80 protein-coding genes (1 of these 80 running past the window's edge) are annotated in these 115,343 nt (G+C 70.6%); 45 read left to right on the forward strand and 35 right to left on the reverse strand.

Going from position 1 to position 115,343, the window contains the following annotated elements; genetic code table 11:
- Positions 1-284 precede the first annotated feature (284 nt).
- Positions 285-890 carry a chalcone isomerase family protein gene (locus BM393_RS14630; RefSeq protein ID WP_091727467.1) on the forward strand — a complete coding sequence of 202 codons (606 nt, stop codon included), beginning with the start codon at positions 285-287 and terminating at the stop codon, positions 888-890.
- A gap of 71 nt (positions 891-961) precedes the next feature.
- On the opposite strand, the gene BM393_RS14635 is transcribed toward BM393_RS14630, so the two are convergent.
- Positions 962-1,204 carry a glutaredoxin domain-containing protein gene (locus BM393_RS14635; protein ID WP_091727472.1) on the reverse strand — a complete coding sequence of 81 codons (243 nt, stop codon included), beginning with the start codon at positions 1,202-1,204 and terminating at the stop codon, positions 962-964.
- A 42-nt stretch (positions 1,205-1,246) separates the two neighbouring features.
- Here BM393_RS14635 and BM393_RS14640 point away from each other — a divergent pair, with 42 nt between their 5' ends.
- Positions 1,247-2,467: a helix-turn-helix domain-containing protein gene (locus tag BM393_RS14640; protein ID WP_091727476.1), complete on the forward strand. Its 1,221-nt coding sequence runs from the start codon at positions 1,247-1,249 to the stop codon at positions 2,465-2,467.
- 90 nt (positions 2,468-2,557) lie between these two features.
- On the forward strand, positions 2,558-3,220 hold the full coding sequence (locus tag BM393_RS14645) for a PQQ-binding-like beta-propeller repeat protein (protein WP_091731555.1): 663 nt from the start codon (positions 2,558-2,560) through the stop codon (positions 3,218-3,220).
- Positions 3,221-3,245: 25 nt separating this feature from the next.
- Here BM393_RS14645 and BM393_RS14650 read toward each other — a convergent pair whose 3' ends face one another.
- The gene (locus BM393_RS14650; protein ID WP_254783454.1) at positions 3,246-3,863 is read right to left on the reverse strand and encodes a CAP domain-containing protein; all 618 of its coding nucleotides are present in this window, start codon (positions 3,861-3,863) and stop codon (positions 3,246-3,248) included.
- A gap of 104 nt (positions 3,864-3,967) precedes the next feature.
- Entirely contained in the window at positions 3,968-6,163 is a 2,196-nt protein-coding gene (gene katG / locus BM393_RS14655) for a catalase/peroxidase HPI (RefSeq protein WP_091727479.1), read from the reverse strand.
- Between the two features lie 344 nt (positions 6,164-6,507).
- Between katG and BM393_RS14660 the strand changes: the two genes are divergently transcribed.
- The 4 genes from BM393_RS14660 (at position 6,508) to BM393_RS14675 (ending at position 9,638) form a co-directional block, all read left to right on the forward strand.
- Complete coding sequence (locus BM393_RS14660) at positions 6,508-7,167, forward strand: peroxiredoxin (protein ID WP_091727483.1); 660 nt, start codon at positions 6,508-6,510, stop codon at positions 7,165-7,167.
- Between the two features lie 158 nt (positions 7,168-7,325).
- Positions 7,326-8,174, forward strand: a complete 849-nt coding sequence (locus BM393_RS14665; RefSeq protein WP_141225341.1) for a hypothetical protein — start codon at positions 7,326-7,328, stop codon at positions 8,172-8,174.
- 13 nt (positions 8,175-8,187) lie between these two features.
- A complete protein-coding gene (locus BM393_RS14670) occupies positions 8,188-9,075 on the forward strand; it encodes a hypothetical protein (RefSeq protein ID WP_141225342.1) in 888 nt (295 codons plus the stop codon).
- A gap of 44 nt (positions 9,076-9,119) precedes the next feature.
- On the forward strand, positions 9,120-9,638 hold the full coding sequence (locus BM393_RS14675) for a hypothetical protein (RefSeq protein ID WP_091727495.1): 519 nt from the start codon (positions 9,120-9,122) through the stop codon (positions 9,636-9,638).
- Positions 9,639-9,669: 31 nt separating this feature from the next.
- Here the strand turns inward: BM393_RS14675 and BM393_RS14680 are convergent, their stop codons facing one another.
- Positions 9,670-10,572 (reverse strand): LysR family transcriptional regulator, encoded by a 903-nt coding sequence (locus BM393_RS14680; RefSeq protein WP_091727498.1) that lies wholly within the window; start codon positions 10,570-10,572, stop codon positions 9,670-9,672.
- 131 nt (positions 10,573-10,703) lie between these two features.
- On the opposite strand from BM393_RS14680, the gene BM393_RS14685 reads away from it, so the two are divergent.
- Entirely contained in the window at positions 10,704-11,444 is a 741-nt protein-coding gene (locus tag BM393_RS14685) for an SDR family NAD(P)-dependent oxidoreductase (protein WP_091727503.1), read from the forward strand.
- An 11-nt stretch (positions 11,445-11,455) separates the two neighbouring features.
- Positions 11,456-11,692, forward strand: a complete 237-nt coding sequence (locus BM393_RS14690) for a 4-oxalocrotonate tautomerase family protein (RefSeq protein WP_091727508.1) — start codon at positions 11,456-11,458, stop codon at positions 11,690-11,692.
- A gap of 44 nt (positions 11,693-11,736) precedes the next feature.
- On the opposite strand, the gene BM393_RS14695 is transcribed toward BM393_RS14690, so the two are convergent.
- On the reverse strand, positions 11,737-12,279 hold the full coding sequence (locus BM393_RS14695; RefSeq protein WP_091727512.1) for a hypothetical protein: 543 nt from the start codon (positions 12,277-12,279) through the stop codon (positions 11,737-11,739).
- 150 nt (positions 12,280-12,429) lie between these two features.
- Here BM393_RS14695 and BM393_RS14700 point away from each other — a divergent pair, with 150 nt between their 5' ends.
- The 3 genes from BM393_RS14700 to BM393_RS14710 all read left to right on the forward strand — a co-directional run bounded on the left by BM393_RS14700 (position 12,430) and on the right by BM393_RS14710 (position 19,647).
- On the forward strand, positions 12,430-15,672 hold the full coding sequence (locus tag BM393_RS14700) for a hypothetical protein (RefSeq protein ID WP_091727516.1): 3,243 nt from the start codon (positions 12,430-12,432) through the stop codon (positions 15,670-15,672).
- Positions 15,624-17,405 (forward strand): SWIM zinc finger family protein, encoded by a 1,782-nt coding sequence (locus tag BM393_RS14705; RefSeq protein ID WP_254783455.1) that lies wholly within the window; start codon positions 15,624-15,626, stop codon positions 17,403-17,405. The genes BM393_RS14700 and BM393_RS14705 overlap by 49 nt, the downstream gene beginning before the upstream one ends.
- Positions 17,406-17,730: 325 nt before the next feature.
- A complete protein-coding gene (locus tag BM393_RS14710) occupies positions 17,731-19,647 on the forward strand; it encodes a reverse transcriptase family protein (protein ID WP_091727520.1) in 1,917 nt (638 codons plus the stop codon).
- Between the two features lie 9 nt (positions 19,648-19,656).
- Here the strand turns inward: BM393_RS14710 and BM393_RS14715 are convergent, their stop codons facing one another.
- Positions 19,657-20,340, reverse strand: coding sequence for a YitT family protein (locus tag BM393_RS14715; protein ID WP_091727523.1), 684 nt, complete (start codon positions 20,338-20,340; stop codon positions 19,657-19,659).
- A gap of 76 nt (positions 20,341-20,416) precedes the next feature.
- A complete protein-coding gene (locus BM393_RS14720) occupies positions 20,417-21,445 on the reverse strand; it encodes an amidohydrolase family protein (RefSeq protein ID WP_091727526.1) in 1,029 nt (342 codons plus the stop codon).
- Between the two features lie 204 nt (positions 21,446-21,649).
- Here BM393_RS14720 and BM393_RS14725 point away from each other — a divergent pair, with 204 nt between their 5' ends.
- A complete protein-coding gene (locus BM393_RS14725) occupies positions 21,650-22,828 on the forward strand; it encodes an NAD(P)/FAD-dependent oxidoreductase (protein ID WP_091731565.1) in 1,179 nt (392 codons plus the stop codon).
- Between the two features lie 86 nt (positions 22,829-22,914).
- Positions 22,915-24,786, forward strand: a complete 1,872-nt coding sequence (locus BM393_RS14730) for a DUF885 family protein (RefSeq protein WP_254783456.1) — start codon at positions 22,915-22,917, stop codon at positions 24,784-24,786.
- Positions 24,787-24,801: 15 nt separating this feature from the next.
- Here BM393_RS14730 and BM393_RS14735 read toward each other — a convergent pair whose 3' ends face one another.
- Complete coding sequence (locus tag BM393_RS14735; protein WP_091727530.1) at positions 24,802-25,743, reverse strand: LysR family transcriptional regulator; 942 nt, start codon at positions 25,741-25,743, stop codon at positions 24,802-24,804.
- Positions 25,744-25,858: 115 nt separating this feature from the next.
- Between BM393_RS14735 and BM393_RS14740 the strand changes: the two genes are divergently transcribed.
- The 6 genes from BM393_RS14740 (at position 25,859) to BM393_RS14765 (ending at position 34,690) form a co-directional block, all read left to right on the forward strand.
- On the forward strand, positions 25,859-26,368 hold the full coding sequence (locus BM393_RS14740; protein WP_091727534.1) for a DUF6265 family protein: 510 nt from the start codon (positions 25,859-25,861) through the stop codon (positions 26,366-26,368).
- Between the two features lie 100 nt (positions 26,369-26,468).
- Positions 26,469-27,905, forward strand: a complete 1,437-nt coding sequence (gene dbpA / locus BM393_RS14745) for an ATP-dependent RNA helicase DbpA (RefSeq protein WP_091727538.1) — start codon at positions 26,469-26,471, stop codon at positions 27,903-27,905.
- Positions 27,902-29,152, forward strand: a complete 1,251-nt coding sequence (locus BM393_RS14750; RefSeq protein WP_091727541.1) for a DEAD/DEAH box helicase — start codon at positions 27,902-27,904, stop codon at positions 29,150-29,152. Before dbpA ends, BM393_RS14750 begins: the two co-directional genes overlap by 4 nt.
- A gap of 203 nt (positions 29,153-29,355) precedes the next feature.
- Positions 29,356-30,693 (forward strand): glycosyl hydrolase 53 family protein, encoded by a 1,338-nt coding sequence (locus BM393_RS14755; protein ID WP_175538348.1) that lies wholly within the window; start codon positions 29,356-29,358, stop codon positions 30,691-30,693.
- Between the two features lie 116 nt (positions 30,694-30,809).
- Positions 30,810-33,497 (forward strand): TonB-dependent receptor, encoded by a 2,688-nt coding sequence (locus BM393_RS14760; RefSeq protein ID WP_091727549.1) that lies wholly within the window; start codon positions 30,810-30,812, stop codon positions 33,495-33,497.
- Positions 33,498-33,637: 140 nt separating this feature from the next.
- The gene (locus tag BM393_RS14765) at positions 33,638-34,690 is read left to right on the forward strand and encodes a glycosyl hydrolase 53 family protein (protein ID WP_254783457.1); all 1,053 of its coding nucleotides are present in this window, start codon (positions 33,638-33,640) and stop codon (positions 34,688-34,690) included.
- A gap of 9 nt (positions 34,691-34,699) precedes the next feature.
- Here the strand turns inward: BM393_RS14765 and malG are convergent, their stop codons facing one another.
- From malG to BM393_RS14790, 5 genes are read right to left on the reverse strand one after another with little or no spacing between them, the layout of a single operon-like run.
- Positions 34,700-35,578, reverse strand: a complete 879-nt coding sequence (gene malG, locus BM393_RS14770; RefSeq protein WP_254783458.1) for a maltose ABC transporter permease MalG — start codon at positions 35,576-35,578, stop codon at positions 34,700-34,702.
- Between the two features lie 31 nt (positions 35,579-35,609).
- Positions 35,610-37,151: a maltose ABC transporter permease MalF gene (malF, locus tag BM393_RS14775; protein WP_091727556.1), complete on the reverse strand. Its 1,542-nt coding sequence runs from the start codon at positions 37,149-37,151 to the stop codon at positions 35,610-35,612.
- Positions 37,151-38,392, reverse strand: a complete 1,242-nt coding sequence (gene malE / locus BM393_RS14780; protein ID WP_091727561.1) for a maltose/maltodextrin ABC transporter substrate-binding protein MalE — start codon at positions 38,390-38,392, stop codon at positions 37,151-37,153. The genes malF and malE overlap by 1 nt, the downstream gene beginning before the upstream one ends.
- The gene (locus BM393_RS14785) at positions 38,377-39,564 is read right to left on the reverse strand and encodes an ABC transporter ATP-binding protein (RefSeq protein WP_091727565.1); all 1,188 of its coding nucleotides are present in this window, start codon (positions 39,562-39,564) and stop codon (positions 38,377-38,379) included. The genes malE and BM393_RS14785 overlap by 16 nt, the downstream gene beginning before the upstream one ends.
- Positions 39,565-39,567: 3 nt before the next feature.
- Positions 39,568-42,111 carry a beta-galactosidase gene (locus BM393_RS14790; RefSeq protein WP_091727568.1) on the reverse strand — a complete coding sequence of 848 codons (2,544 nt, stop codon included), beginning with the start codon at positions 42,109-42,111 and terminating at the stop codon, positions 39,568-39,570.
- A gap of 289 nt (positions 42,112-42,400) precedes the next feature.
- Here BM393_RS14790 and BM393_RS14795 point away from each other — a divergent pair, with 289 nt between their 5' ends.
- From BM393_RS14795 to BM393_RS14895, 21 genes are all read left to right on the forward strand, one after another.
- Positions 42,401-44,446, forward strand: coding sequence for a beta-galactosidase (locus BM393_RS14795; RefSeq protein WP_254783459.1), 2,046 nt, complete (start codon positions 42,401-42,403; stop codon positions 44,444-44,446).
- A gap of 93 nt (positions 44,447-44,539) precedes the next feature.
- A complete protein-coding gene (locus BM393_RS14800; RefSeq protein WP_091727573.1) occupies positions 44,540-45,619 on the forward strand; it encodes a UDP-glucose--hexose-1-phosphate uridylyltransferase in 1,080 nt (359 codons plus the stop codon).
- A 94-nt stretch (positions 45,620-45,713) separates the two neighbouring features.
- Entirely contained in the window at positions 45,714-46,901 is a 1,188-nt protein-coding gene (gene galK / locus BM393_RS14805) for a galactokinase (protein ID WP_091727577.1), read from the forward strand.
- The gene (locus tag BM393_RS14810; protein ID WP_091727580.1) at positions 46,898-47,950 is read left to right on the forward strand and encodes a LacI family DNA-binding transcriptional regulator; all 1,053 of its coding nucleotides are present in this window, start codon (positions 46,898-46,900) and stop codon (positions 47,948-47,950) included. Before galK ends, BM393_RS14810 begins: the two co-directional genes overlap by 4 nt.
- Positions 47,951-48,134: 184 nt before the next feature.
- Positions 48,135-50,168, forward strand: a complete 2,034-nt coding sequence (locus BM393_RS14815) for an autotransporter (protein WP_254783460.1) — start codon at positions 48,135-48,137, stop codon at positions 50,166-50,168.
- Positions 50,169-50,350: 182 nt separating this feature from the next.
- On the forward strand, positions 50,351-51,991 hold the full coding sequence (locus BM393_RS14820; RefSeq protein ID WP_091727583.1) for a family 43 glycosylhydrolase: 1,641 nt from the start codon (positions 50,351-50,353) through the stop codon (positions 51,989-51,991).
- A 20-nt stretch (positions 51,992-52,011) separates the two neighbouring features.
- Positions 52,012-53,598: a GH39 family glycosyl hydrolase gene (locus BM393_RS14825; RefSeq protein WP_254783461.1), complete on the forward strand. Its 1,587-nt coding sequence runs from the start codon at positions 52,012-52,014 to the stop codon at positions 53,596-53,598.
- 100 nt (positions 53,599-53,698) lie between these two features.
- On the forward strand, positions 53,699-55,969 hold the full coding sequence (gene yicI, locus BM393_RS14830) for an alpha-xylosidase (protein ID WP_091727587.1): 2,271 nt from the start codon (positions 53,699-53,701) through the stop codon (positions 55,967-55,969).
- Complete coding sequence (locus BM393_RS14835; protein ID WP_254783462.1) at positions 55,969-57,804, forward strand: glycoside hydrolase family 9 protein; 1,836 nt, start codon at positions 55,969-55,971, stop codon at positions 57,802-57,804. Before yicI ends, BM393_RS14835 begins: the two co-directional genes overlap by 1 nt.
- A 104-nt stretch (positions 57,805-57,908) precedes the next feature.
- Positions 57,909-59,231, forward strand: a complete 1,323-nt coding sequence (locus BM393_RS14840) for an ROK family transcriptional regulator (protein ID WP_175538349.1) — start codon at positions 57,909-57,911, stop codon at positions 59,229-59,231.
- Complete coding sequence (gene xylB, locus BM393_RS14845; RefSeq protein WP_091727594.1) at positions 59,228-60,712, forward strand: xylulokinase; 1,485 nt, start codon at positions 59,228-59,230, stop codon at positions 60,710-60,712. The genes BM393_RS14840 and xylB overlap by 4 nt, the downstream gene beginning before the upstream one ends.
- Before the next feature lie 101 nt (positions 60,713-60,813).
- The gene (xylA, locus tag BM393_RS14850) at positions 60,814-62,130 is read left to right on the forward strand and encodes a xylose isomerase (RefSeq protein WP_091727597.1); all 1,317 of its coding nucleotides are present in this window, start codon (positions 60,814-60,816) and stop codon (positions 62,128-62,130) included.
- Between the two features lie 149 nt (positions 62,131-62,279).
- Positions 62,280-65,318, forward strand: a complete 3,039-nt coding sequence (locus BM393_RS14855; RefSeq protein ID WP_091727601.1) for a TonB-dependent receptor — start codon at positions 62,280-62,282, stop codon at positions 65,316-65,318.
- An 81-nt stretch (positions 65,319-65,399) separates the two neighbouring features.
- Positions 65,400-67,100: a DUF5597 domain-containing protein gene (locus tag BM393_RS14860; RefSeq protein ID WP_091727605.1), complete on the forward strand. Its 1,701-nt coding sequence runs from the start codon at positions 65,400-65,402 to the stop codon at positions 67,098-67,100.
- 17 nt (positions 67,101-67,117) lie between these two features.
- Positions 67,118-69,397 carry a hypothetical protein gene (locus tag BM393_RS14865; RefSeq protein ID WP_091727610.1) on the forward strand — a complete coding sequence of 760 codons (2,280 nt, stop codon included), beginning with the start codon at positions 67,118-67,120 and terminating at the stop codon, positions 69,395-69,397.
- Entirely contained in the window at positions 69,394-71,982 is a 2,589-nt protein-coding gene (locus tag BM393_RS14870) for a glycoside hydrolase family 95 protein (RefSeq protein ID WP_254783463.1), read from the forward strand. The genes BM393_RS14865 and BM393_RS14870 overlap by 4 nt, the downstream gene beginning before the upstream one ends.
- A 44-nt stretch (positions 71,983-72,026) precedes the next feature.
- Positions 72,027-73,364 carry a GDSL-type esterase/lipase family protein gene (locus tag BM393_RS14875; RefSeq protein ID WP_091727613.1) on the forward strand — a complete coding sequence of 446 codons (1,338 nt, stop codon included), beginning with the start codon at positions 72,027-72,029 and terminating at the stop codon, positions 73,362-73,364.
- 39 nt (positions 73,365-73,403) lie between these two features.
- Complete coding sequence (locus BM393_RS14880) at positions 73,404-74,819, forward strand: GH1 family beta-glucosidase (protein WP_091727618.1); 1,416 nt, start codon at positions 73,404-73,406, stop codon at positions 74,817-74,819.
- A gap of 8 nt (positions 74,820-74,827) precedes the next feature.
- On the forward strand, positions 74,828-76,288 hold the full coding sequence (locus BM393_RS14885; RefSeq protein WP_091727621.1) for an MFS transporter: 1,461 nt from the start codon (positions 74,828-74,830) through the stop codon (positions 76,286-76,288).
- Between the two features lie 124 nt (positions 76,289-76,412).
- The gene (locus BM393_RS14890; protein WP_254783464.1) at positions 76,413-77,795 is read left to right on the forward strand and encodes a glycoside hydrolase family 5 protein; all 1,383 of its coding nucleotides are present in this window, start codon (positions 76,413-76,415) and stop codon (positions 77,793-77,795) included.
- A gap of 138 nt (positions 77,796-77,933) precedes the next feature.
- A complete protein-coding gene (locus BM393_RS14895; protein ID WP_091727630.1) occupies positions 77,934-78,440 on the forward strand; it encodes a hypothetical protein in 507 nt (168 codons plus the stop codon).
- 181 nt (positions 78,441-78,621) lie between these two features.
- Here the strand turns inward: BM393_RS14895 and BM393_RS14900 are convergent, their stop codons facing one another.
- Positions 78,622-79,329 carry a bifunctional 2-polyprenyl-6-hydroxyphenol methylase/3-demethylubiquinol 3-O-methyltransferase UbiG gene (locus tag BM393_RS14900; RefSeq protein ID WP_175538351.1) on the reverse strand — a complete coding sequence of 236 codons (708 nt, stop codon included), beginning with the start codon at positions 79,327-79,329 and terminating at the stop codon, positions 78,622-78,624.
- 306 nt (positions 79,330-79,635) lie between these two features.
- On the opposite strand from BM393_RS14900, the gene BM393_RS14905 reads away from it, so the two are divergent.
- The gene (locus BM393_RS14905; protein ID WP_091727636.1) at positions 79,636-80,625 is read left to right on the forward strand and encodes a LacI family DNA-binding transcriptional regulator; all 990 of its coding nucleotides are present in this window, start codon (positions 79,636-79,638) and stop codon (positions 80,623-80,625) included.
- Between the two features lie 137 nt (positions 80,626-80,762).
- Positions 80,763-82,022 carry a sugar MFS transporter gene (locus tag BM393_RS14910; protein WP_091727639.1) on the forward strand — a complete coding sequence of 420 codons (1,260 nt, stop codon included), beginning with the start codon at positions 80,763-80,765 and terminating at the stop codon, positions 82,020-82,022.
- A gap of 3 nt (positions 82,023-82,025) precedes the next feature.
- Here the strand turns inward: BM393_RS14910 and BM393_RS14915 are convergent, their stop codons facing one another.
- The 14 genes from BM393_RS14915 to BM393_RS14980 form a co-directional block, all read right to left on the reverse strand.
- Positions 82,026-84,350 (reverse strand): GH92 family glycosyl hydrolase, encoded by a 2,325-nt coding sequence (locus BM393_RS14915; RefSeq protein WP_091727642.1) that lies wholly within the window; start codon positions 84,348-84,350, stop codon positions 82,026-82,028.
- Between the two features lie 3 nt (positions 84,351-84,353).
- Entirely contained in the window at positions 84,354-85,838 is a 1,485-nt protein-coding gene (locus tag BM393_RS14920; RefSeq protein ID WP_217648448.1) for a glycoside hydrolase family 125 protein, read from the reverse strand.
- On the reverse strand, positions 85,835-88,462 hold the full coding sequence (locus BM393_RS14925; RefSeq protein WP_217648449.1) for a glycoside hydrolase family 3 C-terminal domain-containing protein: 2,628 nt from the start codon (positions 88,460-88,462) through the stop codon (positions 85,835-85,837). The genes BM393_RS14920 and BM393_RS14925 overlap by 4 nt, the downstream gene beginning before the upstream one ends.
- Before the next feature lie 61 nt (positions 88,463-88,523).
- Positions 88,524-89,588, reverse strand: coding sequence for an exo-alpha-sialidase (locus BM393_RS14930; protein WP_217648450.1), 1,065 nt, complete (start codon positions 89,586-89,588; stop codon positions 88,524-88,526).
- Between the two features lie 8 nt (positions 89,589-89,596).
- The gene (locus BM393_RS14935) at positions 89,597-90,298 is read right to left on the reverse strand and encodes a copper homeostasis protein CutC (protein ID WP_091727652.1); all 702 of its coding nucleotides are present in this window, start codon (positions 90,296-90,298) and stop codon (positions 89,597-89,599) included.
- Entirely contained in the window at positions 90,295-91,671 is a 1,377-nt protein-coding gene (locus tag BM393_RS14940; RefSeq protein ID WP_091727654.1) for an alpha-L-fucosidase, read from the reverse strand. Before BM393_RS14940 ends, BM393_RS14935 begins: the two co-directional genes overlap by 4 nt.
- A 73-nt stretch (positions 91,672-91,744) precedes the next feature.
- A complete protein-coding gene (locus tag BM393_RS14945) occupies positions 91,745-94,417 on the reverse strand; it encodes a TonB-dependent receptor (protein WP_091727657.1) in 2,673 nt (890 codons plus the stop codon).
- A gap of 183 nt (positions 94,418-94,600) precedes the next feature.
- The gene (locus tag BM393_RS14950) at positions 94,601-97,276 is read right to left on the reverse strand and encodes a glycosyl hydrolase 2 galactose-binding domain-containing protein (protein WP_091727660.1); all 2,676 of its coding nucleotides are present in this window, start codon (positions 97,274-97,276) and stop codon (positions 94,601-94,603) included.
- 16 nt (positions 97,277-97,292) lie between these two features.
- The gene (locus BM393_RS14955; RefSeq protein WP_091727663.1) at positions 97,293-99,734 is read right to left on the reverse strand and encodes a family 20 glycosylhydrolase; all 2,442 of its coding nucleotides are present in this window, start codon (positions 99,732-99,734) and stop codon (positions 97,293-97,295) included.
- An 11-nt stretch (positions 99,735-99,745) separates the two neighbouring features.
- Complete coding sequence (locus BM393_RS14960) at positions 99,746-100,825, reverse strand: glycosyl hydrolase family 18 protein (protein ID WP_091727665.1); 1,080 nt, start codon at positions 100,823-100,825, stop codon at positions 99,746-99,748.
- 48 nt (positions 100,826-100,873) lie between these two features.
- Entirely contained in the window at positions 100,874-102,562 is a 1,689-nt protein-coding gene (locus tag BM393_RS14965) for an alpha-L-fucosidase (RefSeq protein ID WP_091727667.1), read from the reverse strand.
- A 24-nt stretch (positions 102,563-102,586) separates the two neighbouring features.
- Entirely contained in the window at positions 102,587-104,917 is a 2,331-nt protein-coding gene (locus BM393_RS14970) for a glycoside hydrolase family 2 protein (protein WP_141225345.1), read from the reverse strand.
- Positions 104,918-104,924: 7 nt separating this feature from the next.
- On the reverse strand, positions 104,925-106,130 hold the full coding sequence (locus tag BM393_RS14975; RefSeq protein ID WP_175538352.1) for a LacI family DNA-binding transcriptional regulator: 1,206 nt from the start codon (positions 106,128-106,130) through the stop codon (positions 104,925-104,927).
- Entirely contained in the window at positions 106,127-107,422 is a 1,296-nt protein-coding gene (locus BM393_RS14980; RefSeq protein ID WP_091727673.1) for a sugar MFS transporter, read from the reverse strand. Before BM393_RS14980 ends, BM393_RS14975 begins: the two co-directional genes overlap by 4 nt.
- A gap of 239 nt (positions 107,423-107,661) precedes the next feature.
- Between BM393_RS14980 and BM393_RS14985 the strand changes: the two genes are divergently transcribed.
- Positions 107,662-108,720 carry a glucokinase gene (locus BM393_RS14985; RefSeq protein WP_091727676.1) on the forward strand — a complete coding sequence of 353 codons (1,059 nt, stop codon included), beginning with the start codon at positions 107,662-107,664 and terminating at the stop codon, positions 108,718-108,720.
- A 217-nt stretch (positions 108,721-108,937) separates the two neighbouring features.
- Here BM393_RS14985 and BM393_RS14990 read toward each other — a convergent pair whose 3' ends face one another.
- Together BM393_RS14990 and BM393_RS14995 are read right to left on the reverse strand one after the other, a co-directional pair.
- On the reverse strand, positions 108,938-109,129 hold the full coding sequence (locus BM393_RS14990) for a hypothetical protein (RefSeq protein WP_091727678.1): 192 nt from the start codon (positions 109,127-109,129) through the stop codon (positions 108,938-108,940).
- 468 nt (positions 109,130-109,597) lie between these two features.
- A complete protein-coding gene (locus tag BM393_RS14995) occupies positions 109,598-110,236 on the reverse strand; it encodes a hypothetical protein (RefSeq protein WP_141225346.1) in 639 nt (212 codons plus the stop codon).
- Between the two features lie 85 nt (positions 110,237-110,321).
- On the opposite strand from BM393_RS14995, the gene BM393_RS15000 reads away from it, so the two are divergent.
- Entirely contained in the window at positions 110,322-111,761 is a 1,440-nt protein-coding gene (locus tag BM393_RS15000; protein ID WP_091727687.1) for a chloride channel protein, read from the forward strand.
- Between the two features lie 58 nt (positions 111,762-111,819).
- Here the strand turns inward: BM393_RS15000 and arr are convergent, their stop codons facing one another.
- From arr to BM393_RS15020, 5 genes are all read right to left on the reverse strand, one after another.
- Positions 111,820-112,215, reverse strand: a complete 396-nt coding sequence (arr, locus tag BM393_RS15005; protein WP_091727691.1) for an NAD(+)--rifampin ADP-ribosyltransferase — start codon at positions 112,213-112,215, stop codon at positions 111,820-111,822.
- 38 nt (positions 112,216-112,253) lie between these two features.
- A complete protein-coding gene (locus tag BM393_RS15010; protein WP_141225347.1) occupies positions 112,254-113,180 on the reverse strand; it encodes an MHFG family PEP-CTERM protein in 927 nt (308 codons plus the stop codon).
- A gap of 146 nt (positions 113,181-113,326) precedes the next feature.
- Positions 113,327-114,199 (reverse strand): hypothetical protein, encoded by an 873-nt coding sequence (locus BM393_RS15015; protein WP_141225348.1) that lies wholly within the window; start codon positions 114,197-114,199, stop codon positions 113,327-113,329.
- Between the two features lie 13 nt (positions 114,200-114,212).
- Complete coding sequence (locus BM393_RS26425; protein WP_404932648.1) at positions 114,213-114,572, reverse strand: DUF6404 family protein; 360 nt, start codon at positions 114,570-114,572, stop codon at positions 114,213-114,215.
- 342 nt (positions 114,573-114,914) lie between these two features.
- On the reverse strand, positions 114,915-115,343 hold the end of the coding sequence (locus tag BM393_RS15020; protein ID WP_091727702.1) for a S8 family peptidase. 2,187 nt of this gene lie beyond the right edge of the window; 429 of the gene's 2,616 nt are visible here — the last part of the coding sequence; its start codon lies off the right edge, out of view; it ends in the stop codon at positions 114,915-114,917.

Genomic DNA, 115,343 nt, shown 5'->3' on the forward strand with positions numbered 1-115,343 from the left:
CGCGTGGCGGCGTCGATGAAGCGGCGCGCATCGTGCCAGCGGATGCCCGCGGCTCGCGTGCCAAACGTCACGTGGACCATCGGATTAGAGGCACGGCCCCAGTTTCCGGGGCTGACGCGCCACACCGTCGCGCGCTTTAATCCGGTCCGCACAGCGCCCGCGATCGCCGTCACCATCGGCTCAAACTCGCGACGCCCCGAGTGCGGGCCCGTTTCGCCACCGCGTCCGGCCGGCTCGCGGATTCCCCTGACAACACGACGCGCCACGCCTGGAGGAGACTTCCCATGCTTCGTACCGCTCTTGCCCGTTCCGCCCGGAACGCCCTGTTCATCGGCCTGATCGCGGCATCGACCTGGGTCGCCGCCGCGGAGGTCGAGGTGGAGGGCTACAAGTTCCAGGACACGGCCACGCTGCACAACCAGGTGCTGCAGCTCAACGGCGCGGCCACGTCGAGCATCCTGTCGACGCGCTCGACGGCGGTGGCCTTCTACCTGCCGCGCAAGCAGACCACGATGGAAGCGGCGGTGGCCGAGAAGGGGGCCAAGCGCATCACCTTCTACATGATGCGGGACGTGTCCTCGCGCGACCTGGCCAACGCGATGCTCGACCGCATCCGCCAGAACGCGGCGGACGAGTTCGCGAAGAACATCATCCAGACCTCGCAGCTGGGCGTGGTCTTCGGCAATCGCGCCAAGCTGCTCAAGGGCGACCTGGTCACGATCGACTACGACCCGGCGAAGCAGACCACCGAGTTCAACGTCAACGGCCAGAAGGTCGGCGACACCATCCAGGGCGAGAGCTTCTTCCCGATGATGATGAAGGTCTGGATCGGCCCGAAGGTGCGCGGCAGCACGCGCGACGGCCTGCTCGGGGTCGCGCCGGCGAAGTGAGCGCCGGGCGGGAACCCCGATGACGACGGGCCTGCGGCCCGTCGTCGTGTTTCAGCGCTGGCGCGACGCGCTCAGCGGCCGAGCTGCTTCAGCGCCGCCTGCAGGCCGGTGACACCGCCGACGCGCTGGTCGTTGATGAAGACCTGCGGCATCTGCCGCACCGAAGGGCCGCACTTCTCGTAGAAGGCCATGCGCTCGGCCTCGTCGTCGATCAGGATTTCCTGGAATGCCATCCCGCGCGACTTGAGCAGCATCTTCGCCGTGTCGCATTGCGGGCAGGCGGACTTGGAGTAGACGACGATCTTGAGTTCCATGGGGGCGGAGTGTATGCGCCGGCGCGCTTAAGCTCCGCGCCCATGGACGCCCTGATCAACGCCGCCGCGCGCTGTCTCGCCGCCGGGGATGCGCTCGGCGCGCTGCAGCGGGTGGCCTTGCGCGAGGACCCGCCCGCGCTCGCGCTGCGCGGCATCGCGATGGCGCAGCTCGGCGAGCATCCACGCGCCCGCGTCCTGCTGCGGCGCGCCGCCAAGGGCTTCGGTTCGAAGGAGGCCGTCGCCCGCGCGCGCTGCGTCGTGGCCGAAGCGGAAGTCGCCCTCGCGATGCGCGACCTGGGCGAGCCCGCGCGAGCGCTGCTGCAGGCGGCCGAGGTCCTCGAGGCCCACGATGACCGCGCCAACGCCTTGCTGGGCCGATGGATCGCGGCGCGGCGCCTGATCCTGCTGGGACGGCTCGACGAGGCCAGGCGCGCGCTGCCCATCGAGGAGCCCACGCGGTCGCCGCCACTGCTGGCGGCCATGGCGGGATTGACGACCGCCGAGCTCGCGCTGCGCTCGCTGCGCAGCGGGGAGGCCGTGGCGGCACTCGACGCGGCTGCGATCGCCGCGCGGCGCTCCGGCGTGCCGGCGCTGATGGCGGAGGCCGACGCGATGCGCGCCCTGCTCGACCAGCCGGTGGCCCGGCGCATCGACGCGGGCACGGAACGTCCCTTGCGGCTCGCCGAGGTCGAGGCGCTGCTGCAGTCGCCCGCATTCGTCGTCGACGCCTGCCGGCGAGCGATCCGCGGTGCCGGCCTGGCTGTGGACCTGGCGCGCCGGCCAGTGCTGTTCAGCCTGGCGCGCGCGCTGGCCGAGGCCGGCCCGGCAGGCGCCTCGCGCGCCGCGCTGATCCTGCGCGCCTTCCGGGCGCGCCATCCGGACGAGACCCATCGCGCGCGCCTGCGCGTGGAACTCGGCCGGCTGCGGGCGCTGCTCGCGCCGGCGGCCCACATCGAAGCGACCCCCGATGGCTTCGCGCTGCGCGCCGAGGCGGGCCGGTCGGTGACGGTGCTGGTGCCGCCGATCGAAGGCGAGTCCGCCGCCTTGCTGGCGCTGCTCGCGGACGGCAACGCCTGGTCGACCTCGGCCCTCGCGCTGGCCCTGGGCGCGAGCCAGCGGACGGTGCAGCGCGCGCTGGCGGACCTGGAGGCCGACGGGCAGGTGCGGGCGCTCGGCCTCACGCGCGCCCGGCGCTGGCTGGCGCCGCCGATGAGCGGATTCGCGACGATCTTGTTACTCCCCGCGCTGCCGCCGTCTGGATAGATTGCAGTCCATGCGGCGACGGTCGCCGCGAAGGAGAACCCGATGTCCTCGACCGCTTCCACAGCCTGCGATCCCCATGCCGAGGCCCGCATGGCCTCCAACGACGGCCTGCCCGAGGCCCGTCCCGCCGAGGTCGTGCGCGAGTACGGCCCCTACCCCGGCGCGCCCGCCGTCCACGGCGTCAGCCACGACGGCGACCGCGTCTGGGCCGCGACGGCGCTGGGGCTGCTGGCGATCGATCTGGCCAGCGGGGAGGTCCAGCGCACGCTGCCCTGTGCCGCCGACGCCGGCACGGCCTTCGATGGCCGCCACCTGTACCAGATCGCCGATGCGCGCATCCACAAGATCGACCCCGCCAGCGGCCGCGTGCTCGGGTCGATCCCCGCGCCATCGGGTCAAGGCAGCGATTCCGGACTCACCTGGGCCGAAGGCAGCCTGTGGGTGGGCCAGTACCGCGACCGCACGATCGTGCAGATCGATCCCGAGACCGGCGCGGTGCGGCGCAGGATCGAGTCCAACCGCTTCGTCACCGGCGTCACCTGGGTCGATGGCGAACTCTGGCATGCCACCTGGGAAGGCGACGAGAGCGAGCTTCGACGCGTCGATCCCGTCGACGGCACGGTGAAGGAGCGGCTCGCGATGCCCGCCCACCAGGGCGTCAGCGGCCTGGAGTCCGACGGCGCCGGCCTGTTCTATTGCGGTGGCGGCGGCAGCGGGAAGCTGCGCGCCGTGCGGCGCCCGCCGCGCGCCTGACAGGCGCGGCGCCCGGGCTGTCGCTTCAGCGCGCCTTGCCCAGGTCCATGACCCAGTACTTGCTGTAGGTGTTGGCCGAGGAGGCCGCCGGCCGGCAGGCGACGCCCACGTCGGCGAAGTTGGCCGACATCAGGTTGGCGCAGTGGCCCGGGCTGTTGCGCCAGGAGCTCATGACCGCCTCGACCGTCGCCTGTCCGGCGGCGATGTTCTCGCCGGCCGCGACCCAGGTGTAGCCGGCGGCGGTGATCCGGTCGGAGAACTTGCGGCCGTCCTGGCTGTCGTGGCTGAAGTAGTTCTTGTTGGTCATGTCCAGCGCGTGCGCATCGGCGGCCTGCGTCAGCTTGTCGTTCCAGACGACCGGCGCGACGGCAGGAAAGTTCCCCGACGTGCCGCAGCTGGCGCCCGAGGCGCGCAGCGCGTTGATGCGGTCGAGCAGGTCCTGCTTGAAGTTGGGCAGGTCGCAGGTGCCGGCCACGGGGGTGGGCGTCGGCGTCGACGGGGTGGGCGTGGGGGTCGAGCCCGGCGTGCCGGTATCGGCGTCACCGCCGCCACCGCCGCAGGCGCTCAGTCCCAGCGCCAGCAAGGCGGCGGCAATCATCGAAAGGGGCAATGGCCGGCGGACCGGCTTCTCATGGACGTCCATCGCGGCATCTTATGAAACAGCCGGAAAGAAAGCTGGAACGAAACGTACCGGACCTCCCCCTTCCCGAACGCGGGCGCCGCTCCCTGAGCGGCGCCCGGCAGCGCTCACAGCAGGTCGTAGCGGTCCAGGTTCATCACCTTGGTCCAGGCCTTGACGAAGTCGTTGACGAAGACCTTCTCGCCGTCACTGGACGCGTACACCTCGGCCAGCGCGCGCAGCTGGGAGTTCGAGCCGAACACCAGGTCCGCCGCCGTGCCGGTCCACTTCAGCGCGCCGGTCCCGCGGTCGCGGCCCTCCAGCACGCCTTCGTCGCTGGTCGACTTCTGCCATTTCGTCCGCATGTCCAGCAGGTTGACGAAGAAGTCGTTGCTCAGCGTTTCCGGACGCGTCGTGAAGACCCCATGCCGGGTGTGGCCGAAGTTGGTGCCCAGCACCCGCATGCCGCCGATCAGCGCGGTCATCTCCGGCGCGCTCAGCGTGAGCAGCTGGGCCTTGTCGACCAGCAGCTCGGCCGCATGCGGCACCAGGTCCTTGCGGATGTAGTTGCGGAAGGCGTCAGCCGCGGGCTCCAGCACGCCGAAGGACTCGACGTCCGTCTGGTCCTGCGAGGCATCGGTGCGCCCCGGCGAGAACGGCACGACGACCGCATGCCCCGCCTGCTTCGCCGCCGCCTCGACACCGGCCGATCCGCCCAGCACGATCAGGTCGGCCAGCGAGATCTGCTTGCCGCCGGCCGCCGAGCTGTTGAACTCCTTGCGCACCGCTTCCAGCTTGGACAGCACCTTCTCGAGCTCGCTGGGCTGGTTCACCGGCCATTCCTTCTGCGGCGCGAGCCGGATCCGCGCGCCATTGGCGCCGCCGCGCTTGTCGCCGCCACGGAAGGTCGAGGCCGAGGCCCAGGCCGTCGTCACCAGCTGCGAGATGCTCAGGCCGCTGGCCAGCAGCTTCGCCTTGAGCGCGATGACGTCCTGGTCGTCCACCAGCGGATGGCTGACCGGGGGCACCGGGTCCTGCCAGATCAGCTGCTCCTGCGGCACCAGCTTGCCGAGGTAGCGCGACGTCGGCCCCATGTCGCGGTGCGTCAGCTTGAACCAGGCGCGCGCGAAGGCGTCGGCCAGCTCGGCCGGGTTCTGCATGAAGCGGCGCGAGATCTTCTCGTAGGCCGGATCGACGCGCAGCGCCAGGTCGGCCGTCGTCATCATCGGCGCGTGGCGCTTGGTCTTGTCATGCGCGTCGGGCACGGTGCCGGCGCCGGCGCCGCCCTTGGGCGTCCACTGGTGCGCCCCGGCCGGGCTCTTCGTCAGCTCCCATTCGTAGCCGAACAAGGTCTCGAAGTAGCTGTTGTCCCAGGTCGTCGGCGTCGGCGTCCAGGCGCCCTCGATGCCGCTGGTGATCGTGTAGACACCCATGCCCTCGCCCAGCTGGTTCTTCCAGCCCAGGCCCTGCTCCTCGAGCCCGGCGCCCTCCGGCATCGCGCCGACGTGATGCGCCTCGCCCGCGCCGTGCGCCTTGCCGAAGGTATGACCACCGGCGACCAGCGCCACCGTTTCCTCGTCGTTCATCGCCATGCGGCGGAAGGTCTCGCGGATGTCGCGCGCGGAGGCCGCCGGATCGGGCTTGCCGTTCGGTCCTTCCGGATTCACGTAGATCAGGCCCATCTGCACCGCCGCCAGCGGATTGGCCAGGTCGCGGTCGCCGGCATAACGTTCGTCGCCGAGCCAGGTGGTCTCCGGGCCCCAGAAGGTGTCGGTCTCCGGCTCCCAGATGTCAGCGCGGCCGCCCGCGAAGCCAAAGGTCTTGAAGCCCATCGACTCCAGCGCGACGTTGCCCGCCAGGATCATCAGGTCGGCCCACGACAGCTTGCGGCCGTACTTCTGCTTGATCGGCCAGAGCAGCCGCCGGGCCTTGTCGAGGTTGCCGTTGTCGGGCCAGCTGTTCAGCGGCGCGAAGCGCTGCGCGCCGGTGCCCGCGCCGCCGCGGCCGTCCTGCACGCGGTAGGTGCCGGCCGAGTGCCAGGCCATGCGGATGAAGAAGGGGCCGTAGTGGCCGTAGTCGGCGGGCCACCAGTCCTGCGAGTCGGTCATCAGCGCATGCAGGTCCTGGACCACCGCGTCGAGATCCAGGGTCTGGAACTCCCGCGCGTACTTGAATTCCTCGCCCATCGGATTGGACTTGGGCGAATGCAGGGAAAGGATGGAGAGGTTGAGTTGCTCGGGCCACCAGTCGCGGTTGCCTTTGGTCCCGGCCACCGCATGGTGGTGGGTGCCGCTCGAGAATGGGCACTTGGAATCGCCTGACATGTCTGCCTCCTGAGTTGAGCCTTGGGGAACCGTCCGCTTGTCCGCAGAGTGCGAGCGCGGACGAGTCTAGGACTCGGCCGGCGACGGCGGCAACAGCCGGGGTTTATCGGGCCGATAGCTTTTTCGGCGTGGCCGGCTGGCGGCGCGGGCCCTCATCCGGTCCGCGCATGAGTAAAGTCGCTGGCCGAGCAAGGCCATTGGGCAGACTCTCCCCGTCGTCGAAAGGGAGGACAAGAATGTCGCCCTGCCGCCGGCCGATGCCGGTGGGACGACGAGAATCGCCCGGTCCCGCACGATCGACCGTCGCCGTCCGCGGCGATGGACCCTTCACCTTGGAGCCCATCATGTCTCTGCGCATCAACGACACCGCCCCGAACTTCACCGCCAAGACCACGCACGGGGAGATCAACTTCCACGACTGGATCGGCGACAGCTGGGCCATCCTGTTCTCGCACCCGAAGGACTTCACGCCGGTGTGCACGACCGAGCTGGGCTACATGGCGAAGATCGAGCCCGAATTCACCAAGCGCAACGCCAAGCTGATCGGGCTGTCGATCGATCCGGTCGAGAACCACTCGAAGTGGGCCGCCGATATCGAGGAGACGCAGGGCGCCGCGGTGAAGTACCCGATGATCGGCGACACCGATCTGGCGGTGGCCAAGCTCTACAACATGCTGCCGGCCGAGGAGCCGGGCACCTCGGAGGGCCGCACCGCGGCGACCAACGCGACGGTGCGCTCGGTCTTCATCGTCGGTCCGGACAAGAAGATCAAGCTGACGCTGACCTACCCGATGACCACGGGCCGCAACTTCGACGAGATCCTGCGCGTGCTCGATTCCATCCAGCTCACCGCCAAGCACCGCGTCGCCACGCCGGTGAACTGGAAGCACGGGGACGACGTGATCATCGCGGGCTCGGTGTCCGACGACGAAGCCAAGACGATCTACCCCGAAGGCTGGAAGGCGCCCAAGCCCTACCTGCGCATCGTCAAGCAGCCCAAGTGAGGCAGCGCGACCGGCGCGCGTGACGACACCGCGCCGCGCGTTGCGCTCGAGTGAAGGCCGGACCCTCCGATGGGGGAGAACCGGCCTTTTTCCATGGAGGCGTCGATAACATGCGCGGCTTCATGCGGCGCGCGACCGCATGGCCCATGGAGTCCTCGATGTTGTTCACCCGCCGCGCCTCGGCCATCGCCGGGCTGGTGCTCGCCGCCGCCGTGTTGGCCTGGTCCCTCGCGCCGGAGGGCGAGCGCGTGACCCTGTCCGTCCCCGCGCATGCGGAGCGGACGTCCGCCGCGCCGCCGCCGATCGCCATCCCATCCCGTGGAACTGCACCGGCCCCCGGCACGCCGGCCGTGGCCGGCGCGGCGAGGGAGGCCGCCATCGGTGCCTCCGCCGCCCTGCGCGACTACGGCCAGATCGTGATCACCGCGCTCAATGGCGGCACGCCGCAGCAGGCCGGCGAGGCCGCGAAGCTGCTCGTCCTGTGCAGTACCGTCCCGCAGACGCGCGATGCACTCGAGGAGCTGAAGCAGGAAGGACGCGTGGCCGCTGAAGGCGCCGACCGCACCATCGCCGCGCTCGACAGACAGGAGCGCTCATGCCAGTCGATCCCGCCCGACCTGATGGGCCGGGAGCTGGAACTCTCGGCGCGCGCCGTGCTGGGGGGCGTGAAGGGCGTCGCGACGATCTATGGCGCCGCCGTCCACTACGCCCCGCCGGAGGCCATGCGCCAACCGCTGGCTGCGGCCTTGCGCGCGGACTTCCTCGACGGAGATGGCGTCGCCGCGCTGATGCTGGCGCAGCACAGGGAGCTCTTCGGCCTGTCCAGGGTCGAGTCGCGGGCCTATGAGATCGCTTTCGACAAGATGGACGCGATCGGTTTCTTCGACCCGGATCGCGCCAGCGGGGCTGGCAAGCCGCTGACCGACGAGGAACAGCGTCAGGCCGAAACGCTGGCCGCGACGTGGACCAAGGACATGAAGCCGCAGCACGGACACCGTCACGGCTAGACGACATTCCCCGATGCCCTTCCTGCGCTGGATCCTCGCTGCTGCCGCGCTTACAGGCGCGGCGACCCTCGTGGCCTTCGGGCTTCATCCCGCCGACGATGATCGTGTCGCGCTTGCCGACCCCTCGTCGACGGCTGCCTCCACCGAGCTGACGGCCTCGTCCGCCTCCCCGCCCCAGGCGTCCCGACCGTTCTCACCCGGCGCCTCGGGACCACCAGCGGCCGGCACGACGCGGCCAGCCGCGATCGGGCCCGCTGTCGGCGCCTCCGCCGTCATCGAGGACTACGGCCAGATCGTGCTTGCCGCGCTGCAGGGCGGCTCCGCCGCGCAAGCCGGCGACGCGACGGAGGTGTTGTCCCGCTGCGAGGGCGCGACCCAGGTGCGAGAGACCCTGGAGACCGTTCGCGCCGATCCCAAGTCCAACCCGGCGGACGTCGCCCACGCGATCGCGCATTTCGACGACCGCGTGCGCCGCTGCCAGTCCATCACCGACGAGATGCGGGCCCAGCGCCTGCCGCTGGCCGAGCGCGCGCTGCGTGGCGGCGAGCGAGGTGTCTCGATGGCCTACTTCCGCCTGGTCGATTTCGACCCGCCGCAGGACATGCGCGCCCCGCTGCTCGAGGGCCTGCGCGGCGACGTCCGCGCCGGCGACCGCTTCCCCACGCTCGTGCTCGCCACGCGCGGCGAAGACCTGGGTTTGTCTCCGGTCGAGGCGCGGGCCTACGCGCTGCTGGCCGAGGACCTCAACCCCCAACTCATCGCGCCGGGCAAGTTCAGCCGGAACCGCGAGCAGGAGCGCCTGACTGACGCGCAGCTGCGCCAGGCCGCCGAGCTCAAGGAGCAGTACAAGCGCGAGATGAAGCGGCCACGCACCGGCCGGCGCGTGGGCCGATCCGGCTGAGCCAGAATCCCGCGCGTCGGGAGCGATTCGAACAAGGAGAAGACATGGCGGACAAGAAGGAGATCCAGGCGCGGGCCGAAGCGCTGCTCGCGCAGGGCGTGGGCAAGTCCGAGGTGTTCCGGCAGCTGTCCGGACAGGGCATGAAGGACCGCCAACTGGCGGCCTGGCTGGCCGCCCGGCATGACCCGCAGGCGCGCGCCGAGATGAGCCTGCACGTCAACATCCTGGTCGGGCTGATGGTGCTGCAGGCGCTGATCGTGCTGGCGGTCGGCTGGCAAGTCTCGATGTGGCTCGGCCTCGCCTTGACCAGCATCCCGCTGCTGTTCGCCTGGGGCTTCCGCAAGCCCTACGCCGGCGCCTACACCGGCTACCTGTTCCTGTCGATCATCACGGTGGGCCGCAACGTGGCTCAGCTGTTCCCGATCACCACCGGCGGCCTGGTCGGCATGGCGCTCTCGATCGCCATGATCTGCTACGTCTTCTGGATCCAGCGCCGGATCTTCCCGGACGTGAACTTCCTCGGCCCGATGCGCAAGGGCGGACAGTTCGTCTTCACGACCTGAGGTCGATCGCAGGCCGTCCAAGGCCGCGCCATCAGGGCACGAACAGCGCCCGCTCTTCCTCGAAGACCTGCTGCAGATGGTCCGCGACGGTCCGGATCGCACGGGCCTTGCGGTCCTGGCCGCGGATCAGCAGCCAGATCTCGCGCGCCTCGCGGGTCGGCGTGAGCGCGCATTCGCGCAAGCCCGGCACCTGGCGTCCGATGTAGTGCGGCAGCAGCGCCAGGCCGGCGCCGGTCCGCGCCGCGATCGCCTGCGACATGTGGTTGTTGGCGCGGAAGGCCACCCGCCTGCGCGGGAAGTGCTGCGCGAGCCAGGTGGCGTCGGGCATGTCCGCGTTCTCCTCGTCGAAGCCGACGAACACCGGCGCCGCGCCGCCCTCGACCGCCGCGCAGATCGCCGGCGTGCCGTAGAAGCCGAAACCCATGGTGCCCAGCGGCTTGGCGATGAAGTCGCCGTCGCGCGGTCGCATCAGGCGCACCGCGATGTCGGCGCGGTGACGGTCCAGGCTGACCGGGCGCAGGTCGGTGGCGAGGTCCAGGTCCAGCCCCGGATGCACCGCGGAGAGCCGCGCGAGCCGATCGATCAGGAAGCCCTGCGACAGCGCCGGTGGCGCATTGACCCGCACCAGCCCGCGCACCGCGTCGTCCTCGTCGCCTTCGCGGGCGAGCGTCAACGCGGCGGCTTCCATCTCGCTCGCCGCGGCCAGTGCCAGCCGGCCCGCCGGCGTCAGCGCATAGCCGTCGGGCCGGCGGTCGACAAGCTTGTCGCCGAGGCGATCCTCCAGCGACTGGATGCGGCGCGCGATCGTCGCGTGATTGACCGAGAGCGCCCGCGCCGCCGCCGACAGGCTGCCGTGCCGCCCGAGCGCGAGGAACACCCGCATGTCCTCCCAGTCCACGCCCCGGCGAGGGCCTGTGCGTTTTTGATCAGCCATTGAGACAGGATAGCGGCTACCGCTGGCGCAGGCCGGCTCCTACGCTTCGTCCAACGCCTCCCGATCCCCGATCGCCGCGGCGTCCCCGACGACCCCGGATCCTCCGGATCCCGCATGAACAGGAGCCTTCCATGTCCACCGCTTCCAGCACCGCCACCGCCACCGCCGCCACGCAGCGGGTCGCCCTCATCACGGGCGCCTCGCAAGGCATCGGCGCCGGCCTCGTCGCCGCCTACCGCGCCCAGGGTTATGCGGTCATCGCCAACTCCCGCAACATCCAGCCGGGCGACGACGCCGGCGTGATCGCCGTGCCCGGCCACATCGGCGACCGCGCCGTCGCCCAGCGCATCGTCCAGACGGCGCTCGACCGCTTCGGCCGCATCGACACGCTGATCAACAACGCTGGCATCTTCCTGGCCAAGCCCTTCACCGAATACACGCTCGCGGACTACCAGGCCGCGTTCGACGTCAACGTGGCCGGCTTCTTCCACCTCACGCAGCTGGCGCTGCCGCAGATGCTGCTGCAGCGGCACGGCCACATCGTGCAGATCACGACCACGCTGGTCGACCAGCCGATCGCCGGCGTGCCGGCCGGCCTGGCCAGCCTGACCAAGGGCGGCCTGGATGCGGTGACGCGCTCGCTCGCGATCGAATACGCGAAGAGCGGCGTGCGCGTGAACGCGGTGCGTCCCGGCGTCATCAAGACCCCCATGCATGCACCGCAGACCCATGAGTTCCTGGCCGCCCTGCACCCGATGGGCCGCATGGGCGAGATCAGCGAGGTCGTCGACGCGGTGATGTACCTGGAGCGCGCGGGCTTCGTCACCGGCGAGCTGCTCAACGTCGACGGCGGCCAGCACGCCGGCCGCTGAAAGGAGCCCCCATGCCCTACGTCAACATCAAGGTGACCCGCGAGGGCACCGCCCCCGGCGCCAGCGCCACCACGCCCGAGCAGAAGGCCGCCCTGATCCAGGGCGTCAGCGACCTGCTCTTCGAGGTGATGGGCAAGCCGCGCCACATGACCTTCGTCGTCATCGACGAGGTGGAGCTCGAGAACTGGGGCGTCGGCGGACTGCCGACGGCGGAGTTCCGCCGGCGGCAGTCCGGGACGCCGGGCTAGGGAGGCCCTGGAAAACGCGGCGCCCGCACGGGAGGATCGGGCGCTCAGCCGCCCTTGATCCTCACCGTGAAGGTCAGCTTGTAGCTGCCGCCGTCGCCGCCGTAGTTCAGCGGTGACAGCGCGGTTTCCGTCGTCACCGTCGGCACGACGAAGCTGTGCCAGCCGAGGTACTCGTCGTTGGACAGGGAACTGGACACGAGGCTGGACAGCTTGGGCCCCACGATCGAGCGCAGCTGCGCCGCCGTCAGGTTGGACCAGCCGCTCTGGCCATAGACGTTCCAGATCGACTGCAGCATCAGTTGCAGCACGCCGCCGCTGCCCAGGTCCGGGTCCCAGTCCTCCTCCAGCAGCCAGGCGAAGACGAAGGCGCCGCCGGCCTCGGCCTCGTCGACGATCTGCCGCGTGTTGACGATGCGGCCCTTCAGGAAGTGGTTGTCCCAATCGGGATCGCGCACGCGGATCAGCTTGCCGCCCGGCACGTTGCGGTGGGCCATGAACACCAGCACATAGGGCGAGTCGCCGCCGTCGCCCTCGCTCGTGTCGTCCAGGCACTTGATCTGCGTCACCATCAGCTGGCGTGTCGGCATGGTCGTCTCCCTGCGCATCCCGCATCGCGGCCACCGCCCGGGATCGGGCCGTGAAGAAGCCGTGAGCCAGACTAGGCAGCCCCCCCGAAAGGGCCCATCCCTAGGTCGGCATCGCCCCCCTAGAATCGCCCGTCGCAGGGGGAGAAGCACTTGAGGAAGATCGCATCCGCGACGCTGATCCGCGTCCATCCGCGCGAGCGCCGTTGCACGGTGGAACTGGTCGAGCTCGACCGGCCCGCCGGCCGCACTGGCAGCGATGACGCGGCCCGCTACGTCGTCAACGTCCGCCAGGACAGCGGCGAGTCGTCGCTGACCGCCACGCCCTGCTCCCTGGCCGAGGCGCAGCGCCGCGCGCTGGACTTCCTGCGCCGCCGGCTCGCCGCGGGCGAGACGCTGCTGCGGCGCGATGGCTTCGAGGCGCTCGGCGTCGAGCCGGAGATCGCCGCGGCCCCGCTTTCCACCCCCTCCGTTCCCACGGCCTCCACACCTTCGGGCACCCCCGCCGGCCCGGTCCCGCCGGCCATCGCCGCGCTCGTGGCCCGTTTCGCGCCGGCGCGCTGGACGCTCGAACCCGACGATCGCCGCGCTCGCGCCGCCTGGCGCGTCGCCGAATACAGCGACCGCGACGACACCGATTCCGCCTCGCAACGCGCGCTCCGGGCGCTGGTGCCGCGGCTGGTCGAGCTGCTGGAGAGCGGCTCCGACCTGCTCGACCTCTGCCTGGCCGCCGCGATCGGCCGGCTCGGCGATCCGGGCGCGGCCGAGGCCATGGCCGTGCTGTCCGAGCGCGGCCGCAGCCCGGCCACGAAACGGTATGCCCACCAGGCGCGGCTGATGCTGCTGGCGCCCGACGCGCTGCAGTCGCACCTCGAGGTCGCCGCGAGCCAGTGGTCCGCGGAACTGGCGCTGCCGGCCGAAGGCCCGGCGCTGGTGCTCGCGCTGCTCGACGCGCTCGATGCCCGCCGCCTCGACTGGCCCGACCTGCTGCAGGACTGGTACGACCTCGCCCTGGTCCGCCCCGACGTGCGCGCGAAGGTGTTGAGCCTGCTGCGCGCGCTGCCCCTGCAGGCCGAGGCCTTCCAGGCGCTGCGCTACGTCTACAAGACTGCGGAGCTGCGCCGCGACGCCGAGGTCCTCGGCCTGCTGCATGCGCGCTTCGAGAACACCCGTCCCGCCCAGGGCGGCCTGACGACGCGCCACTACCTGGACCCATCCACCGGCGAGTGGATCGTCCGCAGCGCCGGCAGCAAGCGCAAGCCGGCGCGCGCCTACGGCCGTCGCACGCGCGAATACCTGCGCCTGCGCGGCTGGCGCGGCCTGCGGCGGCTGGCGGCGATCGGGCATCCGCATGCGCCGGTGCTGGCGGTCGAACTGCTGCTGGGCCTGCGCGACGACGAGGTGCCCGCCGCGGTCACCGAGACCCACATCGAATGGCATCGCCTGCAGACGACGCGCACCGAGCGCCACTTCCCCGCCGGCGCGCATTGGCTGCTGGTGTCGCGCCTGCTGCTGCCGGCGCTGCCGACGCTGGGCACCGGCGCGCGCACGCGGCGTGTGTGGACACGGGAGCCCCTCGACGTGACGCGCGCGCTCCCGCAGCGGCCCGAGGGCCTGCGCGCGATGTGGGACGCGCATCCCGAGGCGCTGCTGCGCCTGGCGATGGCGAGCCGCAGCGCGCTGGTGCAGGCCGTCGTCGCGCGGGCGCTGCAGGACCATGCTGAATTCATGCGCCAGCAAGCGCCGGCGGTGCTGGAAACCCTGCTGCGCAGCCCTTATGCGACCGCCGCGGAGACCGGCTTCGCGGCGGCGCGCGCGCACATCGAGGCCGGAGACGCCGCCGCGCAGGTGCCCTGGTTGAAGCTGCTGGCCGCGAGCGCCCATGCCGGCGCGCGGGACTACGCGCTGCTGCACATCGCCGGCGACCCGGGCCGCTTCGCCGGCCATGCCGACCTGGTCGTCGCGCTGCTGCTCAGCGGGCAGGAGCGCGCCCGCAAGCAGGGCCACGGCCTGGCGCTGCTTGCGCCGCCGCAGCCGCTGATCGAGGAGCTGCTGGCCGCGCTGCTGGCCGTCGATGCCGCCGACCCCGGCCTGGACGAGGGCGCGACGCTCATCGAGCAACTGCTGGCCGGCCCGCTGGCGCCGGCCGCGTCGGAGGCGGTGATGCCGCGGCTCGGCGCGCTGCTGCCGCTGCTGGACCATCCGTCGGCGGCCGTCGTGCGCGTGGGCGTGAGCTGGCTGCTGCTGCATCCCGCCGGGGTCGCGCTGCTGCCGCCGGCGCTGATGACGCGGCTGATCACCGCGGAGGATCCCGAGCGTCGCGCCGGGGGCGTGCGTCTGCTGGCGGCGCTGCCCGACGAGGTGCTGCGCCGCCAGGTCGATCTGATCGGCGACCTCGCGACCCATGCCCATGCCGGCATCCGCGCCGCGATCGGATCGGCGCTGCTGCGCGTGGCGCGCGAGGACGCCGACTTCGCCCGCCAGGTCGCCGACCGCCTGCATCGCTCGCTGTTCCAGACGGAAAGCGGCGAAGGCGCCCATGCCGATGCGCTGCGCTGGCTGACGCAGGACCTTGCGCCGCACGCCCCGGCCCGCGACGCCGCCGGCAGCTGGCGCGCGCTGCAGGCGCGCAGCACCGGCGCACAGCGCTACGGTGCCTGGGCGCTCACCACGCTGACCCCGGACGACTTCTCGCTGCGCCAGCTCGCCACGCTGGTCCGCCATGCCGATGCCGGCGTGCGCGCCTGGGCGATGCGGGCGCTCGACACCCGCCTGCCGCCGGTGCCCTCGCACGAGCAGTCCGAGCAGCTGCTGCCGCTGGCCGAATCGAGCTTCGACGATGCGATCGCGTACACGCGGACGCTCTTCGGCGAGCGCTTGCCGGACGAGTCCCTCGCCGTCGAATTGCTGATCGCATGGGTGGACCATCCGCAGGCCTGGGTGCAGGCGCTGGGCCGCGTGCGACTGGTGCGCCGCATGAGCGCCGCCGACGCGTCGCTGTGCCTCACGCGCCTGAGCCAGCACCCCGGCACGCAGGTGCAGCTCTTCGTGACGCAATGGCTGCTGGAGCTGCCGACCGATGACGCGCCCCGGCTGGCGCGGCAGCTGCGCGCGCTGACGCCCTACTTCCTCACGGTGCTGAGCCAGGTCCATCGCGGCCGCGCCGCCAAGTCCCGCGTCACCGCCTTCCTGCGCGCGCAGATCGCGGCGCCGGAGACCGCCGAGGTGGTGGCGGAGATCTTCGCGCGCCAGGTGGTGACCGCCAGCCTCACCGACAAGCCGCAGTACATCGCCGGCCTGCGCGACATCGCCGCGCGGCATCCCGGCATCGCGCTGCCCTTCCTGAGGTGGCACTCGCCCGCCGGCGCCACCACGACCACCGCGGACCCGGCCTGACGACGATGCAGTTCCGCTACAAGTACTACGGCAGCACGACCGTCGACGACACCGCGGCGTCGCAGTCCTTCCACTTCGCGCCGGACACGCTGCGGCCGCCGACCGCCTTCGACGGCCTGCTGCGCAGCGCGTCGCACGCGCACCTGGCGTTCCGGGAAGCGATGTCGGCGCTGCATGCCGTCGTCGTCAGCGACCAGCGCTACCGCGGCCGCGACAAGTCCGTCTACCGGCAGTGGCTGGCGGAGAACGAGCAATCGCTGCTGGCGCGCTTCATGTCGCGCTCGGCCGAGCTCAAGCAGTCCAGCGAGGCGCTGAACACCGAGCTGCGCACGCTGCGCGCGAGCAAGCAACGCGTGCTCGCGCCCTTCTACAAGGCGCAGCAGGCCTATTTCAACTGGCTGTTCTGGAACCACCGCGACGCCTGGTACGTGCTGGACCCGGTCATCACCGTGCATCCGGAGCGCCTGCTGTTCGAGGCCTTCAGCCAGGACGAATCGACCTACTGCGCGGTCAGCGTGCGGCATGACGTGTTCGACCGCACCGGCGAGATGGCCTGCGGCACGACCAACATCGACTACTCGGCCAGCCTGCACGACGAGTTCCAGAAGATCCGCGACTACAAGGCGACGCGGCTGCAGCTCGATCCCGCCGGCTTCACCGTCGCCACCGGCGACGACCCGGCCTTCCGCGAGGAGAAGATCGACCTGCCCGACAGCTGGGTCCGCGGCTTCCTGCAGGTGTCCAGCGCGATGACGCTGCCGGCCACCGTCGTCGAGCTGCATCCGATGGACCTGCACAACCTGTGCGCCGCGCTGCGCCAGCGCAAGGAGCGGGCGGGGCCGCGCTCGCTGCGCTTCGAGCTGTCGCCGGGCGAGCCGACGCGGATGGTGCTCGAGCCCTGGAACCAGGTCTTCACCGCGCGCCGCAGCGCCATCGTCGGCGCGCCGCTGACCGCGCCGCAGACGATCCGCGTCTGGGGCCGTCGCCGGCTGCTGACGCTGGAGCGGTTGATCGCGCTGGCCACGCGGGTGCGCGTGCACCTGCTGGGATCGGGCATGCCCAGCTTCTGGGTCATCGAGCTGGGCGACATCACCGTCACGCTGGGCCTGTCCGGCTGGACCGCCAACGACTGGTCCGATGCCGGCCGCTTCCACCTGCTGCAGCCGCGGCACGAGGTCGCCGAGGCGACGACGCTGTCGGTGGCCGCGGCGCTGCAGTCGCAATGGATGGCCTCGTCGGCCGAGCTGGCCTCGCGGACGCAGCTGCCCCGCGGCGATGTCGACGCGGCGCTCGGCCTGTGGGTGCAGGCCGGCCGCGCCGTCTTCGACCTGTCCAGCGGCCGCTACGCCTGGCGCGAACTGACGCGCGAGCCGCTGCCGCTGGCGACGCTGCGTTTCTCCAGCCCCGAGGAATCGACCGCGCTGGCGCTGATCCACGAGAAGCGCGTCAAGCTGCGCGACATCACGCCGCAGGGACAGCGCCTGGTCATCGACGGCGAGGTCCGGCTCAAGGACCGCAGCCACGCGCCGCGCCTGGTCCTGAACGCCGACCAGCAGCTGGTCGACGGGCAATGCGATTGCAATTTCCATCGTCAGAACCGCCTGCGTCGCGGCCCCTGCGCGCACCTGCTGGCCCTGCGCCAGCTCGCGCAGCCGCGGCTGGCCGAATGGTCGCCGGCGGCGCCGGACGCCGCCGCGGCCGCAACGCCTGGCACCACACCGGAGGCGGCATGACGAGGCTTGTGGTTAAACTGATTTCGAGTGCAGCGCGCAGGCTCTTGCAACCCGGACGGTGTTTCGCCGTCCTTGCCACCTGCCGTTCCATGCGTCACGGGCGCCGTCTTCACTGTGCCGCGCAGCACCACCGTCGCAGATTCCCATGGGGCTTCCCTGAAGCGAATCGTGCGACGGTGGTGCGCGCGGCGTCGAGTGGACAGCGCCCGTCCCTCAAGCCTTCCAGGCTCTTCGACGAGAAGCGCGCTGCACTCCCCTTCCGCCCCCTTCCCCCTTTCCACGGTGGGTCCGCCGCGTCGCCGGCGCCGCTCCCAGGAGGCGCCGCATGAGCGACCGCGTCCCCACCCGCGCCGAGATCATCGAGCGCATCCGCGCCTCGTCCAAGGACGCCTTCGTCCTCGAGGAAATGCAGCGCCTGGGCTTCTGGCCCGCGGGCGAAGGCAAGCCCTCGATCGAGGCCGCGCTGATCCAGCGAGAGCTCGAGCTGATGAAGGCGCTGGAGGACATGCAGCAGGAGCTGCGCAGCCACAGCGATCCCGAAGCGGCGCTCAAGCGGATGCGCGAGGAGCGCCTGGCGCAGGCCCGCGCGAAGCGCGAGGCGACCGCGCAGGCCCGCGAGCAGCGCCGCCACGAGCGCGCGCTGCGCTGGCACGAGGCGCGCAAGACCGACGCCGGCTACCTGGGCGAGGGCGTGTCCGGCGGCCTGCGGCCCGCTGCCGCCGGTGCGCCGGCCCGGCCGCTGGCCGACGGCCTGCCCACCCTCGCCACGCCGCTCGAGCTGGCCCGCGCGATGGGCCTGACGCTGCCCGAGCTCAAGTTCCTGTGCTTCCATCGCGAGGTCGCGCGCACGTCCCACTACCGCCGTTTCCTGTTGCCGAAGAAGACCGGGGGGCAGCGGACCATCTCGGCGCCGATGCCGCGGCTCAAGCGCGCTCAGTACTGGGTGCTGGACCAGGTGCTCGCCAAGGTGCCCAGCCATGCCGCCGCGCACGGCTTCCTGCCGGGGCGCAGCATCGTCACCAACGCCACGCCGCATGCGGGGCGCGAGGTGGTGATCAACCTCGACATCCAGGACTTCTTCCCGACCATCACCTTCCCGCGCATCAAGGGCGTGTTCCGCGGCCTGGGCTACGACGAGCGGGTCGCCACGATGCTGGCGCTGCTGTGCAGCGAGAACCCCTGCGACGAACTGGAGGTCGACGGCGAGCGCTTCTTCGTCGGCGGCAAGGGCCGCGACCGCGTGCTGCCGCAGGGCGCGCCGACCAGCCCGATGCTCACCAACGTGCTGTGCCGCAGGATGGACCGCCGGCTGCAGGGCATCGCCGACAAGCTGGGCTTCGCCTACACCCGCTACGCCGACGACCTGACCTTCTCGGCCTCCGGCGAGGGCGCGGGCCAGGTCGGCACGTTGCTGCGGCAGGTGCGCCACGTGCTGAAGGACGAAGGCTTCACGCCGCATCCGGACAAGCAGCGCGTGATGCGCGCCGGCTCCCGGCAGGAGGTCACCGGCGTGGTCGTCAACGACAAGCCCTCCGTCTCGCGCGAGGAACGCCGCAAGCTGCGCGCGGCGCTGCACAAGGCGTCGCGGGAGGGCGTCGAGGCGGCGACCTGGCAGGGGCAGCCGGCCACGCGCGAGGTGCTCGTCGGCTACGGGCGCTTCGTCGCGATGGTGGACCGCGAGCAAGGCGCGCCGCTGCTGAAGCAGGCCCTGGCCTTGCCCGGCGGCGCGGCGAAGCGGCGCTCCGCCTTCGGCGCGCTGTTCCGCCAGAAGGCCGCGGCCGGCGAGGCGCCCGTGCTCGCGCGTGGCGCCTGGTGGCAACCGGCGGAGCCTCCGGAACCGGTGCTGCAGCAGACCGCCGGCCAGATCAAGGCGGCGCGGCAGGCGCGCCTCAACGACGAGCGCACCGCGCGCCGTGGTGGCAAGCCGCCCGCGCCGAGCCGCACCGATCAGCGCCGGGCCGAGCAGGCGCAGCGCCTGGCGGACCACGAGGCCCAACGCGCCGCCCGTCGCTCGGCAGGCGCCGCGCCGGGCGCGGCTGGGGCTGATCGGCCCTGGCTCCTCTACGTCAAGCAGTTCGCGCTGCTGATCGGCATCGCCGCCGGGCTCAAGTCGGAGCTGATCCTGTACGCCGGCGTCATCCACCTGCTGCTCCGCATCAAGTCGCGCGACCGCGGCTGGTGGGAGTTCTGGCTCGGCATCGGCCTGCTGGTGCTGGTCAACGCGCTGCTGTTCCGGCGCTGAGCGCGGGGATCACAGCACGGCATAGCGGCCGGGCTTGTGGTTGACCGCGATGAAGAGATTCATCACCACCGCCGCGAGCACCGAGTAGGCGACGCGCTCCGGATCGACCACTGTCAGCGCGAGCAGCACGATGGCGCAGTCCATGGCCATCTGCACCTTGCCGGCGCGCCAGCCCTTGGCCTTCTGCAGGTAGAGCGACACGATGGTCGCGCCGCCGAGGCTGGCGCGATGCCGCGCCAGGAACAGGCAGCCCGAGCCCAGCAGCGCGCCGCCCAGGATGGCGGCATAGGCCGGATGGATGCGGTCGATGGCGAAGAGCTTGGGCGAGAACTCGGTCATCACCGACAGCAGCGCGATCGAGACGAAGGTCTTGAGCGTGAACTCGCGGCCCATGCGGGTCCAGGCGAACCAGTAGAACGGCAGGTTGATCAGGAAGAACAGCTTGCCCAGGCTGACGCCGGTGGCGTAGTGCAGTACGAAGGCCGCGCCCGCGGTGCCGCCGGTCAGCAAGCCGACCTGCGCGAACAGGATCAGCGCCAGCGACACGAACAGCGTCCCGGTGAAGATCGCCTGCGCATCCTCGAACGGCGTGTGCGAGCGGATCGCCAGGTCGGCGAGCGGCTCGACGGCGGCAGGTGCAGCGGCAGGTGCGGCGGCGGGCGGCGGGGCGGGGTCGTTGGGCGTGGCGCTCATCCCAGGCACGAAGCAGAAAGCATGCCCGGGAGTGTCGCAGCAGGCGGGGCGGCTGGCGCTTGTCCCTGGGCGCGTCTCAGCGCCCCTGCGCCTTCAGCCGCGCGTCCAGCCGCGGGAACACGCGGCGCGCGTTGCCCTCGTAGACCAGGTGCCGCTCGGCGTCGCTCAGATGCGGCGTGGCCTCGATGTAGCGCTTGGTGTCGTCGTAGGAGTGCCCGGTCTCGGGATCGATGCCGCGCACCGCGCCAATCATCTCGGACGCAAAGAGCACGTTCTTCACCGGGATCACCTTCGTCAGCAGGTCGATGCCGGGCTGGTGATAGACGCAGGTGTCGAAAAAGATGTTGTCGAGCAGGTGCTCGTCGAGCAGTGGCTTCTTGAGCTCCTGCGCCAGCCCGCGGAAGCGCCCCCAGTGGTAGGGCACCGCACCGCCGCCGTGCGGGATCAGGAACTTCAGCGTCGGGAAGTCCTTGAACAGGTCGCCGGTCAGGCACTGCATGAAGGCGGTCGTGTCGGCGTTCAGGTAATGGGCGCCGGTCGTGTGGAAGCAGGCGTTGCAGCTGGTGCTGACGTGGATCATCGCGGGCACGTCCAGCTCGACCATCTTCTCGTAGAGCGGATACCAATGGCGATCGGTGAGCGGCGGGCTGGTCCAGTGGCCGCCGGAGGGATCGGGATTCAGGTTGAGGCCGACGAAGCCGTAGTCGCGGACGCATTTCTCCAGCTCCGGCAGGCAGCTCGCGGGATCGACGCCGGGACTCTGCGGCAGCATCGCGGCGCCGACGAAGTGATCCGGGAACATCGCCGCCACCCGCGCGCAGAGCTCGTTGCAGATCGCCGCCCAGGTGGACGAGGTCTGGAAGTCGCCGATGTGGTGCGCCATGAAGCTGGCGCGCGGGCTGAAGATGGTCAGGTCCGAGCCGCGCTCCTTCATCTTCTTGAGCTGGTTGGTCTCGATGGACTCGCGCAACTCGTCGTCGGAGATCTTCAGCGCGCTCGCGCTCGGCGCCTTCGCCGGGTCCTTGAGCGCGGCGACCTGCAGGTCGCGCCAGGCGCCCAGCGCCGCCGGGGCCGTCGTGTAGTGTCCGTGGACGTCGATGATCATGGGGGTCTTTCTATCGGCTGCGGCGGATTGTGGACAGCCCGGCCCCATCGTCCTAGGTATGGCCAGGACTAGCTGCTATTCAGATCCGGCATGGCGGCGCGAGGGCGGGGAGCCGGATGCGTTAAGCTCCCGCGCCCGCCGCGATGCGCCCTCCGCGCGCCGCCGGGCAGCGATTCACAGGTCGAAGGGAAGTGTGTGCAGGACGTGCGGGACACCGATGTCGTGATCATTGGCGCGGGTGCCGCGGGGTTGATGTGCGCTGCGCTGGCCGGGCAGCGCGGCCGCCGCGTGCTGCTGGTGGATCACGCCAACAAGGCCGGCAAGAAGATCCTGATGTCCGGCGGCGGCAACTGCAACTTCACCAACCTCTATACCGAGCCGGCCAATTTCCTCTCGCAGAACCCCCACTTCTGCAAGTCGGCGCTGGCGCGCTACACCCAGTGGGATTTCATCGCGCTGGTCAACAAGCATCAGATCCCGCACCACGAGAAGAAGCTGGGCCAGCTGTTCTGCGACAACAAGTCGATCGACATCCTGCGCATGCTGCTGGCCGAGTGCGCGGCCGTCGGCATCACGCCGATGCTGGAGACCTCGGTCGACCGGATAGAGAAGATGGAAACCGGCTACCGGCTCGAGACCTCGGCGGGGCCGATGCAATGCCAGTCGCTGGTGATCGCCACCGGCGGCCTGTCGATCCCGACCATGGGTGCCACCGGCTTCGGCTATCAGGTGGCCCGCCAGTTCGGTCACCAGCTGCTGCCGACGCGGGCCGGGCTGGTGCCGTTCACCATCACCGACCAGCTCAAGGACCTGTGCAACGAGCTCAGCGGCACTTCGGTCGACTGCCTGGTGAGCTGCAACGGCAAGAGCTTCCGCGAGAACATCCTCTTCACGCACCGCGGCCTGAGCGGCCCGGCGATCCTGCAGATCTCGTCCTACTGGCTGCCGGGCCAGGCGGTGGAGATCAACCTGCTGCCCGACCTGGACGTGCCGGTCTGGCTGGCGCAGCAGCGCAACGACCGGCCCAATGCCGAGCTCCGGACGCTGCTGGCCGAGCTGTTCACCAAGAAGATGGCGACGTTGATCGCGGAGCAGTGGTTCGTCTCCAAGCCGATCAAGCAGTACGCCCACGCGGAGCTGGAGCAGATCGCGCAGCGCCTGTCGGCCTGGCAGGTGGTGCCGGCGGGCACCGAGGGCTACCGCACCGCGGAGGTGACGCTGGGCGGCGTCGACACCAAGGAGGTGTCGTCCAAGACCATGGAATCGCTCAAGTCGCCGGGGCTGTACTTCATCGGCGAGGTCCTGGACGTCACCGGCCACCTGGGCGGCTTCAACTTCCAGTGGGCCTGGGCCTCGGCGCATGCGGCGGCGCAGTACGTTTAGAGACACGCCCTGACACCCGGGAGTGACGAATAGCCGGTTACCCTGCCGGCCGTTCCAATCGACGCTTCGTCGACCAGAGAGATCACATGACCAAGACGATCCGATCCGGCGCCGCGCCCGCCGTGCGCCGCCGCACCTTGCTGGCGGCCGGACTGGGCGGCGTGCTGGCCGCGCCGGCGATGCAGGCCCTGGCCGCACCGGCCGCCGCCTCGAGCGCCTCGAACGACTTCAGCGCCGCCGGCTTCGACGCCTGGGCCGAACGCGTCGCCGCCGAGCGCATGCGGCACGCACCGGAGCACGCCACCCGCATGCAGTACTTCCAGGGCGAGGTCCAGGCCCGCCTCGACGGGCAATGGGACTCGCTCTCGCGCGAGGACGAGCTCGCGGACATCGCCCGCGACCGCCGCGCCCTGGCCGAGCTGGCGCGCTTCCCGCGCGACGCGCTGTCGCCGACGCAGCGCACCTCCGCCGCGCTGATGGCCTGGACGATGCGGCAGAACGTCGCCGAGGGCGAGTTCCTCGACCACCCCTACGTCTTCGAGCACATGGCCGGCGTGCATGTCGGCCCGATCACCTTCCTCGTGCAGGAACACCCGATGCGCCACGCGGCCGACGTGCGCAGCTACCTGCAGCGCATGGACGGCCTGGCCGCGCTGATGGACCAGGGCATCGTCCGCGCCCGCGCCGCGCAGGCCAAGGGCATGCTGATGCCGCGCTTCATCACCGCGACCGCCGTCGGCCAGATCGAGCAGTTCGTCGCGCCAAAGCCAGCGGAGAACCCGCTGGTGGTGTCGCTGGCGGAGCGCATGGCGACCCTGCCCGACATGGACGCCGCCGCCCGCCAGCGCGCCCGCGGGCGGGCCGAGGCCATCGTTGCGAGCTCCATCGTGCCGGCGTGGCGCCGCGGCCTCGCGCTGCTGCGCGCGCAGCTGCCGCGGACCACCGATGACGCCGGCGTCTGGCGCCTGCCCGATGGCGACCGGTTCTACGCCGCGCGGCTGCGCGCCAACACCACCACCGAGCTCTCGCCGGCCGAGATCCACGCGATCGGCCTGAAGCAGGTCGCCCGCATCGAAGCCGAGATGGACGGCCTGCTGCGCCAGCTGGGCTACGCCGAGGGCAGCATCGAGCAGCGCTATCGCAAGATGGACGCCGACCGACAGCCCAAGGACGCCGCCCCGCAGGTCCAGCTGCTGGACCGCTACACCACCTACCTGCGCGACGCGCAGGCGCGCGCGCGGCTGCTGTTCGACGTCATACCGAAGGCGCCCGTCGAGGTGCGCCGCGAGCCCGCGCTGACCGAGCCCACCGCCGCCGCCCACTACACGACCCCGGCGCCGGACGGCTCCCAGCCGGGCGTGTTCTGGGCGCCGCTGGCCGGCCCTACCTACGACATCGCGGACATGCGGACCCTCGTGCACCACGAGGCCATCCCGGGCCACCACTTCCAGCTCGCAATCCAGATGGAGGCCAGGGACCTGCCCTACTTCCGCCGCCGCGCCGCGTTCTCGGCCGGCTCGGCCTACGTCGAGGGCTGGGCGCTGTACGCGGAGCAGCTGGCGGTCGAGAACGGCTGGTATGACGGCGATCCGGTCGGCCACCTCGGGCAGCTGTACGGGGCGCTGTTCCGCGCCCGCCGGCTGGTGGTCGACACCGGCCTGCATGCGATGAAGTGGACCCGCCAGCAGGCCATCGACTACGGCATCACCCCGCAGGAGGTCGACCGCTACGTCACCTGGCCGGGCCAGGCCTGCGCCTACATGCTGGGCCGGCTGCGCATCGAGGCGCTGCGCGAGCGTGCCCGCCAGCAGCTCGGCGACCGCTTCGACATCAAGCAGTTCCACAACACGGTGCTGCTGACCGGCGACGTGCCGCTGACCGTGCTCGAGCAGGTGGTCGACGACTGGGTCGGCACGCGCCGCGTGGCCGGGAGCTCCACGGCCACCGCGGCGCCCTGACTCCCGACGCGCGCATCAACCTTCGCCTGGCCCTGACGCCGCCGGCACGATCGCCGGCGCATGCCGTCGCATCAGCTCGTCGACCCAGTCGATGAACACGCGCAGCTTGGCGCTGACGTTGCGGTTGGGCGGATAGGCGAGATACATCGGCATCGGGTCCATCGTCCAGTCCTCGAGCAGCGGCACGAGCTCGCCGCGCGCCGCATGCGGCCCGGCCATGTAGCGCGGCAGCCAGAGCACGCCCATGCCCGCAAGCCCGGCCGCCAGGTAGGCATTGCCATCGTCGGCCGCGACGACGTAGCGGCCGCGCACCTCCACCGATTCCTCCCCGCGCCGCATCTGGATCGGCGCGATGCGTCCCGTGCTCGCGCGCAGGAAGCCGACGATGCGCTGCGGATCCGCCTCGATGTCGCGGGGATGCGCGGGCACGCCGGTCGCGTCCAGGTAGGACGGCGCGGCATACACGCCCAGCGGCAGCTCGCCGATGCGTCGCGCGATCAGCGACGGCACCGTGACCTCGCCGCCGCGCAGCACCGCGTCGACGTTGTCGCCGATGACATCGACGATGCGGTCGCTGACGCCCATGTCGAGCTGGATCTCCGGATGACGCGCATGGAACTCCGGCAGCGCCGGCATCAGGACCAGGCGCGCGAAGGGCGTCGGCACATCGACCCGCAGCCGGCCGCGCGGCGACGTGGTGGCGCTGGACAGCGCCGTGTCCGCGTCGTCCAGGTCGGCCAGCACGCGCACCACGCGCTCGTAGTACGCGGCGCCGTCCGGCGTCACGCGCACCTGCCGCGTCGTGCGGTGCAGCAGCTTCACCCGCAGGCGGGCCTCGAGCTGCTGCACCAGCTGCGTCACGGTGGTCTTGCTCAGGTGCAGCGTCTGCGCCGCCTTGGTGAAGCTGCCGGCCTCCACCACGCGGGCGAAGGCGAGCAGCGCATCGAATCGGTCCATCGTCGAGTCACCTTGATTGCTGTTGGCGAGATCGGGCGCATTCTCTTTCGCGGCCGCCTGGCGCCAGCGCGGCCCCGGCGGTAGATTCGCGCATCGTCCCACCGGAGCCCACGCCATGCGCCCTCGCCTCGCCGCCGTGATTGCCTTGCCGCTTGCCGCCCTTGCCTCCGCCCTCGCCCCCGCCAACGCCCATGCCGAGGACGTCCAGCTGGAGCGGCTCGGCTGGCTGGCCGGCTGTTGGGCCGCAGAGAAGGGCGAAGCGGGCTCGGTGGAGCACTGGCTGCCGCTGGCCGGCGGCACGATGCTGGGCATCGGCCGCACGGTCAGGAACGGCCGCACCGTCGAGCACGAGTTCATGCAGATCCGGCTCAACGCCGAGGGCCAGCCGGTCTTCATCGCGCAGCCGTCGCGGCAGAAGGAGGCGACCTTCGTGGCCACCTCGATCGGCGAACGCGCCGTGACCTTCGAGAACCCGGCCCACGATTTCCCCCAGCGCGTGATCTACCGCGCCGTCGGCGACACGGGGCTCGCCGCCCGCATCGAGGGCCAGCGCAACGGCACGACGCGCGGCATCGACTTCCCGATGCGGCGCGTGGCCTGCGAGGCGGCCAAGCCCGCGCCCTGACGGCGGACGGCCCCGCCGAGCGGGCCCGAAACGCGACTTCATCGTCGATTCGCCGGCAGGCGGGCCCGGGGCCGGCGGCGCGGATCGCCGACAATCGCGCATGACCCGCACCGATCCCACCGGCTCCGCCGCCCCGGCAGCGCCGACGCCCGCGTCCGACGCGACCGCCTTCGACCGCCTCCCCCTGCCCCCCGCCATGCTGGCCAACCTGCGCCAGCTGGGCTACCTCTCGATGACGCCGATCCAGGCGGAAAGCCTGCCGCTGACGCTGGGCGGCCACGACCTGATCGCGCAGGCCAAGACCGGCAGCGGCAAGACCGCGGCGTTCTCGCTGCCGCTGCTGGCCAACCTGAATCCGCGCCGCTTCGCCGTCCAGGCCCTGGTGCTGTGCCCGACGCGCGAGCTCGCCGACCAGGTCACGCAGGAGATCCGCCGCCTGGCCCGTGCCGAGGACAACATCAAGACGCTGACCCTGTGCGGCGGCGTGCCGATCCGCACGCAGCTCGCCAGCCTGGCGCATGGCGCCCATATCGTCGTGGGCACGCCGGGCCGCATCCTCGACCACCTGCAGCGCGAGACGCTGTCGCTGGAGGCGCTGAACACGCTGGTGCTGGACGAAGCCGATCGCATGCTGGACATGGGCTTCGCCGAGGACATCGCCCAGGTCGTCGCCCATTGCCCGAAGCAGCGCCAGACGCTGCTGTTCTCGGCCACCTATCCCGACGACGTGGCCGCACTGGCGGGCCGCTTCATGCGCGACCCCAAGACGGTGACGCTGACCGAGCGCCATGCGGCCAACAAGATCCGCCAGCGCTTCTACGAGGTGACCGAGGCCGAGCGGCTGCATGCCGTCGGCCTGCTGCTCAACCACTTCCGCCCGGCCAGCACGCTGGCCTTCTGCAACACCAAGCAGCAGTGCCGCGACCTCGTCGCCGTGCTGCAGGCGCAGGGCATCGTGGCGCTGGAGCTGCATGGGGACCTGGAACAGCGCGAGCGCGACCAGGTGCTGGTGCGCTTCGCCAACCGCAGCTGCAGCGTGCTGGTCGCCACCGACGTGGCCGCGCGCGGCCTGGACATCGCGCAGCTCGAGGCGGTGATCAACGTCGACATCACGCCCGATCCCGAGGTGCATGTGCATCGCATCGGTCGCACCGGCCGCGCCGACGAAGCGGGCTGGGCCTTCAGCCTCGCCAGCCTGGACGAGATGGGCCGCGTCGGCCGCATCGACCAGATGCAAGGCAGCGTCAGTTCCTGGTCCCCGCTGTCCGAGCTGACCGCCACGGCCGGCGGCCCGCCGCTGCGGCCGCCGATGGTGACGCTGCAGATCCTCGGCGGCCGCAAGGAGAAGATCCGCCCCGGCGACGTGCTGGGCGCGCTGACCAAGGACCTGGGCCTGGACGGCGCCAGCATCGGCAAGATCAACGTCAACGAGTTCTCCACCTACGTGGCCATCGCGCCCGAGCTGGCGGACCAGGCGCTGCGCGGGCTCAATGCCGGCAAGGTGAAGGGCAAGTCGGTGAAGGTGAGGCGCCTGTGAGCGACTTCGCCGACCTCGGGCTGTCGCCCGCGCTGCTGCGCGCCGCCGATGAACTGGGCTTCGACCGCCCCACCCCCATCCAGGCCGCTGCCATCGCACCGATCCTGGCCGGTCGCGACCTGCTGGGCAGCGCCGCCACCGGCTCGGGCAAGACGGCCGCGTATGTCTTCCCGGTGCTGCAGCGCCTCGATGCCGGCGTGCGGCCGGCGCTGCGCCGCGCGCAGGTGCTGGTGCTGGTGCCCACGCGCGAGCTCGCCGCGCAGGTCGGCGAGACCCTGATCCAGGTCGGGCGCTTCCTGCGCGAGCCGGTCAAGGTCTCGGTGCTGTATGGCGGCGTGTCGATCAATCCGCAGATGATGGCGCTGCGCGGCGGCGCGGACATCGTCGTGGCGACGCCCGGGCGGCTGCTCGACGTGGTCGCGAAGAACGCGCTGAAGCTCGGCGACGTCGACTGCCTGGTGCTCGACGAGGCCGACCGCCTGCTCGACGCGGGCTTCGCCGACGAGCTCGCGCAGGTGCTGGCGCTGCTGCCGCGCCGGCGGCAGAACCTGCTGTTCTCCGCCACCTTCCCGGACGCGGTGCAGGCGCTGACGACGCAGCTGCTGCACGACCCGGTGCGCGTCGAGGTCAGCGGCGAACCGGCCACCGAGGGGCAGATCGAGGAGCATGCCGTCGAAGTCGATGCCGCGCGGCGCACGCCGCTGCTGCGCCACATGATCGAACGCGGCGACTGGTCGCGCGTGCTGGTCTTCGTCGCCACGCGTTATGCCTGCGACCACGTGGCCGACAAGCTGCGCCGGGCCGGCCTGGAGGCCGCCGCCTTCCATGGCGACGCGAGCCAGGGCGCGCGCACGCGCACGCTGGCCGACTTCAAGGCGGGCCGGCTGCGGGTGCTGGTGGCGACCGACCTCGGCGCGCGAGGCATCGACATCGCGCGGCTGCCGGTCGTCGTGAACTACGACCTGCCGCGCGCCGCGGCGGACTACACGCACCGCATCGGCCGCACCGCGCGCGCCGGAGAGAACGGCCTGGCGGTGAGCTTCATCAGCGCCGCGACGGAAGCGCACTTCCGCCTGATCGAGAAGCGCCAGGGACGGCGCGTCGCCCGCGAGCGCATCGCCGGCTTCGAGCCGACCGAGACCGCGCCGCCGGACGCGGCGACCGGCGGCGTCAAGGGCCGGCGGCCCAGCAAGAAGGACAAGCTCCGGGCCGCCGCGGCGGCGGCCACGGTGAAGCGCGGCACCTGAGGCCGATGCGTTAGGGCTGCATGTGAGGCCGGTGTGTGACGCCGGCGCGTCAGGCCGGCTCGGGATCGGGAAACCCCTCACCCCCACCCTGCGGCAATCGACGACACTAGTCGCAAGGTTAAGCGATTAACCTGACCAGCAAGATAGCTGGCACCGACAACAAGGCCGAGGCGCCGCCAGGCGTCCCGGCGAGTGAGACAGCCGTGATCCTGCCGCGCCCGTTGCCCCGTCCTGGCGTCACCCGACGCAACCTGGTGCTCTCCGGTGCCGCGCTCTGCGCCGCCGGATCAGCCGTCGCCTCCGCGTCCGCTGGCGCGCCTGCCGCCGAACCAGCGTCCGCGCCGGCCGCTCCGTCCGTCCCCCGCTGCGACGCCGACGCGGACGGCGCGATCAAGACCTCTCACCGCAAGGACTTCATCCTCGGCGTCGACATCTCCACGCTGGAGACCGTCGAGCGTGGCGGCGGGAAGTTCTCGACGGCCGACGGCCGGCCGGGCTCCGCGCTGCAGATCCTGCGCGCGGCCGGCATGAACTGGGGCCGCTTGCGGCTGTGGCACACGCCGGTCAACGCCCACGACGTGATCGAGGACGGCCGCATCGTCTCGCGCCACGGCGAGCCCGTCGGCGGCGGCGACAACGGCCTGGCCGTCACGCTCCGGCTGGCCCGGCGGCTGAAGGCGCAAGGCATGAAATGGCTGCTGGACATCCACTACAGCGACCACTGGACCGACCCCGGCAAACAGGCGAAACCCGCGGCCTGGACCCGCCTGCATGGCGCGGCGCTGGCGCAGGAGGTTGAACGTTATACCTCCGAGGTGCTGAAGGCCCTCCACGACCAGGGGACCGACCCGGACATGATCCAGGTCGGCAACGAGATCAACGGCGGCATGCTCTGGCCCGACGGCAAGACCTGGCGGCAGACGCCCGACGAGCAGGTCGGCGGCGACGCGGCCTTCATCGCGCTGCTGCGGGCCGGCATCCGCGGCGTCCGGGCCACCGACGCGCTGCGCGGCGGTCGCCTGCCGGTGATGCTGCACTTGGCGCACCAGGGCGACGGCAAGAGCGCCGAGACCTTCCGCCGGGTCTACGACGGGTTCGAGGCCGCCAAGCTCGACTACGACGTCATCGGCCTGAGCTGGTACCCGTATCACCACGACCCCTACGACGCGCTGCGCGACAACCTGCGCCTGCTGTCGGACCGCTACCGCAAACCGCTGGTGGTGGTCGAAACCGCGTACGGCCACCAGCTGGACAACCCCGGCGGCGGCGGCGCGGTCTTCAACGAGGAAGGCGCGCGCCGCTCCGGTTATCCCGCCACGCCCGAGGGCCAGGCGCGGATGCTGCGCGACGTGGTCCGCGCGGTGGCCGCGGTGCCGCAGGGCCTGGGCGTCTTCTACTGGGAGCCCGCCTGGCTCGCGGTGCCCGGCGCGGGTTGGCGCACCGGCGACGGCAACGGCTGGGCCAACCAGACGCTGTTCGACGACCGGGGCCGGGCGCTGCCCTCGCTGACCGCGATGCGCGACGCGGCGCCCTGTCGCTGACGCCCTCCCCTGACCGACGTCCCACGATCCCAAGACCCCACGACCCCACGACGCCACGAGGCAGCCCGCGACGCGGCCCTCGACAACAACACGACACGTCCAACGACGGAGACATCATGACCCTGTCCACCCTCGCCACGCCTGACGCCCGCGCCCGCGGCATCCGCCCCGCCGCCCGTCCCGCCCTCCGCGCCGCCAGCACCTCCGTCTTCCTGCTGGCGCCCGTCGCGCTGGCCTGCGCCGCGCTGCTGCTGCCGGCCGACGCCCGCGCGCAGGCCGCGCCGGCGTCCGCCGCCGGCAGCGCCCTCGACACCGTGGTCGTGCAGGGCCAGCGCTCCAGCCTGATCAAGGCCCAGGACATCAAGCGCAACGCGGACCAGGTCGTCGACTCCATCGTCGCGGACGACATCGGCAAGCTGCCCGACGCCAACGTCGCCGAGGCGCTGCAGCGCATCACCGGCGTGCAGATCTCGCGCAACCGCGGCGAGGGCGACCGCGTCCAGGTGCGCGGCCTGCAGCAGACGCAGACGCTGCTCAACGGCCGCGTCATCTTCACCGCCGGCAAGGAGCGCGGACTGGCCTTCCAGGACGTGCCCGCCGAGCTGCTCGCCGGCGCCGACGTCTACAAGACCCCGACCGCCAGCCTGATCGAAGGCGGCATCGGCGGCGTCATCGACCTGCGCACCCGCCGCCCGTTCGACTTCGCCGGCTTCAAGCTGGCCGGCTCGGTCAAGGCCACGCGGGCCGAGCTCGCCGACAAGAACAACGGCGAAGGTTCGCTGCTGGTGTCCAACCGCTGGCGCACCGACGCCGGCGAGTTCGGCGCGCTGCTCAGCGTGTCGGCGCAGAAGCGCGATTACCGCTCCGACACGCAGGAGCTCGACAACCCGGCGCAGCTGGCCGACGGCTCGGGCACCGTCGCGCCGCTGGGCCAGTGGCTGGCCTATGAATTCGGCGAGCGCGACCGCAAGGCCGCCAGCGCCTCGCTGCAGTGGCGCCCCGATGGCCGCAGCGAATACACGCTGGACTTCAACCACACGCAGCTCAAGAGCCGCACCGACGTCTACGGCCATTACGCCTCGCCCTTCTGGGCCAACTGGAGCAACACCGCCAACCAGGGCCAGCTCTGGCCGAACGGCGCGATCCAGACCGACGCCAACGGCCGGTTCGTCTCGGGCAGTTTCTGGGGCGCGAGCATGAGCACCTCGGGCTCGGTGGCCGACGAGAACACCAAGATCGACCAGCTCGCGCTGGCCGGCAAGTGGAAGGTCGGCGACGCCACGCTGCGCAGCGACCTCAGCCACACCCGCAGCACCTTCGACCGCTTCTACCAAGAGGTGCGCCTGGGCACCTTCGCCAACGACCCGGTCAGCTACAGCTTCGACCTGGGCACCAAGCTGCCGTCGGCCTTCTCGCCCACCGCGCAGCTCGACAACCCGGCCAACTACTGGGCCGACAAGGCGCTGTACTTCCGCACCCGCAACACCGGCAAGGAAACCGCCTGGCGCCTGGATGGCGACAAGCCGGTCGACTTCGGCGCGCTGACCACGCTGCACGCCGGCGTGCGGCTCAACGACCGCCGCGCCAGCAGCGCCGAGATCAACACGATCGACGACATCTGGATGTTCAACCTGTCGCAGATCCCGGCGGTGGGCCTGCTGCCCTACGACAACCTGCTCAAGGACGCCGGCGCCGGCAACATCCCGCGCCAGTGGCTGACCGTCACCGACACGCGCTGGCTGCGCGACGCGCAAGCCGTGCGCAGCACCTTCAACCTGACGGTGCCCGAGCTCGATCCGGCGCAGAGCTTCGAGTTCCGCGAGCGCGCCGCGGCCGTCTATGTCGCCGGCGACCTGGACACCACGCTCGGGGGCCTGCCGCTGACCGGCAACGTCGGCGTGCGCGCCGTCACCACGCGCACCCAGCGCGGCTACACCGCCACCAGCGGCGGTCGCGTGGACCTGTCCAAGACCGACACCGACTTCCTGCCCTCGCTCAACCTCAAGCTCGAGCTCACGCGCGACCTGCTGGCGCGGCTGGCGCTGTCGCGCGTGGTCACGCGGCCCAACTTCGACCAGCTCACGCCCAGCCTGAGCCTCAACGTCAACGACCGGACCGGCTACCAGGGCAATCCGGAGCTCGACAAGCTGCGCGCCAGCCAGGTCGACGCGACGCTGGAGTACTACCTGTCCAAGAGCGACTCGGTCTACGGCGCGGCCTTCTACAAGGACGTGTCGGGCTTCATCCAGACCACCAGCACGCAGACCACGATCAACGGCACCAGCTACACGCTCACGACGCCGAGCAACGGCCGCGACGGCCGCATCCGCGGCCTGGAGGTCGGCTACACCGGCTTCTTCAACAAGCTGCCCGGACTGCTGCGCGGGCTGGGCCTGCAGGCCAACTTCACGCTGGTGGACAGCGCCGCCCCGAGCCCGATCGACGGCCGCAGCGCGCCGCTGGAGGGGCTGTCCAAGCGCAGCGCCAACCTGGTGGCGATGTACGACCTGGGCGACTTCTCCGCGCGGCTGGCCTACAACTGGCGCAGCGACTACACCGTCGGCTCGCGGCTGAGCTTCCCCAGCAACGACGGCGTGACCGCGCTGACGCCGGTGACGATGAAGGGCTACGGCATGGTCGACGCCTACCTGAGCTACGCGATCACGCCCCGGCTGCGCATCGCGCTCGAAGGCAACAACCTGACGCGGACGGTGCGCCGCAGCGTGTTCAGCGACTACGGCCTGCCGCGCGGCACCTACACCGACGATCGCCGCTTCGCGATCAGCCTGCGCGCGGAGCTGTAAGCCCCGCCCCCGGCCCGGCCTGAGCGCCGGGCCTTTTCATTTGCGGCCCGATCCGCGCCTGCCCACCCGGCGCGTCAGCGGTGACGCCGGGTCGGACCGCTCCGAGTTCCCTCCACCACAACCACCAAGGAGACAGGGGAATGACGACGAAGACGATGAAGACCACGATGACGGCGGCCGCCCGCGCCACGGGAGGCCTCACGCGCCGGGCAGCCATCGGCGCCGGACTGGGCCTGGCCGCCGCGCTTACCGCGTTGCCCGCGGCGGCGGCGACGCTGGTCAAGGGCGCCGACGTGAGCTGGGTCAGCCAGCAGGAATCGGCCGGCTACAGCTTCTACAACGCCGCCGGCACCAAGACCGATCCGTTCAAGCTGCTCAAGGACCTGGGCATCAACACGATCCGGCTGCGCGTCTGGGTCAACCCGAACGGCGGCTGGTGCGACGGCGCCGACACGCTCTACAAGGCCAAACGCGCGATCGCCCAGGGGCAGAAGGTCATGCTGACCTTCCACTACAGCGACTCGTGGGCCGACCCCGGCCAGCAGACCAAGCCCGCCAGCTGGGCCAGCCACTCGTTCACGCAGTTGATGAGCGACGTCTACGCGCACACGCAGGGCATCCTGAGCTACCTCAAGACCAACGGCGTGACCGTCGACTACGTGCAGGTCGGCAACGAGATCAACAGCGGCATGCTGTGGCCCGACGGGCAAGCCTCGGGATCGAGCTTCGCCAACCTGGTCAAGCTGATCAACAACGGCAACGACGCGGTGAAGGCGGTGTTCCCCTCGGCCAAGGTGATCCTGCACCTGGCCAACGGCCACGACAACGCGGTGTTCCGCTGGTTCTTCGACGGCATGAAGGCCAACGGCGCGCGCTACGACGTGATCGGCATGTCCCACTATCCGACGTCCAGCAACTGGAGCAGCCGCAACGCGGCGCTGTCGACCAACATGGCCGACATGGTGTCGCGCTACGGCAAGCCGGTGATCGTGGCGGAGACCGGCATGGACTGGCAGCAGGCCGCCGCGTCCAAGGCCATGATCGCGGACCTGCTCACGCGCGTGTCCGCGCTGGGCGCCAACGGCCTGGGCGTCCTGTATTGGGAGCCGCAGGCCTATCCCGGCTGGCAGGGCTACACCTGGGGCGCGCTCGATGGCTCCGGGCGCTTCACCAGCGCGATGGATCCCTTCTGATCCCAGGCCTCATGACTTGACGCCCCCCGCGGTCAGGCCCGCGACGAGCCAGCGCTGCATCAGCAGGAACATCAGCGTCAGTGGCAAGCCCGCGAGCAGGGCCGTGGCGGCGAAGTCGCCCCAGAGGTAGCGCTGGTTGAACAGGAACAGCCGCGATCCCACCGCCAGCGTCAGCTGCTGCTCGTCGTGCAGCAGCACCGAGGCGACCGGGTATTCGATCATCGCGCCCAGGAAGGCCAGCACGAACACGACCGCCAGCACCGGCTTGGCCAGCGGCAGCAGCACCAGCACGAAGGACTGCCAGCGGCTCGCGCCGTCGACCGCGGCGGCTTCCTCGAGGTCGGGCGGGATGCTCTCGAAGTAGCCCTTGACCAGCCAGATGTGCTGCGCCACCGCACCGGTGTAGGCCAGCGCCAGGCTCCAGTGGCTGTTGAGGCCCAGCCACGGCACCCAGTCGCCGAGCCGGTCGAAGATCGCGTAGATCGCCACCAGCGCCAGCACCGACGGGAACATCTGCAGCAGCAGCATCGCCGTCAGCGTGCCGTCCCGGCCGCGGAAGCGCATCCGAGCGAACGCATAGGCGCTGGTCACCGACAGCGCCAGGCAGGCCGCCGCGCTCACCAGCGCCACCTTCAGCGAGTTGAAGATCCACTGCAGCACCGGGAACGGCGGCGGCGTCACCTGGCCCTGGGCGTCGACCACCGGCAGCCCCAGCGCCAGGCGCCAGTGCTCGAAGCTGATGGCCTTCGGGATCAGGCTGCCGCCGGCGAAGTTGCCAGGCCGCAGCGAGATCGACACGATCATCAGCAGCGGCAGCAGGCTGAGCACCACGAAGGCGATCAGCACCGCATGCAGCGCCCAGACGCGCCAGCGCTGCGAAGAGGTCATCACCATCGCCATGACGAAGCTCCCGCCCGGCTCAGCGCCGGGTCGCTTTCGCGCCGCCGAAGCAGCGCAGGTTGACGTAGGCCAGCAGCGCCACGATCACGAACACGATCGAGGAGATGGCGCAGGCGAGCGCGTAGTTCTGACCGCCGTCGTTGAACGCGATGCGGTAGGTGTAGGACGCCAGCAGGTCGGTCGCGCCGACGGGGACCTGGGTGTCGAGGTAGTCCGGCGCGCCTTCGGTCAGCAGCGCGATCAGCGTCAGGTTGTTGAAGTTGGCCGCGAAGGAGGCCACCAGCAGCGGCGCCATCGGCCGCGCGATCAGCGGCAGCGTGATCCGCAGCAGATTGGTCACCGGGCCCGCGCCGGCCAGCGCCGAGGCCTCGTACAGGTCCTCGGGGATGGCCTTCAGCAGGCCCATCGCCAGGATCATCATGTACGGGTAGCCCAGCCAGGTGTTGACCGTCAGCACCATCGCGCGCGCCAGCGTCGCGTCGCTGAACCAGCCCGGTCGCACGCCGAAGAGCAGGTCCAGCACCAGGTTGATCTCGCCCAGGTTCTCGTTGAACAGGCCGCGGAAGACCGGGATCGAGATGAAGGCCGGCACCGCGTAGGGCAGGAACAGCGCCACGCGGTACGCGCCCCGGCCCTTGAGCGCGGGCCAGCTCAGCGCCACGGCGAAGAACAGGCCCAGCGCGAAGGTCAGCAGCGTGTTCAGCGAAGCGAAGCTGACGGTCCAGACGAACACGCGCACGAAGGGCTCGAAGAAGCTGCTGTCGCCGAAGATGCGGGCGTAATTGGCGAATCCCACCGTCGTGCGGAAGCCGGGCTCCAGCGCCTGGCCGGACGCATCGCGCCACACGCCCGCGGCGTGGTCCGCCGTGACGATGCTGCCGTCGCGCAGGTCGCGCAGCCGGTCGGCGTCGATCGGCGCGTAGCGTTGCGCCTGGTCGGTGATGCGATGCAGGCTGGACAGGCGCCATGGGCGGTCGTCCGGCGTGCGCAGGACCAGCGTGCGCAGTTGCGGTAGCAGCTCGACGAGCGCGCGCGGCGGCAGCGGTTCGCCGGGCAGCGGCTGGCCGTCCTCGAGCGCGCCGAGCATCACCGTCGTGCCGGTGGCCGGCGCGCCGGGCGCGGGCAGCGTGAAGCGCGCGCTGAGCCAGTCCTTGCCGTCATCGTCGCGCAGGCGCGCCTGGTAGCGGGCCGTGGCGCCCTCGCCCTCGCGCAGCAGGCTCAGGTCCATGCCCAGCCCCTCGCTGTCGGTGCGCTGCAGCAGCGCGTCGGTCGCGCGCTCGAAGGACAGCAGGTGGGCCGAGCTGTAGTTGGTGAAGGCGATGCCCAGCGTGAAGGCCATCGGCAGCACGATGAAGACCAGCACCGCCGACACGCCGGGCATCACGTAGCGCCAGGCCTGCAGGCGCTTGCTGAACTGCAGCAGCACCAGCAGGCCCGCGACGCCGAGCACCGCCATGGCGGCGAGCGCGTCGTGCGCGCGCAGCAGCTGCTGGCACAGGAACAGCAGCCCGGCCACCGCGGCGAGATTCAGGGCATGCAGCCCGAGGGCGAGCGCGCGCATCACGACGCCTCCTTCGACACCTGCCCCGCCACGCGCCGCGAGGCGCGGGCGAGGCCGTCGGCCACCGTCTCGCGGCCTTGCGTGATGCTCTGCACCGCGGCGTTCATCGCGGTCCAGAAGCGCGCCATCTCGGGCACGTTGGGCATGGGTTCGCCCAAGGCGGCGGCCGCGGCAGTGCCCTCGACCAGCGCGTCGCCGCGCAACTCGCCCAGCAGCGCCGTGTTGGCCGGCACGCCCAGCGGCACATGGGCCTGCATCGCGCGCAGCCCGTCGAGGCTGAGCAGGTAGCGCTCGATGAACTCGGTGGCCAGCAGCGGCTGCCGGCTCGACGCGCACAGCATCGCGCCCAGCACGCCGGTCATCGGCCGTCCGGGCCGCCCGCGCAGCGACGGCAGCGGTGCCGCCGCGACGCGCAGGCCGCTCTTCTGGAGGTTGTTCCAGCCCCAGGGGCCGTTGATGGTCATGGCCACGCGGCCCTCGTTGATCGCGGCTTCGCTCTCGGCATAGGTCGCCGTGCGCGGCACCAGGCCCTCGTCGACCAGGCGCTTGAGCAGCGACATCCCGGCGCGCGTGCCCTCGGTGTCGATGCCGTTGTCGCTCGCGTCCCAGCTGCCGTCCTCGCGACGGCGGAAGGCATAACCGCCGCCGGCCGACATCAGCGCGTAGGTGTAATAGAACTCGTTGTAGGGCCACATGATCGCGCGCCGGCCCTGCGGGCGCAGGCGGCGGTCGATCTCGAAGACCTCGTCCCAGCTGCGCGGCGCGCGCGGCACGAGATCCAGGTTGACGATCAGCGCGACCGATTCGATCGCGATCGGATAGCCCCAAGTGCGGCCGCCCATGCGCCACGGCGACCACGCCATCGGCGCGACCGCTTCGCGCAACTGGCGCGACGGCGCCACCGGCCGGATCAGCCCGGACGCGGCCCAGCCGCCGGCGCGGTCATGCGGCCAGATCCACACGTCGGGGCCCTTGCCGGCGGCGGCGGCCTGCTCGAACTTGGAGACGCCGTTCTCCGGATGCTCGACGCGCAGCGCCACGCCGGTGTCGCTCGTGAAGCGCTCGCCGATCCGGGCCACGCCCTCATAGCCCTTGTCGCCGTTGATCCAGACCCGCAGCGGCTCGCGGTCCGGCAACAGCGCCGCACGCGCCGCGCCGCTCCACGTCGCCAGGCCGCTCGCACCGAGGCCGGCACCGGCCAGCAGCGCCTGGCGCCGCCGCGGATTCATCGGGCCGCGCATGCGTCCGCCTCCTCGTGCAGCCGCGGCAGCGCTTCGCCGCGCGGATCGAAGACGTGCACCTCGTCGCGCAAGGCCGCCACCGGGAAGGCCTCGCCGATCGCGGGCGCGCCGTGGCCCTCGGGCAGCCGGGACACCAGCGCGCCGCCGGGCCCCGCCAGGTAGGCCAGGCTCTGGTCGCCCAGGTGTTCCAGCCACTGGACCTGCGTGCGGATCGGCTCGCTCAGGCGCGCGCCCGGCGAGGCGCCACCAGCACGCGCGTCCGGGACCGGGCGCAGGTGCTCGGCCCGCACGCCCAGCGTGACGGTATCGCCGTCGTTCACGCCGTCGGCGCGCACCGGCAGAGACAGGCGCGTGCCATCGGCGAGCGCGGCCACCACGCCGTCGTCGCGGCGCTCGACCAGGGTCGCCGGCAGGAAGTTCATCCGCGGCGAGCCCAGGAAGCCCGCGACGAACAGGTTGCGCGGCCGCCGGTACAGCGTCAGCGGCGCGCCGCATTGCGCGACGCTGGGCTGCGGCAACAAGGCCCCGGGCGGCGGCGGCTGCAGCAGCACCATGCGGTCCGCGAGCGTCATCGCCTCGACCTGGTCGTGGGTCACGTAGATCGAGCTGGCCCGGCCCTGGCTGCGATGCAGCCGCGCGATCTCCAGCCGCGTCTGCTGGCGCAGCGCGGCATCCAGGTTGGACAGCGGCTCGTCGAACAGGAACACGCCGGGCTGGCGCACCAGCGCGCGACCGATGGCGACGCGCTGGCGCTGGCCGCCGGACAGTTCGCGCGGTTTGCGCCGCAGCAGGTGATCGATCTGCAGCAGCTTCGCGACCTCCTCGATGCGGCGCTGCGCGTCGGCCTTGGGCACGCGCGCCAGGCGCAGGCCGAAGCCGAGGTTCTCCCCGACGTCCAGGTGCGGATAGAGCGCGTAGCTCTGGAACACCATGGCGACATCGCGCTCGCCGGGCGCCTTCTCGTTGACGCGGCGGCCGCCGATGCGCAGCTCGCCGCTGCTGATCGTCTCCAGCCCCGCGATCATGCGCAGCAGCGTGGACTTGCCGCAGCCCGACGGGCCGACGAACACGCAGAACTCGCCTTCGGCGATGTCCAGCGTCACGTCGTGCACCGTGGGCACGCCGCCCTCGATGTAGGTCTTGCCGACCTGCTCCAGTTGCACCGAGGCCATGGTTCAGCGCTCCCCCACGCCCAGGTCGATGACGAGCCGCCGTTCGACGCGGAGCGTGGCCCGGCGCAGCGCCGCACCGGCGCCGAGCGCGCGAGCCTCCGGCTCGAGGAACACCGGCAAGTCCGCCGCGATGGGCAGCACCGCCAGCGTGATAGACGGCCACGCGCCGTCGGCGCGACGCCAGCGATCGATCGCGATCGTCCACGGACTGCCATCGCAGAAACGGTCGTCGACGACGACGCCGTCCACCTCGAGCCGCGCGACATCGCCGACCAGCTCCAGCGTCAGCCAGACCCGGCCGCGCGGCAGCCCGTCCGACGGCACGATCGCCCAGTGGGCCTCGGCCGCATGCGCGGTTTCGTCCGGCACCAGCGGCACCGGCCCGTCGCGCCAAGGCACATGCGGCCCCCAGCGCAAGGCCGGCGGCTCGCCCGCCGCCTGCATCAGCGCGACCGCGAGACGCACCTCGCCACCGTCCCGACCGCCATTGCCATTGCCGCTGCCGGAAGCCGCCTCGGTCATTCCCTCTCCCGCGATCGCGGGAGAGGGCGAGGGTGAGGGCCAGCGCCCTCCCGCCCCACTCATCCCTGCCGCGAACGACCACACCGCCCATTCGACCGCCAGCTCCTCGCGCCCGCCACCGAGCCCCTCCGCCGGGAACACGCGCACCCAGGCCGCTTCCTCGACGCCGGCGTCCATGCCGATGAATTCCCCGTCCGCACCCACGCCCACCGTCGCCGGATGGCTGGACCACATCAGCCGCTCGCGCCCGCCGATCCGAACCTTCGCCGTCGCCGCCGCGGCGGCCTCGGACAGCACCAGCACGCGATGCATCCGTCCCGCGGTATCGCGCAGCGACACCAGCCGAGGCCCTTCGCACGAATCCAGCCGCACGACCCAGACCTCGCCGCGGCGCTCGACATGCCCGCCGCGCACCTCGATCGTGGCCAGCCCCTGGGCATCGAACACCAGCTCCGCCGCGATGCCCTCGAGGCTGAAGCCCGTCCAAACCACTTCTCCATCGGCCTCGGTCCAGCGCGCCATCGGCTGCACCGTCGCCTGGCGCAGGCGCGCCGCGCCCAAGCGATGTCCGACCGGCCAGATGAAGGCCGCGCCCGGACGCAGCGCCACGCCGCCCTCGCTGGGCAGGCGCAGCGCTCCGCCGTCGGCCGTGCGCAGCTCGATGGCCAGGTCCCGCCGCGCCGGCAGCGGGTGATGGCGCACATGGTGGTTGACGAACACGAAGCCCTCCACCTCCGCCACCGACGCGCCAGCCGCCCGCAGCGCGATGCGCGGCAACGCGCGATCGGCCGGATCGAAGGGCCCGTCCACCGGCAGCACCGCCTCGCACGGCGCCAGCGACGCGCCGAAGTCGCGCATCAGCTGATGCAGCGCGCGCAGCCGTCCCCACGACGGCCGGACCTGGCCGTACTGGCCCAGCGGTGCCTGGAAGTCGTAGCCCCACTGCGGCACGTCGTTGGGATACCCGGTCGCCTGGGTCTCGTTGAGCGGCCCCGTCTCGCAGACCGGGTTGGTGCCGCCGTGATACATGTAATAGCCGTACAGGTTGGCGCCCGACCCCAACTGAACCAGCGTCGTCGCATGCACGTCGTCGGCGTCCACGACCGGTCGGCGGTGGTAGCTCTGCGCCATGCCGCCGCCGGCCTCGGCCAGGCAGAACGGGTAATGCGCCGTATCGATCAATCCCGCGGCCGGCGTGCCGTCGACATTGCCCATCTCGCCGATCACGCGACGGGTGTTGAACAGGAACACGCCCGACGGCGGCAGCGCTTCGCGCGAGCCCTGCCAGAACCCATCGGCGTAGGCGCCCGACACCGGCAGCACCTCGCGCGGCGGGATGTCCAGCGTCGGCCAGCCGGTGACGGTGTAGATCGGCACGGTGAGCCCGACGTCGATCGCCAGCTGCTTCAGCGCGGCGATGTGCTCGGCGCCGCGGCCCGGACCGGTGCCGCCGTATTCGTTCTCCAGCTGCAGCCCGATCACCGGCCCGCCGTCGCACCACAACCGGCCGCGCGCCTGCGCCGCGATCTCGCCGTAGAGCCGGCGCACGTGGGCGAGGTAGGCGGGATCGTTGCTGCGCGGCTCGCAGGTCGCGGCGAGCCAGTCGGGAAAGCCGCCCAGCCTCACCTCGGCATGCACCCACGGACCGGGACGCAGGTAGACGAACAGGCCGGCCTCGGCCGCGAGGTCGATGAAGCGCGCCAGGTCGCGCTGGCCGTCCCAGCGCCAGCGCCCTTGCACCGCCTCGTGGTGGTTCCAGATCACGTAGCTGGCGACGACGTCCACTCCGCCCGCCTTGATCTTGGCGAGCTCGCCCGCCCATTCGTTCTCGGGATAGCGGCTGTAGTGGAACTCGCCCATCACCGGCATCCAGGGCCGGCCGTCCAGCACCAGGTAGCGGCTGTTGACCTCCAGGCTGCGGGTGGGATGCGGGTACAGGCCCAGGTTCAGGAAGCCGGTCTCGGGCGTCGGCACCGTCGGGGGCACCTGTAGCGCCACCGGCGCCGGCGGGGTTGTCTCGCTCACGTCGTTGTGCTGCCCCGAAAGAGGCAGTTAATCGTTTAATCCGAGTCAGTAGACCAAGGGCGACCCCAGGGGGCAATACGGGTAAGTCCGCAGAAGCGGCCGCATTCTACGCGGAGCGCCCTTGGCTTCGATGCTGTCCGAGCGCCATCGCACCTGCGGCCACCCTCGCCTCGGCCGGGATGCTGGGCATTCCGATTGACATCGCCCCCGCAGGTTGCTCCAATCAGATTAATCGATTAACCGGCGCTGACGCATCCTCGCGATCGTTCGGCCGACACCCGCCCGCTTCATGCCCCCGATCTCCTTCCCGTCCGATCCGCCGGCGCCGCTGCGCCTGGGCGTGTGCTACTACCCCGAGCAGTGGCCGAAGGCGCGCTGGCGCGAGGACGCCCGCGCGATGCGCGCGCTCGGCCTGGGCACGGTCCGCATCGCCGAATTCGCCTGGTCCCGCATGGAGCCGGCCCCGGGGCAGTTCGACTGGGCCTGGCTGGATGAGGCGATCGACGTGCTCGCCGGCGAGGGCCTGTCGGTGGTGCTGGGCACGCCGACCGCGGCGCCGCCGCAGTGGCTGGTCGAGGCCCATCCCGACGTGCTGCCCGTGGGCGCCGACGGCCGCGTGAAGCCCTTCGGCGCGCGCCGGCATTACTGCTTCTCGAGCCCGTCGCTGACCGAGGCCACGCGGCGCATCGTGACCGCGATGGCCCGGCGCTACGGTGCGCATCCGGCCGTCGTCGCCTGGCAGACCGACAACGAGTACGGCTGCCACGACACCACCCTGTCCTACTCGCCGGCCGCGCTGGCCGCGTTCCGGCGCTGGCTGCGGGCGCGCTACGAGACCGTCGAGCGCATGAACGAGGCCTGGGGCACCGCCTTCTGGGGCCTGCAGTTCTTGAGCTTCGAGCAGGTCGGCTTCCCGGTCGGCCAGCCGACGAGCCCGCTGCCCGCGCATGCGCTGGACTTCCGCCGCTTCGCCTCCGACGAGGTGGTGCGCTACAACCGGCTGCAGGTCGAATTGATCCGCGCGCACGCGCCCGGCCGCCCGGTGCTGCACAACTTCATGGGCCTGTTCGCCGAGTTCGACCACCACGCCTGCGGCACCGACCTGGACATCGCCGCCTGGGACAGCTATCCGCTCGGCCACGTCGACACCGCCGCGACCTTCCTCACCGAGGCCGAGCGCCAGCAATGGGCGCGCACCGGACATCCGGACCTGACCGCCTTCCATCACGACCTGTACCGCGGCATCGGCCGCGGCCGGATGTGGGTGATGGAACAGCAGGCCGGACCGGTGAACTGGGCCGACTGGAACGCGCTGCCGCTGCCCGGCATGGTCCGCGCGTGGACCTGGGAGGCCTTCGCGCACGGCGCGGAGCTGGTGTCCTACTTCCGCTGGCGCCAGTTGCCTTTCGGCCAGGAGCAGATGCATTCGGGGCTGAACCGCCCGGACGGCGCGCTGGACGACGGCGGCCGCGAAGCCGCTCAGGTCGGCGCCGAGATCGGGCGGCTGCTCGCCGCCGGCGATGCGGCGTCGCTGGCGATGCGGCCGGCGGCGGTCGCGCTGGTGATGGACTACCCGTCGCTGTGGATGGCGCAGATCCAGCCGCAGGGCAAGGACATGGCGGGCTTCGGCCCGATGCTGGCGTACTACGGCGCGCTGCGCCGGCTCGGGCTGGACGTCGACATCGTCGCGCCCGACGCGTCGCTCGCGGGCTACGCCCTCGTCGTGCTGCCGGGCACGCTGCACCTGGACGAGGCGCTGGTCGAGCGGCTGCGCGCGAGCACGGCGGTCGTCATCGCCGGGCCACGCACCGGCAGCAAGACCGACCAGCTCGCCATCGCCGAGCCGCTGCCGCCGGGACCGCTGCGCGAATGGTTGCCGGTGCGCGTGCGCGCCGTGGAATCGATGCGCCCCGGCCGCACGCTGGCGATCGACGCAGGCGCGCACGGCCACGGCGTCGGATTGCAATGGCGCGACCTGATCGAACTCGATGCGGGCAACGCCGCGGGCGCGCAGGAGGTCCGGGTCCTGGCCCGCTACGAGGACGGCGCGCCGGCCTGGCTCGCGCGCGGACGCTTCCACCTGCATGCCGGTCACGTCGACGCGGACCTGCTGCTGCGCTGGGTCGATGCCGCGGCCCGCGAGGCCGGCCTGTCGCCGCTCGCGCCCGAGGCGCTGGCGCCCGGGCTGCGCCTGCGCCGCCGCGGCCAATGGCTCTTCGCGATCCACCGCGGGCCGCAGCCGGCCGTGGTGCCCGTGCCGCAGGGCGCGATCCCCTTGCTCGGCGGCGCGACGCTGCCGCCCGGCGGTGTCGGCATCTGGCATCTGTCCGATTGAGCCCGGTCGCGCTATCGTCCGTCCCTTCGCGCACCCGGCGCACCGGTCCCACGCCCCTCCGATCCACGTCCCACTGCCCTCGCCCGCTCCCAGATGGTCACCTCTTCCGAAGTCTCCGCGGCCTTCGACCGCAACCGCCACTCGCATCGCCGTTTCAATCCGCTGGCCGGCAAATGGGTGCTGGTGTCGCCACAGCGCAGCCTGCGCCCGTGGCAGGGCCAGACCGAAAGCCCCGACCTGGAAGTCCGCGCCTCGCATGACCCGGGCTGCTACCTGTGCGCCGGCAACACCCGCATCAACGGCGAGGTCAACCCGTCCTACACCGGCACCTTCGTCTTCGAGAACGACTTCCCCGCGCTGATGGCCGATGTGCCGGCGCCGGACGCTGGCGGCGCCCCGGCGGCGGCGGCGGGCCTGTTCCAGGCCGAACCGGCCCGCGGCACGAGCCGGGTGATCTGCTTCTCGCCGGACCATGGCCGCAGCCTGCCCGAGCTCGACGAGGCCGCGCTGCGCGAGGTCGTCGCCTGCTGGGCCGCGCAGACGCGCGAACTGGGCGAGCGCTGGCGCTGGGTGCAGGTCTTCGAGAACAAGGGCGCGATGATGGGCTGCTCCAACCCGCATCCGCATGGTCAGGTCTGGGCCAGCGACTTCGTGCCCGACCTGCCGGCGCGCGAGGACCGCCTGCAGCGCGACTGGCTGGCCGCCCAGGGCGAGCCGATGCTGCTGGCGGTGGCGCGCGCGGAGGCCGGCGGCGAGCGCGTGGTCGTGCAGAACGACGACTGGCTCGCGCTGGTGCCCTATTGGGCCGAATGGCCGTTCGAGACGCTGCTGCTGCCGCGTTTCGCCGTGCAGCGGATGGACCAGCTGAGCGCATCGCAGCAGGCCAGCCTGGCGGCCATCGTGCGCGCGCTGACGATCCGCTACGACAACCTGTTCCAGTGCAGCTTCCCGTACTCGATGGGCTGGCACGGCGCGCCCACCGGCGCCCAGGCCGAGGCGTCGCCGCACTGGCAGCTGCATGCGCACTTCCATCCGCCGCTGCTGCGCAGCGCGACGGTGCGCAAGTTCATGGTCGGCTTCGAGCTGCTGGCGGAGGCGCAGCGCGACCTCACGCCCGAGCAGGCCGCCGCGCGGCTGCGCGAGCAGCCGTCCACCCACTACCGCCAGCGCTGAGCCTGCCCGGCGCCGCGACGACCGCCCCTTTCAACCCGGCGCTGATGACCGAGTCCCCTCGATCGATCGGCGTCCCCGCTTGCCACCGCCTGCCATGACCTCTGCCCCGACCGACCTCCCGCCCACCGCGCTCGCCGTCGTGCGTGCCTTCACCGAGCGCCACGGCGCTGCGCCGACGGTGCTCGCGCGCGCGCCCGGCCGGGTCAACCTGATCGGCGAACACACCGATTACAACGATGGCTTCGTGCTGCCGGTGGCCATCGACCGCGACACCTGGGTCGCCGCCGGACCGCGCGATGACGGCCAGGTGGACGCGCTGGCGCTCGACGAGCAGCAGGCCGATGACCGCTTCGCGCTCAGCGCCGAGCCCCCGCATTTCCCCGGCGGCGGCTGGCGCGACCATGTGCGCGGCACGCTGGCGCAGCTCGCGGCCGAGCTGCCGGCGCTGGCCGGCATGAACCTCGTCATCGCCGGCGACGTGCCGATGGGCGCGGGGCTGAGCAGCTCCGCCTCGCTGGCGCTGGGGCTGCTGCGCGCGGCGCAGCGCCTGGCGGGCGACACGACGCTCGACGGCAAACGCCTGGCGCGCCTGGCGCAGCAGGCCGAGAACCGCTTCGTCGGCTGCCAGTGCGGGATCATGGACCAGCTCGCCAGCGCCGAAGGCCGCGCCGGGCATGCGCTGCTGATCGACTGCCGCTCGCTCGACACCGAGCCGGTGCCGCTGCCCGCGGGCACGGCGCTGCTGATCGCGCACTCGCGGGTGCGCCGCGGCCTGGTCGACAGCGCCTACAACGAGCGCCGCCGCCAATGCGAGGCGGCGGCCGCGGGCGTCGGCGCGAAGGCGCTGCGCGATGCGACGCTGGCGCAGCTGGAGGCTGCCGACCTGGACGACAAGACCTTCCGCCGCGGCCGCCACATCGTCACCGAGAACGAGCGCGTGATCGCCGCCACCCGCGCGCTGCGCGCGGGCGACATGCGGCAGCTGGGCCAGCTGATGAAGGCCTCGCACGCCTCGATGCGCGACGACTTCGAGATCACCGTGCCCGCCGTCGACCAGCTCGCGGCGCTGCTGCAGGACGTCATCGGCGACGCGGGCGGCGCGCGCATGACCGGCGGCGGCTTCGGCGGCTGCGTGATCGCGCTGCTGCCCCAGGCGCTGGTGCCCGCCGCGGTCCGGGCGCTGGAGGACGGCTACCGCTCGCCCGAGGGGGAACCGGCACTGGTCTACCTGTGCGAGGCGGGCCCGGGCGCCGAGGCGGCTGCGGCTACAGTCGCGGGATGACCACCCTCGTCGAAGTGGCGCGGGCCGCGGGCGTCACCGCGGCCACCGTCTCCAACGTGCTGCGCAACCGCGGCAAGGTCGGCGAGGAGACGCGCCGGCGCGTGCTCGCCGCGGTCGAGCAGCTGGGCTACCGCCCCAACCTGATGGCGCGCGCGCTGGTGGAGGGCAAGCCCCACACGATGGCGCTGCTCGTCAGCAGCATCGCCAACCCCTTCTATCCGGAGTTCGCGCTCGAGGTCGAGCGCGCGGCGCGCAAGCTGGGCTACTTCCTGCTGGTGTGCAACACCAACGAGGACCCCGCGCAGGAACGGGCCTACCTCGACGCGATCGGCGGCGCGCTGGCGCAGGGCGTGATCGTCATGAACGCGGACTTCGTGCAGCTCGATGCGCTGCAGCACCTGCGCCGCCGCGGCGTGCCGGTGGTGCTGTGCATGTGGGAGCGGCCGCAGGAGCCGCCGCCGCTGCCCTGCGTGGCGGTGGACCTGTACCAGGCCGGCGTGCTCGCGGCGGAGCACCTGCTGCGCCTGGGCCACCGGCGCATCGGCGCGGTCTGCGGCAGCGAGCCCACCGGCAACCACCGCTGGCGGCTGCGCGGCTTCCTCGACACGATGGCGCAGGCCGGCGCCGCCTTGCCGGCGAGCTGCCTGCGCTACGGCCACGACACCATCGACGACGGCCGCAACGCCGCGCACAGCCTGCTGGCGGGCGAGCCCGGCCTGACGGCGGTGTTCGCGACCAACGACCTGCCCGCGCTGGGCGTGCTGCAGGCGGCGGCGGAGCTGAGCCTGGAGGTGCCGCGGGACCTGTCGGTGATCGGCGTCACCGACATCCAGCTGGCGCACCAGATGCGCCCGGCCCTCAGCACCGTGGCGATGCCCACGGCGGAAGCGGCGACGCTGGCGGTGCAGCTGCTGCAGTCGGAGATCGATGCGTCGCCGGACCATGCGCCGCCGATGCGGGTGACCGAGCCGCCGCGGCTGGTCGTGCGGGCGTCGACGGCGAAGCCGCATCACGGCGGTGCCCCCGGCGGCACGGGCCGCGCCGACTGAGCGCGCAGGCTGAGGTTTCTCGGCGCCCCCTCGGCACTCTCTCGACGGCGCCGCGCGTCGGCCACGTCACGGTGCGGATCGGGTTTTCGCGGGCCAGTTGCCACTCGTGACGGATTGGTGATATCTCCGCGGCGGCCTTGCGACAGAATGCCCAGCACTTCGCAGCGCCGACCCGGGAGCCCGCTTGAGTTCAGTCCTCCAAGGCGCCAGCCGGCGCGAATTCCTGATCGTCGGCTGCGCCGTCCTCACATCCGCCTGCGGCGGCGGTGGCTCCGACGGCGCCGCGTCGGCGGTGGACGACACCAGTGCCGTGAGCGCGGCGGCCGACATCACCGCGGACGTGCTCGCCAACCGCGACATCACGCTCACCGGCGATTCGGTGATCAAGCTGCCTTCGGGCACGACGACCTACACCGGGGTCATCAGCGGCCAAGGGACGCTGCGCCTGTCCACCACCGCCACCAGCACGCTGGTGATCACGCGGACCAGCACCTTCACGCTGCCCGTCGCGCGGCAGGTCCAGGTCGTCACCAAGACCACCTACCCCGGCGCCGGCTACGCGCTCACCATCGCCGGCACCAACCCGCCGGTGCTGACCATCGATCCGGGCGTCACCTTCCAGATCGGCACCAACACCAGCGCCGACAGCTCGCCCAACGTCATCGCCACCTCGGACAGCAAGAACAGCGCGAGCACCATCAACGGCGAGATCAACCTCAACAACATCCTCAACAACGGGACCATCGTCATCAGCAGCGCGCAGTTCGTGCTGCTGGGCCAGGTGAGCGGCAGCGGCAGCATCGTGCAGGCGCCCGGCGTCTGGGGCGGCAACTCGTCGGGCGGGGTGAGTTCGTATTCGGGCGTGCTGTCGCTGGCCGCGGGGCAGGACTTCGGCAGCAACCACGTCGCCGCCTCGCTGTCGAATGCGAAGGCGGTCCTGAACGAGGGCTCCTGGCTGGTCTGGAGCCCACCGGGCAGCGTCGTCACGGTGACGCAGAACATCTACGAGGCGGCCTTCGGCAACGACATCAACTTCCATGCGATCGGTCCGTCGACGATCGTGATGTCCGGCGTCTACAGCCACACCGACAACAGCCCGCACAACGTGCCCAACCTGGTCAATCCGGGCCTGAGCGACCCCGAGCTGAACTTCGCCAAGACGATCTACCGCGGCGGCGCCAATTCCCCCAACGGCAACGACGCGAGCTACCGCGGCATCAACATCGAACGCGGCGCCGGCACGGTCCAGTGGGGCGACGGCACGCACGCCAACTTCTTCCTGCCGTCGGCGCCTTCGCCCGCGGAGGTCGACCCGCCGCTGGGCAAGAAGAACGCCTACATCAACCTGCGGGGCGGCACGCTCGCGTTCAACTACAACGGACCGGTGACGCTGCATGTCGGCATCACCGGCGGCGGGGGCGGCCCGCACCGGGATGGCTCGGTGGGCTCGGGCAACGTCCGGATCATGGCCACGCCCGGCAACGACGTGACCTTCGCGCAGCCGCAGAACTACAACGGCACCACGACCATCGGTGCCAACGCGATCCTTCGCCTGGGCACCGGCACGCCGGTGCCGCTGCGCTACATCACCGTCAATGCGACCAGCGGCAAGTCGACGGTGCTGCAGGCCACCTACAGCGGCGACGCCAGCCTGCTGACGGCCGAGTCACCGAACGGCGCGGCGAGCAACGCCATCGTCAACGACGGCCAGCTCATCGTCCAGAACACGACGACCGCGATCACGCTGTCCAACATCAGCGGTGGCGGGAGCCTCACGCACAGCGGCGCCGCGGCGCTCACGCTGCGCAACAACAGCTACAGCGGCGCGACGACGCTCAGCGGCGGCACCACGCTGGCGGGGAGCGCGAATGCGATGGGCACCGGCAATGTCGTCAACAACGCGGCGCTGGCGCTGGTCAACGGGCAACGCGAACTCACGGTGGGCGGCAGCTTCCAGCAAGGCGCGGCGGGCCAATTGACGCTCGCGGTGGGCGGTGCCACGCCGGGCGTCGACCATGACCACCTCGGCGTCGCCGGCGCGGCCGTGCTGGGCGGCACGCTGACGCTGAACTTCAGCGGCAACGTCGCGAAGGGACAGAAGCTGGTGTTGATCAGCGCGGCTGGCGGTATCAGCGGTGCGTTCAATGCCATCGTCAGCAACGGCGCGACCGTGGTCGGCGGGCAGGACGGCACAGGTTTCTTCGTCACGGTGCAGTGATCAGGCCAACGGAGCTGCCCTGGCAGACCCCTTCCCTGCTGCGGCCGCTGGCCTCGAGCGATGCCACCCCGGCACAGGGTTAGCTCTAGTTAATTAGTGCAGCGCGCGAACTAACATCCTTCTCCAAGCTGGCCTGAACCAGATCGCCCCGCAGGGCGACCGCCGGCAAGGAGACAAAAGGAATGTCGACTCTCACCAGGCGCGGCGCCGTCCGTGCGGCGCTCGCGTCGGTCGCTGGCGCCGGACTCGCGGCATCGGCCCCCGCCGCGACCGGCTCCGCGCCCGCCACCGCCACCGCCTCTTCGCGCCCGCCGTCCTTCGGCATCGGCCGCGAAGGCCAGCGCAAGGCCGATCTGGGCAACGGCACCTACCGCAACCCCATCGTGCCGGGCGACCGTCCCGACCCCACGCTGCTCAAGGACGGCAGCGACTACTACCTGACCTTCTCCTCGTTCACCTCCTACCCGGGCGTCGTGATCTGGCACTCGACCGACCTGGTGAACTGGACCCCCATCACCGCCGCGCTGAAACAGCCGATCGGCGCCGTCTGGGCGATGGACCTGGTCAAGCACGACGGCCGCTACTTCATCTACATCCCCGCGATGCAGGAGAACGGCTCCAAGATCTACGTCATCCACGCCGACAACATCCGCGGCCCCTGGAGCGATCCGGTGGACCTCCACCTGGGCGACTGCATCGACCCCGGCCACGCCGTCGGCGAGGACGGCAAGCGCTACCTGTTCGTCAACGGCGTGCGCCGCATCCGCCTCAGCGACGATGGCCTGTCCACCATCGGCCAGCTCGAGCCGGCCTACACGCCCTGGCAGTACCCCAAGGACTGGGTGGTGGAGATGTTCGCCCCCGAGGGCCCGAAGATCTTCCGCCGCTGCGAGTGGTTCTACCTGATCGCCGCCGTCGGCGGCACCTCCGGCCCGCCGACCAGCCACATGGTGACGCTGGCCCGCTCGCGCTCGATCCACGGGCCGTGGGAGGACTCGCCCCACAACCCCATCGTCCGCACCCAGAGCGCCGACGAGCCCTGGTGGTCGCGCGGCCACGCGAGCGTGGTCGAAGGCCCCGCCGGCGACTGGTGGATGGTCTATCACGGCTATGAGAACGGCATGCGCACGCTCGGCCGCCAAACGCTGCTCGAGCCGGTCGAATGGACGAAGGACGGCTGGCTCAAGGCCCGGGGCGGCACGCTCGCGCGGCCGCTGCCCAAGCCGCGCGGCGGCCGGCCCTCGCCGGCCGGCTTCGACCTCTCCGACGACTTCAGCACCGACCGCATGGGCGTCCAATGGACGCTCTTCGCGCCCGACGCGAAGGACGGCGAACGCGTCTCGCGACGCGACCGCAGCCTGGTCCTGAAGGCCAAGGGGACCTCGCTGGCCGACTGCTCGCCGCTGACCTGCCTGGTCGGCGACCGCAGCTACGAGGCCAGCGTCGAGATGGAGATCCCCGGCGACGCCCACGGCGGCCTGGCGCTCTTCTACGACGGCCGCGGCTTCGCCGGCATCGGCGCGAACGCGCAGGAAATGCTGACCTACAACTACAGCCAGGAGATCGGCTGGATGCGGCACAAGCTGCCGGCGACCACCGGGCCGCGCGTGCTGCACCTGCGGCTCACCAACCGCGAGAACGTCGTCACCTTCCACACCTCGCCCGACGGCAAGGACTGGACGCAGCACCCCTGGCAGATGGAGGTCTCGGGCTTCCATCACAACGTCTTCGGCGGCTTCCTGAGCCTGAAGCTGGCGCTGTTCAGCGCCGGCCAGGGCGAGGTGCGCTTCCGCCGCTTCCGCTACCGCGGGCTTCCCGCCTGACCCCCTCCGGACTTCAACCCATGTCGCTCACCCTCTCGAGACGCAAGATGGCCGCGCTGACGCTCGCGCTCGCCCCGATGGCCGCCTGGAGCGCCGGACCGGCCGCCAAGCCCGGCCGTGCCATCGACGTCGACCTGCGCCAGGCCGCCGGCCCGGTCGATCGCAGCTTCGATTACGCCGTCGGCGCCGACTTCCCCGGCACCCTGATCCGCGACGACAGCCAGGCCCAGCTCAAGACCGCCGTCGACGAGCTCGGCTTCCGCACCATCCGCTTCCACGCGATCTTTCACGACGCGCTGAAGACCGTGATCAAGGGGCCCGACGGCCGCCTGCAGTTCGACTTCAGCCGCATCGACACGCTCTACGACGGCCTGCTGGCCAAGGGCATCAAGCCCTTCGTCGAACTCGGCTTCACGCCGGAGGCGATGGCCACCTCGCCGCAGACCATCTTCTACTGGAAGGGCAACACCTCGCATCCGCAGGCCGAGCCCTGGGTCGCGCTGGTCGACGCCTTCGCGCGCCACCTCATCGCGCGCTACGGCGCCGAGGAAGTCCGCCAATGGCCCTTCGAGGTCTGGAACGAGCCCAACCTCGATGGCTTCTGGGAACGCGCCGACCAGACCGCCTACTTCGACCTCTACGCCCGCAGCGCCCGGGCGCTGAAGGCGGTCGATCCGCAGCTGAAGGTCGGCGGTCCGGCGACCGCGGGCGCCGCCTGGGTCGTGCCCTTCCTGGCCTTCTGCAAGGAGAAGAACGTCCCCGTCGACTTCGTCACCACCCACACCTATGGCGTGGACGGCGGCTTCCTCGACGAATTCGGCCAGGACGACAACAAGCTGTCGCGCTCGCCGGACACGATCATCGGCGACGTGAAACGCGTGCGCGGCGAGATCGAAGCCTCGCCCTTCCCCGGCCTGCCGCTCTACATCACCGAGTGGAGCGCCAGCTACAACCCGCGCGATCCCGTCCACGACGCCTACCTCAGCGCGCCCTACATCCTGGAGAAGCTGCGCCTGACGCGGGGCTACGCCCAGGCGATGAGCTACTGGACCTACAGCGACCTGTTCGAGGAGCCCGGTCCGCCGCCCACCCCCTTCCACGGCGGCTTCGGCCTGCTGACGCGCGAAGGCGTGCGCAAGCCGGCCTACTTCGCCTACAAGTACCTGAAGCAGCTGACCGGCCGCGACGTGCCGCTCAAGGACAGCAGCGCGCTCGCGGCGGTCGACGGCGGCAAGGTCGCCACGCTGGTCTGGGACTGGCGGCTGCCGGACCAGCAGACCAGCAACCGGCCATATTTCACCCAGGTGCTCCCGGCCACGAAGCTCGCCCCCGCCACGCTGCGCTGGCAGGGCCTCAAGCCCGGCGTCTACACGCTGCGCCAGTACCGCGTCGGCTTCGAGGCCAACGACGCGTACACCGCCTGGCTGAAACTCGGCAAACCGGGCAACCTGTCCGCCGAGCAACTGGCGAAGCTGCAGGCGCTGACCACCGACAAGCCGGAGCGCGAGCGCACCGTGCGCGTCGGGCGCGACGGCCGCCATCGCGAGACGGTGCCGATGCGCTCGCATGACGTGGTGCTGGTGACGCTGGAGCCGGCCGCGCGATGAAACGATGAAGCGGCGCCGCGCCGGCGCCGCTCGCATGCAGACCGGCGGCCGCCGACGGCCGCCATGACGAGTCACCGACAGGAAGACGAGAAGGATCCCCATGAAGTTCACCGACGGGCAATGGCTGCTGCAGCCTGGCGTCTCGGCCCATTACGCCACCGAGACCTATGCCGTGGACGTCCACGACGACCGCGTCGTGCTGCTGGTCACCACGCGCCCCATCAAGCACCGCGGCGACACGCTGCAAGGCCCGACACTGACCGTCACGCTGCGCTCGCCGCTGCCGGGCGTGATCCGCGTCAGCGTCGAGCACTTCAGCGCCTCGCAGGCGCCGCGACTGCACGTACCCATGGTCGGCGCGACCTCGCCGGCGCTGCAGGTCACCGAGACCGACAAGCTGGTGACCGTCACCTCCGGTCCGCTGTCGGTCGACGTCAAGAAGGGCGAGGGCTACGGCCTGACCTTCCGCGAGGGCGACAAGGTGCTCACGCGCAGCGACTGGCGCTCGCTCGGCTACCTGCAATGGGCCGGCAAGGCCAACTACGTCCATGAGCAGCTGACGCTGGCGGTGGGCGAGTACGTCTACGGCCTGGGCGAGCGCTTCACGCCCTGGGTCAAGAACGGCCAGACCGTCGAGAACACCAACAAGGACGGCGGCACCGCCTGCGAGCAGGCCTACAAGAGCGTGCCCTTCTACCTGAGCAGCCGCGGCTACGGCGTGCTGGTCAACGAGGCGGGCCCGGTGTCCTTCGAGGTCGCGTCGGAGAAGACCTCGCGCGTGCAGTTCAGCCGCGAGGGCGAGACCCTGGACTACTGCGTCATCGCCGGGCCCACGCCCAAGGCCGCCGTCGCGCGCCTGACCGAGCTGACCGGCCGCGCGCCGCTGCCGCCGGCCTGGACCTTCGGGCTGTGGATGACGACCTCGTTCACGACCCAGTACGACGAGGCCACCGCCACGCACTTCATCGACGAGATGGCGCGCCGCGAGCTGCCGCTCAGCGTCTTCCACTTCGACTGCTTCTGGATGCGCGAGTTCCAGTGGTGCGACTTCGAATGGGACCGTCGCGGCTTCCCCGATCCCGAGGGCATGCTCGCGCGGCTGCGCGCCAAGGGGCTGAAGATCAGCCTCTGGATCAACCCCTACGTCGCGCAGCGCTCGCCGCTCTTCGCTGAGGGCGTGCGCGAGGGCTACTTCATCAAGCGCGCCAACGGCCTGACCTGGCAGACCGACCTCTGGCAGCCCGGCATGGCCATCGTCGACTTCACCAACCCCGCCGCCAAGGCCTGGTACCAGGGCCACCTGCGCCGGCTGCTGGCGATGGGCGTGGACTGCTTCAAGACCGACTTCGGCGAGCGCATCCCCGACAAGGACGTCGTCTACTTCGACGGCTCCGATCCGGTCGAGATGCACAACCTCTACGCGCTGCAATACAACGAGGCCGTCTTCGAGCTGCTGCAGGAGGTGCAGGGCAGCGACGCGGTCGTCTTCGCGCGCTCGACCTACGCCTCGGGCCAGCGCTTCCCGGTGCACTGGGGCGGCGACTGCTGGTCCAACTTCGAATCGATGGCGGAGAGCCTGCGCGGCGGCCTCTCGCTGACGTCCTGCGGCTTCGCGTTCTGGAGCCACGACATCGGCGGCTTCGAGGGCAATCCGCCGCCGGCCGTCTACAAGCGCTGGATCCAGTTCGGCCTGCTGTCCTCGCACAGCCGGCTGCACGGCAGCAGCTTCTACCGCGTGCCCTGGCTGGTCGACGAGGAAAGCTGCGTGGTGCTGCAACGCTTCACCCGCCTGAAGCACCAGCTGATGCCCTACCTCTACGCGACCGCGATCGCCGCGAGCGAGACCGGCGTGCCGACGATGCGCGCGCCGGTGCTGGAGTTCCCGGACGATCCGGCCTGCGCGACCCTGGACCGCCAGTTCCACCTGGGCGACGCGCTGCTGGTGGCGCCGGTGTTCACCGACAGCGGCGAGGTCGACGTCTACCTGCCCGCGGGCCGCTGGACCCACCTGCTCAGCGGCGAGGTCGTCGACGGCGGCCGCTGGCGCCGGGAGACGCACGACTTCATGAGCCTGCCGCTCTACGTCGCGCCGAACACCGTGCTGCCCTGGGGCCAGGAGACCGAACGCCCGGACTACGACTACGCGCGCGGCGTGGTGCTGCGGGTCTTCGCGCTGGACAAGGGCGCGACCGCGCCCTTCGTGGTCGCCGCGGTGGACGGCACGATCGCGGCCCGCGGCACGGTGACCCGCGACGGCGAGGGCTATCGCGTCCGTATCGTCGAGGGCGCGCTGCAGGACTGGGCGATCGAGGTCGACGGCGCACGCAGCCCGGTGCAGGCTGGCTCGTCGCTCGACTGGAGCGCCCAGTGATGCGCACCCGAACCTTGGCCGTGCTGGCGGGCCTGGCGATCGTCGGCATGGGCGCCACTGCCGTGTACGCGCAGGCCGGCGACGCCACGAAGACGCCGGCCGCGACGGACACGAGCAAGGCCGCCGCCACGCCTCGCATCGAGGTGAACCAGGTCGGCTACCTGCCGGCCGCCGCCAAGCGGGCCACCGTGCCCGCCGGCGCGGCCAAGCGCTTCCAGCTGATCGACGCCGACAGCGGCCGGGCCGCCTGGACAGGGCCGCTCGGCGCCGCCGCGCTGTGGGCGCCGTCGCGCAGCCAGGTCCGGATCGCCGACTTCAGCGCGGTGACGAAACCGGGCCGCTACCGGCTGCGGGTCGCGGGCCTGCCCGACTCGGATCCGTTCACCATCGGCCCGGGCGCCTACGACGCCCTGGCCGCCGGCGCGATCCGCGCGTTCTACTTCAACCGCGCCGGCATCGCGCTGACGCCGGACCTGGCCGGCCCCTTCGCCCGCCCCGCCGGCCATCCGGACACGCGCGTGCTGATCCATGCCTCGGCCGCCGGACCGAAGCGCAAGACCGGCGACGTCATCAGCAGCCCCAAGGGCTGGTACGACGCCGGCGACTACAACAAGTACATCGTCAACTCCGGCATCACCGTCTACACGCTGCTGGCCAGCTACGAGCAGATGCCCGATCGCATGCGGGCGCTGAAGGTGGGCCTGCCTGAAAGCGGCAACGGCCTGCCGGACGTGCTCAACGAGGCGCTCTGGAACCTCGACTGGATGCTGACCATGCAGGATCCGGACGATGGCGGTGTCTATCACAAGCTGACCAATCCGGGCTTCGACGGCGTCGTGATGCCGGACGCGGCCACGACGTCCGGCGATCGCGTCGTCGTGCAGAAGAGCACCGCCGCGGCGCTGGACTTCGCCGCGGTGATGGCCATCGGCAGCCGCGTGTTCAAGGACTTCGAGCGGGAGCGCCCGGGCCTGTCCGCGCGCATGCTGGCCGCCGCGCGCGCCGCCTGGGGCTGGGCGCAGGCGCATCCCGATGCGATCTACCGCCAGCCGCCGGACATCCACACCGGCGACTACGGCGATCCGACACTGGACGACGAGTTCGCCTGGGCCGCCGCCGAGCTCTACATCACCACCGGCGACGACGCGTTCTACACGGCGATGAAGCCGGCGCAGACCACGATGACGGTCCCGTCCTGGGGCGACGTGCGCGGACTGGCCTGGATGTCGCTCGCGGCCCACCGCGACCGGCTGGGCCCCGCCGCGGACCGCGCGCTGATCGAGCGCCGCGTTCGCGAGCTGGCCGATGCGCTGGTCGCCAAGGGCAAGGACTCCGCCTGGGGCGTGGCGCTCGAGGAGAAGGACTTCAACTGGGGCAGCAACTCCAATGCGCTGAACCAGGCCATGGTGCTGCTGCAGGCCGATCGCCTGGACGCCGCCCGCCCGGCTGCCGCCGAAACCAGTGCGCGCGCCGGCCGGCGCGCCGGGCCCACCGTCAGCGCCTACCGCCAGGCGGCGCAGGGCCTGCTCGACTACGTGATGGGCCGCAACCCGACGGGCCTGTCGATGGTGACCGGCTTCGGCACCCGCTCGCCGATGCATCCGCATCACCGGCCCTCGGAGGCCGACGGCGTGGTCGCGCCGGTGCCGGGCTTCGTCGTCGGCGGGGCCAATGCCGGCCAGCAGGACCTCAAGGGCTGCCCGGTGCCGTACCCCTCGCCGCTGCCGGCGTTGTCCTACCTGGACCACTTCTGCAGCTACGCCAGCAACGAAGTGGCCATCAACTGGAATGCGCCACTGGTCTACGTGGCGGCGGCCCTGGGCGCGCCACGCTGAGGGGCCGATGCGGAGGGGCTCGTCGCCCCGCCGCGTCGATGTTTTCGGGCCCTAGGTGTTTTCCTGCTCTTTATTCGTTCGGCGCCCCAACTAATATCAATGCCATGGACACGCGATACGCGATACGCGTGGACCTCTACAAGACAGACAAGGAGACGACGCGCATGCAACCCGACGCCAGTGGTGGCCAACAGCTGTTGAAGTCCATCAACCGGATGGCCCTGGTGCGCCACCTGTGCGTGCATCCCGGCCTGTCCCGGGCGGACCTGGCGCTCGAGGTGGGCCTGACCAAGTCGACGATCACCAGCCTGGTGCGCGAGCTGATCGCCGAGGGCTGGCTGATGGAAAGCAGCGTCGTGGCCACCGGTGACCTGGGCCGGCGCCCCACCCCGCTGTTCATCAGCCCGGACCGGCTGCTGATGCTGGGCGCCGAGGTCGGCATCGACGGCGTGCGCGTGGTCGCCACCACGCTGACCGGCGAGGTGCGCGCCCGCGCCGTGTCCGCCTACGGCGCCAGCCGCAGCGCCAAGGCCTGCCTGGGCGTGCTGGCGACGGTGCTGCTGAAGGTGCGGGCGCAGCTCGATCCGTCGCAGCGCATCATCGGCATCGGCGTCGGCCTGCCCGGCGGCGTCGACGAAGCGCGCGGCGTGCTGAACTTCGCGCCCAACCTGGGCTGGCACGACCTGGCCGTCGGCCAGCTGCTCAGCGAGAAGCTCGACGGCGGTCCGCTCTCCGGCATCCCGCTCTACCTGCAGAACGAGGCCGACGTCGCCGCGCTCGGCGAGATGGAATTCAACGCCGGCGCGCCCGCCGATCCGCTGCTCTACCTCTCGATCAACCAGGGCGTCGGCGCCGGCGTGATCGTCGGCGACCGGCTGCTGACCGGCGCGCGCGGCTTTGCCGGCGAGATCGGCCACATGATCCTGCAGATCGACGGCCCGCTGTGCTCCTGCGGCCGGCGCGGCTGCGCCGAAGCGCTGATCGGCATGCGCGCGATGCTGCGTCCGGACGAAGCCGCCGAACTCGGCCCGCACTCCCTGCCGGACATCCGCGGCCGCTTGGTCGACGGCGACCGCAAGACCGCCAAGGCGGTCGAATCGGCCGGCCGCTACCTGGGCGTGCTGCTCCAGAACCTGGCGACCGCCTACGACCCGGCTTGCATCGTGCTCGGCGGCAGCGTCGTCGAACTGGGCGACGCCTTCCTCGATCCGGCGCTGACCACGCTCAACGACTACGCCACCGCCGCCGGCCTCTCGCCGACGCCGGTCCGCACTTCGCGCTTCGGCGCCGACGCGGTGGCCGCTGGCGCCGCGGCGCTGGCCCGTCATCGCGTCACCCGCCCGCAGCTGCCGACCATCGGCGTCGGGCGCGCCAACGCCACGGCCCCGGCCGACAGCGAAGGCCAGGACCAGGAAGCCGCACTGTGAGCCGCGACGACACCTTCCTCGGCATCGACCTCGGCACCTCCGAGCTCAAGCTGCTGCTGATCGACGGCAGCGGCGCCGTGGTGGGCCGCGCGGCCGCGCCGCTGACCGTGTCGCGGCCCGCGCCGCTGTGGTCGGAGCAGGATCCAGCCGACTGGTCCACCGCCACCACCCGCGCGATCGAGCAGCTGCGCGGCAGCGCGCCGGCCGCCTTCGCCCGGCTGCGCGGCATCGGCCTGTCGGGCCAGATGCACGGCGCCGTGCTGCTCGACGGCCAGGACCGCGTGCTGCGCCCGGCCATCCTCTGGAACGACGGCCGCAGCCACGCCGAGTGCGACGAACTCACCGCCGCCGCGCCCAAGCTGCACGCCATCGCCGGCAATCTCGCGATGCCCGGCTTCACCGCCCCCAAGCTGCTGTGGGTGCGCAAGCATGAGCCGGAACGCTTCGACCGCGTCCGCAGCGTGCTGCTGCCCAAGGACTACCTGCGGCTGCTGCTGACCGGCGAAAAGGTCAGCGATCCGTCCGACGCCGCCGGCACCCTCTGGCTGGACGTGGCGCGCCGTGACTGGTCCGATGAACTGCTGGCCGCCACCGGCCTGACGCGCGCGCACATGCCGCGGCTGGTCGAGAGCAATGCGCCCTCCGGCGTGCTGCGCGCCGAGCTGGCCGACGCCTGGGGCGTCGCCCGCGACGTGGTCGTGGCGGGCGGCGCCGGCGACAACGCGGCCAGCGCGATCGGCATCGGCGCCACCGCGCCGGGCAGCGGCTTCGTGTCGATGGGCACCTCGGGCGTGCTGTTCGTCGTCAACGACCGCTTCCGCCCGAACCCCGCCTCCGCGGTGCATGCCTTCTGCCACGCGCTGCCGCAGCGCTGGCACCAGATGAGCGTGATGCTGACGGCCGCCAGCGCGCTGCGCTGGTTCTGCCAGCTCAGCGGCACGACGGAGGCTGAACTGCTCGAGGAGATCGAAGCGCTGGGCGAGGACGAACTCGCCGCCGCGCCGGTCTTCCTGCCCTACCTGGCAGGCGAGCGCACGCCCCACAACGACCCGTTCGCGACCGGCGCCTTCCACGGCCTGACGCACGAGACGCGCCGCGCGCATGCCGGCTACGCGGTGCTCGAGGGCGTGGCCTTCGGCATGGCCGATGGGCTGGCGGCGCTGCGCGCGGCTGGCACCGACGTGACGCGGCTCTCCATCGTCGGCGGTGGCGCGCGCAGCCGCTTCTGGGCCCAGCTGATGGCCGACGCGCTGGGCGTCGAGATCGTCCGCCATGCCGACGCCGACGCCGGTGGCGCGCTCGGCGCCGCGCGCCTGGGCCGCATGGCCGCGGGCGCCGGCGTCGACGAGTCCTGCCCGCCGCCCCCCATCACCGACCGTTGCACGCCCTCGCCCGCGCGGCGGGACGTGCTCGCCCGACGGCTCGCCGTCTTCCGATCGCTCTACGCGCCCTTGCGCGCCCTGCCGTCGCTCCGGACTTGAGTCCGGACGCGCCGTCGCCTTGAATCAATGAATCCGCCCGCGCGCCCGGCCAGCCATGGCCCGGCCCCGGCCCCGCAACGAACCGCTCCGCAGTCAGTCCCATGAACAGCTACTTCTCCCACATCGCGCCGATCCGCTACCAAGGCCCCGCCACCGACGAGGCCCTGGCCTTCCGCCACTACGACAAGGACCGCATCGTCCTGGGCAAGACCATGGCCGAGCACCTGCGCTTCGCGGTCTGCTACTGGCACAGCTTCTGCTGGAACGGCCTGGATCCGTTCGGCGGCGGCACCTTCGAGCGCCCCTGGTTCCAGGGCGGCTCGCCGATGGAGCTGGCCCGCCAGAAGGCCGATGCCGCCTTCGAGTTCTTCGAGAAGCTGGGCGCGCCCTACTACTGCTTCCACGACCGCGACGTCGCCCCCGAGGGCGCCACGCCCAAGGAAAGCCACGACAACCTGCTGCGCCTGGTCGACGTGCTGGGCGAGCACCAGCAGCGCACCGGCATGAAGCTGCTGTGGGGCACCGCCAACCTGTTCAGCCACCGCCGCTTCATGGCCGGCGCTGCGACCAACCCGGATCCGGAGCTCTTCGGTCTGGCCGCGCTGCAGGTGCGCGACGCGATGGACGCGACGATGCGCCTGGGCGGCGAGAACTACGTGCTGTGGGGCGGCCGCGAAGGCTATGAAACCCTGCTCAACACCGACATGGGCCGCGAGCTCGACCAGATGGGTCGTTTCCTCAACATGGTCGTCGAGTACAAGCACCGCAAGGGCTTCAAGGGCACCATCCTGCTCGAGCCCAAGCCGCGCGAGCCCTCCAAGCACCAGTACGACTTCGACAGCGCCACCGTCTACGGCTTCCTGACCCGCTACGGCCTGGAGAAGGAAGTCAAGGTCAACATCGAGGCCAACCATGCCACGCTGTCGGGCCACAGCTTCGAGCACGAGATCGCCACCGCCGCGGCGCTGGGCATCCTGGGCAGCATCGACATGAACCGCGGCGACCCGCAGCTGGGCTGGGACACCGACCAGTTCCCCAACAACGTGCCCGAGCTGGCGCTGGCGATCTATCACATCCTGCAGGCCGGCGGCCTGGGCAGCGGCGGCTTCAACTTCGACGCCAAGGTGCGCCGCCAGTCCATCGACGCCGAGGACCTCTTCCACGGCCACGTCGGCGGCATGGACGTCTGCGCCCGCGCGCTGCTGGTGGCCGAGCAGATGATCGTCGACGGCCGCCTGGCCGCCCATGTCTCGCAGCGTTATGCCGGCTGGGACACGCCGGCGGCGCGCGAGATCCTCGATGGCCGCGTGCCCCTGGACCAGCTCGCCGATCGCGTGCTGGCCCGCAACACCGATGTCGCGCCGCGATCCGGCCGGCAGGAGTACCTGGAGAACCTCGTCAACCGTTTCGCCGGCTGAGCGCCGGCCGCGGCGGACCGCGTTGTCCAGCGGTCCCCGCCGATCCTCGATCCCGACCGTCCTTCCCCGTTCCCGAGCCCAAGCAGTCCACCTCCCCGCCCGAGGTCACGCCGTCAGAGCGGACCCGCACCTAACAGACTGGAGACATCATGAGCAATCGCCAACGGACCGCCGTATCCGTCGCCGCCGCCCAGGCGGCCGTCCTCCTCGGTGGCCTGGCCGCCGGCATCGCCTTCGCCCAGACGGCGCCCGCGCCCGCCCCCAAGCCGGAGCCCAAGCCCGAAGCGCAGATCGAGACCGTGGTCGTCTCGGGCAAGCGCGCCGCGCTGAGCTCGGCCCAGAAGATCAAGCAGAACTCCGACGAGATCGTCGATTCCATCGTCGCCGACGACATCGGCAAGCTGCCCGACCGCTCGGTCACCGAGGTGCTGCAGCGCATCGTCGGCGTCACCATGGACCGCACCATGGCCAAGGGCGACCCGGAGCACTTCTCGGTCGAAGGCTCCGGCATCAGCATCCGCGGCCTGACCTACGTCCGCTCCGAGATGAACGGCCGCGATTCGTTCTCCGCCAACGGCGGCCGCTCGCTCAACTTCGAGGACGTGCCGCCCGAGCTGATGGCCGCGGTCGACGTCTACAAGAACCCCTCCGCGGAGCAGATCGAAGGTTCGATCGGTGGCCTGGTCAACTTGCGCACCGCGATGCCGTTCGACTTTGACGGCCTCAAGACAGCGTTGTCGCTGCAGACCACCTACTCGGACCTGAAGGAGAAATCCTCGCCGAGCGTCTCCGGCATGGTGAGCAACCGCTGGAAGACCGACCTGGGCGAATTCGGCGCGCTGGTCAACATCGCCAGCTCGCGCAGCGGCACCCGCACCGACGCCTTCCAGGTCGAGCCCTACTACCCGCGCACCGACGCGGTGGTCGGCCAGGATCCCAACACGACGCTGTGGATCCCGAAGGGCTCGCAGTGGCGCACGCTGGAATTCGACCGCAAGCGCCAGGGCCTGTACGGCGCGCTGCAGTGGAAGAAGGACGACGTCGACTCCAGCCTGACCTACTTCCGCAGCAAGTACCGGATGCAGTGGGACGAGCGCGCCATCTTCGCCCAGTCCGACCCCTACAAGCTGCAGGTCGCCAACGGCGAGTTCGGCAAGAACGGCCAGCTGCTCTACGGCACGCTGACCAACAACGATGGCTCCGGCATCAACTTCGGCGCCGACACCCGCAGCGCCTATCGCAACTCCGAGACCCAGGACCTGGCCTGGAAGCTGAACTGGCGCGCCAATGAACAGTGGTCCTTCTCGTCGGACCTGCAGTACATCCGCGCGACCACCGACAGCTTCGACTCCACCGTCGCCACCGGCGTGCAGATGCCCGAGGAGACCATCGACCTGCGCAGCGGTCGGCCGCAACTGATCTTCAGCGACGCGCAACGCGCGGCGCTGGTCGATCCGGCCAACTACTACTGGGCCTTCACGATGGAGCACAAGGACAAGTCCAAGGCCACCGAGAAGGCCTGGAAGGGCGATGCCCGCTACAAGTTCAAGGACGAGGGCTTCCTGCAGGACCTGCGCTTCGGCGTGCGCTTCACCGAGCGCGACGCCACCACCACCAACACGGTGCCGGGCTACAACTGGTCGCCCATCTCCCAGCCCTGGCAGATCGGCTGGGACATCAACCACCTGGCCTTCCTGAACGATCCGCGCTTCAGCGCCGATACCTACGTCCACAACTTCAACAACTTCTTCAGCGGCAAGGCCTCGGTGCCGTCGCTGATCTTCCCGACGGTCTCCACCACCTCGGGGTATCCGGACAGCTACGCCGCGCTGCACAAGTACCACGACATCCTGTGCGCCGAGCAGCATGGCGGCGACACTTCGGCCTGCGCGCCGTGGACGCCGGCCTCCTTCGGCACCGACCCCTCCGGCACCAACAAGCAGCGCGAGCGCACGCAGGCCGCCTTCGCGCAGCTGCGCTTCGGCATGGACGACTGGAAGTACCCGGTGGACGGCAACATCGGCCTGCGCGTGGTGCGCACCGAATCGCGCGCCGACGGCTACACGGTCTTCACCAGCAAGCAGGTGCCCAGCGGCGCCACCGGCGTGCCGGTGCCGGTGATCCCGAACTTCTCGGAAGCCGGCACCTTCAACAACAGCTACACCGACGCGCTGCCCAGCCTGAACCTGCGGATGAAGGCCAGCGAGAAGCTGCAGTTCCGCTTCGCGCTGGGCAAGGGCATCTCGCGGCCCGACTTCAGCCAGCTGCAGGCCTACACGACGATGTCGCAGGACTTCACCTCGACGACGGTCAACGGCCAGACGGTGGTGAGCAACGTGACGCAGACCGGCACGGCCTCGGGCAACCCGATGCTCAAGCCGATCAAGTCGACGCAGGGCGACATCACGGCCGAGTGGTACTTCGACCGCACCGGCTCGCTGACCTTCGCGGCCTTCCACAAGCAGCTCAAGGACATCATCCTCAACCAGACCTTCGTCAAGCAGATCCCCGACGCCACCGGCGCGCTGCAGAACTTCATCACCACCGGCCCGATCAACGGCGCCAAGGGCCGCGCGACCGGTTTCGAGCTCGCCTTCCAGACCTACTTCGACAAGCTGCCGGGCTGGCTGGCGGGCTTCGGCATCCAGGCCAACTACACCTACGTCGACAGCAAGACCAAGCTGTACGACCCGGTGGGCAGCGCCTACTGCTCGGGCGGCAACTCGGCGTCCAACCTCAACCTCAACCTGAACGGTTGCGACACCGACGGCCGCACCTTCGGCAACCTGCCGCTGCAGAACCTGTCGAAGAACGCCTACAACCTGGCGCTGCTGTACGACCGCGGCGACATCTCCGCGCGCCTGGCCTACAGCTGGCGCTCGAAGTATCTGCAGGCGGTCAACGTCAACGGCACGCAGGGCGGCGACGGCACCGACACCAACCCCGACAGCAGCACCAACGGCCAGCGCAACGTGGCCTGGGGCCTGCCGGTGTGGGCCGATGCCTACGGCCAGCTGGATGCGGGCGTGTACTACAAGTTCAACGACCACGTGACCTTCGGTCTCGAGGCGCAGAACCTGACCAACGCGACCTACAAGCAGCTGATGCAGCAGCACATCGGCACCATGGGCCGCGCCTGGTTCGACACCGGCCGCCGCTACACGCTCACCGCCCGGATGAGCTTCTGAGGCCCTGACGCCTCGTTCCCTCCGCCCCGGCTGCGGCGCCCGCGCGCCCGGCCGGGGCCGTCAAGGAAAGGACTGTCCCGGATGACGCCCCGCTCCCGCCCCGCCCACCGTGTCCGCGCCGCCGTGCTGGCGACGCTCGCGGCCCTGACCGCCGCCCTCGCCGGCGCCGCCGCCGCCGCGGAGCTGCCGCGGCTGGTCGAGCGCGAGGGCCGTCATGCGCTGCTGGTGGACGGCAAGCCCTTCCTGGTGCTGGGCGCGCAGGTGCACAACTCGAGCAACTCGGTCGAGGCGCTCCAGCAGGTGTGGCCGGCGGTGGCCGATGCCAAGGCCAACACCGTCGTCGTGCCGGTGGCCTGGGAGCAGGTCGAGCCCGTCGAGGGCCGTTTCGATTTTTCCTTCGTGGACGCCCTGCTCGCGCAGGCGCGCGAACGCGGCGTGCGGGTCGCGCTGCTGTGGTTCGCGACCTGGAAGAACACCAGCCCGCAGTACGCGCCGGCCTGGGTCAAGCTGAACAACACCCGCTTCCCGCGCATGCTCGATGCGCAGGGCAAGCCGAGCTACTGCCTGTCACCCTTCGGTGCCGAAACGCTGGCGGCGGACAAGCGCGCCTTCGTCGCGCTGATGACCCACCTGAAGCAGGTGGACGAAGCGCAGCGCACCGTGATCATGGTGCAGGTGCAGAACGAGGTCGGCACCTACGGCCTGGCGCGCGACCACGGCGCCGCCGCGAATCGCGCCTTCGCCGCCGAGGTGCCGGCCGAGGTGCTGCGGCTGCAGAAGCCCGACCCCGCGCTCCACGGCAAGGCCGGCAAGGCTGACAAGGCAAAGGGCGCCTGGTCCGCCGTCTATGGCGACTACGCCGAGCAGTACTTCCACAGCTGGGCGATCGCGCGCTACATCGGCGAGATCGCCGCGGCCGGCCGCCAGGTCTACGACCTGCCGATGTTCGTCAACAACGCGCTGCGCGACCCGCTGGCACCGATGGCGCCGTGGAAGTCGGACTTCGCCAGCGGCGGCCCGACCCACGACGTGATCGGCATCTACAAGGCCGCCGCGCCGAAGATCGACATCGTCGGCCCCGACATCTACATGCCGGAGTCGGCCAAGGTCGAGGCCATCCTGGGCCAGTTCCAGCGGCGCGACAACGCGCTGTGGGTGCCGGAGATCGGCAACGCCGAGACCTACGCCCGCTACCACTACGCGATCCTGGGCCGTGGCGCGATCGGCGTCGCGCCCTTCGGCGTCGACTACGCCGACTACAGCAACTACCCGCTGGGCTCGCCCTACACCGACCGCCGCATGACCGCGCCGATCGCCGCCGTCTACGGCAGCTTCGCGCCGATGGCCTCGCAGTGGGCGCAATGGTCGCTGGAAGGCCGCACGCACGGCGTGGCCGAAGGCGACGACCGCCAGCCGCAGACCGTCGCGCTCAAGGGCTGGACCGCCAAGGTCAGCTTCGGCGAATGGCAATTCGGCGAGCGCAGCTGGCCGCAGCTGAAGGACGAGGTCCCGCCCTCGGCCGCGAAGCCGTCCGGCGGCGTCGCCATCGCGCAGATCGGCGACGACGAATTCATCGTGACCGGCCAGCGCGCCCGCGTGCGCTTCGAGGGCGATGCGTCGTTCAAGGGGCTGGGCACGATGCTGATCCACGCGCAGGAAGGCCGCTTCGGCCCGGACGGCCGCTGGACCACCTCGCGCAACTGGAACGGCGACCAGGTCGACTGGGGCCTCAACCTGCCGGCGACGCCCACGGTGCTGCGCGTCAAGCTCGGTCGCTACTGATCCTCGAGGAACCGCGCATGCAACGCCGCCGCTTCATCGCCCGCACCGCCGGCCTGGCCGCTGTCAGCGGGGCCCTGCCCGCCGTGCCCGCGCTGTCGGGCGCGCTCGCCGCGACCGTCGCCGGCGGCACCGGCGCCGTCCCCTACGACTGGCGCAGCGTGCCTTTTGGCGGCGGCGGCTTCGTCGACGGCTTCGTCTTCCATCCGCGCGAGGCCGGCCTGCTGTACTGCCGCACCGACATCGGCGGCGCCTACCGCTTCGATCCCAAGGCGCGGCGCTGGTGGCCGCTGCTGGACCACCTCGACAAGGCCGACGCCGACCTGATGGGCGTGCTGAGCGTCGCGGTCGATCCCAACGATGCCGACCGCGTCTACCTCGCCTGCGGGCTTTACCTCGGCAAGGACGTGCGCGATGGCGCGCTGCTCGCGTCCAGCGACCGCGGCCGCACCTGGACCCAGCACGAACTGAAACTGAAGATCGGCGGCAACTCGCCCGGCCGCGGCAGCGGCGAGCGGCTGCAGGTCGACCCCTGGGTGGGCGAGGTGCTCTACCTCGGCAGCTCGCAGGACGGCCTGCTCAAGAGCACCGACCGCGGCCGCAGCTTCCAGCCGCTGGCCTTCCCGGCGAAGCATGTCTCGCTGGTGCTGATCGACCCGGCAAGCGGCGCGGCGGGCAAGGCGGCCTCGCGGCTCTACGTCGGCAGCCACGATCAGGCGGGGCTGTATGTCTCCGAAGACGGCGGCCGCAGCTTCGCCCGCGAGCCCGGCACGCCCGCGATGGCGCCGCAGCGCGCGGCCATCGGGCCCGATGGCGTGCTCTACGTGAGCTTCGCCGGCAGCGACGCGCCGCAGCCCGTCAATCCGAGCTACGCGTCGCGCGGCGCCGTGTGGAAACGCGAGCCGCGCGGCGGCAAGGCTGTCTGGACCGAGATCACGCCCGTCAAGCCCGGCGAAGGGCTGAAGGGCTTCGGCTACTCCGGGCTGGACGTCGACCGCCAGCGGCCCGGTCGCCTGATCGTGTCGACGATCGAGCGCTGGGGCGACGGCGACGACCTCTTCCTCAGCGAGGACGGCGGCAGGAGTTGGACCGCGATCGGCGCCCGCTCCAAGCACGACATCGAGTCCCGCCCCTGGCTCGCCAACTACAAGCGCGCGACGCGCCGGCCCGATCCGATGGGCCACTGGATCGCCGATGTGAAGCTCGATCCGCAGGACGGCGGCCGCGCGGTCTACGGCACCGGCTACGGCGTGTGGATGACCGACTCGCTGGCCGCGGCGACTCGCTCGCCGGCCGGCACGGTGGCGTGGCGCTTCGAGGTCGAGAACCTCGAGGAGACCGCGACGCTGGAGATCAAGAGCCCGTCCGGCGGCGCGACGCTGCTGGCGGCGATGGGCGACGTGTCCGGCGCGGCCTGGGACGACCTGGCGAAGAACCCGTCGACCGGCCTGTTCGCGCCGAGCAACGAGACCAACCGCTCCGTCGACGCGGCCGAGCTGGAGCCGCGCGTGCTGGCGCGCACCTCCGACCATGCGCCGACCGGCGGCTACATCTCCGTCGATGGCGGCGTGAACTGGCGCGCCTTCGGCCCGTCGCCGCGCGACGCGAAGAACGCGCAAGGCCATCGCGCGCCGACCGGTCTGGTGGCCGTCAGCGCCAAGGGCGGTTTCCTGGTGTGGGCGCCGGAGCGCCAGCCGGCGATGTGGTCCAAGGACAAGGGCCGCAGCTGGTCGCTCTGCGAGGGCTGGCCCGCGGAGCGCAGCCCGCTGCTCGCGCCGGTCGCGGACCGCGCGGTGGAAGGCGTCTTCTACCTGCTCGACCGCGCGCAGGGGCGCGTGCTGATGAGCGTCGATGGCGGCCAGCGTTTCCAGCCCGCCGTCAACGGCCTGCCTCAACTCGGCGACTGGCAATACGCGCAGATGCTGTGCGCGCCGGGCCGTGGGCGCGACCTGTGGTTCGCGCTGCCCAACGGCCTCTTCCACCTGCCCGCGGCGGACCAGCCCTTGCAGCCGGTCAAGCCGGTCGCCGAGGCCTGGATGATGGCGCTGGGCAAGGCGGCCGCGGGCGCCCCCTACCACGCGATCTATGTGTGGGGCCGCGTGTCGGTCGGCGGCGCCTCGCCGGTCGAGGGGCTGTTCCGCAGCGACGACGAAGGCCGGAGCTTCATCCGCATCGGTGACGACCTGCACCGCTACGGCCGCCTGCTGTCGATGGCCGCCGATCCGCTGGAGCACGGCACCGTCTTCCTCGCGCCGCATGGACGCGGCATCGTCGTCGGCAAGCCGAGGACGGGCGCATGAACATGCACGGCCCGAGCGCCGCCCATCGGATCGCGCCGGCCACGGGCCCGCTCGCCCGGCTGCTGGTGATCGCGGCGACGACCCTCGCCGCGATCGCGGCGCCTTTGGGTGGTGTGCTGGCCGGCGCGCTGGGTGGCGCGGCAGGCGGCGCGCTGGGTGGCGCGGCAGGCGGCGCCGCGGGCGTGATGCTCCTGGGCGCGCTCGCCCCCGCCGAGGCGATGGCCTCGGAGCTTCGCCTGTTCGAGCGCGCGCCCGCGCCGGACACGCCGGAAGGCTGGGAGCGCCAAGCGCTGCCCATCGGCAACGGTCGACTCGGCGCGATGTTGTTCGGCGGGCTGGCGCGCGACCGGATCCAGTTCAACGAGAACACCTTGTGGGTCGGCGACAGCCGCACCATGGGCGCCTACCAGCCCTTCGGCGACCTGGTGCTGACGCTGCCCGGTCACGACGCCGAGCCCGCGGCGGCCAGCGGCTACCGGCGCGAGCTCGACATCGGCGACGCGCTGCACCGCGTCAGCTACACCCACGGCGGCACGCGCTTCACGCGCGAGGTGCTCGCCAGTCATCCGGCGCAGGCCATCGTGCTGCGCCTGAGCGCCGATCGCGGCGGTCAGTACAGCGGCAGCCTCGCCTTGACCGATCGCCACGGCGCGCGCGTGCTCGCGCACGGCGCCGGCACCGAGGACGGCGCGCGCCTGACGTCCACCGGTGCGCTCCCCAACGGCATGCGCTACGCGGCGCAGGCGCGCGTCATCGCCGAGGGCGGCCTGCTGCGCGTCGAGGGCGGCCGGCTGGTCTTCCAGGGCTGCGACGCCCTGACCATCGTGCTCGGCGCCGGCACCAGCTACCTGCCCGACGCGACCAAGGCCTTCGACAGCGGCATCGATCCGCTGCCGCGCGTCGCCGCACAGGTGACGGCCGCGTCCGCGCAGCCCTGGGCGACGCTGCGCGCGCGCCATGTGGCCGACCACCAGCGCTTCTTCGCGCGGGTCGCGCTCGACCTCGGCCGCAGCGACGACGAGCGTCGCGCGCTGCCGACCGGCGAGCGCCTGCGACGCTACACCGCCGAAGGCGGCGACCCGGAGCTGGAGGCGCTGCACGCGCAGTACGGTCGCTACCTGCTGATCGCCAGCTCGCGGGACTCGCTGCCGGCCAACCTGCAGGGCCTGTGGAACGACAGCCTCACGCCGCCGTGGAGCTCGGACTACCACACCAACATCAATGTCCAGATGAACTACTGGCCGGCGGAGACGGCCAACCTGGCGGAGATGGCGCGGCCCTTCCTCGCCTTCGTCCAGAGCCAGATCCCGATGTACCGGCGCGCGGTGGCCGAGGCCGCCGCGCTCGCGCAGGCCCGTGACGCGGCGAGCGCCAGCGGGGCGGCAAGCGCCGCCGCTTCCAGCGAGCCGATTCCCATCGGCGCCTTCGCCGGCGAAGCCCGGCCGCCCGAGGAACGCTTCCTGACCGCGCAGGGCCGCCCGGTGCGCGGCTGGACCGTGCGCACCGAGTCCAACCCGTTCGGCGGCATGGGCTACCTCTGGAACAAGACCGGCAACGCCTGGTACCTGCAGCACTTCTGGGAGCATTACGCCTTCGGCGGCGACCAGCGCCAGTTGCGCGAGGTCACGCTGCCGCTGATGAAGGAAGTCGTCGCGTTCTGGGAAGACCAGCTCAAGCCGCTGCCCGACGGCCGGCTGGTCGCGCCGATGGGCTGGTCGCCGGAGCATGGCCCGGTCGAGGACGGCGTCAGCTACGACCAGCAGATCCTGTGGGACCTGTTCAACAACGCCGTGGCCGCCGCCGATGCGCTCGGCACCGAGCGCGCCTGGCGCGATCACGTCGCCGCGCTGCGCGACCGCCTCGCCGGGCCGAAGGTCGGCAGCTGGGGCCAGTTGCTCGAGTGGCTGGACGAGAAGCGCGATCCCGTGCTCGACACGCCGGGCGACACCCACCGCCATGTGTCTCACCTGTTCGCGCTGTTCCCGGGACGGCAGATCTCGCCGGCGCGCACGCCCGCGCTGGCCGCCGCGGCGCGTCGCACGCTGCAGGCGCGCGGCGACGCGGGCACCGGCTGGTCGATGGCCTGGAAGATGGCCTTCTGGGCGCGCCTGGGCGATGGCGATCACGCCTACCGCATGCTGCGCGGCCTGCTGGCCACGCCGGGCGCGCGCGCCGCGCAGCAGGCCGGTCCGGGCACCGAGTCCAACAACGCCGGCGGCACCTATCCCAACCTGCTCGACGCGCATCCGCCGTTCCAGATCGACGGCAACTTCGGCTACACCGCCGCGGTCATCGAGATGCTGCTGCAGTCGCATGCCGGCGAGCTCCAGCTGCTGCCCGCGCTGCCCGCGGCCTGGCCGGAGGGCAGCGTCAGCGGACTGCGCGCGCGCGGTGGCGTCGAGGTCGACCTCGCCTGGTCCAAGGGCCGGCTCAGCGCGGTCACGCTGCGCGCGCCGGCGGCCTCGGCGGATGGCTTCACCGGCACGCGGCGCGTGACCGTGCGCGCCGGCACGCACCGCACGACGCTGCAGCTCGAACCCGGCGCAACGCGCCGCCTCGACGCCCGGCTCCGGCCGGTGCGATGACCCCGATGTCCTCGATCGTTTCGCCCCTCCCGCCCCCCGACACCATGAAGTTGAGCCCGATCCTCCTGTCCGCGTCCGCCGCCCTCACCTGCGCGACCACCGGCGCGCAGGCCGCCGACGCGCCGCCCGCGCCCGCCGACGAACTGCGCGTCTTCGTCGGCCAGCCGATGAAGGGCTACCAGCTGACGATCGGCGACTTCGAGCGCAGCGCGCCGCTGACCGGCGATCGCGCCGACTCGCCCCCGGCGCCCAAGCCCGAGTCCCCGAACACCCGGATCTCGGCCCGGCGCAGCGGCAAGGACGGCGCGCGCGACGCGGTCACGATGAGCTGGCAGGACACCTGGTATGCGAGCCTGCGCGTGACCGGCGACACGCCCGTCGACCTGCGGCCTTACCTCGCGCACGGCACGCTGGAGTTCGACATCAACGTCAAGGACCTGAGCCAGGGTGGGCTCTCGTTCAAGCTGGCCTGCGGCGACGGCTGCGAGCGCAAGGTCAATTTCCTGCTGCCGGGCCGCGCGCTCGAAGGCCAGGGGTGGCAGCGGCTGTCCTTCGCGCTGTCGTGCTTCCATCGCGACGGCGACGACTTCAGCCGCGTCACGCTGCCGTTCTCGGTCGAGACCGGCGGCCGCGGCGAGCTGTCGATCGCCAACGTGCGCGTGCTGCGACGCGGCCAGCCCAACGCGGTCTGCCCGAACTACCGCACCGAGTCGGTCACGCCCTCGCCGCTGCTGCAGTCCTGGTCGCTGGACTGGTGGATGCCGCGCCACGAGCAGAAGCTGGCCGCGATCCGCGCGATGCGCGAGGCGGGCAAGAACCCGTCGGTGGTGTTCATCGGCGACTCCATCACTCAGGGCTGGGAGGATGCCGGCAAGGCGGTCTGGGACGAGCACTACGCGCGCTACGACGCGCTGGACCTGGGCTTCGGCGGCGACCACACCGAGAACGTGCTGTGGCGCCTGCAGCATGGCGAGATCGACGGCATCGCGCCCAAGGTCACCGTGCTGATGATCGGCACCAACAACACCGGCGACCGGCAGGACGAGCCGACGGCCACGGCCGCCGGCATCCGCCGCCTGATCGACGAGATCCGCATGCGCCAGCCCGCCAGCAAGATCCTGCTGCTGGCGATCTTCCCGCGCGATCCCAAGCCCGACGGCCGCGGCCGCCGCCTCAACAACGAGATCAATGCGCTGATCCGCGGCTTCGCCGACGGCGAGGTCGTCCACTTCCTCGACATCGGCGCGTCACTGACGAATCCCGACGGCACGCTGTCGGCCGAGGTGATGCCCGATTGGCTGCACCCCTCCGAACGCGGCTACCGCCTCTGGGCGGAAGCGATGAATCCGACGCTGCTGCGTCTCCTTGAAGCCTCCCGCTGAGCCGGCCCTGTCCGCGCCGGCCCCGATCCACCCTGACCCATGAGCAGTCCCTTGAGTTCCACCACCGCTCCCTCGCCGCTGTTCCCGCTGACGCCGCTGCCGGCCTTCGGTTACGCCTCGCCCTTCCCGGCCAGCTTCGTGTTCGGCGTCTCCGCGTCCGCGCCGCAGATCGAGGGCGCCGCCTTCGAAGGCGGCAAGGGCGAGTCCAACTGGGACCGCTTCAGCCGCCAGCCCGGCGCCGTCCATGGCGGCGACACGCTGGACGTGGCCGTCGACCACTACCACCGCTTCGACGATGACTTCGCGCTGATGGCCTCGCTGGGCCTGAAGGACTACCGCATGTCCATCGCCTGGCCGCGCATCATTCCCGACGGCACCGGCGCGGTGAACGAGGAAGGCATCGCCTTCTACCGCCGCCTCTTCGCGAGCATGCGCAAGCACGGCATCACGCCCTGGGTCACGCTGTTCCACTGGGACCTGCCGATGGCGCTGGAGGAGCGCGGCGGCTGGACCTCGCGCGAGACCGTCGACGCCTTCGCGCGTTATGCCGAGGTCGTCGTGACGGCCTTCGCCGATGATGTGAAGCACTGGATCACGCTCAACGAGATCCGCTGCTTCACGATGCTGGCCTACGGCTTCGGCACCAAGGCGCCGGGCCGCCGCGAGCCCGAGGCGGTCGTCAACCAGACTTACCACCACGCGATCGTGGCCCATGGCCACGCGGTGCGCGCGGTGCGCCAGCATGGCGGCCCGGGTGCCCAGGTCGGCCTGACCGACAACTGCGACGTCAGCGTGCCGGTCAGCGAAAGTCCCGAGGACATCGCCGCCGCGACGGCCTGGTTCCGCGACCGCAATGCCCACATCCTGGGCGCGATCCACGCCGGCCACTATCCCGAGTCCTACCTGAAGCGCGTCGGCGCCGCCGCGCCCAAGGTGCTGCCCGGCGACTTCGACCTGATCAGCCAGCCCACCGACTTCCTGGGCCTGAACATCTACACCGGCCACTACGTGCGCGCGGCCGACAACGAACAGGGTTACGAGCAGCTCGCGCTGCCGAAGAACTATCCGCGCGCCGATCCGCCCTGGCTGCACCTGGTGCCGCAGTCGATGTACTGGGCGCCGCGGATGGCGGTGCAGCTCTACGGCCACCGCTCGATCTACATCACCGAGAACGGCTGCGGCTACGACGACGAGCCGGTGACCGACGGCGAATGCCACGACCTGCACCGGCGCGACTTCGTGCGCGGCCACCTGCGCGAGCTGCATCGCGCGATCGGCGACGGCGTGCCGGTGAACGGTTATTTCCTCTGGTCCTTCATCGACAACTTCGAATGGGAGGACGGCTACCAGCGGCGCTTCGGCATCGTGCATTGCGACTACGGCACGCAGGTCCGCACGCCCAAGCTCTCGGCGCGGTATTACGCCCGCATCGTCCAGGAACGCCGCATCCTCTGAGGCCCGCCATGAGCGCCACCAGCCTGACCTCCTCCGACTCCGGCACCGCGCCGGCGCCGCACGTGATCCGTCCCGCCGACCGCGTGCCAATGCCGCAGAAGGTCGGCTACGGGCTCGGCTCGATGATCGACCTGTGGGGCCACTGGCTCTATGCGTCGCTCGCCTTCCACGTCTTCAACGTGTTCCTGGGCGTCGCGCCGGGCCTGATCTCCACGGCGCAGATGATCAAGATCTTCATCGACGCCGCGTCGGATGCGATCTTCGGCTGGATCTCCGACAACACCCGCACCCGCTACGGCCGGCGCCGGCCCTTCATCCTGGTGGGCGGCGTGCTGGCGGGCATCGGCCTGCCGCTGATGTTCGCCGTCGGCCGCGGCTGGACGGACATGCAGTACTTCATGTTCATGGTCATCTCCACCGCCATCTACGTGCCGGTGATGAGCTGCTTCAACATGCCCTGGCTGAGCCTGGGCTCGGAGATGACGCCCGACTATCACGAGCGCACCAACGTGATGTCGATCAAGAACGCGATCCAGAAGGCGCCCGAGCTGGCGATGTTCTTCGCCGCGCAGTTCACGACGCTGGCCTGGTTCCACGACGCCGACGGCAAGCCCGACATCCTGCGCGGCGCGCAGACCTACTGCGCGCTGCTGGGCGCGGTGATGGTGGCGGTGTCCATCGTGATGTTCATGACGGTACGCGAGCGCTACTACGAGAAGCTGGTGGCGCATTCGCAGACGCACATCCCCTTCGCCGACACGCTGTGGCGCACGCTGCGCTGCCGGCCGTTCCGGCACATCCTGGGCATGATGCTGGCCTACGGCATCGGCACGGCGATGGTGTCGGCGCTGGGCTATTACGCCACCGTCTACTACGTCTGCAAGGGCGACATCGCGCTGGCGACCAAGTGGAACACCGCGATGGGCGTGGCGGGCATGGTGTTCGGCTTCCTCGGCATCCCGTTCTTCAACTACATCGCGCGGCGCCACGGCAAGCGCGCGGCGCTGGCGCTGGTGCTGTCGCTGGCGATCTGCGCCTTCATCGGCGACTGGTGGCTCTACGACCCCGAGCGCCCCGCGCTGCAGCTGCTGGCCTGCGGTTTCGTCGCCTTCACCGGCGCGGGCTTCTGGACGCTCTACGGCTCGACGGTGGCCGACGTCATCGACTACGACGAGCTGCAGACCGGCCAGCGCCGCGAGGGCTCGTTCGCGGCCTGCCAGTCGTGGATTTCCAAGGTCGGCATCGCGCTGGGCGTGGGCGCGTCGGGCTGGATCCTGCAGTTCACCGGCTTCGATTCGAAGCTGCCGGTGCAGAGCGACCACGCGATCTTCATGATCCGCATCCTGCTGTCGGCCATCCCGGTGCTGGGCCTGCTGCTGGCGCTGATCTCGGTGTCGCGCTTCGAGCTGACCGAGCGCGGCATGGCCGAGATCCGCGCCCGCCTCGAGGCCCAACGCGGCGCCGTCTGAAGGCGCGCCGGCCGGTGCCGGCGCCCGCTGTCCTTCTGCTGTCCATTGAGCTTTCCAGAGTCCTCACCGGACCATGCGCGCGACCGCGCGCATGCCTCAAGCAAAACACACGGAGACAACGACGATGAAGGCAAGAACCCTGGCCGCGCTGCTGATGGCGGCGACCGGCTTGACGAGCGGACTGGAAGCCGGCGCGCAGAGCTGCTCGCCGACGGCGATCAAGCCCTACGTCAGGGTCGGCAGCGGCGCCTGGAGCAACACCTCGTCGGCGACGGTGGCCGCCGGCGGTACGCTGACGCTCGGACCGCAGCCGACCAGCGGCGGGTCGTGGTCCTGGACCGGCTGCGGCGCATCGGCCAACACGCGCGAGCTGGGCCTGACCGCGAAGGCCAGTTGCACCGCGGTGGCGACGTACACCAACAGCTGCGGCGCCAAGTCGACGCAGAACTTCGTGCTCACCGTGCCCGGCATGCGGGACCTGACCAGCCTGCAGCTGTCCAAGCTGATGGGCGCGGGCTGGAACCTGGGCAACTCGCTGGAGGCCATTGGCGGCGAGACCGCGTGGGGCAATCCGGCGGTGACGCAGTCGATGTTCAACGCGGTGAAGGCGGCCGGCTTCAAGACGGTGCGGATCCCGGTGTCCTGGAAGCAGTACGCCGATGCCAACGACAACATCAGCGCGACCTGGATGGCGCGCGTGACGCAGGTCGTCAACTACGCGCGCAATGCCGGCCTGTACACGATGATCAACATCCACTGGGATGGCGGCTGGATGCAGCCGACCTATGCCCAGCAGTCGGCGGTCAATGCGCGCATCACCAAGTTCTGGACGCAGATCGCCAACAACTTCAAGGGCTACGACGACACGCTGCTGTTCGCGGGCACCAACGAGGTGATGGTCGATGGCGACTACGGCACGCCGACGGTCGAGTACTACACGGTGCAGAACAGCTTCAACCAGACCTTCGTGAACGCGGTGCGTGCGACCGGCGGCAACAACCTGGCGCGCCACCTGATCGTGCAGGGCTTCAACACCAACATCGACCACACGGTGAATTTCGCGACGATGCCCAGTGACTCGGTGGGCCGCCGGCTGATGATGGAAGTGCACTTCTACGATCCCTACAACTTCACGTTGAACCAGAACAGCAGCATCTGGCAATGGGGCGCGGGCGCGACCAGCGCGGCCAACACGGAGACCTGGGCGAACGAGGCCTACATCGACGGCCAGTTCCAGAAGATGAAGACGCGCTTCGTCGACCAGGGCATCCCGGTGATCCTGGGTGAGTTCGGCGCGATCCGCCGCACCGAGTACGCCGGCGCCGAGGCCTACCGCACGGCGTGGGACCGCTACGTGGCGCGCGCGGCGTGGACGCGTGGCGCGGTGCCGGTCTACTGGGACGCGGGTTATCCGAACGACAACCACAGCATGGGGCTGTTCGACCGCAACACCGGCGCGGTGGTCTATCCGTCGATCGTCAGCGGCATCGTCGACGCGGCGAAGTGAGGGTGCGCGCGGCGGCGCTTCCACTTGCCTACGCATGGGAATCCCGCTTGCCGCAGGGCCAGGGGCGGCGAGCGCCAGCCGCCCGGCAGCGCGTCCCGAGGACGCGCCGCTCCCCGCAACGACTCTCCCCCGCACGCCATGCCGCAAGACGATCAGTTGAAGAAGGAAGCCCAGCGCCTCGCCGGTGAAGCCAAGCACCCCAGCGAGAAGCTGCCGACCTACCAGGAGCTGCTGGACAGCGCCATCGAGGACACCTTCCCGGCGAGCGATCCCATCGCTGTCGGCGGGGCGACCAAGATCGCCGAGCCGCACACGACCCTGCGCGACGCGAAGGACTGGACGCTGAAGCCAGGCAGCGAAATGCCGCCGGGCGGCGATGCGGCCCCGACCGCATCGGCCGGCGGGCCGGAGCTGTCCGCGCCCTGCGAGGGTTTCGTCGAGCGCCCGATGACCCTGCAGGCCACCGTCGAGGACGCGGTGCAGGTGCCTCGCGGCCCCTGCACGATCGAGCAGAGCGAGCACCGCGCGGTGCTGCGCTGGACCGAGGACGGCCAGGACCGCTGCGGCTCGATGGCGATCGAGGACTATCGCGACCGCCTCGCCGACGGCGCCTTGCGTCGCGGCGAGCGACGCGACGCGGGATGAGCGACACGAGCTGGCGCATGCATCGAGCTCCGGCTCGGACCGCCGCGGCTGAGGCCGCCGGCTCGCAATCAGCCATCGCACCACGCCCGGCTCAGAGGTCGACTCGCTGAACATTTCAAGCGGAATCGCCGTCCATCGAACGGCTGTTGCGGTGAATCGCGGGAGGCCGGGGAACGCCCGGTCAGCGCCGCGGTTTCGCGGCGAACCAGCGACGCGCGTCGTCGAGGGCCACTGGTGCATCGAACCCGTGATCGCGCAGCAACGCCGCGATCTCCGCTTCGTCGAGCGGCACCAACGCGAAGGCGTGCGTCCACGCGTCATCGCCCATGACATAGCGCAGCGTCATGCGGACTTGTTCGATGCCATCGACGGTGGCGCGCGCCAATGCGGTGACGTCGATCGACAGCTCGCTCGATCGGCTCAGCGGTCCGAGGGCGGCGGTGCGCAGCCAGTGGGCGTCCTGGCATTGAAGGATTAATTGGCCGTGCGGCGCGACATGGCGGGCGGCGGCGGCGATGAAGGCGCGCCGGACGGTGGCATCGGCGTGATTGATGAGGCCGCTGGGCAGGAGCACGACATCGAAGCGCTCGCCGAGATCGAGCCGCTCGATGTCGGCGTGGATGCGGCGCACGCGGTCGGAGACGTGGGCCAGCATCTCCGCGGAGTTGTCGACCCCGGTCACGGTGCAGCCGAAGTCCAGGAGTCGATGGGCGAGCAAGCCGGTGCCGCAACCGAGATCGAGAACGGAAGCACCCGCGAGGAAGTGCGAGCGCAGGTGATCGATCTCGCCGGCATATCTGGCGCGGCGGTAGAGCTCGACGGAGCAGCCGTCGTGGGTTTGGCTACCCGGGCCGGTGCCAGTGAAGTGGGGTTCGCGGGTGGCGTCCATGTTGTTGGTCGCAGTGGCGGGGCGTTCCGGCCAATCGCGTCCGACCATTCGGACGCGAGCGTCATTCTGACCCGGGGTCGCGCCCGACGCGCGTTCCGATGATTGAGGCAAGGCCCATCCCCGGTTCCGTTTAGACGCGCCTGTCTTGTTTAGTAAATCCAGATAAAGACAGCGCTGGACAACCGTTCCGATTGACCCTCGCGGCAGGGCCGATCTATAACGAAACCCCGATGACAGAACGACTGGCGGGCAAGCTCGTCTTAGAGACCGTTCTTCACGAGGTGTTTAGTAAATGTTCACGCGTCCATGAGCCAAGTCACGATCCGAGACATCGCGCAGGCGACCGGTCTGTCGTCCGGCACCATTTCGCGCGCGCTCAAGAACCAGGCGGGCATGACCGATGCCACCCGTCTCAAGGTCCAGGACGCGGCCCAGCGGATGGGCTACGACTTCTCCCAGCTGCGCAAGGTGCGCATCCGGCGCATCGCCTTCCTGCTGCACAGCCAGCACAACACGCTGGCCTCCAGCCCCTTCTTCTCGCCGGTCCTGCATGGCGCCGAGGAAGCCTGCCGGCGCGAGGGCATCGCCCTGTCCTTCAACGTGGTCGGTCCCGCCGCGCCGGTGATGGAGCAGATCCGGCTGCATCAGCCCGACGCCCTGCTGTGCGCCGGCTTCTTCGAACCGGAAGTGCTCGCCGCGCTGAAGCAGACCGGCAAGCCCATGGTGCTGATCGACATGCAGCAACGGGGCTTCACCTCGGTCAATCCGGACAACGCGATGGGCGGCTACCTCGCCACCCGGCATCTGCTGCGCAGCGGCCGCCGGCGGATCGCGATGCTGTCCGGGTCGCTGGCGCACTTCAGCATCGAGCAGCGCAACCGCGGCTTCCGTCGTGCGCTCTTCGAGTCCAGGACGCTGGCCGATCCCGACCTCGAGGTCATCGTTCCTCAACTGGGCGACGGCGACAGCGGCGTCGTCGAGGCGATGCAGCGCCTGCTCAGCCTGCCCAGGCCGCCCGACGCCGTGCTTTGCTACAACGACAGCACGGCCCTCGTGGCGATGGCCCATTGCCGCGGCCAGGGCATCAAGGTGCCGCAGGACATCGCCATCGTCGGCTTCGACGACATCAGCGGCGCCGCCACCAGCGTGCCGCCGCTCAGCACGCTGCGGGTGGACAAGGAGGCGCTCGGCGCCGCCGGCGTCGACCTGCTGCTGCGGCTCAAGCCCGAGGACCCCATCGAGGAACTCGTCCTGCCGGTCGACCTGGTCGTGCGTGAAAGCAGCTGCGACGACTAGCGCCCTGCCTCCCGCGTCCCCCGAGCCACTGCGGGCCGGCCTCGCGGCGTGACACCGCAAGGCCTTGACCCCCTGACGCTTCGACGCAGCGACGCAGCGAAGGCGTCACGGCGATCCCATCACGAGACGGAGACAACATGGAACACGTATCCCCCCGCCCCGCCGCGGCCGCATCGGGCGCGGCCGCCGGACCCGCCACCAGTGACAGCGGCCACAGCGGCGCGCTGGTCATCGTCACGGTGCTGTTCTTCATGTGGGGGCTGATCACCTCGCTGAACGACATCCTCATCCCCCACCTCAAGGCCATCTACACGCTGAGCTACGTGCAGGCGATGATGGTGCAGTTCTGCTTCTTCGGCGCCTACTTCATCGTCTCGCTGCCCGCGGGCGCGCTGATCCGGCGCCTGGGTTACCAGCGGGGCGCGGTGGCGGGTCTGCTGATCGCGGCCGTGGGCTGCGCGCTGTTCTACCCGGCCTCCTTCGGCGGCTACGGCCTGTTCCTGCTGGCCTTCTTCGTGCTGGCCTCGGGCATCACGGTCCTGCAGGTCGCCGCCAATCCGTACGTGACCGTGCTCGGTCCGGCCCGCACGGCCTCGAGCCGCCTCAACCTCACCCAGGCCTTCAACTCGCTGGGCACCACCATCGGTCCCGCCGCCGGCGGCCTGCTGATCCTGTCCATCTCCGGCGCCGCCGCCGGCGCGGCGTCCACCGTGCGCGGCCCCTATCTCGCGCTGGCCGCCGCGCTCGCGCTGCTGGCGCTGTTCTTCCTGAAGGCCAGGCTGCCGCGCATCGAGGACGGCGAGGACCTCGCCCTGGACGGCGAAGGCCACGGCTCGGCCTGGGCGCACCGCCATCTGGTGCTTGGGGCGATCGGCATCTTCCTGTACGTGGGCGCGGAAGTGAGCATCGGCAGCTTCCTCATCAACTTCCTGGGCGAAGGCAACATCGCCGGCCTGGCGCATGCCGACGCCGCGAGCTACGTCAGCCTGTACTGGGCCGGCGCAATGGTCGGACGCTTCATCGGCTTCGTCGTGATGCGCTCGGTGAGCCCGGGCCGGACGCTGGCCTTCAATGCGCTGGTGGCGATCGCGCTGGTGCTGACCGCCACCTTCGGCCACGGCAGCGTCGCGATGTGGGCCATCCTGGCCGTGGGCCTGTGCAACTCCATCATGTTCCCCACCGTCTTCAGCATGGCCATCCACGGCCTGGGCCGGCACACCGGCCAGGGCTCCGGCATCCTGTGCATGGCCATCGTCGGCGGCGCCATCGTGCCCTTCGCGCAGGGCGCGCTGGCCGACCACCTGGGCGTGCAGCTGTCCTTCCTGCTGCCGGCCGCCTGCTATGCGTTCATCCTCTACTTCGGGGCGCGCTACGCCTCGATGTACGTGAAGCAGTGAGGCTCAGACGGCCGCTGGCGGCCGCGACGCCAGCGCCGCGCCGAAGCCGGGATCGGGCTCGGCCCCCATCGTGAACACCAGCCGGCCGCCCTGCATCAGGCTGGCGTGGTCGATCCAGCTGCGCGTGTGCGGCTGCCCCCGCCAGGTCACCGACTGCACGTAGATCCGGTCGAGGCCGTTGCCGCGCGCCTCGATCTCCAGCGTCCTGCCACCCGGCAGGGCCAGTTCGGCGCGCTCCACCAACGGGCTGCCGAAGACATAACGCGCGCTGACCGGATCCACCGGGTACAGCCCCAGCGCGCTGAGCACCAGCCAGGCCGACATCTGCCCGCAGTCCTCGTTGCCGGACAGGCCGTCGGGCCGGTCGCTGTAGAGCGTGTCCATGATCTGCCGCACGCGCGCCTGCGTCTTCCAGGGCTGGCCTGCGTAGGCATAGAGATACGCGATGTGGTGGCTGGGTTCGTTGCCATGGGCGTACTGGCCGATCAGCCCCGAGATGTCGGGCGGCGCGCCGGGCAGTTGTTCCGAGCTCGTGGTGAACAGCGCATCGAGCTGGGCGACGAAGGCAGCCTCGCCGCCGAAGAGCGCCATGTAGCCGGCCACGTCGTGCTGGTTGAGGAAGGTGGCCTGCCAGGCATTGGACTCGGTGAAGTCGCGCCAGCGATCCGAATGGCCCAGCGCCCGCGGATCGAAGGGCTCAGCCCAGCGGCCGTCGGCCAGGCGCGGCCGCACGAAGCGCAGCGCCGGATCGAAGACATGGCGATAGTTCAGCGAACGCTCGCGCAGCAGCGCCGCGTCCGCCTCGGCCCCCACGCCGCGCGCGAGGCGGGCCAGCGCCCAGTCGTCGTAGGCGTACTCGAGGGTCTTGCTGGCCGCCTCCTCCTCGCGGTCGGACGGGATGAAACCCAGCCGGCGGTAATCGGGCAGACCGCGGTACGCGTCGTCCATCGCACGCTGGCGCCACAGCGGCCAGGCGCGCTGGAAGTCGATGCCGGCGAAGCCCTTGGCCTGGGCCTCGGCCAGCACCACCGCCGAGTGGTAGCCGATCATGCAGCCGGTCTCGCGGCCGTGCAGCGGCCACACCGGCACGCCTTGATCGCTCTGCTCCGCCATGCGGATGAGGCTGTTGACCAGGTCCGGCACGCGCGCCGGCGTGAGCATCGTCAGCAGCGGATGCAGGCTGCGGTAGGTGTCCCACAGCGAGTACTGCGTGTAGTTGCGCTCGCCCGGCGCGAGCTGATGCACGCGCAGGTCCATGCCGCGGTACTGGCCGTCCACGTCGCTGAACAGGGTCGGTGCGAGCAGGCTGTGATACAGCGCGGTGTAGAGCATGCGCTGATGCCGCTCGTCGAAGGTCCGCAGCCGCAGCGCGGCGAGCTCGCGTTCCCAGGCCGCGCTGGCCGACGCGCGCACCTGCTCGAAGTCCCAGCCGGGCAGTTCCTCGCGCAGATTGCGCAGCGCGCCCTCCGCGCTGACGTAGGAGATGCCGCACTTGACCAGCAGCGGCTCGCCCGCTTCCGAGCGCCAGTGCAGCGCCGCCAGCAGCTGCGTGCCGCGTGAAATCCGCGTCGACGCGCCGTCCGCGCCGTTGCCGTTGAACACCTCGAAGCGCTCGAAGGGCCGCGAGAACTGCATCGCGAAGTAGACCTGCCGGCCCTGCGCCCACTGGTCGACCGCTCGGCCGCCGAGCAGCGTGTCGTCGCCGACCACCTCCAGCTCGGCCCAGGGCACGCGCGTGGGCACGCCCGGCTTGTCCTGCATGCCATGACGCAGGTCCACCATCAGATGGCTGCGCGTGTGCGGGCCGAAGCGGTAGCGATGCAGACCGACGCGCTCGGTGGCGGTGAGCTCGACAGTGACATCGCGATCGCGCAGCGCGACGCGGTAGTAGCCGGGCTCGGCAGACTGATCCTGATGCGTGAACGGCGCGCGCCAGCCCAGCTCCGGATTGCCGGGCGGTCCGGGTTGCCGCCGCACCTCGCCGACGCAGGGCATCACCAGCACGTCCAGCAGGTCACCGATGCCGGTGCCGCTGAGGTGCGTGTGGGAGAAGCCCATGATCGAGCGGTCCTTGTCGTGGTAGCCCGAGCAGGCGTCCCAGTCCGCGTTGTAGGTGTCGGGCCCCAGCTGCACCATGCCGAAGGGCCGCGTGGCGGCCGGCGTGGTGTGGCCGTGATCGCCGGTGCCGATGAACACGTCGACGTGGCGGGTGAGGCGCTCGTCCGCGGGAACGCCCGGGGACAGGGCCTGGCGCGCGGGGCCGGCGCAGCCGGTCAGCGGCAGGCCGGTGGCGAGCGCCATCTTGAGCAGGTCGCGGCGTGAGGTCATGGATCAGCTCGATTGCAGCAGCGCGGGCCGATGCCGCGCCAGGTTCAGGATCAGTTCGCCGAACAGGCCGTTGGCCCAGGCAAACCAGGGGCGGGTGAAATGCGCGGCGTCGTCCTGGTCGAAGGCCTCGTGCATGAAGCCGGTGCCCGCATGGCTGGCCTGGAGCCAGCGCAGGCACTGGCGGATCTCCGCGTCGCCCGCGGCCGTGGCGGGCGCGGTCAGTGCCTTCATGGTGAGGGACATCGGCCAGATCATGCGCAGGCCCTCGTGCGGCCCGCCGGTGCCCTCGGCCACGCGGCCGCGGAAGAAGTACGGGTTGTCCGGGCTCCAGGCCCGCGCGCGCGTGCGGCGGTAGAGCGCGTCGTCGACCGCGCAGACGCCCAGGTAGGGCAGGCTCAGCAGGCTGGGCGCGTTGGCGTCGTCCATGAAGAACTGGTTGCCGAAGCCGTCGACCTCATAGGCCCAGACCTCGCCCGCCGGCGTGCGCAGCCGCGCGTGGCGGCGCAGCGCGGCCGCGACCTCATCGGCCAGGGCCTTGGCCTCGCTGGCCAGCGCGGCGTCGTGCAGCACCGCGTCCGCCATCGCCGCGAGCTGACGCAGCGACACGACGGCGAACAGGTTGGCCGGCACCAGGAACGGGAAGACGCAGGCGTCGTCCGACGGCCGGAACATCGAATGGATCAGCCCCACCGGCCGGCCCGGATGGCCATAGCCATCGAGGACCAGCGTCTCGGTGGCGGCCTCGGCCTTGCGCTGGAAGCGGTAGGGACCGGGACCGGTCTTGCGCTGCTGCTCGCGCATCGTGCGCAGCACCGCGCGCATCGCCTCGGCCCATTGCGCGTCGAAGGGCGCGGTGTCGCCGGTGGCGCGCCAGTAGCCGTGGGCCAGGCGGATGGGCCAGCACAGCGAGTCCAGCTCCCACTTGCGTTCGGACACGCCGGGCCGCATCTCGGTCAGGTCGCCGATGGCCCACTTGAGCTGCGTGCGGGCCTGAGGATCCTCGAGGAAGGCATTGGCGTAGGGATCGATCAACAGGCAGCGCGCGTGGCGATGGATGACGCCGCGGATCAGACGCCGCAGCGCATCGTCCTCACGCGCGAAGGGCAGGTAGGGCCAGACCTGGGCCGACGAGTCGCGCAACCACATCGCGTCGATGTCGCCGGTGATGACGAAGGTGTCGGGCTTGCCGTCGACGGTGCCCTCGGTCACCGTGGTGTCCAGCGTGTTGGGCAGGCAGTTGCCGAACATCCAGGCCAGCTCCGGATCGCCGATGCGGCGCTGCAGGTCCGCGATGGCGGCGTCGACAGCAGGGCTGCTGAAGCGGCGCTGAGCGGGCGGAGGCCGCGAGCTGGCGAAGCGCGCATCCGAACCAGGGGGGCGATCGGCCGCCAGCGCGCGGGCCATGCCCAGACCGCTCAGTCCACCGGCCAGGCCGAGCCCGAGCAGCGCGCGCCGCGCCGGCGAATCGATCATGCTGACTCCCTTCATCGCGGCAGCTCCTGCCGGCCCTGGATCTCGAAGCTGGCGCGCAGCACCTCGGCATGGCCGGGCTGGCCGCCGCCCACCGCGAGGCGGTAGCGGCCCGGCAGCACCGCGCGCACGCCTGACGCGTCGACCTGGCTGAGCGCGCGGGCATCGAGCTCGAAGCGCAGCGTTCGGCGCTCGCCGGCCTTCAGCGGCACGCGCTGGAAGGCCACCAGCGCGTGCGCCGGCGCCACGGCCAGCGGCGTCTCGGGCTCGAGGTAGACCTGCGCCACTTCGTCGCCATGGCGATCGCCGGCGTTGGCCACCTCGACCTCGACCGTGAGCGCCTCACCCGCGTTCAGCACCGCGCTCGACACGCGCGGCGCCTGGTAGGCGAACCGGGTGTAACTCAGCCCATGCCCGAAGGCCCACAGCGGCGAGCCCTTGAAGTAGCGATAGGTGCGGCCCTGCATGCCGTAGTCGGCGAAGGGCGGCAGGTCCTGCGCCGAGCGGTAGAAGGTCACCGGCAGCCGCCCCGCCGGGTTGTTGATCCCCAGCAGCGTCTCCGCGATCGCCTGCCCGCCGGCCTCGCCCGGATACCAGGCGGCCAGCACCGCGTCCGCGTGCTCGGAGGCCCAGCGCAGCGCCACCGCGCTGCCCGACTGCAGCACCACGACCAGCGGCTTGCCGGTCGCCTGCACCGCCTGGAGCAGGCGCTCCTGCGCCGCCGGCAGGTCCAGCGAACTGCGGTCCCCGCCATCGAAGCCGGGTACCTCCAGCTGCAGCTGCTCGCCTTCCAGATCGGGCGACAAGCCGACGAAGGCCACGATGGCATCGGCTTGGCGCGCGGCCGCCACCGCCTGCGCCAGTTGCGCATCGGCCGGCGCCTGCCAGCGCAGCGACAGCCCCTGATCCTCACCCGTATGCAGCCACTCCACGCGCAGCGTCCGGGGGCGCCGGTCCGTGACCTTGACGCTGACGGCGGCCTGATCGCCGTCGCCGTCCTGCAGCAGCTTGCCGTCGAGGTAGAGGCGAACGCGGTCATAGCCGTCGCAATCGAAGCAGCGCTCCACGCGCAGGCCCAGCCGGTACTCTCCGGGTGCCGGCGGCAGGAACTGCCCCGACCAGCGCACCGAGTACCCGCGCGGTGGCAAGCCCGCCGCGGGCGGCGCCCGGTTGAAGTCGAGGTTCAAGGTCGCATCGTCGCTGGCTGCGACAGGGTGGCCGGCGAGGGTCGCGTTGGCGAAGACCTCGCGGCGCAGGCCGGGCCTTCCCTGCGGCGTGCGCAGCGCCGCCTGCGGCACGGCTACCGGCACGCCCTCGGCCAGCGCGGAGCCCTGGGCGGCGACCACGCGCGAGGGCCCGAGCGCCTGGCGCAGACCAGCCAGCGGCGTGATCGGATCGGCCGCCACGCCGTGGTAGTTGGCGTGCAGGTCCTCGAGCAGCTCGGCGGTCGGACCAACGACGGCCACGCGGCCGCGCGGCGACAGCGGCAGCACGCCGTTGTTCTTCAACAGGACCATGGACTCGCGCGCGGCGCGCAGCGCCAGCGCGCGACCCGCGGCCCAGTCGATGGACGGCGCGGCGCTCGCGGGCGAGAACAGGCCCAGCCGCAGACGGGCCTCGAAGAGACGCCGCAGCGCGCGATCCAGGTCGGCTTCGCTGACGCGGCCGTTCTCCACCGCGCGGCCCAGCGCGGCGAAGCTGCGGCCGCAGTTCAGGTCGGTGCCCGCCTGCAGCGCGCGCGCCGAGGCCTCCGCGTCATCGGGCGTGGTCTTGTGGAAGAGCGTCATGTCCTCGACCGCGTCGCAGTCAGTCACGACGAAGCCCTGGAAGCCCCAGTCGCGGCGCAGCCGCTCCTGCAGCAGCGCCGTGTTCGCGCAGGCGGGCGTGCCGTCCAGCGCGTTGTAGGCGCACATGACCGAGCCGGCGTGCGCCTGCGTCACCGCGGCCCGGAAGGCCGGCAGATAGCTGTCCTCCAGATCGTGGGCCGACGGGTTGACGTTGAACGCGTGGCGCTCCTTCTCCGGCCCGCTGTGCACGGCGAAATGCTTGGGCGTGGCGATGACCAGCGGGCGGCGCTCGTCGGGGCCTTGCAGCCCTTGCACGAAGGCCACGCCCAGGCGCGCGGTGAGGACCGGATCCTCGCCATAGGTCTCCTGCCCGCGGCCCCAGCGCGGATCGCGGAACAGGTTGATGTTGGGCGACCAGATCGTCAGGCCGCCGTAGCGGGCGGAGTCGCGCGACACGCCCGGCGGCGGCGGCGCGGACTTGGCCCGCGCCTGCGCGGCGATCACGCCGCCCACCGCGTGCAGCAGCGGCGCGTCCCAGCTCGCGGCCAGACCGATGGCCTGCGGGAAGACCGTGGCCCGGCCGTTGCGCGCCAAGCCATGCAGGCCTTCGCTCCACCAGCCATAGGCCGGCACGCCCAGACGCTCGATGGCGGGCGCGCCGTCCTGCAACTGGGCGATCTTCTCGGCCAGGCTGAGCCGGCTCACCAGATCGGCGGCGCGCTCGGCGTCGCCCAGACGGACGTCGAGATAGGGCGGCACCGTCGGCGATGTCGGCGCTGACAGCGCCGGCTCGGCGGCCGTTGCCATCGATGCCGGCAGCACGGCCGCGAAACACAGCCACGGCATCACGTGCATGCCGCGCCCCCCGCGGCGCTTCGGCGCCGCCGGTGAAAGGGAAAGCGCGCGCCTGACGGCGTCAGCCCAGGCGGCGCGGGTCCAGTTGCACATGCCGGATGTGGCTCCGTTGGTAGGTGTAGGTGAGATGCACGAGACCATCGCGTGTCTGGATGGCGGCGGGATAGGAGAACTCCTGGCCGGGCTCGTCCTCCAGCGTCGCGACGGTGCGCCATGCATGGCCGCCGTCGCTGGACAGCGCCAGGTCCAGCCGGTCCCGGCCGACCCACCAGTCGTTTCCCTGCTCGCGCGGATTGAAGACCATCAGGATGCGGCCATCGGCCAGGCCCAGGGCCTCGATGCCGGCATTGGGATTGGGCAGCGAGGTCAGCGCAGCGGCCGACCAGCTGCGCCCGCCATCGCGCGAGCGCGTGACGGCGATGCGGTTCGCCCGGCTGCGCGCGAAGGCCAGCACACTGCCATCGGGCCGAACGACGAGGCTGGGCTGGATCAGCCCGTAGCCCTTCGGATCGGCCACCGGCACGTTGGGCAGCCAACTCCGGCCCAGGTCCCGGCTGCGCTCCATGTGCAGGCGCCAGCGGCCCGCTTCGTCTTCGGTGCTGGACGGGCACAGCAGCGTGCCGTCCGCGAGCATCAGCGGCTTGCTGCGGATCGGACCCAGCACGCCGTCAGGCAGCCGGCGCGGCGAGGACCAGTGGTCGCCGCCATCGTCCGAGGTGATGAGTTCGCCCCACCACTGCCGTGGATCGGGGCCGACCTTGTAGAAGAGCAGCAGCGTGCCGCCGCGCGCGGCGCTGGCCTGGAACAGGACCGGGTTCCAGGTGGGCAACGGACTGCCGTCCGGCTGCACGCCGTCCGCGATCGCGCGAGGCGCGCTCCAGGCACCGGCCCGCAAGCGCGAGCACCAGATGCGCACATCGGGCGCGCGCTCCGCGGTGCCGCCGAACCAGGCGGCCATCAGGCTGCCGTCTGGCAGTTCCACGAGCGTGGACGCATGCACCTGCGGCGTGGCCGGCCGCTCGTCGATGAAACGCTTGTGGAGTTCGAGCTCCGCGCTCCAGGCGCGCGGCCCGGCCGCGCCCGCCAGCGCCGCGCCCAGCAGCTGCCTTCGGGACAGACCGGGCACTCGCCGCGTCATAGCGCCTGCCGCAGCGCGGCGATGCGCGCGGCGTCGATGCCGGACGCGAAACTGCCGCCCGCTCGCGCGCCGCTGCCCACGTGGTACTGCCGCGCGCCGATGCGGCGATGCAGCGCGGCCAGGTTGCCCGCGTGCACGCCCGCGCCCACCAGCGGCTCGACGCCCTCGCCCAGACGCCAGCGCGTCACGAGTTGCGCGAGCAGTTCGGCGCCCTCCTCCGCGATGGGCGCGCCCCCCGAGCTCAGCAATTGCGTCACCGCGCCGCGATAGGCGCTCAGCTCGCTGAAGGCGCGGACCGGATCGCGCGCCTCGTCGAAGGCACGATGGAAGGTCAGCGGCAGGCCATCGGCCCATCGCAGCACCTGGTCCAGGGCCGCGCGGTCGATGTCGCCATCGGCCGTCAATGCGCCGAAGACCAGGCCATGCGCGCCGGCGTCGCGCACCATCGCCACGCCCTCGCGCACCTGGCGCATGTCGGCCTCGTCGTAGCAGAAGGACCGGGCGTGGGGCCGCACCATGACCATCACCGGCAGACGGCACTGCCGCACCACCTCGTCCACCACCTGCGCGCTGGGCGTGAGCCCGCCCTGCGCCATGTCGGACACCAGCTCGATGCGGTCCGCGCCGGCGGCCTCGGCCTCGCAGGCGTCCCGGGCCGTCAAGGCGATGACCTCGATGAACAGGGGCGCGCCGGTCATGGAGCGGCGAACAGTTTGAACTCGCGGATGGCAGCGACGCCGACGCTGTTGGTGATGCGCAGCCGCACGCGGCGCGCGTTCACCGGCGCGAAGCGGTCGATCTTCATGTGCCCGACCGCCTGCGCCTGCGCCAGCGTGACCCAGCGGCCCCCGTCCCAGGCCTCGATCCGGTAGCCGCGCACATGCTGGCCGTCCTCCAGGCGCTCCATGGTCAGCGCGCGGTCGATCGTCACCGTCTTGCCGAGGTCCACCTCCAGCACGCCGCGGTTGGCCTCGGTGACGGTCCAGAAGGTGTCGTCGTCGTTGTCCAGCGCGGCCTGCGCGCGCGCATCGGTCTTGACGTGCGTCGCCGCCACATTGGCGGCGTTCCCGTAGCGCCGCTCCAGGGCCTGTCCGAACTCGGCCAGGCGCGTCACGTCCGCGTCGGGCAGCAGGCCGTGCCGGTCGGGCGCGATGCCCAGCACCAGCTGACCGCCGCGGCCCACGCTGTCCTCGTAGTTGCGCATCAGCTCGTCCACCGTCTTCAGCGACGCGGCGAATTCCGGCTTCGAGTTCCAGAACCAGAAGTCCTTGTGCAGCGGCGTGTCGACCTCCACCGGTCGCCAGCGCAGCTGGCCGTGGCGGTCGATGACGTTCCAGTTCTCGCCCTCGATGACGCCGACCTCGTTGCCGACCCAGCGGATGTCGCCGTACTCGAACAGCGCGGTGTCGGCGAACACCATGGCATTGGGCTGATAGGTGCGCAGCTTCGCCACGTAGTGCTCGAAGTCGTAGACATGCCCGTCGCTGCCCGCGCCGTCCAGCCACCACTCGACCAGCGGGCCGTAGCCCGAGGCCAGCTCGACCAGCTGGCCGGCGTAGAAGACGTCATAGGCCTTGGAATCGGCGTAGCGGGGCTCGTGCCGGTCCCAGGGCGACAGATAGACGCCCATGCCCATGCCTTCGCGCTTCACCGCCTCCGCGGTCATGCGGACCAGGTCGCCCTGGCCGTTCAGCCACGGGCTGGACTTGACCGAGTAATCGCTCTGCTGCGTCGGCCACAGCGCGAAGCCGTCGTGGTGCTTGGCCACCAGCACCAGGTAATTGGCGCCCGCCGACTTGGCCGCGCGGGCCCACTGGCCGGGATCGACGCGGTCGGGATTGAACACGGCGGCCGGCGCCTTGCCGTCGCCCCATTCGCGGTCCAGGAAGGTGTTGGTGCCGAAGTGCACCAGCACGCCGAAGCCGCGGTTCTGCCAGGCCACCTGCTGCGGCGACGGGGTCGTCGCCGAGAACGAGTCCGCGGCGCATGCGGCCGTCCAGGGCGCCGCCATCGTGGCCATGCCCAGCGCCACGCCAAGCGCCGGCAGCCTCTTGATCAACGATCGGTACATCTCGGGATCCATCACGGTCACAGGAAAGGGCCGGCCGGCTCGCGCGAGCCGGCCGGCCCCGGTCACGTCACGCTCAGAGCTTGAAGTTCATGCCCAGCATGATGGTCCGGCCGTTCTTGTAGAAGCCGGTGGGCGCGTCCTTGTTGCCGCTGAACTGGTAGTAGGTCTGGTCCAGCAGGTTGGTCGCGCTCAGGCTGATGCCGATCTTCTTCGTGATCTCGTACGAGGCCGACAGGTCCAGCTGCTTGTACTGGTCGGTGAAGTCCTGCGAGTTCAGGCGGCCGATCTGCGTGAAGTACTGCGAGCGCCAGCTGTAGACCAGGCGCGCGGTGAAGCCCGCGTATTCGAAGTACGGAATGATGTTGACCGTGTTCTTCGACAGGTAGGGCAGATTCAGGCCTTCGCCGGTGTCGGCCTTGGCATAGGTGTAGTTGCCCTGCAGGCCGAAGCCGTAGCCCAGGTTCTGCTGGTACATCAGCGACAGGCCCTTGACCTTGGCCGAGCTGGCGTTCACCGGCGAGCTGATCGAGAAGGTCCGGTTGTCGATGACGCGGTCGTTCGTCACGTTCACGACGTAGTTGCTGACGTCGCGGTAGAAGAACTCGGCGCCCACCATGCTCTGCGGCGCGAAATACCACTCGCCGGCCAGGTCGAAGTTGGTCGACTCGTAGGGCTTCAGGCCGGGATTGCCGCCGCTGCCGGTACCCTTGACCAGGTCCAGGTTGGTCGCGCCCGCGAGGTCCGAGTAGCGCGGCCGCGCCAGCACCTTCGCGACCGAGAAGCGCAGCACCTTGCTCGAATCCAGGTCGTAGGCGGCGTTGAAGCTGGGCAGCAGCTTGTTGTAGCTGGTGTCCGTCGTGGTCGGCGCGTAGGTCGTGCCGCCGTCGTTGGAGAGGTAGTAGTTCGAATCGTCCTTGGTGTGCACGTAGCGCAGGCCGAAGTTGCCGCGCAGGCCACCGACGTCGTAGTTGAACTGGGTGTAGAGATTCGACGTGGTCTCGCGCACGCTGAAGGTCGAGCCGTAGTCGATGTTGAACGGCCCTTGCGGCTGATTCAGCAGATAGCTCTTGACCTGTCCCAGATCGGCGGTGGGCCAGTTGCGGATGTCGCCGCTGACGTCCAGGCCGTCGTACAGCCCGGACGGCGCATTCGAGTTGCCGAACTGGTCCAGCGTGATGTCGCTGGTGGTGTTGATGCGATTGCCGCGCGCGTTGACACCGTTGTCGTGCTTGATGAACTTGGCGCCGACCATCACTTCGTTGATGGGCCCCAGGTCCAGCTTGTGGGACAGGTCGACCTGGCCATAGCGTTCGCGGTCGCTGCTCTCGGCGTAGTAGATGCCGCCGGCCTGGTACTTGCCGTCGATCTGCGCACCCGGCGCGGACCCCGCCGGCGCGCCCGGCAGGCCCCAGTTGGAACGGCTGCCGTCGTCGTAGACGATGCCGGCCTGCTTGGGACCGTAGTTGAAGGAGTAGCCGCCCGACTTCAGCAAATACTTCATCAGGTATTCCGGCGACTTGCCGCCGGAAGCCGAGGTGTAGCCGACCTGGCTGGAAAGCTTCCAGTCGTCGGCCTTGTACTCGTGCTGCAGGTTCAGGCTCTTGGTGACGACGGTGGACTCGCGGTAGTTCGCGTCCAGCTCGGCATAGGGCTGGTTGCCATTGCCGGCGCCGGCCGTCACGGTCGCCGCGGTGATCAGGCCGTTGTTGACCGTGGCCTTGGTGATCTTGTCGATGTCGCCGCAGCCGGGGCAGGCATAACGCGCCTCGCTGTAGTTGTTGTACTGGCCGTGGACATAGATGCCGGTCAGGTTGAACTCGTTGCGGGTATCGGGCTTCCATTGCAGCGCGCCCTGCAGACTGTCGCGCTGGCGCGTCTGCTGGAAGAAATCGCTGTCGATGGCCACCGGCATGCGCGCGGTCTGCGGATCGCCGCTGCCGGAGATCTGCGCCGTCGGGCTGATGCCGTTGCCGGTGGTGTAGCCGAAGAACTCGATGCCGGCCTGCGACAGCGTCTGCTTGTCATGCGAGGCGGCGATCAGCGCGCCGAAGTCGTTGCTCTCGTTCTTCCAGCTGTACAGCACCGAGCCGCGCGGATTGCCGTCCTTGGAGCGGTCGTTGTAGCTGTAGCCCAGCGAGCCGCGCAGCGTGTTGGCCGGCAGGTCCAGCGGCTTGCGGGTGTGGATGATCACGGTGCCGCCGATGCTGCCCTCGTCGATGCGGGCCTCGGGCGACTTGTAGACCTCCATCGTCCCGATGATCTCGGGCGACAGCAGCGTGTAGTTGAAGGTGCGGCCGCTGGTGTCGCTGGGGTTGCCGCCCCAGTCGCCCGAAGCGATGGTCTGGCCATTCACCAGCACGCGGTTGAGCGCCGGGTCGGTGCCGTTGATGCTGACCTTCTCGCCTTCGCCGTACAGCCGGTCCACCGCCACGCCGGGCAGGTGGGCGAGCGATTCCGCCGCATTGGTGTCGGGGAACTTGCCGATGTCCTCGGCGCTGATCGCGTCGACGATGGAGTCCGCGTTGCGCTTGATGTTCATCGCGCGCTGCAGGCTGGCGCGGTAGCCGGTCACGTTGACCGTGTCGAGCGCCTTGGCCTTGGCATCGCGCGAGGCGTCCGGCGCGGCGTCCGGGGCGGAGGCGGCGGGGCTCGGCGGCGGCGCCGCCTGCGCGAACGCGGCCGGTCCGTAGATCGCGGCGATGGCGGTGACCAGGGTGGATTTCAGGAGGAGTCGATTCGGTTTCATGGTCGCAGTCTTCTTGGTGAGGGCCGTGAATGGAGGGGCGGTCGATACCGCGTCTTGGAATTGCTCTTGTCCCTGGGTTTCAAATTAGCTACTGCACATCGAGGTCGATCCGCTTTTTGGGCGGACGATCTGTTCCCTGGCGTCGGTCCCGCGGTGGCACAGCCGTGCGCCGCCGCGGTCCATTCAGCGGACTGTCGAATCCGCCAGGGAACGAAGATTCAGGTGGGCCTGCAAGTCGCCCGGCGAGGCCGTGGCGCGCAACGGAATCAGCACTTCCTCGCCGGCGCGGATGTCGAGCGCGTTGTCCGCCAGCTCGACCTCCAGCGGTCCGAAATCGATCCACACCGCGCGGGCGAAGGACTGGGTCTTGATCGCGAGCCGCCACGCGTCGGGACCGCCGGCGGGATCCCGCTCCAGGCGCGTCTGGAAGCCCGGATCGGCCAGCTTCAGCTCGCGGGCGGGCACGAAGTACACGGTCTGGCGGGCCACCGCGCGGCCCTGCACCAGCAGCTCGACCTCGGCCACGGTGCGCGCCGGATCCGCGCCTTGCAGCAGTTCGGCATCGGCGCGGTGCCAGACCGGCGTGACGGCCAGCGGCCGCGCGGTCACGGTCGTGCGCTCGGAGCGCAGCACGCGGCCGTCCAGGTCCGACACGCGCAGGCGCAGCTCGGCGTCCTGGGGCTGGGTCCTGTCGGACACCACCGCGATCTCGGTCCCGTCGGCGCGGCGCAGCGCCGTCACCGTCGTGTCCGCGTAGAAGCGGCGCGCGTGGAACTGCAGCGCCTTCCAGCGGCCGGAGACATCCACGCTGGACCAGGACGCCCCCGGCCACACGTCGTTGAGCTGCCAGTAGAGCGAGCCCATGGACCGCGGGCGCCGGCTGCGCAGATGGCTGGCCGCCAGCTCGATGCCCTCGGCCTGCATGACCTGGCTGAGGTAGACGAAGGACGCGAAGTCCTTGGGCTCGCCATAGCCTTTGCGGATGTAGAAGAGCAGGCGATCGTTGCCCACGTCGGGTCCCGCGGCCACGCCGAATTTCTGATGCGCGCGCATCACCGGCGAGTCCAGCCGCAGGTCCTGCGGACCGGCGAAGCGGGCGATGGTGCGCATCTCGGGGTAGGACTGCAGGCCGTACTCCGACATGAAGCGCGGCGTGGTGTCGAGGAAGGTCTCGACCGGCGCGGAGCCGCCCCACACGCGCCAGAAATGCACGTCGCCATCGTCCATCTGGCCGGACGGCCCCTCCAGGTCGACGCCCGGTGAGGTGGCCCAGTAGGGCACCTCGGGCGCCTCGCGCTGCACGACGCCGCGCAGCACGTCGCCGAAGAGCTTGAGGTTGGCGCTCCACAGGCGCTCGCGCTCGTCGGGGGACAGCTTGTTCTTGAAGGCCAGCGTGGCGTCCCAGGTCTCCCAGTCGGCCTGCACCTCGTTGCCGCCGCACCAGAGCACGATGCTCGGGTGGTCGCGCAGCCGGCGCACCTGCTCGATGGCTTCCTGGCGGACGTTCTCCTGGAAGGCGGTGTCGGCCGGCAGGATGGCGCCGCCGAACATGAAGTCCTGCCAGATCAGCAGACCCAGCGCATCGGCCTCTTCGTAGAACGCGTCGCTCTCGTAATAGCCGCCGCCCCACAGGCGCAGCATGTTCATGTTGGCGCGCCTGGCGCTGAGCAGCAGCGCCCGCTGGCGCTCGCGCGTGACGCGGTTGGGGAAGCTGTCCAGCGGGATCATGTTCGCGCCCTTGGCGAACACGGGAATGCCGTTGATGACGAAGGCGAAGCTCCGGCCCCAGGCGTCCTTCTCGCGCCGCAGCTCGACGCTGCGCAGGCCGGTGCGGCGCTCGGCATGGGCCAGCTCGACGCCGTCCTGCGTCAGGCTGGCGCGGAAGCGGTACATCGGCTGCTCGCCATAGCCGGCCGGGAACCAGCGCCGGGGCCGCTCGATGCGCACCGGCAGGCTGAGCGCGTTGCGGCCGGGGTCCAGCACCACGTCGCGGGTCAGCGTGAAGGACACGCCCTCGGGCGGCGTCACCTCGACCTGCAGCCGGGCGCTCCCGCGGCGGCCGGCCTGCACCTCCAGCTCGGCCGCGAGCTGCGCCACGCCTTCATCCACGCGCGGCTGGCGCACGTGGAAGTCCTCGATGCGCAGGTGATCCCAGCTCTCCAGACGCACCGGCTGCCAGATGCCCAGCGTCACGAAACGCGGGCCCCAATCCCAGCCGTACTGGTACTGCGCCTTGCGGACGTAGGTCGCGGTGGCCACGCCCTTGGGCTCGTCGCCGAACTGCGAGTCATAGGCGCCCGGCAGCGCGTAGGGCTGCTTCAGCAGCCAGGGCTGCATCTTCCTGATCGGCGATTGCAGCCGCACCAGCAGCGTGTTGCGGCCCGGCTTGAGCAGCGCCTTGGCCGGCAGACGCCAGCGGCGGAACATGTTGTCCGTGGCGGCCAAAGCCTGCCCGTTGAGGCTGACCTGCGCGAAGGTGTCCAGGCCGTCGAAGACCAGCTCCACCTGCTCGCGCGACAGCGTCGCGGCATCGACGTCGAAGGCCAGCCGGTACTCCCAGTCCGACAGGCCGATCCATTGCAGCCGGGCTTCGTTCTCGCCGTGGAAGGGATCGGGGATCAGGCGCGCGTCCAGCAGGTCCGTCTGCACCGTGCCGGGCACGGTGGCGCCGCGCCAGTCCGCGGCCTCGGGGTGCGCCTTGGCGGCCTCGGGATCCGCGAGGCGGAACTGCCAGCCGCTGTTCAGCGGCTGCGTGTGCAGCTGCGCCAGCGCCCAGGGCGCCGCGCTGCCCAGCAGCGCGGCCACGCCCAGTCCGCGCAGTGCGCGGCGGCAGCCGGTGAGGAAGGGGATGGGAGGCATCTTGGGGCGTCCTCGATCAGGGCCGGGCGGGCTCGGCGGCCAGCAGGCGCGCCGCGTCGATCGCGTACAGCGGGCCATGGATGGGCGCGGTGAAGCGCAGGCACAGGTCCTGCACGCCGGTCAGCGGTGGCAGCGGCGCCTTCAGCGTGAAGGCCTGCGGCGCGCTGCCGGCAGGCAGCGGCAGCGACGCGAGCAGCGGCCCGGTGCAATCGCCCTGCCGCACCTCGAGCTCGCCCGCCGGCGTGCGCGCCGGGTGCTGGACGACCTTGACCGCGTCCTGCGCCAGACCGTAGTTGCGGGCCAGCCGGCCGGCATCGACCGCGATGCCCTGCACGCCGTCCAGGCGCGCGCGCGGATAGATCCAGCAGGCATCGAGCAGATTGACGTTGAAGACGGGGGCCCAATCGGTCGCCTCGGTCCGCAGCGGCACGCGCAGGCCCATCTCGCCGGACGGGCAGGCCTGCAGCTGGTTGCTGGCGCGGGTCAGCAACGTCGCGGTATCGAAGCGCTGCTCGCGCACGGCGGCGAGCGGTCGGCCCGCGGCATCGAAGGCGGTCGCGCGCACGCGCGCGGGCAGCGTGACGATCAGCGGCTGACCATCGGCGCCCAGGCCCGGCGACGCGGGGCCCGGGTCGGAGCCGTCCAGCGTGTAGCGGATCTGCCCGTAGCCAAGTTGATTGCCCAGCCGCACCGGCGCCTGGCCGGCGGCGAGCATCGCGGCCGCGCCGCCGTCGATGTCGAACTGCACCGCGAAGGCGCTGTCGGCGGCGTTCACGCCCTGGCGCAGATAGCGTGCCCGCTGCAGCGCCAGACGCGGCACGAAGCCGCGCCAGTCGCGCAGCGCGGCCGGCGACCAGGCCACCTCCGCCACGGCGGCCAGACGGGGGAAGATCGCGTGCTCGCGGTGCCGGCGCGACGGCATGTACTCGGTCCACAGCGCGGCCTCCAGGCCCAGCACGTGCCGGGCGCGGTCGGCGTCCAGGCCAGCGGGCATGGCCTCGAAGGCATGGACCTTCTCGATGGGCAACTGGGCCAGGCGCCCTTCCGGCTCGTCGTCGCGCGCGCTCTGCAGGTTGTCGAGGTAGAGCGAGCCCGCCGGCGCCAGCACCACGTCGTGGCCCAGGTTGGCGGCCGCGACGGCGCCCTCGGTGCCGCGCCAGGACATGACGGACGCGCCCGCGGGCAGGCCGCCTTCCAGGATCTCGTCCCAGCCGATCAGCCGGCGGCCGCGGCTGTCCAGGTAGCGCCCGATGCGGCCGATGAACCAGCTCTGCAGCGCTTCCTCGTTGGCCAGGCCCAGCGCGTGGATGCGGGCCTGCACGCTCGGCGAAGCCTTCCACTGGTCCTTGATCGCCTCGTCGCCGCCGACGTGGATGAAGGGCGACGGGAACACCGCCATCACCTCGTCCATCACCTGTTCGATGAAGCGCAGGGTGGATTCATCGGCGTTGTAGAGATAGGGGTTCACGCCGTAGTCGACCGCCACGGCGGGCCGCGGGTGGCGGCCCGGTCCGTCGCCGATGTCTACGCCCAGGCGCGGATACGCGGCGACCGCGGCCTGCGCGTGTCCGGGCATGTCCAGCTCCGGCACGACGGTGATCTGGCGCTCGGCGGCATAGGCCACCAGCTCGCGCATCTGCGCCTGCGTGTAGAAGCCGCCATAGCGGGCCGGCTCGCCGCCGGGCGGCGTGCGCCAGCCGCCGATGCGGGTCAGGTCGGGATAGCGCTTGATCTCCAGGCGCCAGCCCTGGTCGTCGCTCAGGTGCAGGTGCAGCACGTTGAGCTTGTGCAGTGCCATCTGATCGACCAGGGCCTTGAGCTCGTCCAGCGGCGCGAAGTGGCGCACGACGTCCAGCATCAGGCCGCGCCAGCCGAAACGCGGCTGGTCGACGATGCGCAGCACCGGCACGTCGACGCCGGCGCGCGCGTCATCGGCGTTGGCGTTGGCGTTGGCGTTGGCATCGAACAGCTGCCACAGGCTCACGCCCGCATACAGGAGACCGGCATCGTCGCGCGCTTGCAGCGTGACGCCCGCGGGCGTCACCGCCAGCTCGTAGGCGCCCTTCGGATCGGCGTCGATGCGGGCGTCACGGCGCAGCACGATCGCGCCGCTGGAACCCTCCCGCACCTGCAGGCGCAGGTGGTGGTCGCGCCAAGCCATGGCCGCGAGGAAGCTCGCCGCGCGGCGCGCTCCGCGGTCGCCCGCCGGCACCGCGATGACCGCGCCCGGCGCCAGGCGCAGGACGCCCTCGCCGCGCGTGAGCTGCGCTGGCAGCGGCACCAGCGGCAGCACCTCCGCGGGCATCGGCAAGGACGCGGCGGGCGCTTCGGTGCCGGCATGCGCGGCACCGACTGCGGCCAGCGCGAGCACCAGCCGCAGCGCACGCAGCAGGCGCGGCGCGGACGACAGCGGCGGCGTGCGCGGCACGGTCGCGTTGGCGGGACGGCGGGTTCGCATCGACCGGGTCCTCAGCGCCGCGACAGCGGCAGTTCGTCCCAGACGGCCGGGTCTTCCGCGCCGATCACCCAGGCGCTGAAGCCGTCGATGCCCGCGGCCTTGACCAGCGCATAGCGCTCGCGGAAGCCGCGCGCGTCGGGCATGAACACCCATTCGCGCATCTGGTCGCGCTCGAACCAGTAGTAGGAGGTGCGATCGACCTCGTCCCAGCGGATGGTGGCGCCGTAGGTGGCGGCCAGCGGGATGGACTCGTCGGCATCGATGTAGTCGCCGACGATGTTGGGCGCCTCCTTGCCGTCCTCGCGCACCGGGTTGCCGGTCGACCAGCGGTAGCCGTACAGCGCGATGCCCAGCGAGAGCTTGTGCTTGGGCACCACCTTGAGCGCGTAGTCCAGGTGCTCCTTCATCCAGGGATAGCCGTCCACCGGGCCGGGCGCGGTCCAGCGGGTGTGCTGGTCATAGGTCATCAGCGACACCAGGTCGGTGACCTTGCCCAGCGCCTCCAGGTCGTAGGCGCCGCGCCAGAACTCCCACATCCACTTGGAGAAGGGACCGCGGCCCGACGCGCCTGGCGCGTTGGGCACGACGGCGACGCTCAGCTGCAGGCCCGCCTTGTGCAGCGCATCAGCGGTGCCCTTGGCCATGCGCGTGAAGGCGTCGCGATCGGTCCAGGCGATGTTCTCGAAGTCGTACTGGAAGCCGATGAAGCCGTGCTCCTTGGCGGCGCGCAGCAGCGACGCGTTCATGCGGGCCTGTGCCTGCTCGTCGTGCAGCAGCTTGTGGAAGCCCTCGCGGGTGGTCGTCATCGACACGATGGGCATCACCGGCACGCCCTTGCTCTTCGCGAGCGACAGCACGAAGGGATTGGGCGCGCCGTTGACCAGGCCGGCCGCGTCGACGCCGTACCAGGTCGGCACCAACAAGTCGACCTTGTCGGCGTGGGCGACGAAGGCGTTGACCGACTTCTGGGTCTCCATCATGTAGAAGAGCGCGCGCGGCGCGGCCAGGGCCTGCTGCGCGAGGCCCGCCAGGAGCAGCAGCAAGGGCGCGGCACACAGCCGCAGGCACCGGAGGAAGGGGGAATCAGACATGGAGGGATCGGTGGTTGGATGTACAGGGGTGTCGCGGGCAGGCGCTGCTCAGCGCGACTCGATCTTGAAGACGTAGGCATGACGGCCCACGGGGTCCTTGGGCACGCGCAGGTGCAGGCCCGCGGCGTCTTGCGTGAAGGGGATGTCGCTGCGGTCCGCGAGCAGCGTGACGCGCTTGACGGGCGCCGCCAGCGCGCTCGGCGCCAGCGAGCGGATCAGCAGCTCCTGCCGTCCGTCGTCGCGCGCGGCCGGCCAGCCAAGGCCGATGGCGTAGAGCACCGGGCCTTGCGTGGTGAAGCGGAAATCCTCGGGCGTGTAGGGCTTGGCGTTGCGGTCCTGGAAGGTGCCGCCGACCACTTCCGTGGGGCCTTCGCCGAAGCGGGTCCAGGGCCGGCTGCCGTAGATGGCTTCGCCATTGAGCTTGAGCCAGTCGCCCATCTCCAGCAGGATGTCGCGCGCCGGCTCGGGGATGCTGCCGTCGCCGCGCGGGCCGATGTTGAGCAGCAGGTTGCCGTTCTTGGACACCACGTCGATCAGCTGATGCAGCAGTTGGCCCGCCGGCTTGTAGGTGTCGCCGTCGATGTAGCCCCAGGAGGCGTTGCTGATGGACGTGTCGGTCTGCCAGGTCTGCGGCTGGATGCCGACCATCTGGCCGCGCTCGACGTCGTAGGTGCCGGCGCCCTGCGGGAAGGCGTCGAGCTTGAAGTCGATGACGGTGGCCTCGCCGCGGCGCGCGCCCTGGTTGTAGTAGTACGCGGCGAAGCTGGGCATCGTGTGCGCCCGCATGCTCGCGTGGCCGATCCACCAGTCGAAATACATCAGGTCCGGCTTGTAGGTGTCGACCAGTTCGGCGGTACGGGCGAGCCAGTCGTCCAGCCAGGCCTGGGACACATAGGTCCAGTCATGCGGCAGGTCGCCGTCGTCCTTGCCATGCAGTTCGCGCAGCTGCGCCGGGCCATAGAGCGCGGCATAGCGCGGATCGTTGACGTCGGAGGCGATGCGGCGGCCGCCGTCGAAGAACCAGTCGTGCTCGGCGCGGTGCGACGAGGTGCCGAAGCGCATGCCTTCGGCACGGATGGCCTGGGCCAGTTCGCCCAGCACGTCGCGCTTGGGGCCCATGGTGGCGGCCGTCCAGTCGCTCAGGCGCGAGCGGTACATCGCGAAGCCGTCGTGGTGCTCCGCCACCGGCACCACGTAGCGGGCGCCGGCTTGCGCGAACAGCCGCGCCCAGGCCTTGGGGTCGAAGCGCTCGGCCTTGAAGCGGGCGATCAGGTCCTTGTAGCCGAAGACGGCCGGCGAGCCGTAGGTCGCCAGGTGGTGCTCATGGGGCTTGCTGCCCGCCTGGTACATCTCCCGCGAGTACCACTCGTTGCCGAAGGCCGGCAGCGAGAACACGCCCCAGTGCACGAAGATGCCGAACTTCGCGTCCGCGTACCACTGCGGCGTCTTGTAGCCCTGCAGCGAGGTCCAGTCCGCGCGGAAGGGGCCGGCCGCGACACCGGCCTGCACCTGGCGCAGCACGCGGGCGCGCTCGCCATCGAACTTGCTGACCGACTGGCGCCAGATGGCGTCGATCTCGGCCGGCGAGCGCGTGGCCGCGGTGGGCGCGGTCGGGTCGGCGGCCGGCGCCACCGTGGCCGTCTGCGCGTGCACGCAGGCCGGCCCGAAGGCGGCCATCGTGGTCAGGACGCTCGCGACGGTCATGGCGCTCAGGCAGCGGTGGCGGAAGGTGGACATACGGCGAGGACTTCCTGTGGGAGTTCAGCGATCCACCGGCGCGGCGGCATCGGGGATGGGAGCGGGGGCGCGGCTGGCGGGGGCAGGCTTGACCTCGGCGGGGAACGGCGCGGCGCCCAGGCGCAGCGCGGCCTGCTCCAGCCGGCTCTCGAGCGCGAGCGCGCCATCGGGCGCGAGCACGCGCAGTCGCAGCGTCGCGGCCGGCAGGCCCTTCTCCGCCGGCCACCGGCCTTGCAGCGTGAACGGGGCGGCGAGGTCCGGCAGGCCTTGCGCGCCCTGCCCGATCAGCCGGCCGTCGCGGTCCGTCATGCGCCACTCGGCCCGGTAGCCCAGCAGCGGATAGGAAGGCAGCTGCGCCGCGCCATTGGCCTGCAGCACGGCCTGGAAGCCCGACAGCCCCTCGCCTTCCCACGCCCAGCCCAGGCGGGCCGTCAGCGGCGCGTTGCGCTGCTGGTAGGCGGCATACGAGGGCTTGCGCTGACGATGCTCGTCGACCACGCCGTGGTCCACGTAGCCGGCGGTCTCGCCGGCGGCCAGGTTGCGATGCGACTTGTAGTCCTGGTAGATCCAGAAGATCGCGCCCGCGACGAAGTCGCGCCGGGCGAAGGCATCGAGCTGCTGGCGCAGGTTGGCGATGCGCTGGCGGTCGGCCTCGGCGGCGTTCGGCGCGAAGGGGCCGACGAAGCCGTACTCGGAGATGACCAGCGCCTTCTCCGGATAGGTCTTCTGGATGAAGTCCAGCCAGGGCTCGACCTGCTCGGCGGCGCCGCTCCAGCTGCCGAAGTAGGCGTTGGCCATGAGGAAGTCAGCCTCGTGCAGCGCAGCGTTGTCGCGCCAGGGCGCGATGCTCACGTCGGAGTCCGCGAAGGTGAAGAAGCGCGCGGGATCGAGCCGGCGGACCGCCGCCTTCATGCGCCGCACGTAGTCCAGGCCGCCGGGCAGGCGCGTGTCGCTCTCGTTGCAGACGCTCCACGCGAAGATGCTGGCGTGGTTGCCGTCCGCGGCGATCATCTCGCCCAGCATGCGCTCGGCCAGGGCCTGCACGCGCGGGTCCTTCAGCTGGGCCTCGCTGAACTGCCACACCGGGATTTCCGGCACCAGCAGGATGCCGTGGCGATCGGCGTAGTCGAGCACCGCGGGCGGCTGCGGATAGTGCACCGGCCGCGTCAGCGTCGTGTGCAGCGCGCGCAGGTCGTCCCAGTCATGCAGGATGCTGCCGCGGGTCTCGGCCAGGCCTTCCCAGGGCGTGTCCTCGTGGCGCGTCAGGCCGGTCAGCCGCACCGGACGATCGTTGACCCAGAGCTTGCGGTCGCGCAGCTCGATGCGGCGCAGGCCCAGCGTGTCGGTGCGCGTGTCCAGCACCTGGCCTTGCTCGTCCCGCAGCTCGGTGACCACGCGGTAGAGCTGGCCGTCGCCGATGTTCCACAGCCGGGGCCGCGCGATGGCCAGGCGCAGGTCCGCGCTGCCCTTGCCTCCGGCCGGCAGTTGCAGCGGCTGGCGCGCGGAGGCCGCGGTCGCGCCGTCCGGCGCGAAGGCGGTGGTGACCACCTGCAGGCGGCGCGCGCGCGGGCTCGCGTTCTCCAGTTCGACGCGGGCATCGACCTGGGCGGGCGCCTCGCCGATGGCGCGGCCGGCCAGGGCCCCGCTCAGCGTGGCGCGCAGTGTCTGACGGCGCACCAGCGCGCCATCGCCGACGCTCAGCCACACGTCGCGCACCAGGCCGCCGAAATGCCACCAGTCGTACCAGACGCTGCCGCTGCCCGCCAGGCGCATCGCGTGGCCGGGAATGCTGCTCGCGGTCGGCCGGTTGTCCACGGCGACCACCAGCAGATTCGACTGGCCGCGCCGCAGCAGCCCGGTGATGTCAAAGGCATGGGCCGTGTGGCCGCCCTCGTGCTGACCGACCTCCACGCCGTTGAGCCAGACGCGGCTGCGATAGAACGCGGCGCCGAAGTTCAGCTCGACATGCGCATCCGGCGCGAGCGGCAGCGTCAGGTCGAGCCGGCGGAAGTACCAGCCGGTGCCCTCGAAGTCGACGTCCGGCTCGGAATCGGCATTCCAGGTGTGCGGCACGGCCACGCTGCGCGTGTTCGCCGGCACGGCGCCGGTCCAGCCGGCGGTCACGCCCTCGTCCTTCGGATCGGTGCGGAACTGCCAGCCGTCGTTGACGTCGATGCGCGTGGCGGCTTCGGCCAGCGCCGGCAGCATGGCCAGCGGCAGCGCGAGGCTCGCCAGCAGGGCCAGCGGGGCCAGCGGGGCGAGCCGGGTCAAGCGGGCCCGACAGGCCAGGCGGGCCAAGCGGACCAGGCGGACCGATTGGACCGACATCGCGCGAAGGAGCGTGAGGAGCTTCATGGCGGCCTCAGCGGCGGCGCGGCGGCGCGGCGGAGCCCCGCACCACGAGCTCGGGCGTGAACTGCTCGGCGCCCAGGTCCAGCGGCCGGCCGGACTGGGCGTGGCGCACGCGCTCGATCAGGCGCAGCGCGGCGCGGCGGCCGATCTCGACCGTGTCCTGCCGCGCGGTGGTCAGCGGCGGCCAGGTGAGCTGCGAGAAGGGGCTGTCCTCGAAGCCGGCGATGGCCAGGTCGCTCGGCACGTCGAAGCCGACCGAGCGGGCCGCGGCCAGCACGCCGGCCGCGATCTCGTCGTTGCTGCCGAACACGGCCGTCGGCGGCGCGCTCATCGCCAGCAGCTTGCGGGCGCGGCGGAAGCCGGAGTTGAAGTTGAACTCGCCTTCCAGCACCAGCTGCGGATCGACCTCGACGCCGTAGTCGCGCATCGCGTCCATGTAGCCGGCATAACGCTGGACGCTGGACTCGTAGTAGCCCTCGCCCCAGAGGAAGCTGATGCGGCTGTGGCCCAGCTGGATGAGGTGCTCGGTGACGGCATGGGCGGCGCGGCGGTCGTCCACGCGCACGCAGTCCTGCATGTCGCGCGGGTCGTCGCCGGCCGAGACGATGCGGATCACCGCCACGCCGTGCGCCGCCAGCGCCTGGACCAGATCGCGCTGCTCCGACATCGGCGGCGCCAGCACCAGGCCGGCCAGGCGAGAGCGCCGCACCAGGGCCAGCAGCTCCTCGATGGAGCCATGGGCCGGCGTGCTGCAGGGATGGATCTGCAGGCCGTAGCCCTGCTCGCGGCAGGCGGACAGCACGCCGTTCTGCAGGCTGACCAGGTAATGCGCGTTCGGGTTGCTGTAGACCAGGCCCAGGGCGAAGGAATGCGTGCCGCGCAGGCTGCGCGCCAGCGGATCAGACTGGTAGTTCAGCGCGGCGATGGCCTGGCGCACGCGCTCGCGCATCTCGGGACGCACGGCCGCGTCCTCGTTGATCACGCGGGACACGGTCTTGAGCGACACGCCCGCGGCCTCGGCCACGTCGCGGATCGAGGCGCGCGCCGGCGCGACAGCCCGGGGCTCGCCGCCGGCGTCGATGGTCTCGGGCGCGGGGTCGGCGGCTTCGGTGATCTCGGCGGCCTTGCCGGGCCGGGGCGCCTTGGCGGTCCGGGTTGCCTTGACGGCCTTGGCCGGCGGGGTCGCGGCGGTCTTGGTCTTGGGAGACGGCTTCATTCGGCCTCCCCCTCGCGCAGGCCGACGCGATAGCCGGCCAGGCCGTAGTAGAGGATGTACAGATAGCAGGGCGCCATCAGGGCCAGGAACACGAACTGGAAGTCGTAGTGCTGCTTGAGCACCGCGAAGGCCTGCGGAATGATCGCGCCGCCGGCGATGCCCATGATCAGCAGCGCGGCGCCGCGCTCGGTGGCCTCGCCCAGCGCGCGGATCGCGAGCGGGAAGATGGCGGGCCACATCATGGCGTTGGCGAATCCCAGCGCGGCGACGAAGGCCACCGACACATAGCCCTGCGTGGTCCACGCGCACAGCGAGAGCACGACGCCCAGCGACGCGGACACCGCCAGGTAGCGCTGCTGCGAGATGTACTTCGGGATCAGCACCAGGCCGGCCACGTAGCCCAGCAGCATCGCCACCAGCGTGAACGAGGTGAAGAACTTGGTCTGGTCGGCCGGCAGGTTGAAGCCCGCGCCGTAGGTGCCGATCGCGTCGCCGGCCATCACTTCCACGCCGACGTAGACGAACAGGCACAGCACGCCCAGCCACAGGTGCGGGAAGGCGAACACGCCGCGCCTGGCGCCGGTGGTGGCGGCCTCGCCGCGGTTGGCCTCGGCCGCGCGGATGTCCGGCAGCGGCGAGCGCAGGATGCCCACGGCGAGGACGGCCAGCACGCCGGCCATGATCATGTAGGGCGTGTGGATCTTCTGCGCGAAGGTGTTCAGCAGGATGTCGCGCGTGGTGGCGTCGGCCGTCTTGAGGCTCTCCGCCAGGCCGCCGACGTCGGACAGCACCACCGCGCCCAGCAGCAGCGGCGCGAGGATGCCGGCCACCTTGTTGCAGATGCCCATCCAGGCGATGCGCTGGGCGGCGCTCTCGATCGGGCCGACGATGCTGATGTAGGGATTGGCCGCCGTCTGCAGCAGCGACAGGCCCGCGCCGATCACGAACAGCCCGGTCAGCGCGCCGGGATACAGGCGCATCGACACGAACTGGCCGAAGACCACCGCGCCCGCGGCGATGACCAGCAGGCCGATGGCCATGCCGCGCTTCATGCCGGTGCGCCTGAACACCGCCGCCGACGGCAGCGCCAGGAAGAAGTAGGACAGGTAGAACGCCATCGGCACGAGGAAGGCGTTCACGTCGTCCAGATCGAAGGCCAGCTTCACGAAGGCGATCAACGGTCCGTTAATCCAGGTGAAGAAGCCCATGATGAAGAACAGCAGGCCAATGATCGCCACCGGACCGAGCGGCGCTCGATGGGCGGGCGGGGAAACGGTTCCGGCGATGGACATGCAGGCCTCCGAGGTGAGCAGACTTGTTTATCTTTCTTGATGACACTGTTGTCAATCGAGTCCCGGCACTGTCTCAATTGCGCACTTCCGCTAAACATGCCTCCACCACAGGGGAAAGTCGATTCCCGCTGAGATTCAAGCGTTGATCGACGAGGGAAAACACCGAGCCTGGACGGCTCAATCTGTCCAATGCAGACATTGATTGACAACAGTGTCATTTGCACTTGAAACTCTTTCGAATGCGCTCTTCCCTGCCCTCGTTCGAACCCGGCGCGTCCGGCCCTGACGTCTTCTTTCTCGCGGCCGACGTGGGGGGCACCCACGCGCGCGTCGGGCTGGGCCGCACCGTGCAGGCCGCGTCCGGCGACAGCCCGGTGGAACTGCTGCACGGCGAGGTCTTCGCCTGCGCGCAATGGCCGGGGCTGGGGGAGCTGCTGGCGGACTTCGTCGCCCGGCTGGCCGATACGCCCTGGGGAGCCGAGGTGTCGATCCAGGCCTGCGTGCTGGCCTGCGCCGGCTACGTGCAGGAGGACCAGGTCGTGAACCGCAACCTGCCGTGGCCGGTGTCGATCTCCGCGCTGCGGCAGCGGCTGGGCATCGAGCGGCTCACCGTGATCAACGACTTCGAGGCGCTGGCGCACGCGGTGCCCTACGTCAAGCCGTGGGACATGCGGCCGCTGATGACGGGCGACGGCAGCGCGGGGGGGCTGGCCTCCGGCACGATCGTCGTCATGGGGCCGGGCACGGGCCTGGGCTGCGCCGCGGTGCTGCCGGGCAGCGCGGGGCCGCAGGTGCTGCCAACGGAGGCGGCGCATGTGTCGCTCGCGCCGGGCACCGCGCGCGAGATCGACATCCTGCGCCTGCTCGCGGGCGACCGCGACCACGTGCCGGTGGAGAACGCGCTGTCCGGGCCGGGGCTGCTCAAGCTGTACCGGGCCATCTCGACGCTGCGCGGGGAGTCACCGGTGCTGGACACGCCGGCGGCGGTGACGGGCGCGGCGCTGGAGCAGCGCTCGGAGGCCGCGATCGAGGCGCTGAGCACCTTCTGCGCCCTGCTGGGCAGCTTCGCTGCGGATCTGGCGGCGCTCTACGGCGCGCACGGCGGGATCCTGCTCGCGGGCGGCATCCTTCCGCGGATCGAGTCCTTCCTGCAGCAGAGCGATTTCAAGAAGCGCTTCCTCAACAAGGGCGTGCTGGCGCCGTTCCTCGAGCGCGTGCCGGTCCACCTGATCGACCACGGCGATCTGGGCGTGCTGGGAGCGGCGTGCTGGCTGGAGCGGGAACTGCGGCGCGAGTGAACCGCGGCGTCGCCCCGACGGCCCTCTCCGACTCCGTATTCCGGAAGTGAGGTCTCCGCAGATCACCGATGGTCAGCGGCCACGCTCGGCAGGACAGTGCGCTTGGGCATTGGATCCAGACGCAATGGCCAAGACGAAGCCGTCGTAGTTCCGACGCTCAGCCACTGGACAACCCTCCGGAGCAGGAGCTACCGCCATGGATAGCGTTCGTCCGCATTCAGATGAGTTCACGCGAGGTGAACAGCGCAATCACCGTCCGGCCGCCCATGTGCAACTGAGGCGTGTCGGCTCGGCGGATCAGGGTCTTGCGGATGTGCTCGCGAGCAGCCCGCGGCTGATGGCTCAGCGCCGAACGTTGAAGGCCCTCTGCGGACAGCCAGTTCAGCTGAACGATGGCGACAAGGGGCAAGGGGAGGAAACGGCCCCCTCCACGTCGAGCGGCTTGACCGCGAGAAGGTGGGCTGCCGGAGGTTTGGCGGGGTACTTCGGTGCTACGAGGTCTCTCGCGACCGGGGGCTGGATTCCTATGCTGACCCAACTTGGCGGCCTCGCAGGAGAACTGCCCGGGATGCTGTCCGGCCTCACCGATTTTCGGACGATGTTTGCGAGGGGGAATCTTGGGGCACGCGCGCTCGCAGTGGCTCCCGCCCTCGCCTCCTTGGCGTGGCTCCTCCCTCGTTCTTCGTCCACTTCATCGAGCGGAAATAGGATGGCTGGTTGGGGACAAAGCCAGCCACTCTCGAGCCAGCAGAATTCGAATGAAATGAGCTAGCAGGCTGTCCGGAGATCTTCCATGCGGAGGACGATGTTCTGCTGCAAGGACTGATCCGCAATCTTGATGCGGTACGGACGACCCCATTAACGATGGCGCCGATCTCTATCCGCACGACCACAACTGAATGGCCTTTTTCAGAACGTCGTCCCAGCACTCCTCTTGCACGACCGCCATGTGGTGCAGAGCGACATGGTCAAGGTACTCTGCGACCGCAAGGCGTTGTTGACTGCCGAGCAATGAGAACTCCTCCGACGAAGGACCGAGAGAGATGTAGTTGATGAAGCGCATCAGAAACAGATCTCCGGATCTATCCCTGCTGCCGACCTCGGCGAGTTCCATCAATCTCGGCAGCAGGTATGCGGCGGCCTCAGGCACGAGGAAGCCCAGTGGCCCCCAGGAGACCAAGCCGAAATCCACCGCTTCGATGGCTTCACGGGGCCTCCCGCCAAGCATCTCCTCATATTCAATCCGCTCCGGCTCGTAAAGGTCATCAACGATGTACCGGCTCGGCTGACGGAAATCGCCGAATGCTCTGTAGATCCCTGGGATCGGTGAAGACATCTCTTCTTGATTCATCAGCGCATTGTGGCGCTGGTGTCCGCCTTCGCCGTTCGATGCCACCGAAGCTGCAGGCTGGGAGCGCACGCTGGCTTTAGGCACTTGCCGGTCGCGAACCCGCCGGCGCTCAGCTCTCATGTCCAGACCGAGCAGGGAAACGGTCTCTCGGATCAGACCAATCAATGTCCCGCGAGAGGCAGAGGCCGATCTTTCGATCCGCCGATGGCCGACTGGCAGGCGTCAACGGGACGCGCGAGATACTCGCCCGATGGCCGACGAACCGACACGCCCTTCTTCCTCGCCCGGACCCGAGCCGAAGCCATTGGAAGGCCAGCATGATGCGCGCCCGCTGTCCCACGAGCATCACGAGCCGGATTTCATCTCGGCCGTACGGGAGGATCTCTCCGACTGGCGCCAGTGGCTGTCCCGCGCCGTGGTGCTCGCCTTCGCCATCGCTGCGGGCCTGGCGGTGGTGCTGTTCACGTGGGTCAGCGACCAGGCCATCTCGGCGTTCGCCGCGATGCGCAGCTGGTCGCCTTGGGCACCATTGATCTGGACGCCTTGTTGCACGGCGGCGCTCGTCTGGGTGACCCGCCGCTTTGCGCCGGGCGCCGCCGGCTCGGGCATCCCTCAGGTGATGGCCGCACTGTCGACCCGCGTGCCGGCGAGTCAGCGGGGACTCTTCGTGTCGCTGCGCCTGAGCATCGCCAAGCTCCTGCTCGTCTCTGGCGGCTTGCTCGGCGGCCTGGCGATTGGCCGGGAAGGCCCTTCGGTGCAGATTGCCGCGGGCGTGATGCAACACGCGCAGCGGTGGCTGCCGCGACGCTCCGCGCTGAACCATGACGGCCTTCTGGTGGCCGGTGGGGCTGCGGGGATAGCGGCCGCCTTCAATGCCCCGCTGGCTGGCGTGATGTTCGCGATCGAAGAACTGACGCGCAAGCTCGAACAGCGCAGCAGCGGCCTCATCATCGCGGCCATCGTGCTGTCGGGCCTGATGGCGGTCTCGGTCTTCGGCAATGCGAGTTACTTTGGCCGCCTCCGGGTGGACCATCTGACCTGGTCTCATCTGCTTCCGGGTTTGCTGACCGCGATCGGCTGTGGCCTGGCGGGCGGCGTGTTCTCGCGCTTGCTGCAGCGCAGCCTGCTTGGCGGCAACGATCGATTCAGCCGATGGCGCGCCCGGTTCCCGGTGCGCTTCGCCTTCGCCTGCGGGCTGGCAATCGCGCTGCTGGGTCTGGTGAGCCAAGGCGCCACTGACGGCAGCGGCTATGAGTACACCCGCGGGCTGGTCGAAGGGCATCTCGACCTGCCGGTGCTCTACGTGACCTTGCGGATCGTGGCCACCTGGTTGGCGGTCTGGTCGGGGGTGCCGGGGGGCATCTTCGCGCCGTCACTGGCCATTGGCGCCGGCATCGGCAGCGACATCGCTCAACTCACCGCCACCACCGAAGGCGCCGCCGCATTGATCGCCATCGGCATGACGGCGTTTCTCGCCGCCGTGACCCAGGCGCCGGTCACCGCCTTCATCATCGTGATGGAGATGGTCGACGGCCACTCCATGGTGCTGAGCCTGATGGCCGCCGCCTTGCTGGCGAGTCTGGTGTCGCGCTGGATCAGCGTGCCGATCTATCACCGCCTGGCTCAGGCACAACTCGCGCGACTGCCAGCCGACGCCGCGGAACCCACCAGTCCGCCCTCCCGCGCCTAGGCGCGCTTCGGTCACGGGCTCATCGCGCTCGCGGCCACGCCGGCGAGCGCGCGGCCATTCAGTTGATGATCTCGCCCATGCCGGCTTCAACGCGAGCGCGAAGGGTCTCGATGAACTCGGTGTCGTACTTCTCCCAGTCCTCCAGCTCGCCCACGACCTTCAGGGCGTGCGTGCTCCGATACGAGCGCGTCGGATTGCCGGGGAACTTCTTGTCCGTCACGTTCGGATCGTTCTCGAAGTCGCCGAGCGGCTCGACGATGTAGACCCGCGGTCGGCCGTTCCCCTTGGCGATCTCGGCGGCGAGTCCGGCGCCTTTGGCGATCGCCGTGAAGTAGATGTGGTTCATCACCAGGCTCGGCTTGTAGTTGGACGTGAAGCCTGGCTTGAGCAGATCGCCGGACCGGAGGTCGGCTTTGGTGCCATGGAAGAAGGGCCCCTGATCGAGTGCCTGCATGTGTGCTCCGTGCGGGGAATCGGCGTTCAACGCAGCGCTCAACACCGAATGGGGCGCGACAGGACGTCGTGCGCGGTCGGCATCTTACGTAGTCCGACGCGCTCGTCGACGCCGCGCGGAGCTCGGCAACGCGACCGCGCCCTGCATGAGCGCCTGAGCGACGCGATGAGCAGACCAAGACCCGCGACGACCATGGCCGATGTCGATGGCTCCGGCACCGGCACCACGGGCGGGACCGCCAACGGCGGCGCGACGGTGGGTGGCAGCTCCGTCACGGCCGGCGGCAGCACGAAGAGCGGCGGCGGGGGAATCGCTGTCGGCGGTGAGCCCGTTGGCGGCGGACCGATGGATACCCGCGGCGGGCTCACGAACGAGCCCGGCGGCGTCGCCGGCACGCCGGTCAGCGGGGACGGCGGCAAGGTCGACAGCGGCGCTGGCGAGTCCCCAGGCACTGGCGCGGGCACACCGGCACCGGGTGGATCGAAGACCAGTTCTTCATCACCCGGCGGCCTGGCGCCACCGCCACCGCTGCCCGGCGCCCGCTCGATGCGGCTGACATTGCGACACACCGTCGGAACCATCACGCAAGCCGAGCCCTCGCAGTAGACGAGCGCGCGTTCACGCTGACCCTCGCTCCAACCGGCGCGGCTGACGGTGCCGCACACGCGGCCCTCGCCGAAATGCATGCCGCGGATGTCGGGCTCGTAATCGGCGCGGCCCACGATGCGATCGCGCGAGATCTCGACCACGTCGTCGTACTCGTGCGCGCGCATCCGGGCCTTGAGCCGCTCGCGCACTGCGGGCGGGATGTCCGTATAGCGATCGACCGCCGCGGGCACGTCGCCCATGAAGCTGTCGTGCCCCGGCGTATCCCAGGAACAGGCGGCCGGTCGGGTGGCGGTGGCGGCAGCCACGGAATGGGCGATCGCCGCGCCCATGGCCATCGCGGCCAGTCTGGTCAACAAGCGGTGCATCGGCAGGGTGGCGGCCCTGGGGACCTTGTCGGAGTGGAAACCGACAACGGTCTGGCAAGTCAGATACCTGGGGGGCAGGACTTGCGCTGGCGGGCCGGGACATGCCGGTGCGTATTTCGGAGGCGCTGCCTTGAGGTCTAGTCGGTTCTGACTGAGCAGCGGTCGTCATACGGGAACAGGTCGGCATGGTCCTTCGTGCAGACCACGAAACATCGGTTGACGACCAACTCACGGCGCTCCTGCGCGCTCAGTCCCCCGTCGTCCACATCACCCGGTGGAAGTTTGGACAGATCGATGTCGCCGTCCACGTTGAAATGGAACATTCCGTCTAGGAGATAGTCCCGCCGAAAGTCCGTTCGCCAAGACGAGTTGCTTCCCCAGCCATGGGCCAGGTCTTGATGCGGGCGCGTCTTTCTGCGGTGTGCCCAATACAGCGTTGATTGGTCCGCTATCCCCGGGGCCATGTGCGCCGAGCCAGCGGACACCGTGACCCCGGCACGCATGAAAAGCATCGGGCCGAGCATCAGGCAGGGCCAGTGGTACTTCAGGATTCGAGCCGGTCGAGCGGGATCGGCAATGGGCGTCAGTCCGACGATCTCGTGATGGAAGGGCGACCATCGTTCGGAGTGAACGATGTCCAATCCGATGCATTGTGCGAACCGGTGGAATTCGTCCTCGGTGACCGCTGGCCCCGGCCACTCGCTGCCATCGGCAGACCCCGTCTGGAATCGAAGCGCGAGCAGTTCGAGCACACGATGGGCCGCATAGAGATGCCAGAGTTCTTCGCTGGACATCTTGGGAATCGGAGTGCCTGTGCGGGCACCCAGAGATCGCAGCAGCTCGATTTCTGGGAGGTTGTTATCTAACCAAGGGCGCAAGAGGTCATCGAAGGCAGCCTGACCTTCGTATTCCAGCAGCGAGTGATATAGAGATCGAAAGGACATCTTCTCGGCGGTGTTCGTCGGTCTTGCGTAGGTCAGCCAGCGTATGTCCTCGAGTTGGGGCTGCACCGTTGCAAGCTGTTTAGACGCTGCTCCACGACGGAAGCCGATGACGCAGCCTTCCCGCTCGGTAATAGGTGGCGACCGCCGCTCCCCAGACCAGCGTTGTGGCCGCACTTGCAAGAAGCACGGCAAGCGGCGACGTCGTCCATGTCTCGTGATCCATCATGCACAGCCCAAGCACACACAGGCCAAGGGGGAGCCCATTGACAAGCGTGACACCGCCGAAGCTCATGAAATGCGGCGGAGGAATCCGAATCCCCAACTTCCAATACGTTGGATACATGGGCGGAAGATAAGTGCCTCTGTCCATCCCTGTTCGCTCAAGGATGCGTAACGCCCGGGTCACCTTCTCTTTGAAAATTTCAGAACGCATATTCATCTGTTGACAGAACGTCAGAGGCGCAAAGAGGCCCAACTGTTCACGGACAATAAAGTCTGCGACACGTCCTCCCGGGAAGTGAGCCGGTGATCGATATGCAAAAGTCGGCGGCTCATCGTTGATGAGGCAGATTGATTGCGCTGGGGCAGCAATAAAGTCTGCGACAACGGAGCGCCCACTAATTGGCTTCTCCGATCCAAAGCGCCGATCTAACGGCGACGCGGAGAGAACTTGCGGCGCGTGCTGGCTGGAAGAGGCCTCTTGCCCCCTCCTGGGAAAGAACTCTGATCAGTCACCCAGACCTTCTTGCAAGAGTTCTTGCAGTAGATCAAAGCTCCGGGATCACGGCGCAACGAGCACTGCCGGCTTGATGCGAGCCCGCACGTCTTGATAGATCGGAATATCCGCCTTGGCTTCCAAAGTGACCGCAAGCCCGTAGGGGATTACCGCATCGAGGTGCGCAGTCGCATCCTTCTTGCACACGACGCGAATTCGCAGATTGGCGCCGTCCTCGAACGCTTGTATCTGGTTCTTCCCCTCCAGCACCTCGTGTTGCACCGTGCCCCGTTCGACTTGGTTATGATCCCCATCTTGACGGTCTAGCCTGAGAACTTGGCTAGGCCAGCTTCCTCCGCCCGGCTCCAATACCAGTTTGGCCTCGCGAAGATTCCGGTGACCCGGGTTGATTGGCGTCAACCAAGCAAGTGTCACCACTAGCCGACGCCAAATCTTCTGGGAAGAAAAGCCTACGGGTATCGGAAATGCATACTC

This window comes from Mitsuaria sp. PDC51, assembly GCF_900113225.1.
GTDB lineage: Bacteria > Pseudomonadota > Gammaproteobacteria > Burkholderiales > Burkholderiaceae_C > Roseateles.

Excerpts from the sequence above, each read along its gene's own strand:
- BM393_RS14680 (WP_091727498.1), bottom strand. The coding sequence starts at position 10,572 with ATGGCTGATCAAAAACGCACAGGCCCTCGCCGGGGCGTGGACTGGGAG.
- BM393_RS14970 (WP_141225345.1), bottom strand. The coding sequence starts at position 104,917 with ATGAAGCTCCTCACGCTCCTTCGCGCGATGTCGGTCCAATCGGTCCGC.
- BM393_RS14950 (WP_091727660.1), bottom strand. The coding sequence starts at position 97,276 with ATGCCTCCCATCCCCTTCCTCACCGGCTGCCGCCGCGCACTGCGCGGA.
- arr (WP_091727691.1), bottom strand. The coding sequence starts at position 112,215 with ATGCAGGCACTCGATCAGGGGCCCTTCTTCCATGGCACCAAAGCCGAC.
- BM393_RS14880 (WP_091727618.1), top strand. The coding sequence starts at position 73,404 with ATGAGCAGTCCCTTGAGTTCCACCACCGCTCCCTCGCCGCTGTTCCCG.
- malG (WP_254783458.1), bottom strand. The coding sequence starts at position 35,578 with ATGACCTCTTCGCAGCGCTGGCGCGTCTGGGCGCTGCATGCGGTGCTG.
- BM393_RS14785 (WP_091727565.1), bottom strand. The coding sequence starts at position 39,564 with ATGGCCTCGGTGCAACTGGAGCAGGTCGGCAAGACCTACATCGAGGGC.
- malF (WP_091727556.1), bottom strand. The coding sequence starts at position 37,151 with ATGCGCGCGCTCGCCCTCGGGCTGCATGCCCTGAATCTCGCCGCGGTG.
- yicI (WP_091727587.1), top strand. The coding sequence starts at position 53,699 with ATGAAGTTCACCGACGGGCAATGGCTGCTGCAGCCTGGCGTCTCGGCC.
- BM393_RS14875 (WP_091727613.1), top strand. The coding sequence starts at position 72,027 with ATGAAGTTGAGCCCGATCCTCCTGTCCGCGTCCGCCGCCCTCACCTGC.
- dbpA (WP_091727538.1), top strand. The coding sequence starts at position 26,469 with ATGACCCGCACCGATCCCACCGGCTCCGCCGCCCCGGCAGCGCCGACG.
- BM393_RS14980 (WP_091727673.1), bottom strand. The coding sequence starts at position 107,422 with ATGTCCATCGCCGGAACCGTTTCCCCGCCCGCCCATCGAGCGCCGCTC.
- BM393_RS14715 (WP_091727523.1), bottom strand. The coding sequence starts at position 20,340 with ATGAGCGCCACGCCCAACGACCCCGCCCCGCCGCCCGCCGCCGCACCT.
- BM393_RS14925 (WP_217648449.1), bottom strand. The coding sequence starts at position 88,462 with ATGCACGTGATGCCGTGGCTGTGTTTCGCGGCCGTGCTGCCGGCATCG.
- BM393_RS14645 (WP_091731555.1), top strand. The coding sequence starts at position 2,558 with ATGGCCTCCAACGACGGCCTGCCCGAGGCCCGTCCCGCCGAGGTCGTG.
- BM393_RS14660 (WP_091727483.1), top strand. The coding sequence starts at position 6,508 with ATGTCTCTGCGCATCAACGACACCGCCCCGAACTTCACCGCCAAGACC.
- BM393_RS14735 (WP_091727530.1), bottom strand. The coding sequence starts at position 25,743 with ATGGACCGATTCGATGCGCTGCTCGCCTTCGCCCGCGTGGTGGAGGCC.
- BM393_RS14870 (WP_254783463.1), top strand. The coding sequence starts at position 69,394 with ATGAACATGCACGGCCCGAGCGCCGCCCATCGGATCGCGCCGGCCACG.
- BM393_RS14865 (WP_091727610.1), top strand. The coding sequence starts at position 67,118 with ATGCAACGCCGCCGCTTCATCGCCCGCACCGCCGGCCTGGCCGCTGTC.
- BM393_RS14720 (WP_091727526.1), bottom strand. The coding sequence starts at position 21,445 with ATGATCATCGACGTCCACGGACACTACACGACGGCCCCGGCGGCGCTG.
- BM393_RS14635 (WP_091727472.1), bottom strand. The coding sequence starts at position 1,204 with ATGGAACTCAAGATCGTCGTCTACTCCAAGTCCGCCTGCCCGCAATGC.
- BM393_RS14695 (WP_091727512.1), bottom strand. The coding sequence starts at position 12,279 with ATGCCGACACGCCAGCTGATGGTGACGCAGATCAAGTGCCTGGACGAC.
- BM393_RS14665 (WP_141225341.1), top strand. The coding sequence starts at position 7,326 with ATGTTGTTCACCCGCCGCGCCTCGGCCATCGCCGGGCTGGTGCTCGCC.
- BM393_RS14915 (WP_091727642.1), bottom strand. The coding sequence starts at position 84,350 with ATGACCTCACGCCGCGACCTGCTCAAGATGGCGCTCGCCACCGGCCTG.
- BM393_RS14840 (WP_175538349.1), top strand. The coding sequence starts at position 57,909 with ATGGACACGCGATACGCGATACGCGTGGACCTCTACAAGACAGACAAG.
- BM393_RS14835 (WP_254783462.1), top strand. The coding sequence starts at position 55,969 with ATGCGCACCCGAACCTTGGCCGTGCTGGCGGGCCTGGCGATCGTCGGC.
- BM393_RS14975 (WP_175538352.1), bottom strand. The coding sequence starts at position 106,130 with ATGAAGCCGTCTCCCAAGACCAAGACCGCCGCGACCCCGCCGGCCAAG.
- BM393_RS14910 (WP_091727639.1), top strand. The coding sequence starts at position 80,763 with ATGGAACACGTATCCCCCCGCCCCGCCGCGGCCGCATCGGGCGCGGCC.
- BM393_RS14810 (WP_091727580.1), top strand. The coding sequence starts at position 46,898 with ATGACCACCCTCGTCGAAGTGGCGCGGGCCGCGGGCGTCACCGCGGCC.
- BM393_RS14960 (WP_091727665.1), bottom strand. The coding sequence starts at position 100,825 with ATGTCTGATTCCCCCTTCCTCCGGTGCCTGCGGCTGTGTGCCGCGCCC.
- BM393_RS14985 (WP_091727676.1), top strand. The coding sequence starts at position 107,662 with ATGCGCTCTTCCCTGCCCTCGTTCGAACCCGGCGCGTCCGGCCCTGAC.
- BM393_RS14890 (WP_254783464.1), top strand. The coding sequence starts at position 76,413 with ATGAAGGCAAGAACCCTGGCCGCGCTGCTGATGGCGGCGACCGGCTTG.
- BM393_RS14675 (WP_091727495.1), top strand. The coding sequence starts at position 9,120 with ATGGCGGACAAGAAGGAGATCCAGGCGCGGGCCGAAGCGCTGCTCGCG.
- galK (WP_091727577.1), top strand. The coding sequence starts at position 45,714 with ATGACCTCTGCCCCGACCGACCTCCCGCCCACCGCGCTCGCCGTCGTG.
- BM393_RS14920 (WP_217648448.1), bottom strand. The coding sequence starts at position 85,838 with ATGAAGGGAGTCAGCATGATCGATTCGCCGGCGCGGCGCGCGCTGCTC.
- BM393_RS14860 (WP_091727605.1), top strand. The coding sequence starts at position 65,400 with ATGACGCCCCGCTCCCGCCCCGCCCACCGTGTCCGCGCCGCCGTGCTG.
- BM393_RS14690 (WP_091727508.1), top strand. The coding sequence starts at position 11,456 with ATGCCCTACGTCAACATCAAGGTGACCCGCGAGGGCACCGCCCCCGGC.
- BM393_RS14955 (WP_091727663.1), bottom strand. The coding sequence starts at position 99,734 with ATGCGAACCCGCCGTCCCGCCAACGCGACCGTGCCGCGCACGCCGCCG.
- BM393_RS14795 (WP_254783459.1), top strand. The coding sequence starts at position 42,401 with ATGCCCCCGATCTCCTTCCCGTCCGATCCGCCGGCGCCGCTGCGCCTG.
- BM393_RS14630 (WP_091727467.1), top strand. The coding sequence starts at position 285 with ATGCTTCGTACCGCTCTTGCCCGTTCCGCCCGGAACGCCCTGTTCATC.
- BM393_RS26425 (WP_404932648.1), bottom strand. The coding sequence starts at position 114,572 with ATGAATATGCGTTCTGAAATTTTCAAAGAGAAGGTGACCCGGGCGTTA.
- BM393_RS14800 (WP_091727573.1), top strand. The coding sequence starts at position 44,540 with ATGGTCACCTCTTCCGAAGTCTCCGCGGCCTTCGACCGCAACCGCCAC.
- BM393_RS14900 (WP_175538351.1), bottom strand. The coding sequence starts at position 79,329 with ATGGACGCCACCCGCGAACCCCACTTCACTGGCACCGGCCCGGGTAGC.
- BM393_RS14765 (WP_254783457.1), top strand. The coding sequence starts at position 33,638 with ATGACGACGAAGACGATGAAGACCACGATGACGGCGGCCGCCCGCGCC.
- katG (WP_091727479.1), bottom strand. The coding sequence starts at position 6,163 with ATGTCAGGCGATTCCAAGTGCCCATTCTCGAGCGGCACCCACCACCAT.
- BM393_RS14650 (WP_254783454.1), bottom strand. The coding sequence starts at position 3,863 with ATGGACGTCCATGAGAAGCCGGTCCGCCGGCCATTGCCCCTTTCGATG.
- BM393_RS14885 (WP_091727621.1), top strand. The coding sequence starts at position 74,828 with ATGAGCGCCACCAGCCTGACCTCCTCCGACTCCGGCACCGCGCCGGCG.
- BM393_RS14895 (WP_091727630.1), top strand. The coding sequence starts at position 77,934 with ATGCCGCAAGACGATCAGTTGAAGAAGGAAGCCCAGCGCCTCGCCGGT.
- BM393_RS14905 (WP_091727636.1), top strand. The coding sequence starts at position 79,636 with ATGAGCCAAGTCACGATCCGAGACATCGCGCAGGCGACCGGTCTGTCG.
- BM393_RS14940 (WP_091727654.1), bottom strand. The coding sequence starts at position 91,671 with ATGTACCGATCGTTGATCAAGAGGCTGCCGGCGCTTGGCGTGGCGCTG.
- BM393_RS14760 (WP_091727549.1), top strand. The coding sequence starts at position 30,810 with ATGACCCTGTCCACCCTCGCCACGCCTGACGCCCGCGCCCGCGGCATC.
- BM393_RS14685 (WP_091727503.1), top strand. The coding sequence starts at position 10,704 with ATGTCCACCGCTTCCAGCACCGCCACCGCCACCGCCGCCACGCAGCGG.
- BM393_RS14935 (WP_091727652.1), bottom strand. The coding sequence starts at position 90,298 with ATGACCGGCGCGCCCCTGTTCATCGAGGTCATCGCCTTGACGGCCCGG.
- BM393_RS14820 (WP_091727583.1), top strand. The coding sequence starts at position 50,351 with ATGTCGACTCTCACCAGGCGCGGCGCCGTCCGTGCGGCGCTCGCGTCG.
- BM393_RS14640 (WP_091727476.1), top strand. The coding sequence starts at position 1,247 with ATGGACGCCCTGATCAACGCCGCCGCGCGCTGTCTCGCCGCCGGGGAT.
- BM393_RS14825 (WP_254783461.1), top strand. The coding sequence starts at position 52,012 with ATGTCGCTCACCCTCTCGAGACGCAAGATGGCCGCGCTGACGCTCGCG.
- BM393_RS14740 (WP_091727534.1), top strand. The coding sequence starts at position 25,859 with ATGCGCCCTCGCCTCGCCGCCGTGATTGCCTTGCCGCTTGCCGCCCTT.
- BM393_RS14730 (WP_254783456.1), top strand. The coding sequence starts at position 22,915 with ATGACCAAGACGATCCGATCCGGCGCCGCGCCCGCCGTGCGCCGCCGC.
- BM393_RS14965 (WP_091727667.1), bottom strand. The coding sequence starts at position 102,562 with ATGTCCACCTTCCGCCACCGCTGCCTGAGCGCCATGACCGTCGCGAGC.
- BM393_RS14670 (WP_141225342.1), top strand. The coding sequence starts at position 8,188 with ATGCCCTTCCTGCGCTGGATCCTCGCTGCTGCCGCGCTTACAGGCGCG.
- BM393_RS14710 (WP_091727520.1), top strand. The coding sequence starts at position 17,731 with ATGAGCGACCGCGTCCCCACCCGCGCCGAGATCATCGAGCGCATCCGC.
- BM393_RS14855 (WP_091727601.1), top strand. The coding sequence starts at position 62,280 with ATGAGCAATCGCCAACGGACCGCCGTATCCGTCGCCGCCGCCCAGGCG.
- xylA (WP_091727597.1), top strand. The coding sequence starts at position 60,814 with ATGAACAGCTACTTCTCCCACATCGCGCCGATCCGCTACCAAGGCCCC.
- BM393_RS14945 (WP_091727657.1), bottom strand. The coding sequence starts at position 94,417 with ATGAAACCGAATCGACTCCTCCTGAAATCCACCCTGGTCACCGCCATC.
- BM393_RS15000 (WP_091727687.1), top strand. The coding sequence starts at position 110,322 with ATGGCCGACGAACCGACACGCCCTTCTTCCTCGCCCGGACCCGAGCCG.
- malE (WP_091727561.1), bottom strand. The coding sequence starts at position 38,392 with ATGCGCGGCCCGATGAATCCGCGGCGGCGCCAGGCGCTGCTGGCCGGT.